Source organism: Streptomyces sp. NPDC020898, from assembly GCF_044333925.1.
GTDB lineage: Bacteria > Actinomycetota > Actinomycetes > Streptomycetales > Streptomycetaceae > Streptomyces.
Map to the genome: position 1 here is coordinate 341378 of NZ_JBIRRV010000005.1, position 114910 is coordinate 456287.

Sequence of the window (114910 nt, forward strand, 5' to 3'; positions counted from 1 at the left end):
CGGGGGGGGGGGGGGGGGGGGGGGGGCCCCCCCGCCGGGGGGGGGGGGGGGGGCTTTGCCCCCCCCGCGGGGGGGGGGGGGGGGGGGGGGGGGGGGGGGGTCGGGGGGGGGGGGGGGGGGGGGGGGGGGGGCCGGGGGGGGGGGGGGGGGGGGGCGGCCCCCCCCCCACCCCCCATCAGTCACTTCACTCCTTTGGGTGACAAGTTGGGGTGATCTGGTCCCTTCGGGGCATGTGGTCGACAGAATCGGACCGGTCTTTCGAGGCCGGTCCGATTTGTGTTGTCAGGGCCTGACTGGGGGGCCATCGGCATGATCCGTATCAAGGCTGGGGTTACCTGCGGGGCTCGGCTCCGGACTAGGCGACTGCGGGCCGCGCTCGTGGGGCGGAGGTGCCGGTTCCGGATCAGGAGTGCCGGGCCGGGGTGCCGGCGTCGACGTCGCCCGCCCGAGCGGCAGCCCGTCCGGCGTATCGAGCGGCAGCCGCGGCGACGGGTGCTCGCGCTGGCGCTGCCCACGGCGTGGGGCGCCTCGGCGATCACGTACAAGCTGGTCTGTCCGCTCGCCCAGCAGAGCGGGCTGGGGGCGCGGATCGTCACCAGTGCCGTTTTCTTCGCCGTCGGGACCGGGCTCATACTGCATGTCCGCCGGGCGCTCCTGCGGGAGTTGAGCCTTGCCAGGCAGGTCGCCGGGGCGGCGCAGAGCGTGCTGCTGCGTCCGTTGCCGCCGCGCATCGACGGGCTGAACGTCGCCGCCGCCCAGCTGTCCGCCGACCGGGGTGCCGTGGTAGGCGGTGACCTGTACGAGGTCATCGCCACCGAGTACGGCGTACGGGTCGTGATGGGCGACGTGCGCGGACACGGCATCGCCGCCATCGGGACCGTCGCCGCCGTCCTCGGAAGCTTCCGCGAGGCCGTGCACGACGAGGCCGAACTCGGCAGTGTCCTGCGGCGGTTGGAGCGGGCGCTGGCCCGGCACCTGGGCGAGCGGGCACGGGCCGCGCATCCCTCGGCCGGTCCCTCGGCCCTGCTCGACCCCGACAGTCCGGTCGCCGAGGAGTTCGTCACCGTACTGCTCCTGGAGATCCGCCGGGACGGTGAGGTGTGGGCCTTCAACTGCGGGCATCCGTCGCCGTATCTGCTCAGCGGCGGCCGTGCGGAGGCACTTACCTGCGGCGAGCCCCTGCCACCGCTCGGCCCGTTCCCCCTGCCCGCCGAACTGGCGCCCGCGCCGTGTGGCCGACTGCTCCCCGGCGAGACCCTGTTGCTCCACACGGACGGCGTGGAGGACGCGAGGGACACACATGGCCGGTTCTTTCCCCTGCCGGCCGTCCTGGCCGAGGCGGTACGCACCCAGCCGGTGTCCCCGCAGGCAGTACTCCGGGCCGTCTTCTCCCGCCTGCTCAGGCACACGAGCGGCCCCCCGACGGACGACGTAGCCGTACTGGTGCTGCGAAACGATCGCCGCCAGCTTCAGGGGCGCGGGGAACTGCGCGACAAGCCACGAACTACCGGCAGGCAACCCACAACCGAAGTTACCCCTGCCTAACGGGCCGGGCCGCCGCACTGTACGAGGGGGGAGCCGGCGGCCCGGCGGCCTCTTGCGAGGCATTTCAGTCAAGCCGATGGAAACTCTCCGCGACAGTGCGCACACGCTACGGATTCGCGCACTTCGATCACACCCCGTGTGAACGCGGACACACTACGCTGACGGACACGGCAGGCACCGTCGGCACCGAGCCACCGGAGGGCCCTCCATGCAGCCCAACACCCTGCTCGACGCGATTCTCGACGAGGCCGGCATCTCACACGCGGGACTCGCCGCGCACGTCAATCAGGCGGGCCGGGCACGTGGTCTCGCCCTGAGATACGAACACACCGCCGTCGCCCGGTGGTTGAAGGGGCAGCGTCCGCGCGGCCAGGTGCCCGACCTGATCTGCGAGGTGCTCGCCGCCCGGCTGCACCGCCCCGTCAGGCTGGACGACATCGGCCTCGGGGTGTCGGGCGACACCGCCGGTCCGCTCGGCGCGACCGGCACCTCGCTGTCCGGGTTCGTCGAGCGGGCGACCGCACTGTGGCGCTGCGACGAACAGCAGCGCCCGCACATCCTCGGCGCCCCCGCCGTCACCGGTACGCCCGCCGTGATGCCGGTGTGGGAGTGGGAGAACCCGCCCGAGGACGTCGACGTCTCGCGCGGCGGCCGGCACCGGGTCAGCATGGCCGACATCGAGATGCTCCGCTCGGCCCGCGCCCACTACGAGCAGATGTACCGCAAGGCCGGCGGCGTCGGGACCCGTACCCGGATCGTCGGCTTCCTGAACGCCGAGACCGCGCCCCTGCTGCGCGGCAGCTACACCGACGCCACCGGCCGCCAACTGCACCGGGCCACCGGCGGGTTGGTGGCGATCGCCGGCATCTGCGCGTACGACTCCGACGCCCACGGTCTCGCCCAGCGCTACTTCCATCAGGCGCTGCGACTGGCGAAGGCCAGTGGGGACCAGGGACTTGGGGCGTACGTCATCGCGCTGCTCGTCAACCAGGCGCTGTTCATGCGGGAGTTCCGGCAGGCCGTCGCCTTCGCGGAGGCCGCGCTGCGCGCCGCGGGCAGGCACATCACGCCGGCGCTCGCCTCCGACCTCTACGCGATGCAGGCCAAGGCGTACGCGCACCTGGGCGACGGCAGCAGCGCGCTGTCCTGCATCCGGCGGGCCGAGCAGGCCGCCGAACGCATCCGGCGCGGTCACGAACCCGACGAAACCGGCTATGTCCAGCCGGGGTTGGTCAACGTCCAGGTGGCGGAGGCGCTGCTGAGCCTCGGAGATCTGTCGGCGGCGGGGGAGCACGCGGTGGCCGCGGTGGACACCCCGGCGCACGACCGGGGCAGAGTGCACCGGCTCGCCATGCTCAGCCAGATCGAACTGCGCCGGGGAAACGCCGACAAGGCGGTGGCCACCGCGGTGCAGATGGCCGAACAGGCGCGCGGAATGGAGTCCCAGCGGCTGCGTGACAGACTCCGCGCGGTACGCGAACACCTGGTGCGCAACGGCTGCGCGGGCACGGCCGAGGCAGCCGAACTGATCGACGGGGCACTGCGCGTACCGCTCTAGACACCCTGCGCTGGACATCTTTGGCGCGCGGCTTCTCGGGTAACCGCGCGGTGAGTCGCATTCTGTGCGCCTGCTGTCAGCACACTCCTGCTGCCATATTGCCATCTATTCGGCGGAAGGTGGCAGAACCGTGCAGTGGACGAAGCAGAACGAACAAACTGTGTATGAAAATCGCTGGTTCAGGGTCAATCTGGCGGATGTCGAGTTACCGGACGGGCGGCATCTCGACCACTTCCTGATACGGCTGAGGCCCGTCGCCGTGGCCACGGTGGTGAACGAGGCCAACGAGGTACTCCTGCTGTGGCGGCACCGTTTCATCACCGACAGTTGGGGGTGGGAACTCGCGGCCGGGGTCGTGGAGGACGGTGAGGACATCGCCTTCGCGGCCGCCAGGGAACTGGAGGAGGAGACGGGCTGGCGACCGGGACCCCTGCGGCATCTCCTGAGTGTCGAGCCGTCCAACGGGCTCACCGATGCCCGGCACCACATCTACTGGGCCGAGGAGGGCGAGTACATCGGTCACCCCGTGGACGACTTCGAGTCGGACCGCCGGGAGTGGATCCCCCTCAAGCTGGTCCCCGACATGGTCGTCCGCGGCGAGGTCCCGGCCGCCAACATGGCGGCCGCGTTACTGCTGTTGCACCATCTCAGGCTCGGGCAGGACGCCTAGGCGGTTCGGCCAGTCGATCGGCCGGTTGATCCGGTCGGTCGGCCGGCCGATCGGTCAACGGCCGAGGGCCTGCCAGACCGTCACGGCCAGCGCCCCGAGGGCCGTGAGGGCTGCGACGGCCGGCAACGGCCATCGGGCGTGCTCCAGGTGGATGAGCCGGCTGCTCAGATCGTCGACTTCCTTGTCCGTCTCCTTCGTACGATGACTCAGCAGGGCCAGCCCTCCCTCGACGCGCGCGTACGCGACATCAAGGCGGCGGCGTAACTCTGCGAGTTCTCCATGGGCCACGGGATGCTCGGGGTCGGCGGTCACGTGTCCGCTCCTTTCCGTAGTCGTCACATCCCTTGCATGCGCATGAAGAGTCAACTCGCCTGGTGGGCGCGTGGGGAGAGTGTGCGAGGGGCATATGCGTGTCCGGGGCGCACACGGTGTGTGAATGCCGCGGGCCCGGCACTCCGAAGAGTGCCGGGCCCGCGTATGCCCGAGCGTGACGCTGGGTGATTTTCTGAAGGTGCCTATCCGTAGGTGTAGAAGCCCGAGCCGGACTTCCGGCCGAGCCGGCCCGCGTCGACCATGCGCTGGAGCAGCGGGGGAGCGGCGTACAGCGCATCCTTGTACTCCTCGTACATCGAGAACGCGACCGAGGCGACCGTGTCCAGGCCGATCAGGTCGGACAGCTTCAGCGGGCCCATCGGGTGGGCGCAGCCCAGCTCCATGCCGTTGTCGATGTCCTCGCGGCTGGCCATGCCCGACTCGAACATCCGGATCGCGGAGAGCAGATACGGGATCAGCAGGGCGTTCACCACGAAGCCCGAGCGGTCCTGGGCGCGGATCGCGTGCTTGCCGAGGGCCTTCTCGGCGAACAGCTGGGCGCGGGCCAGGGTGCCCTCGGAGGTGGTGAGCGCCGGGATCAGCTCGACGAGCTGCTGCACCGGGGCCGGGTTGAAGAAGTGGATGCCGACGACCTGGTCGGGCCGGGAGGTGGCGACGGCCAGCCTCACCAGGGGGATCGAGGAGGTGTTGGAGGCGAGGATCGCGTCCGGGCGGGTCACCACCTGGTCGAGCACCTGGAAGATCTCCGTCTTCACCTGCTCGTTCTCGACGACGGCCTCGATCACCAGATCGCGGTCCGCGAACTCGCCGAGGTCGGTGGTGAAACTGAGCCGCGCCAGCGCCTCGTCCCGCTCCTCCTCGGAGATCTTGCCGCGCTCGGCCGCCTTGGAAAGGGAGTTGATCAGCCGGGTGCGGCCGAACTCCAGGGCCTCGCCGGTGGTCTCGGCGACCTTTACGTCCAGCCCGGAGCGGGCGCACACCTCGGCGATGCCCGCTCCCATCTGGCCGCAGCCCACGACTCCGACGCGTGAGATGTCTCCCGCTGGGATGTCCGTCACATCGTCCCTTTCCCTGATGGTCCGGCGTTCGCAGGATCCCTGCGCCAAACCTGCACGTTACCTTCGGCGGCCCTTGCTCAATTGTCCGGGCCTCACATGGGAGTCTGGCCCGGGACGGGTGCGGACGGGCTGTGACTTGTCCGACACAGCACATGGCGGAGGTACGGAAATGAGTGGGAAGGCGCGCCACGCGCGCATATCACGGCGGGCGTTCGCCGTGACGGCCCTGTCGACGCTGGTGGCGGGCGGGGCGGTGGCGGGAGCCGCGCTCGCGGGCGCGGAACCGAGCCGGTCGGACGGCAAGGGCAAGCGGGCCACGCGCGAACTGCGCGGCATGTGGCTGGCGACGGTGGCCAACCGGGACTGGCCGTCGAAGCAGGGGCTGACCGCCTCCCAGCAGCGCGCCGAGCTGATCACCCACCTCGACACGGCGGTGAGCCGGCGCCTCAACGCCGTGTTCTTCCAGGTCCGTCCGACGGCAGACGCCCTGTGGCCCTCACCGTACGAGCCCTGGTCGCAGGTCCTCACCGGAACCCAGGGCAAGGACCCCGGCTGGGACCCGCTGGCCACGGCGGTCGAGGAGGCGCACGCTCGCGGTCTCGAACTGCACGCCTGGTTCAACCCGTACCGCATCGCCAACCACTCCGACCCCACCAAGCTCGTCGCCTCCCACCCGGCCCGCAAGCACCCGGACTGGGTGGTGCCGTACGGCGGGAAGCTGTACTACAACCCCGGTCTGCCGGAGGTCCGCCGCTTCGTCCAGGACGCGATGCTCGACGCGGTGGAGAAGTACGAGATCGACGGCGTCCACTGGGACGACTACTTCTACCCGTACCCGGTCGCCGGCCAGACCTTCGACGACGACGCCGCGTACGCGAACTACGGCGGGGGATTCCCCGACCGGGCGTCCTGGCGGCGCGACAACATAGACAAGCTGGTGCTGGAGACGGCCGCCCGCATCAAGGCCGTACGCCCCGGCACCAGCTTCGGGATCAGCCCCTTCGGCGTGTGGCGCAACGTGGCGACCGACTCGCTCGGCTCGGACACGCGGGCGGGTGTGCAGACGTACGACGACCTGTACGCGGACACCAGGAAATGGGTGCGGCAGAACTGGATCGACTACATCTGCCCGCAGATCTACTGGAACATCGGCTTCGCCGCGGCCGACTACGCGAAGTTGCTGCCCTGGTGGGCGGAGGTCGCGAAGGGCACAGGCACGAAGCTGTACGTCGGTGAGGCGCTGTACAAGGCGGGTGACCCGGCGCAGCCCGCGGCCTGGCAGGACCCGGCCGAGCTGTCCCGGCATCTGACCCTCGCCCGGGACCACCCCGAGGCGCGGGGGCACGTGTTCTTCTCGGCGAATGAAGTGGGCACCGACAAGATCGGGGCCATGGCGCGGGTGGTCGCCGACCACTACCAGCAGCCGGCGACGCCACCGCGCTGAAACTCGGCGTTCGCTATCGGTCGTTGTCCTTGTGGCGGACTTCGCAGTCGGGGCCGGGTGACATCACTGCCTCGTGCCCGTCCGGGAAGCGGACGCGGTACGGGGGAGTGCCTTCCTGGCCCAGTACCTCGACGACTTCCGATATCTGGTCGTGCTGGCCGACCACCCTGCCGTGCTGGACAAGGTGGTCGCCCACGGTTGCGCGCATCTGCGGGTCTCCTCTCGGCTCTCAGCCGCGTGCCCGCTGGGTGACGGCGATGCAGACCAGCACGGCCGCCGCTGTCAGCGGAGCGGCCGGTGTCAGCTGCTCGCCCAGCAGCAGGACCGACCACACCAGTGTGAGCAGGGGTTGCGCCAACTGCAACTGGCTGGCCTTCGGAATGCCGATCGCCGCCATGCCCCGGTACCAGACGACCAGGCCGAAGAACTGCGATCCCGCCGCCACCCACAGCAGCCCGGCAACGCTGTGCGCGGTGAGCTGAACGGGTTCGTACGAGAGGGCCAGGGCGGCGGCGGGCGCGGTGAGCGGCAGACACAGCACCAGAGCCCAGGCGATGACCTGCCAGCCCGGCATGACCCGGGCCAGCCTGCCCCCCTCGGTGTAGCCGGCCGCGCACACCAGCAGGGCGCCGAAGAGGTAGGCGTCGGCACTGGTCAGGGCACCGCCGCTCTGCTGGACGGTGAACGCGAGGACGGCCGCCGCGCCCGCGAGGGCCGCCGCCCAGAAGGTGCGCGAGGGGCGTGAGCCCATGCGCAGGGCCGAGAAGAGGGCCGTCGTCAGCGGCAGCAGGCCGACCACGACGGCGGCGTGCGCGGTGGTCGAGGTCTGCAGAGCGAGCGTGGTGAGGAGCGGAAAGCCGATCACCACGCCCGCGGCGACGACCGCGAGCCCCGCCCAGTGACGGCGCCCGGGCAGCGGCACACGCAGGGCCAGCAGACAGCCACCCGCGATCAGCGCCGCGAGGACGGACCGTACGGCCACCAGCGACCACGGGCCGAAGCCCTCCAGACCCCAGACGGTGGCCGGGAAGGTGAGCGAGAAGGCGGTGACCCCGAGAGCGGCCTGGATCGTGCCTGCGCCTGGGGATTCCGGGGAGAGGGGGCCGTTGACCGCTATCCCGGTCGGGGCAGTAGCGCTATCCTGTGCTCTCATGCAGGAGCGTAGCAGTGTGGGCGAACTGGCTAGTCAGCTGCGACAAGAACTGAACCGCTACTCACCTGGCGGAAAGCTGCCATCGAGCCGGGCACTGGTGGAGCGCTTCCGGGTGAGCCCGGTGACCGTCTCCCGGGCGCTCGCGCAACTGGCCGCCGAGGGCCTGGTGGTGACCCGGCCGGGAGCAGGCGCGTACCGCGCCCGGCCACGCGCCACTCCCGCCCCCACCGGGGACACCTCCTGGCAGGAGGTCGCCCTCAGTGCGGACGGCGCCGCCGATCTCGTACCGCGCACGGTGAACGCCGCCGGTGTCGTCGTCTCGCTCGCCGCGCCGCCGCCCGGTGTGATCGAGTTCAACGGCGGCTATCTGCACCCCTCGCTCCAGCCCGAGCGGGCGATGGCGGCGGCCCTGGCGCGGGCCGGACGCCGGCCCGGGGCCTGGGGCCGGCCGGCCCTGGACGGGCTGCCGGAGCTGCGCGAGTGGTTCGCGCGGGGTATCGGTGGCGGCGTCACGGCCGCTGAAGTGCTGATCGCGGCTGGCGGTCAGTCGGCGCTGACGACCGCCCTGCGCGCCCTCGCACCGCCCGGCGCGCCGGTACTGGTCGAGTCACCCACCTACCCCGGCATGCTGGCGATCGCCCGCGCGGCCGGCCTGCGCCCGGTGCCGGTCCCGGTGGACGCGGACGGCGTACGCCCGGCGCTGCTGGCCGACGCGTTCCGGGCGACCGGCGCCCGCGTCTTCGTCTGCCAGCCCCTGTTCCAGAACCCGACCGGGGCGGTGCTCGCGCCCGAACGGCGCGGCGAGGTCCTGCGGATCGCCCGCGAGGCCGGCGCCTTCGTGATCGAGGACGACTTCGTACGGCGGCTGGTGCATGAGGACGCGGGGCCGCTGCCGCGTCCGCTCGCCGCCCAGGACCCCGACGGTGTGGTCGTGCACGTCGGCTCGCTCACCAAGGCGACCTCGCCGAGCTTCAGGGTGAGCGCGCTCGCCGCCCGCGGCCCGGTACTGGAACGGCTGCGCGCCATCCAGATCGTCGACACCTTCTTCGTGCCCCGGCCGCTGCAGGAGGCGGCACTCGAACTCGTCGGCTCACCGGCCTGGCCCCGCCATCTGCGCGCGGTGTCGACGGAGTTGAGGATCCGTCGGGAAGCCATGACCTCCGCCCTGCTCATCGCTCTCCCTCAACTGGCCCTGCCTCACATCCCGTCGGGCGGCTATCACCTCTGGCTCCGCCTCCCCGACGGCGCGGACGAGTCCGCCCTCGTCGCGGGAGCGTTGCGGGCGGGCGTCGCGATCGCCCCCGGTCGCCCCTACTTCAGCGCCGAACCCCCCGCGCCCTACGTGCGGTTGAGCTTCGCGGCGGTCGCGGGGGTGGGGGAGATCGGGGAGGGGGTACGGAGGCTGCGTACGGCCTGTGACGATGTCTTGTGACATGGGGTGGGCGCACGGGAAAACAGTTCGACAGCGGCGGGCGCGGCCTGTGAACCTCCCGCCATGAGCGACGACGTGCCCGCCCTCCCCGAGGGCTACGAGATCTCCACCGACCCCGCCCGCGTCGATGTCGACCGGGTGCACGGCTGGCTGTCGACCGATGCCTACTGGGCGCTGGAGCGGCCCCGGGCGACGTTCGACGGGGTGATCGCGCACTCGCTCAACTTCGGTGTGTACGACACGGCGTCGGGCGAACAGGTGGCGTACGCGCGGGTGGTGACGGATCACGGGCTGTTCGCGTGGCTGTGCGATGTGTATGTCGACCGGTCGGTGCGGGGCACCGGGGTCGGTACGGCGATGGTGCGTCAGGTGCGCGATCACCTCGGGGCGCTCGGGGTCCGCCGCATCCTGCTCGCCACCCACGACGCGCACGGCGTCTACGAGAAGATCGGTTTCAAGCCGCTCGACAAGCCCGACCAGTGGATGGCGCTCCACTTCGCGTGAAGCCTTCGTGGGGGCGGTGTAAAGCCTCTGTAGTGATCGGGAGATGGTCGGCGCGTACCCTCCATAACTCCTGAGTAACGCCTCTTGACCTGCGTACTTTCGCGGCTCACCATCGCCGCATGCAACTTCGGGTCACCTTCGTCGCCGCCGCGCGCAGCTCCCCGCTGCTCGCGGAGCGCTTCGACGACGACCGGCCGCTGGACCAGGCCGGCTGGGACGAGGTGCAGCGCGCCGCCCACGATCTGGTGCCGCTGGCGGCGGCCGAACTGCGGTACTGCTCGCCGACGCCCCGCAGCCGTGCGACCGGGGACGCCCTGGGCTACGGGCCGCTCGTCCAGCTCGCTCTGCGCGACTGCGACATGGGCCGCTGGCGCGGGCTCACCCTCGGCGAGGCGATGGCCCGGGAGCCCGACGCGGTCGACGCCTGGCTCGCCGATCCGCGGGCCACTCCTCACGGCGGCGAGTCGCTGCTGGACTTCATCTCCCGCGTCGGAGGCTGGCTCGACACCCGGCCCCTGGACGACGGCGGCCGGATCGTCGCGGTGGCCGAGCCCTCGGTCATCCGGGCCGCCCTGGTCTACGCCCTGAAGGCCCCGCCCTCGACGTACTGGAACCTCGACGTCCGCCCGTTGTCCAGGACTGTCGTCACGGGCCGTACGGGCCGCTGGAACCTCCGCTTCGAGAGCGTGTTCCCTCAGTCGGCGCGGGCGTAGCCGGTGGTGAGGACGAGGTTCTTGGCGGGGCCTCCGACCCGCCACACCGTGCGCCAGCGGTCCGCGTCCAGGACCGTGAACTCGCCACGGTAGAGATCGGCCGCGCAGGGGTGGTCCGTGACCCATCGGCCCGTGGTCAGGTCCAGGTCGTGGAACGGGCGGTCGTCGGCGAAACGGACGTCCGCCGTGCCCGGGGCGCTGCCAGGGAGGAAACGGAGTGTCCGCTCGGCGGGCCGGGCGGTGCCCTGCCACACGAACGTGCCTGACTCGTGGTGCAGCAGACCGTCTCCGTGCAACGGGCTGAACGTTGTCGTGCCGGTGAAAGTCCCCTCGTCCGTGCTCGCCAGGTCCCGCACGGTCCGCGTAACCCGCCAACTCCCCGCCAGATACAGCAGCGCATCGGCTACTGGCCGGAACTCGCCCACGCCGCCGCCTTCTCCGAAACATTCGAGTTCGTGCGCCCCATTGACGCACTTCAATCACATACCTATCTTGCCGTTCGAAGTGCTGATCATTGTCCGGTATTTCGAATGCATCGACAGAGCCGCGGAGTATCCATGTCAAGCACACGCACCCGCTGGAGACTAGGTCTCACGGCCACCGCACTCCTGGTGGTCTCGGCGGTCGTTCCCGCCCCGGCCAACGCCGAGGACGTCACCGACTACGCCATCACCGTGGACCCGGCCGCCAAGGGCGCCAAGATCGACGACACGATGTACGGCGTCTTCTTCGAGGACATCAACCGCGCCGCCGACGGCGGTCTGTACGCCGAACTCGTGCAGAACCGGTCCTTCGAGTACTCCACCGCCGACAACCGCTCGTACACGCCCCTCACCTCCTGGGCCGTCAGCGGTACGGGGACGGCCCTGAACGACGACGGGCGCCTGAACGCCCGTAACCGCACCTACCTCTCCCTGGACGCCGGTTCGGCCGTCACCAACTCGGGCTACAACACCGGGATCAGGGTCGAGGACGGCAAGAAGTACGACTTCTCCGTCTGGGCCCGCGCCGACCAGGCCGGCGCACTCACCGTCTCCCTCACCGACGCCGGGGGCACCCTCGGCGAGGCCCGCCAGGTCGCGGTGAAGGGCGGCTGGGCCGAGTACCGGGCGCGGTTCACCGCGACCCGCTCCAGCTCCGCCGGGCGGCTGACGGTCGCGACGGACAACTCCGTTGCCCTGGACATGATTTCACTGATGCCCCGGGACACGTACAAGGGGCACGGGCTGCGCAAGGACCTCGCCGACAAGGTCGCCGCGCTCGACCCCGGCTTCGTGCGCTTCCCGGGTGGCTGCCTGGTCAACACCGGGTCCATGCAGGACTACAGCGAGGCGTCCAACTGGGAACGCCGGCGCTCGTACCAGTGGAAGGACACCATCGGGCCGGTCGAGGAGCGCGCGACCAACTCCAACTTCTGGGGATACAACCAGAGTTACGGACTCGGCTACTACGAGTACTTCCAGTTCTCGGAGGACATGGGCGCGATGCCGCTGCCCGTCGTCCCGGCGCTGGTCACCGGCTGCGGGCAGAACCAGGCCGTCGTCGACGAGGCGCTGCTCAAGCGGCACATCCAGGACGCCCTCGACCTCATCGAGTTCGCCAACGGTCCCGTGACGAGCGAGTGGGGCCGCAAGCGGGCGCAGATGGGCCACCCCAAGCCCTTCCACCTCACCCACATCGAGGTGGGCAACGAGGAGAACCTCCCCAACGAGTTCTTCGCCCGCTTCACGGAGTTCCGGACCGCCATCGAGGCCACGTACCCGGACATCACGATCATCTCCAACTCCGGTCCGGACGACAGCGGTTCGACCTTCGACACCGCCTGGAAGCTCAACCGGGACGCCGACGTCGACATGGTCGACGAGCACTACTACAACAGCCCGCAGTGGTTCCTCCAGAACAACGACCGCTACGACTCCTACGACCGCAGCGGTCCCAAGGTCTTCCTCGGGGAGTACGCCTCCCAGGGCAACACCTTCAAGAACGCCCTCACCGAGGCCGCGTTCATGACCGGTCTGGAGCGCAACGCGGACGTCGTCAAGCTCGCCTCGTACGCCCCGCTGCTGGCCAACGAGGACTACGTGCAGTGGCGCCCGGACATGATCTGGTTCAACAACCACGCGTCCTGGGGCTCGGCCTCGTACGAGGTGCAGAAGCTGTTCATGACCAACGTCGGCGACCGCGTGGTGCCCACCACCGCCACCGGCACGCCCTCCGTGAGCGGCCCGATCTCCGGCGCCGTCGGCCTGTCGACGTGGGCGACCACGGCGGCGTACGACGATGTGAAGGTCACCGGCGCGGACGGCACGGCGCTGCTGAGCGACGACTTCTCGGGTGACGCCTCCCGGTGGACCCATAGCGGGGGCGGGAGTTGGGCGGTCCAGGACGGGCAGTACGTCCAGACGGACGTCGCCGCCGAGAACACCATGGTCTCCGCGGGCGACCCCGCCTGGCACGACTACGACCTGCAGGTGAAGGCCACCAAGAAGGCCGGCAAGGAGGGCTTCCTCGTCGCCTTCGGCGTCAAGGACACCGGCAACTACTACTGGTGGAACCTGGGCGGCTGGAACAACACCCAGTCCGCCGTCGAACAGGCCACGGACGGCGGCAAGTCGACGCTCATGTCGAAGGCCGGCTCGATCGAGACGGGCCGCGCCTACGACATCGAGGTCAAGGTGCGGGGCCGTCAGGTCACCATGTACCTCGACGGCCAGGAGTGGGGCAGCTTCACCGACGACAAGCCGGCCGAGCCGTTCCGTCAGATCGTCACCAGGGACGCGAAGACCGGCGACCTGATCGTCAAGGTGGTCAACGCCCAGGCGGCGCAGGCCCGTACGACGATCGACCTCGGCCGTACGAAGGTCAGGTCCAAGGCCGCGGTGACCACGCTGGCCGCCGCACCGGACGCGGTGAACAGCGAGACGGCGACCCCGGTCGCGCCGGTGAGGTCGACGTTCAAGGGCGTCGCGAGCAAGTTCACGTACACGTTCCCGGCGAACTCCGTGACCTTCCTGCGCATCAAGAAGGGGTGACCAAGAAGACTGAGGTGGGCTGATAGGACGGGCGGTTCAGGTGCCGGAGGGTGCCTGGGCCGCCCGTCCCCGGTTCGGCCTGTCAGCCGGGGGCCGCGACGAACGCCCCGTCGACGAGCACCGGCACGACGGCGCTCGTGTCCGTCTCCGTGGCGATCGCCACGTCCTCGGGGAAGCCACCGGCGACCAGTTCCCGGCCCGAGGCGCTCGTGAGCACGCAGGCGGCGACGTCCGGGGAGGCGGTGAATGCGGTGGCGACCGTACCGGCCTCGGGCGAAAGGGACGTACGACCGCTGCCGTGGCCGTCCAGCGAGGCGATCACGGCGCCTGCCCCCAACAGGTCCTCCAGGGCCGGTCGGAGACTGCCGTCGGGCCACCGCTCACCGGCGGCGATCACACCGACCGGCCGCTCGGCGGTCCCGTACCCCTGCTCGGCGAGCCAGGCGCCGACGGCGGTGCCGTTGCGCAGACAGGCGGCCACCACCGTCGTCGTGTCGCCGGCCGCCGCCGAGATGGCCGAGCCGTTGGGGGACGGGAGCACCAGCCGGGCGGCGAAGGGTGCGCGGCGCAGTGCCGCCGGGGAGAGCGACCAGGGTGTGTCGGGGCCCACCGAGCGACGGCCGACGGCCAGCCGGGCGTCCCGCTGCTCGGCGAAGGCCGTGGCCGTGTCGTCGCGCCACGGGTACGGGAAGACGTGGGAGCCGGCCTCGACGGCGACCGAGACCGACGTCGTGAACGACAGCACATCGACGACCACCAGGCAGGACACCTCACGGGCGAGGTGCCGCGCGCCCGCAGGCCCCCACTCGAAGCGGACCCCGTAAGCGGACTGGAGAAAGTCCTCACGCATATCGGTGATCGTCCCATGCGGTGACCTGGCCGGTCCGTTCTATGTGGTCAACCGCCTTATGAGGTCGACCCAGGTGGCCTGTAGGCGGGCGACGGCCACTCCGTGCTCCTCGCGCAGATGGTCCGCCGCCTCGAAGCTCAAGAAGGCGAGCAGGGCGTGGGCGAGCATGTCGTGGTCGCTGTCAAGTCCCGCCTGGCTGAGGAGAGTTGAGAGGTGGCCGTGGAAGGACCGGCCGCTGTCCGAGGCGGCGCGGCGCGCGTAGGGGACCTGGCGTCCCAGGGCGGCGCCCAGGTCCGCGTCGGTGGTGATACGTCCGAGGAGGGCGCAGCCGAACGCCGCCAGCCGTTCCGCCGCGGGCGCTCCGGGTCCCAGTGGGGGAGGACCTGTGGTGTACGCCTCCTGGAAATCCGCTTCGGCTTCGTCGAGGAGGGCGAGCAGGAGGCCGTCGCGGTCGCCGAACCGGCGAAAGAGCGTGCCCTTGCCCACGCCGGCCGCTTCGGCGACCTCCCGCATCGTCACGTGCTCAGGTCCCCGTTCGGCGACCAGCAGTGCCGCCGCCTCCAGCAGGCGGGCGCGGTTGCGGGCGGCATCCGATCTCTCGGCGGTGACGCCGGCCGACGCGTGGTCCGGCGTTTCCGGCACGGTTCACTCCGTGGGGTGTCGACCCGGACGATCAGGACGGCTTCGGCGGTCGGTACGCCGTCCGGGTGGCTCGGTTTCGTGTCCTGGGGGCCATCACCGGCCGGTGCGGCAGGGGATGGCCCCGGCGAGGGGCGGTTCTACAGGGCGTTCAGCAGGGACGGTTTCTCATTATTCGGGGGTGTGCGGGGTTCAGATGGTGGCCGGGGCGCCGGCCGGAGTGCCTTTCGAGAGGTCGGCGGCCTGGCTGTCGGTCTTGGGTCGGCCGAGCATCAGGAGCGAGACGGCTGCGGCGAGGGCGACCGCAGCGGCGCCGACCCAGAGTGCCGGGATCAGTCCGTCCACGAACGTGGACGCGGATTCGTAGCCGCCCTGGGCGGAGAAGACGGCGGCCAGGGTGGCTACGCCGATGGCGCCGCCGACCTCGCGGATGGCGTTGTTGGCGCCGGAGGCGATGCCTTCCTCCTCGGGGCGGACGGTGCTCATGACGAGGTTCGCGCTGGGCGCGAAGAACATGCCCAAGCCGACTCCGCAGACGATCAAGGCGGGCAGCAGGGAGGTGTACGACACGTCAGGTCCGACGACCATCGCCCAGAGCCCCAGGCCCACGGCGTTGAGGGCCATGCCCACCGCGACGACGGGGGCACCGCCGATGCGGTCGGAGACCGCGCCTGCGATGGGTCCGGCGATCATCGGCATGGCGGTCCAGGGCAGCATGCGCACGCCGGCTTCCATGGGTGAGTAGCCGCCGACGGTCTGCAGGTACTGGCTGAGGAGGAAGATCGACCCGAACATGCCCAGCAGCATCAGCAGGCTGGCCGCGTTGATGGCGCTGAAGGCGCGGTGGCGGAAGAGGCGCATCGGCAGCATGGGGTTCTCGACGCGCTGTTCCCACAGGACGAAGGCGATGAGCAGGGCAGGGCCCGCTATGAAACCGCCCAGTACCGGGGTGCTGGTCCAGCCGTCGACGTTGCCGCGGATCAGGGCGTAGACGATGCCGAACAGACCGCCGCTGGCCAGGGCCGTGCCGACGAGGTCGAGGCTCGGGTTCGGGCCGTGGCTCTCCTTGAGCCGCAGCAGGGCGAGCGGCATCAGGATCAGGCCGAGCGGGACGTTCACCCAGAAGATCCACTGCCAGGAGAGGTGCTCGGTGAGCGCGCCGCCGATCAGGGGTCCGGTGGCGACGGCGACGCCGCTGGCCGCGCCCCAGATACCGAATGCCGCGCCGCGCCGCTCGGGCGGAACGGCGGCCGACAGCAGGGTGAGCGTCAGGGGCGTCACGATGGCGGCCCCGACGCCCTGCGCCGCTCGGGCGGCGATGAGTTCGTTCATGCCCGGGGCGAGCGCGGCCGCGGCGGAGGCGGCGGTGAAGATTCCCATTCCGAGGACGAACAGCCGTCGCCGCCCGAACCGGTCACCCAGCGAGGCGCCGAACATCAGCAGGACCGCGAAGGTGAGGGTGTAGGCGCTCACCGTCCATTCGAGGTCCTCCAGTGCGCCGCCGAGGTCCTCACGGATGGAGGGCAGGGCGGTGGTGACGATCAGGTTGTCGAGCGCGGTGATGAACCCGGCCGCGCTGGTGATGACGATGGCCCAGAAGGCGGAGCCGCTCCGGGCGGGCTGCTGGGGTTGCTGCTGTGACATGGCTTTCCTATGTCGGACGGAAGGGGGTGACGGATCAACAGAGGGCAGACCGGGCGGCTCAGCTCGCTGATACCGGGCGCGGAGCTGCGTCCGCGTCGGACGGTGCCGTGCATGTCGCCGCCCCGACCAGGATCGGAGCGATGGGGATGCCGGCGGTCGGGCAGGCGGTACTGGGAGGCTTCGGTGGCGGGTCGACGGCCGTCGCCGTGGCGTCCTCCTGCCGGTGGGGCGCGCGTGCGGTGATCGCGCCTGACGCTACGGGCGGAGGACCGGCAGCGAATCCGTCACCGTATCGGTCATGGAGTTGCTGAATGCGGGGACCGCACCGCGGTCGCCGGCGTTGGGCTTCGTCGAGCTCGGGTGCCGGGCGGAAGCCGACGACGGGGGAGCGGGTATCTGCGGCCCGGGTGCATGGAGGCGGAGACCGATCCGGCGCCTTTGGGGAGGAGGCATCGGATGCCGGGGATCACGGCAGGGGCGCAACCCGGCGTCGACGACTTCGTGCTCACGCTTGCAGGTAAGGGCAGTAACTGCTGTGCCGCGCAGGCAGATTGACATGCAGATGACGGTGCGTCAGCCGGGCATCCGGTTGGTCTTGCGGATCTGCTTGTCGAACGTTCCGGCGGGGACGAGGCGGCGTGCCGTGGTGACGCGTGAGGCCAGCGGGCCGGCGGTGTAGCGCAGTTTCGGCTTCTTGTCGGTGGCCGCCGTGACGATCACCTTGGCGACGACGGCGGGATCGTCGCCCTTCTCCATCGCCTCCGCCATCACCTCGTCGAAGACGCGCCGCCGCTCCGCGTACAGGGGCAGCGGGGTGTCGGGCTGCGCGGCGTTGGTGTCGAAGCTGGTCCTGGTGTAGGCGGGCTGGACGAGGAGGACCCGGACGCCGTGCTCGCGGACCTCGTGGTCCAGGGACTCGGAGTAGCCCTCGATGGCGTGCTTCGCCGAGACGTAGAAGGCCATGAAGGGCTGGGGGATGACCCCGAGGACGGACGAGATGTTGATGACGCGTCCGCTGCCCTGGGCGCGCATGTGCGGCAGGACGGCCTTCGTCATACGCATGACACCGAAGACGTTGATGTTGAAGACGCTCTGGGCCTGGGCGACGGAGTTCTCCTCGACGCCACCCGCTGAGCCGATGCCGGCGTTGTTGACCAGGACGTCGATCCGTCCGAACCGTTCGATCACCTCACCGACCGCGGCGGTGGCCGAGTCGTCGCTGCCCACGTCGAGGTCGAGATACGTCACCCCCGCGGGCGGGGTGAGTCCCGAGGTCTTCCGGCCGGTGCCGATCACCTCGAAACCCGCCGCGGCGAGGGCGCGGGCCGTTTCCTTGCCGATACCCGATGACGCTCCCGTCACGAGTGCTACCGGTCGGGTTGTCGCCATTGCGTGCTCCTTGCGCTATTGGCTTACGATCATTTGCCTTACGTTCGTAAGGTAATGGGTGGAGGGCGGTGATGGCAAGTGGAGTCCGGCGCTGTGGAGGGGGCCTGGATGAGGATCCGTCGCCGTATAGGTCGGCAAGTCATCAAGTAGGCATGAAAACGCGATATCGCGAGTGGATCCGACGGCAGCAGGCCATTAAGCTTTCAAGGAAATGGACCTGTACGGACGGCGCCATGAGCAGGCGGCCCTTGATGAAATCCTTGACGCTGCTCGTCAAGGCGACGCGGAAGCCCTGATGTTGTGGGGTGACCCCGGCATCGGCAAGACCGCACTGCTCGAATACATGGCCGAGTCCGCAGCCGTCGACTTCACGGTGCTGCGCTGCCGGGGCACTCGGTTGGAGTCGGGTCTGGCGTTCGCCGCACTCCACGAGTTGCTGTGGCCGGTGACGGAGCGGATCAGTACCTTGCCGGAGCCGCAGGTCAAAGCCTTGAGCGGGGCACTCGGCCACAGTGGCGACGTGGCGGACCGGTTCCTGATCAGCGTGGCGGTACTGACGCTCGTCGGTGAGTTGGCCAAGGAGCGGCCGGTGCTGATCGTCGCCGACGACGCTCAGTGGCTGGACGAGCCCTCCGTGCAGTGTCTGACTTTCGTTGCCCGCCGACTGCGCAACGAGCCTGTGGTCATGCTCCTCACCGGGCACGACGATCCCGGCGACGGGCCCTGGGAGAGACTGGCGGCGATGGAGGTTCGTGGACTGGGCGACGAGGATGCCCGGCTCCTCGCCCGTGCCGTCGCTCCGCAGGCGGACGAAGTGGTGATCCGCCGTACGGTCCGTGCGGCGGCCGGAAATCCTCTCGCACTGCAGGAGCTGCCCACGTCCATGGCGGTGGGCGACATCTCGACGCACCCTCTCGCCGGTGAGCAGATCGCCGTCGGGCCCCGTCTGCGCCGCGCCTTCCGCGCCCGGATCGAGCGGTTGTCCGCGCCTGCCCGCACCGCGCTCGTTCTCATCGCCGCCGATGACCGCAGCGATGGCAACACCATGTGCCAGGCCGGTGGTGTGCTCGGCCTCGACGCAGCCGCGTGGGAGGAGGGAATGCACTCGGGCCTGCTCACCACACGCTCGGACGGCCGGTTCTGCTTCCGCCACCAGCTGATGGAAGCGGTGGTCTACGAGGAGGCGCCGGCCGCGGACCGCCAAGCCGTTCATCGCGCCCTCGCCTCCGTGCTGACCGGTGAGAACGCCGACGAACTGCGCCTCTGGCACCTCGCCGCAGCGGTGGAAGCCGTCGGCGGACCCGACGAGGAGGTGGCCCGGCTGCTGGAGGAGTCGGCCCACCGTTCCTGGGCGCGCGGCGCCTGCGCCACGGCTGCCCGTGCCCTGCGGCGCGCGGCGAAGCTGTCCCCCTCCACGGACGACGCGGCCAGACGGCTGGCGCACGGAGCGAGGGCGGCCTGGGAGGCCGGGCAGGCCGATACGGCGCGGGGGATGCTGGAGCGGGCGGTAGGGATTTCTTCCGCGTCCACGGTCGCGGATCTCAGCGAGGGGCTGCGCGGACTGATCGAGTTCGCGCACGGCGATATGGAAACCGCATGCCGGCAGCTGATCCAGGACATGGAGCGGGTGGCCGATCCCGGGCAGGCGTTCGAGCTCGGCAGCATGGCGGTAAGGGCGGCCTGGGCGGCCGGGCATGGCGCACTTCAGCGCGAGGCGCTCCAGCGGCTCGAACGGCGGCTCCCGCAGGGGGATTTCCCGAACGCCGATCTGCTGCCCTTGCTGCGCGTGTGGTGGACGGAGGACGTGGGCGACGGCGCCGACGACCGCGAGCGGGACGACCAGGTGGTGGTCCCCGGGGCCGAGGTCCTCACCCGGCTCGGCGGCAGTTCCTGGCTTGTGATGCCCTCGGCACCGCTGGCGCTGGCCTGGGGCATCGATCCCGTCCTGGGGGAGGCTCTCCGCCGCCAGATCGACGCGCTGCGGCAGACGGACCAGGTCACTGCCCTGACCCAGACGCTGGCCCAGACCACGGCCCTCGACCTCGCGCAGGGCTCCTGGACCTCGGCCGAGGCGAACGCCCTTGACGGGCTCCACGTGGCTGAGGAGACGGGCGACGACCACGTGCTGACGCAGTGCCTCAACGGCCTCGGATGGCTGGCAGCGGCGCGAGGCGATGAGCAGACCGTCGCGGACCACGCCGGCCGGACCTTCGAGGTCGCGGTGCCCCGCGGGGTGCGCATCCTCAGCGCTGCCGCGCAGTGGACCGTCGGTATGTCGGCGCTCTTCGCCGGCCGGGCCGAGGAGGCGCTGGATTACCTCGTCCGCCTGACCGAGGAGGGGCACTTCGCCGCGCACCCCACGATCGCGTTGCTCGCGGCAGCGGACACGGCCGAGGCCGCCCTCCAGGCCGGGCAGCGGGCGACGGCCGAGGAACAGGCGCGGCTGCTGCGGCGATGGGCCGAGCGGACCGACGCGGCGTGGGCGGTCTCCGCGACCCACCTGGTCCATGCCCTGCTGGCGTCCGGATCGGACGCGGAGAAGCAGTTCCGGCTCGCACTGGATGTCCCCGGAGCCGCGTCGCGTCCCTTCAACCACGCCCGCACACACCTGCTGTACGGCGAGTGGCTGCGCCGGGCCCGCCGCCGCACCGACGCCCGCAGACAGCTGGCCGAAGCCGCGGAAACCTTCCGGCGACTCGACGCGGCGCCCCTGCTCGCCCGTACCCAGGCCGAACAGGAACTGGCCGGGCAGCAACCGCGCCGCGACTCGGCACCGGCGGCCCGGGACACCACGACGCCCCTCACTCCACAGGAGTTGAGAGTCGCCCGGCTGGCCGCGCAGGGGCTCACCAACCGGGAGATCGGGGCCCAGCTGCTGATCAGCCCTCGTACGGTGGGCCATCACCTGGCCAACGTGTTCCCCAAACTCGGCATCGTCTCGCGCGCCGACCTCGCACGCATCGACTTCGAGGACGGCCTGCGCCTGATGAGCTGACCGACGGCGTTTGCCCCGGCGGGCTCCGCAGCGTCTGCGGCGAGCGGGGAGGCCGGCGGGCGGCGGGCGGCAAGTCGGGGGGAGCGTGTCCGCGAGGTCGGGCAGCACGCCGCCGGCGGTGTACCACGCGCGAGGAACACGACGCTGTGGGCATCGGCGTGCGGGTCATGCGGGCCTGACCAGTCCGGTGTCGTAGGCGAAGATCACGGCCTGGACCCGGTCGCGGGCGCCGATCTTGGTGAGGACGCGGCTGACGTGGGTCTTGACGGTGGATTCGGCGAGTGACAAGCGTTGGCCGATTTCCAGGTTGTTCCAGCCGGAGGCGATGGCGGTCAGCACCTCGCGCTCGCGCCGGGTGAGGGAGTCGGGCTCGCGCCGGGTGAGCGGATCAAGATGCCGTTCCTGGCCCGGCGCGCGGCCGCACACTCGGCCGGAGCAGGCGCCGATGAGCTCGTGCGGCAGGCTTGGGGCGATGACCTCGGCTCCGGTGGCCACGGCCCTGACGGCGGCGACGAGTTCGCCTGGCAGCGCGGTCTTCAGCAGAAACCCGTGGGCGCCGGCGCGCAGCACGTCGTAGGCGTATTCGTCGCGGTCGAAGGTGGTCAGGACCAGGACGTGGGAGCGGCCTCCCGACTCGACGATGCGGCGGGTGGCCTCGATCCCGTCCATGCCGGGCATGTGTCCGTCCATGAGCACGACGTCGGGGTTCAGTTCCGCGGCTTTGCGGACTCCTTCGGCGCCGTGGGCGGCCTCGCCGACCACGGTCAGGTCGGGGTGCTGTTCCAGAAGCAACCGTACGCCGGAGCGCTGCAGTGCCTGGTCGTCGACGATGAGGACGGTGGTCATGCCGATCGGTTCTCCATGGAGGGGCGGGGACGAGAAAGGACGGACGGTCCTGCCGCCGTGGGATTCGGGGCCCGCGGCGGGCTCGAATCGGGGCATGTGGGCGTGCGAGGGTTCGGTGTCCTCGCCGGTGACGTGCCTCCGGCAGGGCGTCGACGAGCGGGCGGCGTCGGCCTGCCTTCCCGATGCGGGTCCAGGTGCCGGGCACGGCCGGCGGGTGGGCGGGGTAGGCGCGGACCGGGGAATCGGATCCCGGCCGGAAAAAGGTCCTGTGGGTCAGCTGCCGGAGCGGAGCGCTGCCTCCGGGATGACTTCATGCAACCGGGCGATCGTCTCCGGGACCAGCGGATTCACCGGTGGACCGCAGAACGTGATCTTGCGGATCCTCGGTGTCAGCCGCTCCTCGACGATCGTGTGGGGCTGCGTCATCGTGTGCTCCGTAGGGATGTTGACGGTTCGTCAGGGAAAAGTGCTGAGGTCCGACGCGGCGAAGCAGCAGCATCGACGCTTGTCGAGCACGGCTTCGATACTGATCACGTCAGAGGCTAGGGACGAAGGTCGCGAAGCGGATCTGTCACCGTATCGGTCAAGGAGTCGGCGCCGGGGCCGGCGTTCACCGGACGACGACGCGCACGTCCGGCCGCTCGGTGCCACGCCTCGGAACTGATCCACGACACAGTGTTACGGGATCAAGACCCGCCAGCTAGTGTGATCATCTGCCAACTGGAATCCCCGGCGACGCCCGCTCCGCATGCCGATCGACGGTATTGCATAAAAGTGCAGCGGTACGTATAGTCATGCCATCTAGGAGGAGGGTTCCATGGCGGTACGTGTGGCGGTGGCCGGAGCGAGTGGGTACGCGGGCGGGGAACTGCTGCGTCTGCTCCTCGTCCATCCAGAGGTGGAGATCGGTGCGCTGACCGGCAACTCCAACGCCGGGCAACGGCTCGGCGCACTCCAGCCGCATCTGCTGCCGCTGGCCGGCCGTGTGCTCCAGGAGACCACCCCCGACGTCCTCGCCGGACATGACGTCGTCTTCCTCGCGCTGCCGCACGGGCAGTCCGCCGCCGTCGCCGAACAACTCGGTCCTGACGTCCTCGTCGTCGACATGGGCGCCGACTTCCGGCTCCACGACGCGGCTGACTGGGAGAAGTTCTACGGATCCGCGCACGCCGGGACCTGGCCCTACGGTCTCCCCGAACTGCCGGGCGCCCGCGCCGCGTTGGAGGGGTCCAAGCGCGTCGCGGTGCCCGGTTGCTATCCCACCGCCGTCTCGCTCGCCCTCCTCCCCGTGTACGCCGCCGGGATCGCCGAGCCCGAGGCCGTGATCGTCGCCGCCTCCGGGACCTCCGGCGCCGGCAAGGCCGCCAAGACGCACCTGCTGGGCAGCGAGGTCATGGGGTCCATGTCGCCGTACGGGGTGGGCGGCGGTCACCGGCACACGCCCGAGATCGTCCAGAACCTCAGCGGCGCCGCGGGCTCGCCCGTCGCCGTCTCCTTCACGCCCACGCTGGCCCCGATGTCCCGGGGCATCCTCGCCACCTGCACCGCCGCCGCCAAGCCCGGCGTCACCGCCGAGTCCGTGCGCGCCGCCTACGAGAAGGCCTTCGCCGACGAACCGTTCGTGCACCTGCTCCCCGAGGGGCAGTGGCCCGCCACGGCGTCCGTCTACGGTTCCAACGCCGTTCAGGTGCAGGTCGCGTACGACGCCGCCGTGCACCGGATCATCGCGATCAGCGCCATCGACAACCTGACCAAGGGCACCGCGGGCGGTGCCGTCCAGAGCATGAACATCGCCCTCGGACTCGACGAGGCCACCGGGCTTTCCACGATCGGAGTCGCACCGTGAGTGTCACGGCAGCCAAGGGATTCACGGCGGCGGGCATCGCCGCCGGGATCAAGGAGAACGGCAACCCGGACCTGGCCCTCGTGGTCAACAACGGGCCCCGCCTCGCCGCCGCGGGCGTCTTCACCTCCAACCGCGTCAAGGCCGCGCCGGTGCTCTGGTCCGAGCAGGTACTCAAGGGCGGCCTCGTTTCCGCCGTCGTCCTCAACTCCGGTGGCGCCAACGCCTGTACGGGGCCCAAGGGGTTCCAGGACACGCACGCCACCGCCGAGAAGGTCGCGGACACTCTCGGTCTGAACGCCGGTGAAGTGGCTGTCGCCTCCACCGGTCTCATCGGCCTGCTCCTGCCGATGGACAAGCTTCTCGCGGGAGTTGAGAGCGCCGCCGGTCAACTCTCCGAGCACGGTGGCGAGAAGGCCGCCATCGCCATCAAGACCACCGACTCCGTCCACAAGACGGCCGTCGCCGGCAAGGACGGCTGGACCGTGGGCGGCATGGCCAAGGGCGCGGGCATGCTCGCCCCCGGCCTCGCCACCATGCTCGTCGTCCTGACCACGGACGCGGACGTGGACAGCGAGAACCTGGACCAGGCACTCCGCGCCGCCACCCGCACCACCTTCGACCGCGTCGACTCCGACGGCTGCATGTCCACCAACGACACCGTGCTGCTGCTCGCCTCGGGTGCCTCCGAAGTCACCCCGGAACAGGCCGAGTTCGCGGAGGCCGTACGGGCCGTCTGTGACGACCTCGGGCAGCAGCTCATCCGGGACGCCGAGGGCGCCAGCAAGGACATCAAGGTCGAGGTCGTCAACGCGGCCAGCGAGGACGACGCCGTCGAGGTGGGGCGTTCCATCGCCCGCAACAACCTCCTCAAGTGCGCGATCCACGGGGAGGACCCCAACTGGGGCCGCGTCCTCTCCGCCATCGGCACGACGCAAGCCGCCTTCGAGCCCGACCAGTTGAACGTCGCCATCAACGGCGTCTGGGTCTGCAAGAACGGCGGCGTCGGTGAGGACCGCGACCTCGTCGACATGCGCTACCGCGAGGTGCACATCGTCGCCGACCTCGCCGCCGGCACCGAGACCGCCACCATCTGGACCAACGACCTCACCGCGGACTACGTCCACGAGAACAGCGCGTACTCCTCATGAGCAACGTGACGCGGAAGCACACCGCCCTCCCCAAGGCCAGGATCCTCATCGAAGCGCTGCCCTGGCTGACCCGCCACAACGGCAAGGTCGTCGTCATCAAGTTCGGCGGAAACGCCATGGTGAACGAGGAGTTGAAGAACGCCTTCGCCCAGGACGTCGTCTTCCTGCGTCAGGCCGGCCTCAAGCCCGTCGTCGTGCACGGCGGCGGCCCGCAGATCAGCGCCGCCCTCGACAGGCACGGCATCGTGAGTGAGTTCAAGGCCGGCCTCAGGGTCACCACCGAGGACGCCATGGACGTCGTACGCATGGTGCTGGCCGGGCAGGTCCAGCGGGAGCTGGTCGGGCTGCTCAACCAACACGGGCCGCTCGCCGTGGGGTTGACCGGCGAGGACGCGCACACCATCACCGCCACCAAGCACCAGCCCGAGATCGACGGGGAGTTGGTCGACATCGGGCGGGTGGGCGAGATCACCGCGATCGACACGGGCGCGATCGAGGCACTGCTCGCCGACGGCCGTATCCCGGTCGTCTCGTCGATCGCCCGTAGCCAGGACGACCACCATGTCTACAACGTCAATGCTGATACGGCGGCTGCGGCACTCGCTGCCGCGCTGGGTGCCGAAACCCTCATGGTCCTCACGGACGTCGAGGGCCTCTACGAGGACTGGCCCAACTCCGACGAGGTGATCAGCCGCCTCACGGCTTCCCAACTGGAGAAGCTGCTCCCGGAGTTGAGCTCCGGCATGGTGCCGAAGATGCAGGGCTGCCTGCACGCCGTACGCAACGGCGTCACCACCGCCCGCGTCATCGACGGCCGGGTCCAGCACTCGATCCTGCTGGAGATCTTCACGGACGAGGGCATCGGCACGATGGTCGTGCCCGATGCGGAAGAAGAGGGGGACGCCGCATGAACGCCGGCCAGGACCTGAGCGCCAACCAGGAGCTGACGCAGCGCTGGCAGGGCGCGCTCATGAACAACTACGGCACCCCCCGGCTGCCCCTCGTCCGCGGCGCGGGCAGCACGGTGTGGGACGCCGACGGCAAGGCGTACGTCGACTTCGTGGGCGGTATCGCCGTCAACGCGCTCGGCCACGCCCACCCGGCGATCGTCGAGGCGGTCTCCACCCAGGTCGCCTCCCTCGGACACGTCTCCAACCTCTTCGTCGCCGAACCACCCGTCGCACTCGCCGAGCAGCTGCTCCAGCGCTTCGGGCGGGACGGCAAGGTGTTCTTCTGCAACTCCGGCGCCGAGGCCAACGAGGGCGCCTTCAAGATCGGCCGGCTGACCGGGCGCACGCACATGGTCGCCACCGAGGGCGGCTTCCACGGGCGGACCATGGGCGCCCTCGCGCTCACCGGCCAGCCCGGAAAGCGGGAGCCCTTCGTGCCGCTGCCCGGTGACGTCACGTTCGTCCCGTACGGCGACGCGCAGGCACTGGCCGCCGCGGTCACCGACGAGACGGCCCTCGTCATCATCGAGCCGATCCAGGGCGAGCGGGGCGTGGTGGTCCCGCCCGTCGGCTATCTGAAGGCCGCGCGTGCCATCACCGCCGCCACCGGCGCCCTGCTCGTCCTCGACGAGGTGCAGACCGGCATCGGCCGTACCGGGCACTGGTTCGAGTACCAGGCCCACGACGGGGTCCTCCCCGACGTCGTCACCCTCGCGAAGGGCCTCGGCGGCGGACTGCCCCTCGGTGCGACCGTCGCCTTCGGACGGGCCGCCGAGCTGCTCCAGCCCGGCCAGCACGGCACGACGTTCGGCGGCAACCCGATCTCCTGCGCGGCCGGTCTCGCCGTACTCGACACGATCTCGGACGACGGCCTGCTGGAGAACGTGAAGCGGCAGAGCGAGAAGCTGCGCACCGGGATCGAGGGCACCGACGGCAGTTCGTGCCACCCGATGATCGACTATGTCCGGGGTGCGGGACTTCTCCTGGGTATCGTGCTCAACGAGCCCCTCGCGCCCCAGGTGCAGCAGGCGGCTCAGGACGCCGGTTTCCTGGTGAACGCGCCTGCCCCCGATGTCGTACGGCTCATGCCGCCGTTGAACATCGGTGACGCCGAAGTGGACGCGTTCCTCCAGGCACTTCCCGGAGTCCTCGACGCGGTTGAAGGGAAGGACTGACCGGGGAATGAGACGACGACGATGACTCAGGCGCAGGATCACGAGCACGCGGGGCCTGCCGTACCGCAGACCCGCACCGCACGTCACCGCCGGATCGTGGACATCCTCAACCGGCAACCGGTGCGGTCGCAGAGCCAGTTGGCGAAGCTGCTCGCCGATGACGGGCTGACGGTCACCCAGGCGACGCTGTCCAGGGACCTGGACGAGCTGAACGCGGTGAAGATCCGTAACACCGACGGCGATCTCATCTACGCGGTGCCGAGCGAGGGCGGGTTCCGTACGCCTCGGGCGCCGTTGGGGGAGTCGGCGAAGGAGGAGCGGATGCGGCGGCTGTCCGCGGAGTTGCTGATCTCTGCGGAGGCTTCGGCGAATCTCGTGGTCCTGCGGACCCCTCCGGGGGCTGCGCAGTTCTTGGCGTCGGCTATTGATCAGGCCGAACTGCACGAACTTCTGGGGACGATCGCCGGGGATGACACGTTGCTGTTGATCAGCCGGGATCCCTTGGGGGGACAGGCGTTGGCTGATCATTTGCTGGCGTTGGCTCAGAAGAACCACTGAGGGGCTGTTGACGGTTGCGTTTCGGGCGCGGGTCCGGTGTGGCTTGTCGCGCCCGCGCGGCGGAGCCGCACATCGATACAGCCCCGCGCCCCTAGGTGTCTCACCTCAGCCGAGTCGTCTGGCCAGGCCCCCGGTGCACCTGACCTCGTCGCCCGCCGTGATCAGCAGCGCTTCTACGTCCGGCAGTTGCTCCAGCCACGACAGCCCCTCCCGCGAACCCATCGCGAAAGCCGCCGTCGCCCAGGCGTCCGCCCAGGTCAGTTGGGGGGCGACCACGGTGACCGCGACCAGGTCCGTGACCGCCGATCTACCGGTTCGCGGGTCGACGATGTGCGTACCGCGTTCCGCTGTGCCCGAGGTGGCCACCGCCAGTTCGTCGGCGCCCGCTGCCGAGACCACGGCTGCCAGGCCGCCCGGCCGGAGGGGGTCGGACACACCCACCCGCCAAGGGCGTTGGGGCCCGGGCGCGCCGCACAGCTGGACGTCTCCGCCGCCGTTGACGCTGACGCCGCTCGCCCCGGCAGCCATCATCGTTCTGGCCGCGCGCTCCGCCGCCCAGCCCTTGACCAGGCCCGTCGGGTCGATCTGCCCCTGGTAGGTGTGGCTGAACCACCCCTCGCTCAGCCGCTCCGCCTCGGCGCACAGGTCGAGTACCTCGGCGACCTCGGGGTCGCATTCGGCGACGGAGATCTCACCGCGGGCGAGCCGGGAGATCTGACTGTTCTCGCGATAGGTGCTGAACACCTCGTTGACCTTGTGCAGTCCGGCGACGGCCGATGCCAGCGCCGCCTCGACCGCACGGGGGTCCCCGCCGCGGACGTCAAAGGAAAAGACGGTCCCCATGACCTCCTCCGCATGACGCACCGCGACGGGAGCTTCGGCGGGATCAACCACCGGCCTGGTCCAGAGCCGACTGGAGGGACTCCTTGTAGCCCGCGCTGGTGTAACTGGCGCCGGACACCGCGTCGATGTCGGCGTCGCCCGCCGCCAGCGCGGCGTCGTTGAGCTTGGGGATCGCGTTGCCGGAGATCTGGTCGCTCCGGCCGCCGCTGGGCGACTGGACCGTCGACACGGATGTGATCTTGCCGGCGGTCAGGGTGACCCGGACCTGGACCGGGCCGTACTCCGTCTGGACCACGGTTCCGGTGAACGTGCCGCCACCGTTGGCCGTCGCACCGGCCGGGGGCGCGCTGCTTGCCGGCGCACTGCTCTCCGCGGCACCCGCGCCCGCTGCCGATCCGGCCGCCGATCCCGCCGCGGAGTCCGCAGCGCCCGCGCCCGCGTCCGCGCTGGGAACCTTGTCCAGCGCCGACTGGAGCGACGTCTTGTAACCGGCGCTGGTGTAACTCGCGCCGGAGATGGCGTCGATGTTCGCGTTGCCGGCGGCGACGGCTGCCTGGTTGAGCTTGGGTACGGCGTTGCCGGAGATCTGGGTGCTCTGGCCGCCGGTGGGGGCCTGGACGGCCTCGGCCTTGGTGATCTTGCCGCCGCTCACCGTGATACGGACCTGGACGGGGCCGTACTGGGTGTCGACGGCGTCGCCGGTGACCGTGGCGGGCTGGGCCGCGGCGCCGCCCGCGGCGGAGCCCGTGCCCGCGTCGGCGACCTTGTCGAGGGCCGACTGGAGGGACGTCTTGTAGCCCGCGCTGGTGTAGGTGGCGCCGGAGATGGCGTCGATGTTCGCGTTGCCGGCGGCGACGGCTGCCTGGTTGAGCTTGGGTACGGCGTTGCCGGAGATCTGGGTGCTCTGGCCGCCGGTGGGGGCCTGGACGGCCTCGGCCTTGGTGATCTTGCCGCCGTTGACCGTCAGACGGACCTGGACCGGCCCGTACTGGGTGTCGACGGCGTCGCCGGTGAAGGTGCCGGCCTGGGCGGACGCGCCGCCCTGGGCCGATTCCTGGGCCGCCGCGGTCTGCTGCGGCAGGGCACCGGCCGCCTGCGTGGACCCGGGGTCCGACGACGGCTTCAGCGTCAGCAGCAGCACGATTCCGGAGACTGTGGCGGCGCTCGCCAGCATGACCCGCCGAAAGGGGTGATTCTTCTTCATCGCTCCTGACTCCCGTCGCTCACATCTCGAACGACTCGTGGTGGATGCGACGGGCCGGAACACCGGCGCCGCGCAGTGCCTCGTAGACGCCCTGTGCGAAGCCGGGCGGCCCGCACAGGAAGACGTCGTGGTGGTCGATGTCCGGCAGCTTCCGGCGCAGCGACTCCGGCGAGATGTCCGGGCGCTCTCCGTCGGGGCTGTTCACGGCGTACATGAGGCGGGCGCCGCGCTCGTTGGCGATGGTCGCCAGCTCGTCCCAGAGAGCCAGGTCCTGGGTGCTGTTGGCCCGGTAGAGAAGGGTGAGGTCGCCCGCCGCGCCGGGCAGGGTCTCGAACAGGGCACGCATCGGGGTGATACCGACGCCGCCCGCCACCAGCAGCACCTTGCCCTTGCTGCGCTTGGCGGCGGTCAGGGCGCCGTACGGGCCCTCGGCCCACACGCGCGTGCCGGGCTCCAGGTCGCGCAGGGCCTCGCTGTGGTCGCCGATCGCCTTCACGGTGATGCGCAGCATGTTGGGGCGGGGCGCCGCCGACAGCGAGTAGGGGTGCGAGCTGAACCGCATACCAGGGGCCAGGAAGCGCCAGCGGAAGAACTGGCCCGCCTCCGCGCCCATCCGGTGCAGCTTCTTGCCGCTCATCAGCACGGACACGATGCCCGGGGTCTCCTCGATGACCGCCTCGACCCGCAGCCGGTGTCGCATGTTCAACCGGATCGGCGTGAGGATGCGGTACCAGAGGACCAGCGCGGTCACCGAGCCGTACAGCGCGTACCAGGCGGTCTTCGCGACCGGCTCCACGACGAACTCGTTGCCCGTGGAGAGCTGGTGCCAGAAGGTCAGGAACGTGGCCGCGTACGTCAGCAGGTGTATGTGGTACCAGAGGTCGTACGGAATCCTGCGCCGGACCGGGCCGATCGAGATGAGCCCGATGAACACCAGCAGACCGGTACCGATCGCCGCCTTGCCCATGTCGGGCAGCTGGTTCACCGAGTCGACCGTCTGCTGGACGATGCCGGTGAAGGTGTTCCCGGCCTGGAGGGCGTACCCGTACATGATCAGGACGACGTGTGCCACGACCAGGCAGAGCGTGTACCGGCCGCTCATCGCGTGCCAGCGCGCCACCCGGTCCGAGCCGACCCGGCGCTCCAGCGCGGGCACGCGGGCCATCTGGAGCACGACCAGCGCCATCAGGTAGCCGCCGAGGAGGCCGGTGATCCGGCCCGCCGCGATGATCTGGGCGGTGGTGTCCGCGAGGGAGGGGGTGTTGTTCCACCACAACCAGATCACTCCGGCCGCGCCCGCCCCGACAACCAGCAGCAGCGGGACGGCCGGGGAGCGGCGAGGTCGGATGCGGCGCATCGTCTGGCGTCGCGCGGCACGTCCGCCTGCGATCGTGCTGGTCACGGTTCCTCCGTGGGACGGGGTCGAGAGGCTTGGCCCCTTGACCCACACATACGTGCCACGACCGCTGAGTGTTCAGTGACCGGCAGAGTCCACAGGCAACCGGAGTGACGGCGGGTAACACCCGCTCAGTGGAGCTCGGCGACGCTCAATAGCGGGTGATCGCCGTCGCCCCGCTCGCCGTACCGATCGCGATGTGCGGCCGGCGGACCGGATCGGCCCAGGCGAGGATCGCCCGCATCGCCGCCGCTGGCACCGACACACAACCGGCCGTCGCCCCACGCCCGTTGACGTGCAGAAAGATCCCCGCACCGCGCCCCAGCACCGGCTCGGCGTAGTTGAAGCCGATGACGTACGCGTGCGCGTACTGCGTCGTGTACGAGATCAGGTGCTCGGACCGGTCGGCCCGGCAGTCGGCCGGGCGTGGCTCGGTCCAGCGGTTGTAGGAGCGCGAGTCGTTGTCCTGGCACCACCAGGAGTTCTGCCGCACGGGCCGGTACGTGACCTCGGTGCCGTCCGGGGCCTTCTTGATGCCGAAGGCGTACGGGAGGTCGTACAGCCCGGTGGGTGTCGTGTTCGTGCCCTGCTTCCGGGAGGCGCCCTCGACGAGGCCCTTCGCGCCGAAGCGGGCAGTCGCGGAACCGGCCTTCACCCACGTCCCGTTCCGCCGGTCCCACCAGATGACCGTGCCCGAGGTCGCGCCGGCGCGCGGCGCCTGAGCCGTGATCAGCTGGGAGCCGCCGCCGGTGTCGGCCATCCGGGCGGGCAGCGGGGGCCCGGCCGTGGGAGGGGCACCGGGGGCGAGCACGAGAAGGGACGCGGACGCGAGGACGACGGCGACTCCGGGACGCATGGCTCAGACGGTACTGGGGGGCAGCGGCAACGGCAGCCCGGGTAGTCCGTCCAGGCTGGTCGCGATGTGGTCCTTCTTCTCGAAATAGGCGCTCAGCGAGGCGTCGTCCTCACGCGCGAAACGCTTGCCGTGCAGGTCGCGGTCGCCGTCGTACGACATGAAGGGCACCGAGTACCCGCAGCTGTCCCGGACGAGTTCGGCCCGTACGACGATGACCGCGCGCAGACCGTGATCGGTGGCGTCGATGTCCGGGAAGCGGGTGAGGAGTTCGGGGAAGCGCGGGTCGTCACGGAAGACCGGCTCACCGCGGCCGTGCACCCGCACGATGTTCGGCGGGCCCTCGAAGGCACACCACATGAGCGTGATCCGGCCGTTCTCGCGCAGATGGGCCACGGTCTCTGCGGTGCTGCCGGCGAAGTCGAGATAGGCGACGGTCAGCTCGTCGAGGATCACGAAGGAGCCCTTGAGCCCCTTGGGGGAGAGGTTGACCGTGCCGTCGCCGGACAGCGGGGCGGTCGCGGTGAAGAAGAGGGGCTGCGCCTCGATGAACGTACGCAGGCGGCCGTCTATGCGCTCGTAAGTCTTTCCCATGACTAACTATTATCGGGGAAAGTCATTCGGCTGTCTAAGGGTTTTGGCGATCTGTCTACGGTCGTACGACTGAACAGGGACCGAGGCCGCCCCGGCCGGCGTTCGCAGCGGGGCGGCCACAGTGCCTGCGTCACGTCACTTGGTGAACGTGCAGTCGGCCAGCACTTCGAGGCCGGTCGGCTTGGCGGCGGTGCGACCGATGGAGATGACGATGCGGTCGATGGTCGACGCGCGCTTGCCCTCCAGCGGACCGACGATGGCGTTCTGGACGAAGTTCGCGCCACCCTGGCCGACCGTGTTCGCGAGCCGGGTGTTGGACTCGGCGAGCTGCGTGTTCAGCAGGGCCAGGTTGCGGTCGACCTCGGCCTTCGCCGACGCCGGGATCGCGGGCAGCTTCGAGGCCACGTCCGGGCAGCTGATGGTGCCGGCGGCGCCGGCGTTACCCGTGTTGCCGGTGTTCCCCGCGTTACCGGTGTTCCCGCCCGCCTGCTGGGTGGGCGCCGCGCTCGGCGCCGCGGGGGCCGCCGGTGCTGCGGCCCCGGCCCCGTTGAGGGTGCACGGCGCCAGCGCGTCGAGGCCGACCGGCTTGGCGGCGGTGCGGCCGATGGCGGTGGCGATGCGGTTGATGGTGGCCACGCGCTTGTCCTTGAGCGGACCGACGATCGCGTTCTGGACGAAGTTGGGGCCGCCCTGGCCCACGGTGTCGACGATGCGCTTGTTGGCCTCGGCGATCTGCGTGTTCAGCAGCGCGAGGTTGCGGTCGACCTCGGCCTTCGCCGACGCGGGGATCGCAGGCAGTCTGTTCGCGACCGCCGGGCAGTTCACCGTCGCGGTCGCGGCCTTCGTGGTCGCCTTGGTGGCGGTGCTGTTCTTGGAGGATTCCCCGGCCAGTGCGGAGCCGGCGACGATCGCGCCGGACAACGCCACCGCGGCGGCGCCGCCGATGAAGCCCACACGACGCTTGTTGTACTTCGGAAGAGCCCTGGACATGCGGATGCCTCACTCGGGTCAGGGGGTGGCTGTGCGGTTCAACTGGCTTTACAGACGCGGCGCCTGCGTCGGCGTGAAGTACGGGTAAGCGGTTTCGCGCGTTCAAAGACTCGTCAAACATCCGTGAGAAATTTTCCCGAGATTGACGAACCATGCAGAGTCCTGCATACTCATGCATGTCAGCGAATGCACTGTGAGGAGAAAACCCGTGACCGAGCGCGTCGTACTCGCCTACTCAGGCGGACTGGACACCTCCGTCGCCATCGGCTGGATCGCCGAGGAGACGGGCGCCGAGGTCATCGCGGTCGCGGTCGACGTCGGCCAGGGCGGCGAGGACCTGGACGTCATCCGCAAGCGCGCTCTCGCGTGCGGTGCGGTCGAGGCCGAGGTCGCGGACGCCAAGGACGAGTTCGCCGAGGAGTACTGCCTCCCGGCGATCAAGGCCAACGCCCTCTACATGGACCGCTACCCGCTGGTCTCCGCCCTCTCCCGGCCGACGATCGTCAAGCACCTCGTCGCCGCCGCCCAGAAGCACGGCGCCACCACGGTCGCCCACGGCTGCACCGGCAAGGGCAACGACCAGGTCCGGTTCGAGGCCGGCATCGTCGCCCTCGCCCCCGACCTCAAGTGCATCGCCCCGGTCCGTGACTACGCGATGACCCGCGACAAGGCGATCGCCTTCTGCGAGGAGAAGCAGCTCCCGATCGCCACCACCAAGAAGTCCCCGTACTCCATCGACCAGAACGTCTTCGGGCGCGCGGTCGAGACGGGCTTCCTGGAGGACATCTGGAACGCCCCGATCGAGGACATCTACGAGTACACCTCGAACCCGGCCACCCAGCGTGAGGCCGACGAGGTCATCGTCTCCTTCAAGGAAGGCGTCCCGGTAGCCATCGACGGCAAGCCGGTGACCGTCCTCCAGGCGATCCAGCAGCTCAACGAGCGCGCCGGCGCCCAGGGCATCGGCCGGATCGACATGGTCGAGGACCGCCTCGTCGGCATCAAGTCCCGTGAGGTGTACGAGGCTCCGGGCGCGATCGCCCTGATCACGGCCCACCAGGAGCTGGAGAACGTCACGGTCGAGCGTGAACTCGCCCGCTACAAGCGCCAGGTCGAGCAGCGCTGGGGCGAGCTGGTCTACGACGGCCAGTGGTTCTCCCCGCTCAAGCGCGCCCTGGACGGCTTCATCAACGAGGCCAACCAGCACGTCAACGGCGATGTCCGGATGACCCTGCACGGCGGCCGCGCGGTCGTCACGGGCCGACGCTCGGACACGTCCCTCTACGACTTCAACCTGGCCACGTACGACACGGGCGACACCTTCGACCAGGCCGCGGCCAAGGGCTTCATCGACATCTACAGCCTGTCGTCGAAGATCGCGGCCAAGCGCGACCAGGCGTAACCGATACCGTTGTCGCCACCGCCTCCCTTCCCCGTGCGGGTGGGGAGGCGGTGGCACATCCGGAGCCGGAACACCTGAGCATCCGGAACACCTGAGCATCCGGAACCCGAGAGCAACCCTCCGAGGAGCAACGCAAGTGAGCAGCAACAGCGGTGACGTACGGCTCTGGGGCGGCCGTTTCGCCGACGGTCCCGCCGAGGCCCTGGCCAAGCTGTCCGCGTCCGTCCACTTCGACTGGCGGCTCGCGCCCTACGACATCGCCGGATCGCGTGCCCACGCGCGCGTGCTCCACAAGGCGGGCCTGCTCACCCAGGACGAGCTGACCCGCATGCTGGCCGGCCTCGACCAGCTCGAAGCGGATCTCGCCGACGGCACCCTCGTCCCCACGGTCGCCGACGAGGACATCCACACGGCCCTGGAACGCGGCCTGTTGACGATCCTCGGCCCCGACCTCGGCGGCAAGCTCCGCGCCGGCCGCTCACGCAACGACCAGGTCGCGACCCTCTTCCGCATGTACCTGAGGGACCACGCCCGTACGATCGCCGGCCTGATCGCCGACCTCCAGGACGCGCTGATCGGCCTCGCGGAGGCCCACCCGGACGTGGCGATGCCCGGCCGCACCCACCTCCAGCACGCCCAGCCGGTCCTGTTCGCCCACCATGTCCTGGCCCATGTGCAGCCCCTCGTCCGGGACGCGGAGCGCCTGCGCCAGTGGGACGAGCGCACCGCGGTCTCCCCGTACGGCTCGGGCGCGCTGGCCGGTTCGTCGCTCGGCCTGGACCCGGAGTCGGTCGCCAAGGACCTCGGCTTCGAGCACGGCAGCGTCGCCAACTCCATCGACGGCACGGCCTCTCGTGACTTCGCCGCCGAGTTCGCCTTCATCACGGCGATGATCGGGATCAACCTCTCCCGGATCGCCGAGGAGGTCATCATCTGGAACACGAAGGAGTTCTCCTTCGTGACCCTGCACGACGCCTTCTCCACGGGCTCGTCGATCATGCCCCAGAAGAAGAACCCGGACATCGCGGAACTGGCGCGGGGCAAGTCCGGACGGCTGATCGGCAACCTGACGGGCCTCATGGCGACGTTGAAGGCCCTCCCCCTCGCGTACAACCGCGACCTCCAGGAGGACAAGGAGCCGGTCTTCGACTCCTGCGACCAGCTGGAGGTCCTGCTCCCCGCCTTCACCGGCATGATGGCCACGCTCACCGTCCACCGCGACCGCATGGAGGAACTGGCCCCGGCCGGCTTCTCCCTCGCCACCGACATCGCCGAGTGGCTGGTCAAGCAGGGCGTGCCCTTCCGCGTCGCCCACGAGGTAGCCGGCGAGTGCGTCAAGGCGGCGGAAGCCGACGGCATCGAGCTGGACGGCCTCACCGACGACCAGTTCGCGAAGATCAGCGCCCACCTCACCCCCGAGGTCCGCTCGGTCCTCAACGTCCCCGGCGCCCTCGCCTCCCGCAACGGCCGAGGAGGCACCGCCCCGAGCGCGGTGGCGACCCAACTGGCCGAGGTGAAGGCGAACGTGGCAGCCCAACACGAATGGGCAACGGCAAAGGCAAAGTAGTCCTTAAAGGGCCGCAGGCCCCTTTAGGGGCGCGGGGAACTGCGCGACAAGCCACAACGAACCCGCACCCGCCACCCAACCGAACCCCCCGAGCTCGAAGGCGAAGGGGGTCGAAGGGGCACAGCCCCTGGTGATGGGACGGGTAGGGGCGGCGGGGGCGAAAAAACCGCCCCCGCCGAAGCCCCCCACCCCGCCCGACGAAGGTCATCGAGGGTTACGTTGGTCGGAACCCGCAAGGAGCCGACCGAACGGAGCCCGCGATGCCCTTCGCCCGACTGGCCACAGCGACAACCCCCACCTGCCACCTCGGACTGGGCCTCGCCGCAGTCGCCCGCCCCGGCTACATCAACCTCGGCCGGGACGAGGACCTCGGAGAGAACCGCAGCGTAGACAGCCTCCGCACCCGCACCCACGAACTCCTCGACGCGGCCTACGCCCAGGGCGTCCGCTACTTCGACGTGGCCCGCTCCTACGGCCGCTCCGAGGAGTTCCTCGCCGACTGGCTGACCGCGCGCCCCGACATCGACGACATCGTGATCGGCAGCAAGTGGGGCTACACCTACACCGCCGGCTGGACCACGGACGCCGAGCAGCACGAGGTCAAGGACCACAGCCTCCGGACGTACGACCGTCAGCGCGCCGAGACCGCCGAACTGCTCGGCGACCGCCTCGACCTCTACCAGATCCACTCGGTGACCCCCGACAGCCCGGCCCTGTCGGACAAGGAACTCCACGCCCGTCTCGCGCAGGCCGCGGCAGAGGGCCTGACCGTCGGCTTCTCCACCAGCGGCCCCGCCCAGGCCGACACCGTCCGCGCCGCCCTCGCCGTCACGGTCGACGGCGAGCCCCTGTTCCGTACCGTCCAGTCGACGTACAACGTCCTGGAGACCTCCGCCGGGCCCGCCCTGGCCGAGGCCCACGAGGCCGGGCTGACGGTGATCGTCAAGGAGGGCATGGCCAACGGGCGTCTCGCCGCCGGTCAGGCGCCGGACGCCGTACGGGCGATCGCCGAGGAGACAGGGCTGGGCGCGGACGCCGTGGCCCTCGCGCTGGTGCTGCGCCAGCCGTGGGCGGGGGTCGTGCTGTCCGGCGCGGCCACGGTCGGCCAGCTCGCCTCGAACCTGCACGCGGCGGTCGTCGACCTCGACGAGGACCAGCTGTCCCGGCTGACCGCACTGGCGGAGGAACCGCACGCCTACTGGGAGCGACGCGGGCAGCTGCCCTGGCACTGAGTGGCTGAGCGGCTGGGTGGCTGAGCCACTGAGCGGCTCAGTCACCGAGTCACCGAGTCACCGAGCCGCCGAGTCACCGAGCCGCCGAGCCGCCGAGCCGCCGAGCCACTGAGAGCGCAGGGCCCCGATACTCCCGAGACCCCCGGTTGAGTGGGCGCTCCTGACACACGCATACCCCCAGTGAGACAAAGATGTCTCACATGGCCTATCTTTGTCTCATGGCCGTCGACCGTGAACACGTGCTGCGCAGCGCAGCCGCCCTGCTCACCCGGAAATCCACGTCCACGATGGACGAGGTCGCCAAGGCGGCCGGAATCAGCCGGGCCACGCTGCACCGCCACTTCGCCGGGCGGGACGCGCTCGTGCGGGCCCTCGAAGGGCTCGGCATCGAGGAGTGCGAGGCGGCTCTGGCGGCCGCGCGACTCGGCGACGGCACCGCTCAGGAGGCCGTCCGCCGCCTGGTGCGGGAGCTCGAACCCGCCGCCGGACTGCTCGCGTTCCTCTACACCGAGAACCAGCTGTTCGAGGGCGACGGGCAGAACGAGGGCTGGGCCAGGATCGACGCCGGGATCGCCGCCCTGTTCCGGCGCGGCCAGCAGAACGGCGAGTTCCGCATCGACCTCACCCCGGCCTGGCTCACAGAGGCGCTCTACGGGCTCATGGCCTCGGGTGCCTGGGCCGTGAGCGAGGGCCGGGTCGCCGGCAAGGACTTCACCTACATGATCGTCGAGCTGCTGCTCGGCGGCGCACTACGGAGAGAGGAATCATGACCAGCACCTTGCAGCCGGCCTTCGCGACGGAGGAAGGGAGGCGTCCGGGCCGCTGGCTCGCGCTCTCCGTCCTCGTGCTGGCCGTGCTGCTGGTGGCCGTCGACGCGACCGTCCTCGGTCTCGCGACCCCCTTCATCAGCGAGGACCTGAAGCCGTCCGGCAACCAGTTGCTGTGGATAGGCGACGTCTACTCGTTCGTCATCGCGGGCCTGCTCGTCTCCATGGGCAGCCTCGGCGACCGCATCGGCCGCAAGCGGCTGCTGCTCATCGGTGCGACCGCGTTCGGCCTGGTGTCGGTCCTCAACGCCTACGCCACGACACCGGAGTTGATGATCCTGGCGCGGGCGCTGCTCGGTGTCGCCGGCGCGACCCTGATGCCGGCCACGCTCGCCCTGATCCGCAACCTCTTCCACGACCCGCGCGAGCGCAGCCTCGCCATCGGCATCTGGGGCGCAACGGCCTCCGCGGGCACGGCAGTCGGCCCGGTGGTCGGCGGCTTCCTGCTCGAACACTTCTGGTGGGGCTCGGTCTTCCTGATCAACCTTCCTGTGATGGTCGTCCTCGTCCTCGTCGGCATCAAGCTGCTCCCCGAGTCCCGCAACCCGGCGCCGGGCCCGTGGGACCTGCGGAGCGTCGTCCTGTCGCTCGTCGGCATGGTCGGCATCGTGTACGGCATCAAGGAGGCGGCGTCGCACGGGTTCTCGTGGACGGCGCTGGGCGTGGGCGTGATGGGTGCCGCCGCCCTGTACGGCTTCGTCCGCCGCCAACTCACCCTGCCCATACCCCTGTTGGACATGCGACTGTTCCGTGACCGGGGCTTCAGCGGGGCCGTGCTCGCCGATCTGCTGACCATCCTCGGACTGTCCGGGGTGGTGTTCTTCCTCTCGCAGTACCTGCAACTCGTGCAGGGCCGGGGGCCGTTGGAGGCGGGCCTGGCCGAACTGCCCGCAGCCGTCGGCGCGGTGGTGGCGGGGCTCCTCGCCGGTACGGCGGCCCGACGCTACTCGGTACGGGCCGTGGTCTCGGGCGGGCTCGCCGGCATAGGTCTCTCACTGGCCGCGCTCACCCTTGTGGACCAGTCCACGGGCTATCCGCTGCTCGGCGCCGCGCTGCTGGTCGTCGGCGTGGGCGCGGGCCTCTCGTTCACCGTGACCTCGGACGTCATCCTGGCCGGCGTACCCAAGGAACAGGCGGGTGCGGCGGCCGCGGTCTCGGAGACGGCGTACGAACTCGGCGCCGCCCTCGGCATCGCCCTGCTCGGCTCGGTCGTCACCGGCGTCTACCGAGACTTCAACGCCCCGCCGGGCACCCCCGCCGAGGCCCACGAATCACTCGGCGGCGCGGTGGAGACAGCGGCGAGCCTGCCGGCCCCCACCGGCGAGGCACTACTGAACGCGGCCCGCGAGGCCTTCACCGACGGCATCGCACTGGCGGCGGGCGCAGGCGCGGTGGTTCTCCTGGCAGCGGCGGGCGCAGCCTGGGTCCTGCTGAAGGGACAACGCCTGGAGGGCCGGGCCAACCACTCCTAGCGGGGCCTGGCGGCGCCGGGTGCGTGGAGCGCCCCTCCAGGGGCGCGGGGAACTGCGCGACAAGCCACAACGAACCCGCACCCGACGAACAACCCTCAATACCCCTACGCGGCCTTGGCCTTGGTGGCGTACATATCCACGTACTCCTGCCCCGACAACCGCATGACCTCGGTCATCACCGAGTCCGTCACCGCCCGCAGCACATACCGGTCCCGATCCATCCCCTCGTACCGAGAGAACTCCATCGCCTCACCGAACCGCACCGTGACCCGCCCCGGCCGGGGCATACCCGCACCCCCGGGCTGCAACTTGTCCGTGCCGATCATCGCGAACGGCACGACCGGCGCACCCGTCATCAGGGTCAGCCGGGCGATCCCGGTGCGGCCCCGGTAGAGGCGGCCGTCGGGGGAGCGGGTGCCCTCGGGGTAGATGCCGAACATCCGGCCCTCCTCCAGCACCCGGCGCCCGGTCATCAGCGCCGCGACACCGCCGTTGGCCCCGTCCCGGTCCACCGGGATCATGCCGACGCCCGTGAAGAACCAGGCCATGAGGCGGCCCTTGAGACCCTCGCCGGTGACGTACTCGTCCTTGCCGATGAAGACGACCTGCCGGTCACAGACCAGCGGCAGGATCATCGAGTCGATGAACGTGAGGTGGTTGCCGGCCAGGATCACCGGACCGTCCCCCGGGATGTGCTCCACGCCCTCCACCCGTGGGCGGAACATCAGGCGCATGATCGGTCCGAGCAGTGCCTTGATGAGCGCGAAGCGGGACAACGGGCCCTCCGGTGTCAAGGGATCGGTATAAGCCTGTGCAGGTGAGGACGATACTCGCGCCTCGGGGGGTAATGCACATCGGGTTCACCGAGTACTTACGCATTGTTGACCCGCGTTTACCTGCGGTGGCGCGGTGTTGCGGGCAGGTCACACCCGGCGACGAGTGTGACGGACATCGCGCGAAAGCCATACGGGGACACGCGGGCGGGTACCCACCGAGCCCGTGTCGATGCCGGACGACCGCCGGACCACCACCCCCTCCTTCCCCTGTCCCTCTCCTTCTCCCTTCTTCCATGACATCCAGCGTCACCCGCATGTTCCGCCCGAGGACTCCCGGTCGCCATGTACACGCACCTACGATCGGTCCGCTCGGACAGATGACGGTGTGGCGGAAGGGGCACTCATGGGCACGCTGGAGTCGAACGGACATGCGCAGGGGGAGTCGACGGGTGCGGGGCGGCGGGCGCTGCTCGGGGCCGCGATGCTGGGGGCGGGCGGTGCGGTCCTCGGGCTGCCCGGCGCGGCGAGAGCCGACGCCCAGGATGCGAAGCAGCACGCGCAGCACGACGTGAAGCACGGAGGCGGTGGCTTGAAGAGCCTGCCCGTACCGACGATCATCGGCCACCGGGGTGCCAGCGGCTACCGCCCGGAGCACACCCTCGGCTCGTACCAACTCGCCCTCGATCTCGGCGCGGACATCGTCGAGGCCGGTGACCTGGTCCCCACCAAGGACGGTCACATCGTCTGCCGCCACGAGCCCGAGATCGGCGGGACCACGGACGTCGCCGACCACCCGGAGTTCGCGAGCCGCAAGGTCACCAAGGTCCTGGACGGCGTCTCCCTCACCGGCTGGTTCACCGAGGACTTCACGCTCGCCGAGCTGAAGACGCTGCGCGCGGTCGAGCGCATTCCGGCCAACCGCCCGCACAACACCCTCTACAACGGCCGCTGGGAGATCCCCACCTTCGAAGAGGTGCTCCGCTGGCAGGACGAGCAGACCCGCAAGCGCGGCAAGCAGGTCTGGATCTACCCCGAGACCAAGCACCCCACCTACTTCCGGGCGCTCGGCCTGGGCCTGGAGGAACGGGTCGCGAAGCTGCTGAAGAAGCACGGCAAGGACAGGAAGAACTCGCCGGTCATCATCCAGTCCTTCGAACCGACCAGCATCCAGCGCCTCAACCGGCTCGTCGGCAACCCGCTCGTCGTCCTGCTCTCGGCCGCGGGCACCCGCCCCTGGGACTTCGTGACGACCGGCGACCCGCGTACGGTCGCCGACCTGATCAAGCCGGCCGGCCTGCGGGAGATCGCCTCCTACGCGCAGGGCATCGGCCCGACCCTCGACCTGGTCATCCCGAAGGACTCCACAGGCGCGCTCACCTCACCGACCACCCTGGTCGCGGACGCGCACGCGGCGGGCCTGATCCTGCACCCGTACACGATGCGCAACGAGAACCCCTTCCTGCCGGCGAACTTCCGCAAGGGCACGGACGCGGACGCCTACGGAGACGCCTTCGGGGCGTACCGGACGTACTTCGCGACGGGCATCGACGGCGTCTTCACGGACAACCCGGACACGGGCGTACTGGCCCGCGCGGACTTCCTGAACGACTGAGGAGAACAGAGGACGGGCCTCGTCAACGACTGAGCCGCCCGGCCCCGGTTGGGGTGACAACCGGCTGCTCCGGCAACCTCCCGCCGGAGCGGCCGCGTCGTGCCGCATATGACCCACGACATGGTTTCCGCCCTCCGTCCTCTGCTCGCCGCCGAGGCCTCGGCCGAGGCATATGCCTACGGCGCCGAACCGGGCGACCTGGAACAGGCCGTCTGGCTCCGCCTCCTGGAACGCCTCGACTCCGACGGTCCGCCGGCAGACCCGCAGAACTGGCTCCGCCGGGCCGTCCGCTCCGAGGCCCGCCGCAACCGCCGTACCGCCCGCATCGAACGGCCGTACGGCGACCAGCCCGCGGCCGACGACCGCCCCGGCCCCGAACAGCTCGCCCTCACCGCCGCCCGGCACCGCGCCCTGCGCGACGCGGTCCGCCGGCTGCCCGGCCGCTGCCCGAGCCTGATGGAGGCCCTCCTGTCGCCGAAGGACCTCACATACCGGGAAATCGCGGGGGAGTTGGGTATCTCACAGGGAAGTCTTGGTCCGGAACGTTCCAGATGCCTGGGATGTCTCCGTCGTTTGCTGACGCCGGAGGTTGCGGCCCGCGAAGCACGGGGATAGGAGTGAGGACATACGACTGAGCAGGTGAGCGGGAGGCGTGCACACATGGGCATGAGCGTGACCATCTCCGTGGCGACAGAACGGGACGCCGAGCAGATCTTCCGGCTGCAGTACCTGTGCTTCCAGAGCGAGGCCGCTCTGTACGGCAACTACCGGATCGATCCGCTCGTCCAGAACCTGGACTCGGTCCGGGAGGAAGTCGGCACGGACTGTGTCTTCGTGGCCCGGCTGGGCGAGGAGGTGGTCGGCTCGGTGCGCGGCACCCCGAACCCCGACGGGACCGCGTCCATCGGCAAGCTCTGCGTCCACCCCCGCCTCCAGGGCCACGGCATCGGCGCCCGCCTCCTGCGTGCGGCCGAGTCGGCCCTCGCGGAGGAACGCGGCGCCAAGAGGTTCCGCCTCAGCGCCGGCCACCGCAGCGACGCCGGCCTGCGCCTGTACCGCCGGGTCGGCTACGAGACGGTGGGCACGGACAAGGGCAACGACGGCGTACCGATGATCGTCCTGGAAAAGCAGGCGGGAACGTACGCGGCAACTGCTTGACAGGGGTTGAGAAGGGCGCCCCGACAGGGGCGCGGGGAACTGCGCGACAAGCTACAACGGACCCGCAGTCGCGCAGAATCCTCAGCCGACCTCCTCCTGAGGCTCCTCCTGAGGCGCACGCGCTTTCCGCAACCAGTACATGGCCGAAAGAGGCAGCAGCACAGGAATGAACAGGTAGCCCACCCCATAGTCGGACCACACGGTCGAGTCGGGAAACGCAGACGGCTCGACCAAGGTCCACGTACCCACGACCAACACCCCGACAAGCTCCCCGGCGCAACAGGCCAGCGCAGCGCGTCGCGCCGTCTCCCCACCCCGCACCAGCGAGTACGTGATGAACCCGTACACGACACCGGCGACCGCCGACAGCGAGTAGGCGAGCGGCGCATGCCCGAACTCGGTCGAGATCTGCACGGCGGACCGCGACACCGCGCCGACCACCATCACGCCGTACAGCCAGACCAGCAGCATGCCGGGCCCGCTGATGAGCCGCTCCCGCACAGCCTGCCCCTCCGTCGGCTTCTCCGTGGTGGCCATCTCACCCTCCCCAGATGTCATAGAGCCGCACCTCCAGCACGGCCAGCACCACACCGCCGGCGGCAACCGTCACGGAACCCCAGCGCGTGCGCTCCGCCAGCGACATGAACCCCGTCACCGGCACGCACGCCAGCGCGCCCAGCAGATACGCCACGAAGATCGTCGTACCCTGCTCCGGCTTCTCGCCCCGTGCCAGCTGGACGATGCCGACCACCAGCTGGACCACGGTGAGCAGTGTCACCACGCCCATGCCGATGAAGTGCCAGTCCTTGGTGGGCTGATCGCGGTACGCGGCCCAGCCGCACCAGGCGGCGAGCGCGAGGGCGGCGACGGAGGTGGCGACCGTCAGGGCATCGAGCATGGAGCGACTTTAATACGGCCCAAAAGGCCTGTTGAGGTCGGCCCCGTAGGGTCGAGGGCATGATGATCCACGCTGACGCCCTCCTGTTCGACAACGACGGCACGCTCGTCTCCTCACTCGCCTCCGTGGATCGCTGCTGGACGCAGTGGGCGCGGGAGTACGGGGTCACCCCCGAGGAGTTCGCGCGGATCGGGCTGCACGGGCGCCCGGCCGCCGAGATAGCCGCCGACCTGCTGCCCGCCGAGGCCGTGCCCGGTGCCGTCGCCCGTATCGAACAGCTCGAAGTCGACGACGTACCCAACGGTGGCGCCGTGCTGCTGCCGGGGACGGCGGAGTTCCTCGCCTCCCTGCCCGCCGACCGGTGGGCCGTCGTCACCTCCGCCACCCGGCGGCTGGCCGAGGCGCGCCTCGGGGCCGTCGGCATCCTGCCCAAGACGCTGGTCACCGCCGACGACATCACACGCGGCAAGCCCGACCCCGAGCCCTACCTCCTCGCCGCCCGCCAACTGGGCGTCGACCCGACCCGGTGTGTCGTCTTCGAGGACGCTCCCGCAGGCCTCCAGGCCGGTCGGGCCGCCGGGATGACCACCGTGGCGTTGGCCACAACCCACCGGGCGCACGAACTGACCGCCGATCTGGTCGTCGACGATCTCTCGGCCCTGTACGCGCTGGTCACCGGCGATGGTGTGGAGATCCGCGTGCGTGGCTGATTCATGTCCACGCCTGTCCAGCATATGGACAGGCGTGGACGGACGTTCTTGGCCGTGTCCATACGTCTGCTTTACTGATCGCATGACCACGACGAGCAGCCGCACCCTTGCGACCGAGGCGACCCTGACGCCCGGTGCTCGTTGTATGTGTCGAATGTGCGCCTTCTAGAGGGCCCCTGCACCACCCTTTGAGCTCGCGCCCCTGAAGCGAGCCGCCGTGGCATGTCCGTACGCCGCAGCCGTATGACCCGACCGGGTTCATACACCCGCCGTACGTGACCGAGCCGAGCCGCGCACATACCTCTCCCGCGTCCGGGCACACCCACGCCCGCATCGCACTCGACAGTGACGGAAACCCCTGTGATCACCACGTCCGGCCTCACGAAGGTCTACCGCTCACGCGGTCGTGAAGTCACCGCCCTCGACGGCGTCGACCTGCACGTCCGCGAAGGCGAGGTGTACGGCGTCATCGGCCAGTCCGGCGCCGGCAAGTCCTCGCTCATCCGCTGCTTCAACCTCCTGGAACGCCCCACCGCCGGCACCGTGAGCGTCGACGGCCACGACCTCACCGCCCTGGCCGGGCGCGGACCCAGGGCCGGCCGGGAACTGCGCCGGGCCCGCAGCCGTATCGGCATGGTCTTCCAGCACTTCAACCTGCTGTCCTCCCGGACCGTCCAGGACAACGTCGAGCTACCGCTCGAAATCCTCGGTACGCCGGGCAGGGAACGGTCCCGCAAGGCGCTGGAGCTGCTCGACCTCGTCGGTCTCTCCGACAAGGCCAACGCCTACCCCGCCCAGCTCTCCGGCGGGCAGAAGCAGCGCGTCGGCATCGCCCGCGCCCTCGCCGGCGACCCCAAGGTGCTGCTCTCCGACGAGGCGACCAGCGCCCTCGACCCGGAGACGACGCGCTCCATCCTCCAGCTGCTGCGCGACCTGAACCGGCAGCTGGGGCTCACCGTGCTGCTCATCACCCACGAGATGGACGTCGTCAAGAGCATCTGCGACTCGGCCGCCCTCATGGAGAACGGGCGGATCGTCGAGTCCGGCACCGTCAGCGAGCTGCTCGCCACCCCCGGTTCCGAACTCGCCGCCGCGCTCTTCCCGGTCGGCGGCGACGCCTCCGGGGACGACCGCACGGTCATCGACGTCACCTTCCAGGGGGACGCGGCCACCAAGCCCGTCATCTCGCAGCTCTCGCGCACGTACAACATCGACATCTCGATCCTGGGCGCCGCGATGGACACCGTCGCGGGCAGGCAGGTCGGCCGGATGCGTATCGAACTGCCGGGCCGCTACGAGGAGAACGTCGTGCCGATCGGCTTCCTGCGCGAACAGGGCCTGCAACTCGACGTACTGGGCCAGGAGCCCCTGCTGCTGACGGACGGTGCCAAGTGACCTGGTCCGAAATGCAGCCCCTGCTGGAGCAGGCGTGTTGGGACACCCTCTACATGGTCGGCTGGTCCACGCTGATCGCCGTCGTCGGCGGACTTCCGCTCGGCATCCTGCTGGTCCTGACCGACCGTGGCGGACTCCTCCAGAACGTCCTCGCCAACAAGGTGATCGGGCAGGTCGTGAACGTCGCCCGCTCGATGCCGTTCATCATCCTGATGGTCGCGCTGATGGGCTTCACCAGGACGATCACCGGGACGACGATCGGCCGCGAGGCCGCCATCGTGCCGCTCGCCATCGGTGCGATCCCGTTCTTCGCCCGCCTCGTCGAGACGGCTGTCCGCGAAGTGGACCACGGGCTCGTCGAGGCCGTGCAGGCCATGGGTGGCAACACCTGGACCGTCGTCCGCAGGGTCCTCGTACCGGAGTCGCTGCCCTCGCTGATCTCCTCGGCCACGACGACCGTCGTCGCCCTCATCGGCTACTCCGCGATGGCCGGCACGGTCGGCGCGGGCGGCCTCGGCGACATCGCCATCCGGTACGGGTACCAGCGCTTCGAGACCGGCCTGATGTGGATCACCGTGGCGATCCTCGCGGTCGTCATCTCGGTCATCCAGTTCGCCGGCGACCACGCGGCCCGCAGGCTGCACAGGCGCGGCGGCGGTTCCGGTGCCGCACCGAAACTCCGGCTGCTCAAGGCCAGGCCGCCCAAGGCCGCCTGAGGCCGTCAGAGGCCGTCGAGCACCTCCCGTACCCGACTCCCACCCACCCGCAGATTTCCCCGTACCACCCATCACGGGGACAGCCACACCCATATGGAAAGGCACTTTTCGTGCGTACCGCCACAAAACTGACCACCGCCGTCCTCGCCGCCGGAGCCCTCACCCTGGGTCTCACCGGCTGCGGCTCGGACAAGGACGCCGCCTCCGACACCAGTGGCCCGCTGGTCGTCGGCGCGAGCACCGTCCCGCACGCCGAGATCCTCACCTTCCTCAAGGAGAACCTCGCGGCGAAGGCGGGACTCGACCTGGACGTCAAGGAGTTCAGCGACTACGCCACGCTGAACCCGGCGACCGAGGACGGCTCCGTGGACGCCAACTACTTCCAGAACCAGCCCTACCTCGACGAGTTCAACGAGAAGAACGGCACCGACATCGTGCCGGTCGTCACGGTGCACCTCGAGCCGCTCGGCCTCTACTCGAAGAAGCTGAAGTCGGCCGACGAGCTGAAGAGCGGCGCGACCATCGCCGTCCCGAACGACACGGTGAACGAGGCGCGGGCCCTCAAGCTTCTCGACGCCAACGGGATCATCACCCTCAAGGACGGCGTCGGCAACGACGCGACCCCCAAGGACATCGCCGAGAACCCCAAGAAGATCGAGTTCAAGGAGCTGGAGGCGGCCCAGACCCCGCGCTCCCTGGACGACGTCGACGCCGCCGTGATCAACGGCAACTACGCCCTCGAAGCCGACCTCTCGCCCGCGAAGGACGCCCTCGTCTCGGAGTCCCCGAAGGACAACCCGTACGGCAACTTCCTGGCCGTGAAGAAGGACAACGAGGCCGACCCCCGGGTCGAGAAGCTGGCGAAGCTGCTCACCTCCGCCGAGGTCAGGAAGTTCATCGAGGACAAGTACGAGGGCTCCGTGATCGCGTCCTTCTAGTTCCTTCTGCTTCCTTCCGGCCCTTCTGGACCCTTACCGACACGTACGGGGTCCACTCGCTCACCCCGAGTGGACCCCGTGATGCGGTTCAAGGCCCGGATGCTGCATGCTGGGCAGTTGAGCAGGCCGTGCGGGTTGAAGGTTCGCAGGTATTCGAAGGCTTTCGAAGGTTACGGAGCGGCGCATGACAAGCACCTTCCCCAACATCTCCATCAGTACGGAGCGGTTGGTACTGCGCCCTCTCGACGAGGACGACGTCCCCGCGCTGACCGAGATGATGAACGACGAACAGGTCGTCGCCTGGACCGACGTCCCCCGGCCCTTCACCGAGGACGCCGCCCGCACCTGGATCACCGAGTACGCGCCCGCCGAACGCACCGCAGGCCGCGGCCTCGACTTCGCCGTCACCGAGTTCCTCACCCAGCGCCTGGTCGGCGTCGTCCAGCTCTCCAGGACCAACTGGCACATCCGGTCCACCGAGCTGTCGTACATCACCGCCCCCTGGGCGCGCGGCGAGGGCTACGCCTCCGAGGCCGCACTCGCCACCTCCCAATGGGTGCTCGGCGACCAGAAGTTCGAGCGCGTCGAACTGCGCACGGCCGCCGACAACACCGCCTCCCAGCAGGTCGCCCAGAAGATCGGCTGCATCAGCGAGGGCGTCCTGCGGAGCGCCTGTATAGCGCACGTCCGCACCGAGGACGGCACCTGGACCGACCAGCGCACCGACTTCATCGTGTGGAGCCTGCTGCCCGAGGATCTCGAAGGCGCCGACGAGGAACTGGCCGACAACAGCGGTTTCACGTCGTACTCCGACTGGAACTGAACCGAGGGGGACATCGCCGGACGCTCCGGGCGCACCAGGTAGTCTCACGGAGCCCCCGTACCGGCCGACTCCGCACGGGATGTCCCCCAGTTCCACGACGACCCGCGCGCAGCGAACCCCCTGGAGACTGACGACGATGGCCGACCGGGTCACGGTGATCGGCTGGGACGGCTCGCCCCTGACCGCCACGGCACGCTCCGCCCTCGGCGCCGCCACACTGGTGGCCGGCGCGGCCCACCATCTGGCGCTCCCCGAAGTCCCCCCGGCCGCCGAACGCATCCGCCTCGGCAGCGTCGACCTCGCCGCCCGCCGCATCGCCGGCCACCGCGGCAGCGCGGTCGTCCTCGCCGACGGCGACCCCGGCTTCTTCGGTGTCGTACGCACCCTGCGCAACCCCGAGTTCGGCCTGGAGGTCGAAGTCGTCCCCGCCGTGTCCTCGGTGGCCACCGCGTTCGCCCGCGCCGGCATGCCCTGGGACGACGCCGAGGTCGTCGTCGCCCACCGCCGCACCCTGCGCCGCGCGGTGAACGTGTGCCGCGCCCACACCAAGGTCGCCGTCCTCACCTCACCCGGCGCCGGACCCTCTGAACTCGGCCTGCTCCTCGACGGGGTCCACCGCACGTTCGTCATCTGTGAGGAACTGGGCACCGAGCGCGAGCAGATCACGGTCCTCACCTCCGACAAGGCCGCCGACCGCATCTGGCGCAACCCGAACGTCGTCATCGTCATCGGCGGCCCGGCCGCGGCGGGCGGGGACGTCGGCTGGATCGCCGGCCGCGACCCGGCGGCGGGCCCTCGCGGCTGGGCCCTGCCCACCGAGGCGTACGGCACCTCCTCCTACGGCGGTCCGCTCGCGCTCGGCGAGGGCGAGACGGAGCTGCTGCGGGCCGCCCAACTCGCCCGCCTGGGACCGCGCGTGGGCGACCTCGTCTGGGACATCGGCTGCGGCAGCGGCGCCTTCGCCACCGACGCGGCCCGCAGCGGCGCGGCGGTCATCGCCGTCGACCGGAACGTGGAGGCCTGCGCCCGCACCGACTCCGCCGCCCGCCGCTTCGGTGTCCAGCTCCAGATCGTGCGCGGAGCGGCGCCGTACATCCTGGAGGACCTTCCCGAGCCCGATGTCGTCCGGGTCGGCGGCGGGGGAGTGGCGGTGGTCTCCGCGGTCGCCGACCGGCGCCCGCAGCGCATCGTGACGCACGCGGCGACCCGTGACGCGGCCGAACTCATCGGCCGCGACCTCACCGAGCACGGCTACCAGGTCGAGTGTGCCCTGCTCCAGTCCGTCGAACTCGACACCCGCGCCTGGACGGAGAAGGAACGGAGCGTCGCGTTCCTGCTCAGCGGAGTGCTCCCCGACCGTGCGCAATGAACCCGCAATGCCCCTGAATGCCGTCCCAGTGATCCTGTTGTCGTACCGCGCGCGGTAGGCTGACCGACCGTTGTACCGCATTCGGTGGCCTGGCACTTCGTAGGCCAATGTCCGGAAAGCACGCCCGTTTTGGGGTGAGTGTGGTACGGCGGAACCGGTAGGGCGCGCAACGTGGCGCAGTCCACAGCGGGCCGTGGCGGATCAAGCTGCCGCTACGGCGGAACGGCCGCGACAATGCCAGTTGACGGCGACAATGCCAGTTAGTGGCTTTGTCGTCTTTCTGGGACGGGTCGTTCGTGCCGCTGGGCACGCATGCTCGTTCTTCACTACGGGGCGATCGGTGAGCCGTTACGGGTGAGCTGGTCGTAGAAGCACTAACCGATGGGCGAGGGGTTCGCATGACCGACACCGGCCAGGTCCCGGCCGAGGGACTGCCGGAGAACGCAGGCATGGTGGAAGAGCCGGGCGTTCCCGCGCACGGTGCGTACACCTACCTCTCCGAGACCACCGCCGAGGACGAAGACCTCCTGCTGCTTCCGGGCGCCCAGAGCGCCTGGGGCAACGAGGTCGCTCCGCCGGTCCCGGCGCCCGTCGTCGAGACCGTGCACGAGCCCGGTCCGCACGAGACGGGTGGCCGCGACAGCGGCTCGGTCGACCTCACCGCCGTCCGCTTCCCGACCCCCGCTGCCCAGGCCGCCCAAGCCGCGCCGGTCACGCCCCGCCGTCCGCTGCACCTCGGCCCGCCGACCCCCGACGCGTCCGCGAGTCCGGTCCGTTCCCTCGCCGACCGAGGTCCGGCAGGAATGCCCGCACCGGCACACCGGCTCGCCACGGCGATCCCGGTCCCCGGTCCGGAGTACCTCGACGCAGCCCCCCAACTCGCGGAACAGGCCCCGCAGGGCGCGACTCCGTGGGGCGCCCAGACCCAGGCGCACACGGCGGTACAGACCGCGCCGGCCCCGCTGGTGAGCGAGCGGGCCCAGACTGCGGAAACGGTTGTTCCACTTCTGGCCGAGGTCCCGGCACCCGCGCCGGCGACCGAAGCCCCCGAGGCGACGGAGACCGGCCCGGCGGTCCAGGAGACCCCGGAGGGCATGTACGAGAACGAGTCGCCCGAGGCCGCCCACACACCGGAGAGCGCGGAGGACGCGTACGCCGGTCAGGGCGCCGAGGCTGCCGAGGTCGGCGAGGTCGTCCAGGTCGCAGGGGACGCCGACAACGCGTACGCGCCGGAGGCCGCGCAGGGTCCCGAGGGCGTGTACGTCCCCGAGGCACCGCAGGTTCCGGACACCCCCGCGGCGACTCCCGCCGTCGAGGCCACGGAGGGCGACGCAGCCTTCCCGGAGGCCCCGGTGACCCCCGACGCGGCGCAGGTTCCGCAGGAGACCGAGGGCGCGGTGACGCAGCCCGAGGTCGCCCAGGTCGTCGTAGCGGAGCCGGAACCCGCACTGGACGCGCAGGTTGCGCTGGAGGACGGCTCGGTCGCGCCGGACGCCCCCGTGGTGCCGGAAGCTCCGGTCACCCCCGAGGCCCACCAGGTGATGGCCCCGGAGTTCACCCCGCAGCCCGTCCCCGAGGCCGAGCCGCAGGCAGTGGCCCCCGGCGCCCTTGACGAGGCCCTCGGCGTCCCCGTGGGGGAGTTCGTGACCCCGCCGGCCGCCGAAGAGGCCCCCGTGACCGTGGTCCACTTCGCGGACCCGGCGTCCCAACTGGCGGACACCGCCGCCCAGGTGACCGAGGCCGGCCTACCCGCCGAACCCCAGCACGAGGCCGTACCGGCAGAAGCGCCCACCCCTGACGATGTCCCCGTGCTCGAGAACGCCGAAGCCCTCGTCGACGCCGCGCACACCCCTGACGATGCGCAGCCCCTCGTAGCCACAGAGGTACAGCCGCTCACGGCGGAAGCCGTGGTCGCACCGCCCGCCCCGAGCGACCAGGCACCCACTTCCGAGCCCACTCCTGCTCCCACGGTGACTCCGCCCCCCGCTCCGGAGCCCGCCGCCGCGGCCACGCTCATCCCTGCCTCCGCCCCCGAGCAACTGGCGGAGCCCGACGAGACGTCGATCCAGTTCGCGGAGCCGCAGGTGGCCGAACCACTCGACCAGTCACAGCCGCTGGTTCAGCCACTGGACCAGCAGGTGGTTGAACCAGTGGGCCAGCAGGTGGTTGAACCAGTGGGCCAGCAAGTGGCCGAGCCAGTGGGCCAGTTCGTCCCCGTGGAAGGCACCCTGCCGACCACCCCGCACCTGGCACCGACACCCCCGCACGCCTTCGTCCTCCCCCCGGAGGACGAACCCGTGCTCGCTCCCGTGCTCGCGATGGTGACCGCCCTCCAGACGCCGCAGCCGGTACAGCCCACCGCACCGGAGACTCCGGATCCCGCGGCACCGGCACCGGCCCCGGCCCCGGAAGCGGCGGAGGCACCCACCGAGCAGCCCGTCCCCGTCGCTCCGGTGTCCACGGTCCCCGCGCCCCGGGAGACGGACCCGACCCCCGACCCGGCGGCGGCGCTCCCGACCGAGGAGCCGGAGACCGACCCCGGCCCGGCCACCGACCCCGATGACGTACAGCTCGTAGAGTTCGTACAGCAAGCGGAGGACCTGGACACCAGGGCCGCCGACCAGGAAGAGAGCACGGCCGCAGTGGAAGACGTACGCGAGTCCACCGGCCCGGCCGCGCCCGGCTACGACGACGCCGAGCGCGAGGCCGTGCTCAAGGTGATGCGTGAGCGCCGGGACATCCGCAACGGTTTCCGCAGCGACCCGATCCCGCACGACGTTCTGCTGCGCATTCTGGAGGCGGCCCACACGGCGCCGTCCGTGGGTCACTCCCAGCCGTGGGACTTCGTCGTCATCCGTTCCGCCGAGACCCGCGGTGCGATGCACGAACTGGCCGCCCGTCAGCGCGAGGCGTACGCCAAGTCGCTTCCCAAGGGCCGCGCGAAGCAGTTCAAGGAACTGAAGATCGAGGCCATCCTCGACACGCCGGTGAACATCGTCGTGACCGCCGACCCGACCCGGGGCGGCCGGCACACTCTCGGCCGTCACACACAGCCGCAGATGGCCCCCTACTCCTCCGCGCTCGCGGTCGAGAACCTGTGGCTCGCGGCCCGCGCCGAGGGCATCGGCGTCGGCTGGGTCAGCTTCTTCGACGAGCGCGAGATGGTCCGGACGCTGGGCCTGCCCGAGCACCTGGAGGTCGTGGCCTACCTCTGCGTCGGCTACGTCGACGAGTTCCCGGAGGAGCCCGAGCTGCTGCAGGCGGGCTGGTCCAAGCGCCGCCCGCTGTCGTGGGTCGTGCACGAGGAGACCTACGGCCGTCGCGCGCTGCCCGGTGAGGAGCCGCACGACCTGCTCGCCGAGACCGTCGCCAACATCCGCCCGCTGGACGCCAAGGCGCTCGGCGAGGCGTGGGAGCGCCAGAAGCGCATGACGAAGCCGGCCGGCGCGCTCGGCATGCTGGAGATCATCTCGGCCCAGCTGTCCGGCCTGTCGCGCATGTGCCCGCCCCCGATCCCGGAACCGGCAGCGGTCGCGATCTTCGCGGGCGACCACGGAGTGCACGCCCAGGGCGTCACCCCTTGGCCGCAGGAGGTGACCGCCCAGATGGTCGCCAACTTCCTCGGCGGCGGCGCCGTCTGCAACGCCTTCGCCAGCCAGGTGGGCGCCGAGGTCTGCGTGATCGACGTGGGTGTCGCCTCGGACCTGCCCGCCACCCCCGGTCTCCTGCCGCGCAAGATCCGCGCGGGTACGTCGGACATGACGACCGGCCCCGCGATGACCCGCGAGGAGGCCAAGGCGGCCATCGAGGTCGGCATCGAGACGGCCCGCGACCTGGTGGCGGCCGGCAACAAGGCCCTGCTCACGGGTGAGATGGGCATCGCCAACACCACGGCGTCGGCGGCCCTGATCTCGGTGTTCACGGACACGGACCCCTCCGAGGTCACGGGCCGGGGCACGGGCATCAACGACGAGACCCTCGCCCGCAAGACCGAGGTCGTCCGCCGCGCGATCGACCTCCACCAGCCGGACCCGGCCGACCCGATCGGCGTCCTGGCGGCGATCGGCGGCTTCGAACACGCGGCCATGGTCGGCCTCCTCCTCGGCGGCGCCTCCCTCCGTACGCCGGTGATCCTGGACGGCGTCAGCGCCGGCGCCGCCGCTCTGGTGGCCCGCGCGATCGCCCCCGAGGTCCTGGCCGCCTGCATCGCGGGTCACCGCAGCGCGGAACCCGGCCATGTGGCGGCCCTGAACAAGCTGGGCCTGCGTCCCCTGGTCGACCTGGACCTCCGCCTGGGCGAGGGCACGGGCGCGCTACTGGCTCTCCCGATGGTCCAGAGCACGGCGAGGGCGATGCACGAGGTCGCGACGTTCGACTCGGCGGGAGTAACGGAGAAGTAGGCCCCCTTTTGGGCGAGGCTTGGCTGTGGGCAGGCGTTCCGCAGGGCGGAACGGGTGGGCACAGCCACAAACGAACCGCACGTACGGGGGTCCGGGGGCAGAGCCCCCGCCTTCGGGAAGGGGCGGGCTTGGGGAAGAGAAACCCCCGACCCGAGCCCCCACCCCACCCGCACCGTAAAATGCGCACGTCAGGGGCCACTCGCCATACATCCGCACAGGCTCCGATCAGAACCACCGCACAAGGGAGCCGCACCCCCATGGCAGAACACCCCGCCTACCCCGTAGGCCTCCGCCTCACCGGCCGCCGAGTGGTGGTCCTGGGCGCAGGCCAGGTGGCCCAGCGCCGCCTCCCCGCGCTCATCGCGGCGGGCGCCGACATCCTCCTCGTATCGCCGGAGGCAACCCCCTCCGTAGAGGCGATGGCGGACGCGGGCGAACTCACCTGGGAGCGCCGCCCCTACGCCGACGGCGACCTGGCGGACGCCTGGTACGCCCTGATCGCGACCAGCGACACCCAGGCCAACGCCCACGCCTCCGCCGAAGCCGAACGCCACCGCGTCTGGTGCGTCCGCTCCGACGACGCCGACGCGGCGACCGCCTGGACCCCGGCCACCGGCCACAGCGAGGGCGTCACGGTCGCCGTCCTCACCACGGACGCGAAGGGCCGCGATCCCCGCCACACGGCCGCCATCCGTGACGCGGTCGTCGAGGGCCTGCGCGACGGCACACTCGTCGCGCCCCACCACCGCACCCGCGCCCCTGGCGTCGCCCTGGTCGGCGGCGGTCCCGGCGACCCGGACCTGATCACGGTCAGGGGCCGCCGACTGCTCGCCGAGGCGGACGTCGTCATCGCGGACCGCCTCGGCCCGCGCGACCTCCTCGCCGAACTGCCCCCGCACGTCGAGGTGATCGACGCCGCGAAGATCCCGTACGGCCGTTTCATGGCCCAGGAGGCCATCAACAACGCGCTGATCGAACACGCGAAGCAGGGCAAGAGGGTCGTGCGGCTGAAGGGCGGCGACCCCTACGTCTACGGCCGGGGCATGGAGGAGGTCCAGGCGCTGGCCGAGGCCGGCATCGCCTGCACGGTCGTCCCCGGCATCTCCAGCTCGATCTCCGTCCCGGGCGCGGCCGGCATCCCGGTCACACACCGCGGGGTCGCCCACGAGTTCACCGTGGTCAGCGGCCATGTCGCCCCCGACGACGAACGCTCCCTCGTCGACTGGCCGTCCCTCGCCAAGCTCACCGGCACCCTCGTCGTCCTCATGGGCGTCGACAAGATCGGCCGGATCGCGGAGACCCTGGTCGCGCACGGCAAGTCCCCGGACACGCCGGTCGCCCTGGTCCAGGAGGGCACGACAGCGGCCCAGCGCCGTGTCGACGCGACGCTGGCGACAGTCGCCGAGGCGGTCCGTACGCAGGAGGTGAAGCCCCCCGCGGTGATCGTGATCGGCGCGGTGGTGAACGTAGGCCCGGAGGCAGTTCCGGGAGAGTCGGTGTAACCCCCGGTAACCCAATCCGTTCCCAGCCGTTGGCACCGCACCCAGGACAAGGCAGTATCACCCCTGTGGCCGATCTCATCACCGTCGAGGACCCCGACGACCCACGCCTGCACGACTACACGGGCCTGACCGACGTCGAACTGCGCCGCAAACGCGAGCCCGCGGAGGGCCTTTTCATCGCCGAGGGCGAGAAGGTCATCAGACGGGCCAAGGACGCCGGTTACGAGATGCGCTCGATGCTCCTGTCCGCCAAGTGGGTCGACGTCATGCGCGACGTCATCGACGAACTCCCGGCCCCGGTCTACGCGGTGAGCCCGGATCTCGCCGAACGCGTAACGGGCTACCACGTGCACCGCGGCGCCCTCGCCTCCATGCAGCGCAAACCGCTCCCCACAGCCGACGAACTCCTGCAGACCGCGCGCCGGGTGGTGGTCATGGAGTCGGTCAACGACCACACCAACATCGGCGCGATCTTCCGCAGCGCCGCCGCCCTGGGCATGGACGCGGTCCTGCTCTCCCCGGACTGCGCGGACCCCCTGTACCGACGGAGCGTCAAGGTCTCGATGGGCGCGGTCTTCTCCGTCCCGTACGCCCGTCTGGACACGTGGCCCAAGAGCCTGGACTCCGTCCGCGAGGCCGGCTTCACGCTGCTGGCCCTCACTCCCGACGAGAAGGCCAAGACTCTCGACGAGACCGCCCCGCACAAGATGGACCGCGTCGCCCTGATGCTCGGCGCGGAGGGCGACGGCCTCTCCACCCAGGCCCTGGTGGCCGCCGACGAATGGGTCCGCATCCCGATGGCCCACGGCGTCGACTCCCTCAACGTGGGCGCGGCAGCGGCGGTCGCCTTCTACGCGGTGGCGACGGGCCGCCCTCGACCCTGAGGCGGCGAGCCCGCGCGGTGACACATCCCTGAGGTGACGCGCCCCTCAGTGGCGCGGGGAACTGCGCGACCAGCCACGACAGACCCGCAGTCGACGCACCGGCGTTCCAGCGGGGTCGCCTAGTCCGAGTTCGACTGGGACAGGCCGGGTGCCAACGGCCCATCGCCACGGGGCCTGTTGTCAGACTGCTCCTTCCGCTGCTCCCGCCCGCTTCCACCGCTGTCGACCCCGAGCCCACGGCTGGGCCCCTGACACCCCTGGGCCGCCGCGATCCCGAGCGCCACCAGCAGCGTCACCACGACGAACACGAACAGCCGCTGCCGCAGCAGCCGCGGATTGGCGGGCCGCCGCCCGGTCCCCGTGCCGCGCGGCGCCGGACGCCCGGTCCCACTGCGCGGGCCGGAACGGTTCCCGGAGCGGGTCGTGTTCCGCGAGGCGGGCACCGGCCGCGCCCCGGAACGGGACGAGGCGGCACCACCGCGTGAGCCCCCGCCGCCCCGCGACGGACTGTCCTCGCGCGCGGCACCGCCACCACCCCGCGACGGCGCCCCCGAGGAAGGCCCCTGCGAACGCCGCTGGGGCTGGGACGGGGACGGAGGCTGCGAGTGGGGCTGGGTCTGGGAGTGATACGGGGGCCGCTGGTCCGGATAGCTCTCGGTGAGCCGCCCCGTCGGCCGCTCCGCCTCGGCGGCACGCGGCGCGGGCGGCCGTGCGTCCGCCATGCCCTGTGCCTCGCGCGCCGCGATCTCCTTGAGCCGCAGCGACAGCTGGAGCGTGCTGGGCCGCTCCTCCGGATCCTTGGACAGACACGCCCGTACGAGAGGTGCCAGCGCGTCCGGAACACCCTGAAGGTGGGCCTCCTCGTGCACCACCCGGTACAGCATCACCTCGGAACTGCCGTGCCCGAAGGGCGAGTCGGCCATCGAGGCGTACGCGAGTGTGGCGCCGAGGGAGAACACGTCGGTGGCCGGCGTGACAGCTGCCCCGCGCACCTGTTCGGGCGCCAGGAAGCCGGGTGAGCCGACCGCCGTACCGACGTGCGTGAGCGTCGAGGCCCCCGTCGCCCAGGCGATGCCGAAGTCGATGATCCGCGGCCCCTTCGGGGACAGCAGGATGTTGGACGGCTTGAGGTCCCGGTGCACGACACCGGCCTCGTGCACGGCGACCAGCCCCTCGGCGAGGGCGGCGCCGATGGAGGCGACGTCGGCCGCGCTGAGCGATCCCTCGTCCATGACCTTGTCGTGCAGGGAGGGCCCGGGCACGTACTGCGTGGCGAACCACGGCCGGTCCGCGTCCAGATCCGCGGCGACGAGCCGCGCCGTGCACCCACCCCTGATCCGCCGGGCCGCCGAGACCTCGCGCGCGAACCGCGACCGGAACTCCTGATCCTCCGCCAGATCCGGCCGGATCACCTTCAGCGCGACCCGCTGCCCCCGCTTGTCGGAGCCCAGGTAGACAACGCCCATCCCGCCCGCGCCGAGCCGTCTGTGAAGCCTGAACGAGCCGACGACGCGCGGGTCCTCGCGCCTCAGGCGCATCATCGCCATGTTCATCCCCGCTGCCCGGTCCGTTTGACGAGCGACAGCTTACGTTTACGCGGCCGGGTGCGCGCAGAGGCCGCGCCCTCTCGTCCCGACGGATTGTCAGTGCCGGGTGGGAGACTTGAGGGGTGGTCAGGGAGCGCGCGAACAGGGCGGCTTGACGGAGCGTGTGATCCCAACCACCCGACGCAGAAGGGGGATTGAACCCGTGAAGGGTGATCGCGTGGAGATAGTCGTGGATGCCGGGGACACGACACGTACCTATGAGGTGGTGGCGAGCAGGGCGGGCCGCCGGGTGGAGACAGCGGTGCGCCGAGGCGTGGTGGAAGTGAGCGAAGTCACCCGAAGCGGATCCGTGGTGCGCACGGCCCGCTTCATGGCGAACCGTGTCCTGGCACTGGTCGAACAGCCGGTGCCGAGGGAGGACAGCTCGGAACAGTAGGGACACACCGGGCACCCCTTCCGGGAAGACCCTGAGACCTAGGACCTCATCTCCACCCAGGGGAGTACTCCGCAGGTCACAGGTCATCCTCCGGGAGGCCCGGCAATCGGTACGAGGGCATGACGACCCGTTCGCGCCGAGAGCCTAGATTTGAGGTCAAGCGGCGGGTGCAGCACTCGTCCCCCGAGGTCAGCCACCCGCCGCTTGCCAACCAACAAGAGAACGGTCAGGAGAGGGACCATGGCCCACACGGCATCGCGGACGGCGCTCCGCACACAGGGACGCAAGGCGTACGTCGCCGCGTTCCGCCCGCGCCGACAGGGCCAGCGCCACCCGCTGGTGGCAACAGCAATGGTCCTTCCCCTGGCAGCCCTGCTCGTAGTCGTCTTCGGAGGCTGGGAAGCAGTGGTCACACAGGCGTCGTCCGTGGGAGTGATGCTGGGGCGCTGAGCGGCGACCTCAGGCCCGGAAGAGCGGTCCGGGCGGGGACATCCACCCATGAAACCCCGTGGGGACGGGGGTGCGGCGGACGGCAAAAATGCCCGCGCAGCTGGGGAGCTGCGCGGGCATTGCTTTGCCCTTTTTCAGCCCAGGCCCAGGCATCCCAGCCCGTCCGGCGTTTGAGGACGAGGCCGTCCAGGCCGAAGCGGGGTCTGGGGCGGCAGCCCCAGCGGGGTCGAAGGGGCGGAGCCCCTGGGGATGGGACGGGTAGGGGCGGCGGGGGCGAAACACCTCACCGCAACCGGCCCCGTACCCTCGCGACCAGACCGACCCGCGCTTCAGGGAGCCCCGTGACCGCCACCCCCTTGCTCTCAGCCCTCACCACCCGAGCCAAGGCCAGAGCCCACTCCCGCGCCCAACCCTGCCCCTGCGGCGCAGCCACCCTCACCGACCGCCCCGACGGCACCGTCGTCCGCCACGCCGACACCGTCGCGAAGGCCCACGCCCCGGACACCACCCCCGCCGAACTCACCGCCCGCCTCTCCGCCGCCGCCCACCTCCCCGACGTACTCCTGCCCCCGCTCAGCCCGACGCCAGTCGACCTGCACGGCAGACTCGTGACGTTCTGGCCGTACGGCGACCCGGTCGACCCGGCGGACCCGGACGCGGCTCCCTGGGAGGACGCGGCCACCCTCCTCGCCCGCCTCCACCTGACCCCCGCCCCGCCCGGCCTGCCCCCCATGCGCGGCCCGGCGAAGGCGGCCCACGCGATCGCCCGCCTCCGGGCCGCCACCCCGCAGCCGGGCACCGAGCCCGTCCTGCACGCCTGGGCGGCCCTGCCGGCCTGGGCCCGGGCCGAGGCCCCGATGCAGGACCTCCCCGGCGAACCGAAGCGCACAACCCTCTGCCACGGCGACCTCCACCTCGGCCAGCTGGTACGCCACCCCGCCCCGGACGGCCCCTGGCTGCTCATCGACGTGGACGACCTCGGCGTCGGTGACCCCACCTGGGACCTGGCCCGGCCGGCCGCCTGGTACGCCTGCGGACTGCTCCCGCCCGACGAGTGGACCCGCTTCCTGACCGCCTACCGTGCGGCGGGCGGCCCGGCCGTACCCGCCGACGGCGACCCCTGGCCCGCCCTGGACATCGCCGCCCGTGCCCTCACCGTGCAGACCGCGGCCCTGGCGATCGTCAAGACGACGGTGGCTGACCGCCCGCTGGACGACGTACAGCAGGCCGTTGTCGACGCATGTGCCCGAATGGGTTCCGTACCGCCCGAGTTGGCACACGAACACGCGAAGTAGGGTGCAACCGACCGGAGCCGGACAGAGTCTGTGCCGGTGAGACGCGAACCGGATCAAGAAGCAGTACTGACGGCAGGGAGTTGAGCCGAGCATGCAGTGTCCGAAGTGCCATGCGCCGATGCACACGTACAACCGCAACGGAGTCCAGATCGAGCAGTGCAGCAACTGCCGGGGGATCTTCCTCGACTACGGCGAGCTGGAGGCGCTGACCCGCGTGGAGGCCCAGTGGTCGGGCCCCGCCGCGCCGCCGCCCCCGGCCCCACAGGCCTACCCGGCCGCTCCCGCACCCGCCTGGGGCGCCCCGCACGGCGGCCACCAAGGCGGACACGGAGGCCATGGCGGTCACTATGGCAACAAGCGCCAAAAGGGCTTCGGCCACATGCTTTTCTCCAGCTGATCCGCCTGATCCGCCTGAGCTGATAACGACGAAGCCCCCGGTCGACATGAGCGTCGGCCGGGGGCTTCGGTGTGTGGACGATACTGGGATTGAACCAGTGACCTCTTCCGTGTCAGGGAAGCGCTCTCCCGCTGAGCTAATCGTCCTCGGGAACACGACCCGAGAGCCGTGACTACTGCGTGCGCGATACTGGGATTGAACCAGTGACCTCTTCCGTGTCAGGGAAGCGCTCTCCCGCTGAGCTAATCGCGCGGAGACCCTTGCGGATCAAGTCCTTGCGGACCAGTGGACGATACTGGGATTGAACCAGTGACCTCTTCCGTGTCAGGGAAGCGCTCTCCCGCTGAGCTAATCGTCCTTGGAGGTGGAGACGGGATTTGAACCCGTGTAGACGGCTTTGCAGGCCGTTGCCTCGCCTCTCGGCCACTCCACCAGGAGTGCGGGGGTTCGGGAAGATCCCCCTCTTCCAACGAGCGGACGACCAGGTTCGAACTGGCGACCTCAACCTTGGCAAGGTTGCGCTCTACCAACTGAGCTACGTCCGCATGTCGTTTCGGTACGCTCTCGCGTCCCGGCGACGAGTTGAACTCTAGCGGATTCCGGGGCCAGCACAAAAACGCGTTTGTGCAGCGTGCTGCGCTGTGTCTGCTCGAAGACATGGTCAGGGCACCCGCAGGACACCCGCCATAGACTCGGCGGTGTGTCCGATCTCGCTCCGCTCGCCCGCTTCGGCGGCCTCGTCGCCACCGGTCTCCTCGATGTCACCAGCGACCCCGCCGCCCTGGACTCCACCGGTTTCTGGGCCGTGAGCGCGGACTACGAGGGCCGCCTGACCTGCGCCCGCTTCCGGGACGTACGAGAGGAACCGGTGGCCGCGCCGAGGCCGGGGCCGGGGGAGTGGCGGGGGCCGGCCGTCGGTGACTGGACGTCGTCCCTCGACCGCGCCGCGTACACCGCGGGGGTACGCCGGATCCGCGCGCACATCGCGGCGGGCGAGGTCTATCAGGCGAACCTCTGCCGGGTGCTGTCCGCGCCTGTCGCACCCGGTGCCGACGTGGACGCGCTGACCGCGCTGCTCGCGCAGGGCAACCCGGCACCATATGCAGGAACGATTCGCCTGCCCGCGCACGGCATCGAGATCGCCACCGCCTCCCCCGAACTCTTCCTCCGCCGCGTCGGCCGGACCGTCGAATCCGGTCCGATCAAGGGCACCGGCCGTACCGAGGCGGACCTCCTGGAGAAGGACTACGCCGAGAACGTGATGATCGTGGACCTCGTCCGCAACGACATCGGGCGCGTCTGCGCGACGGGCACGGTGACCGTCCCCGAACTGTGCGTCGTCGAGAAGCACCCAGGGCTGGTCCACCTCGTGTCGACGGTACGGGGCGAGCTGCGCCCGCACACCGGCTGGCCGGAGCTGCTGGCCGCGGCCTTCCCGCCCGGCTCGGTCACCGGCGCGCCCAAGTCGAGCGCCCTGCGGATCATCGACTCCCTGGAGACGGCTCCCCGCGGCCCGTACTGCGGCGGCATCGGCTGGGTCGACGCGGACCGGGGAACCGGCGAACTGGCGGTCGGCATCCGCACGTTCTGGATCGACCGGGCGGCGGGACTGCTGCGCTTCGGCACGGGAGCGGGCATCACCTGGGGTTCGGACCCGGAGGCGGAGTGGCGGGAGACCGAGCTGAAGGCGTCCCGGCTGCTCGCGGTAGCGTCGGGAGCGTACGAGGCGAGCGGAAGTGGAGAGGAGCCGTTGACGAGCTGTGCCCACCCGGGGGACATGGCAGTCGGCAGCGGTTCCGGCGCAGACAGGCCTCCCGGCCGAAACGACATGTCGATCGACACATCCGGCACATTCCAGCGAGGTAAAGACCAGTGAAGCTCTGGCTCGACGGCGGACTACAGGACATCGAGACCGCCCGTGTCTCCGTGTTCGACCACGGGCTGACCGTGGGCGACGGCATCTTCGAGACGGTGAAGGCTGTCGAGGGGCGGCCGTTCGCCCTCACCCGGCACCTGGACCGGCTGACCCGCTCGGCCCGCGGCCTCGGCCTGCCGGCCCCGGACCTCGACGAGATCCGGCGTGCCTGTACGGCCGTACTCGACGCCAACCCGATGCCGCTGGGCCGCCTGCGCATCACGTACACCGGCGGCCACGGCCCCCTCGGCTCCGACCGCGGTGAGCACGGTCCGACCCTGGTCGTCGCCCTCGGCGCATCCGCCCGGCGCCCCGACACGACCGCCGTGATCACGGTCCCCTGGACCCGCAACGAACGCGGCGCCGTCACCGGCCTGAAGACCACCTCGTACGCCGAGAACGTCGTCGCCCTCGCCAGGGCGCGTGAACAGGGGGCGTCCGAGGCGCTGTTCGGCAACACGGTCGGCCAACTGTGCGAGGGCACCGGGTCGAACGTCTTCGTCGTCCTGGACGGCGAGATCCACACTCCGCCGCTGGCCTCCGGCTGCCTCGCGGGCATCACGCGCGCGCTCGCCGTCGAGTGGACGGGCGCCAGGGAGACCGACCTGCCGCTGGACGTCCTGGAACGCGCGGACGAGATCTTCCTGACGTCCACCCTGAGGGACGTACAGGCAGTGCACCGTGTCGGCGGGCGCCAACTCCCGGACGCACCGGGTCCGGTGACGGCCAAGGCGATGCGCGTCTTCGACGAGCGGGCCGGGGACGACCTCGATCCCTGATCGGGGGCAAGATCAAGGAAAGCCGGGTATATCAGGCTGACGCAGGCCTCCTCAGCGGGTAGAACAGCCCTGATGACCACCACCCTGCGGCCGACCGAGCCGCTGCAGCGCGAGGCCGACGGGGCGCGTTCACGCCGGTACCAGGTGTGCGTGAACAGCCGTCCCGTGGGCGCGATACATCTCGGCACCGACCCCGTCTTCGGGGACTCGGTGGCGAAGATCCTGGACCTGCGCATCGACGAACGCGACCGTCGGCGCGGCCGGGCCACGGTGGCCGCGCTCGCCGCGGAGGAGGTGGCGCGCGGCTGGGGCTGCCGGCGCATCGAGGCGGCCGTTCCGGGCGACCCGCCGGCGGCGCTGCGGCTCGCGACCGCACTCGGCTATGTGCTGCGCAACCGCCGGATGGACAAGGCCCTCGGTGCCACCCCGCCCGAACTGCCCGCCGGAAGCCGTGGCCGGCCCATGACAGAGGCCGAGTTCGTGGTGTGGGAGGCGGCGGGCCGGCTGAGCTACGCGGAGAGCTGGATCGAGCGGGGTGTGCCGGCGGCGGAGGCACACGCCAAGGCGAAACAGGACCACGAGCGAATGCTGTCGCAGGGCGTGGCGAGCGAGGGCATGACGCTCAGCGTCCTGGAACACCAGGGCACTCGCGTCGGCACCCTGTGGCTGGGCTCCCGCGAGGGCCGGGCCTTCGTCTACAAGGTCGAGACCGATGAGGGACACCGGGGCAGGGGCCATGGCCGCGCCCTCATGCTCCTGGCGGAGGCGCAGGTGATCGCGGCCGGCCGATCCGCGATCTCCCTGAACGTCTTCGCGGGCAACACCCCGGCGGAACGGCTCTACGAGTCGTTGGGGTACGAGACGGTGACCCACCACATGTACAAGGACCTGCTGTAGACCGACGGTCGAGGGCCGATTCGCCGAGCCGTGGGCGTCAGGCCTCCTGCCCGGCCAGCAGCCGGTCCACGATCTCCTCGATCCGTTCCCGCAGCCCCTCCTGGCTCTTGCCGCCGTCGAGGCGTTCACCGGCGATGACGTACGTCGGCGTGCCGGTCACGCCGATGGCCTTGCCCTCGGCCTGGTCGGCGTCGACGATCAGGATGTGCCGGCCGTCGATCAGCGCGGTGTCGAACTCCTCGGCGTCCAGGCCGAGTTCGCCGGCCACCTCGACCAGCAAGGGTTCACCCCTACGGTCCAGCTCCTCGACCCGGCCGAGCACGGCCTCGACGTACGGCCATGCCAGCCCCTGCTCCGCCGCCTCCTCAGCGGCCTGCGCGGCGGCGAAGGCGTGCTTGTGCCGCTCCAGCGGGAAATGCCGCAGCCGCAGCTCCAGCCGGTCGCCGTAGCGGGCACGCAGAGCGCGTACGTCGTCCAGGGCGCTGCGGCAGTCCGAGCACTGGAGCTCGCACCAGACATCGAGGACGGGCGCGGAGGCCGGGGCGGGAACGTCGGCGGGCACGGGGGAGGAGTCGTTCATGGGCACCAGTTTCCCAGCCGTGGCCCGGGCTCCCAACCGGGACGTACGTGGGGACCGGGACCTGTGGAGGAGACGACCCGGAGATGTCCCTGATGTCGGGCCGGAGCATGGCATCCCGGGCACCGGGCGGTGCAGGATGGAGGGGACGAAGCGCACCCGCGCGACCGAACCCAGCCTGGAGGACCGGATGATTGCCGAGACCGTCTGTTCCGCCGTCTCCGCGGCCGGCCTGGGCATCGCGGTGGTCACGGTGTACCGCAAGCGTTTTCTCGCGGCTGCCCGTATCACCGCGTACTCGCTGCTTCCCGTCGGCCTGGTGATGACCGGGGTGGTCGGATGGCTGGCCGACACCGCCTTCAGTCCCACCGCCTGGGCGGGCTTCGGCGTGCTCGGCGGCGCGTGGCTGCTCTTCACCACCACGCGCGCGGTGGAGCGGCGAAGCGGCGGCAGCCGCAAGGAACGTAAGGCCGCACAGACCGCGCAGCGCGAGGCGGTGGCTCCGGCAGCCTCGGCGCCCTCGCTGGGACAGGGGCGGGGAAAGGTCTCCCGCCCGGCGGCCCAGCCCGCGGCCAAGCCGCGCAGCGGTGGGGCCGGGGACGACTTCAGCGACATCGAGGCGATCCTGAAGAAGCACGGCATATGACCGTGCACGGCGTATGACGGCGTACGACAGCTGACGTACTGAAACGACACAAACGGCCGGTAGGCGGCGGAGGTCGCTCGGAAGCGATCATGACTCGGCGCGGACATTACGGAATCTGGCGAACTACCGCGCATTCCGGGCGTGTTGATCGCGTCGAGGGTGTCGGCTGAGTCATCATCGCGGCGAGATGCTGGACACAACACAGAGCGAGGCCGCGCAGCCGCAGGACGAGCCGCGCGGGTGCCTTTTCGCCCTTTCCCAGCCACCGCTGATGATCTTCCTTGCGGTGATCGGGTGTCTGCTGCTCATGGCTTCGTTGCATGATCTGCTGTTGCTGTGAGCTGTACACGCCAGTCCCCGGCGCCACCCGCCGGGGACTGCGTCAGCACCGGGCCCTACCGCCTGTCAGCCCGCCGACTCCTTGCGGCGCGCCCGGTAGGCCGCCACATGGAGCCGGTTTCCGCAGGTACGGCTGTCGCAGTACCGCCGGGACCGGTTGCGGGAGACGTCGACGAAGGCGTGCCGGCAGTCCGGGGCCTCGCAGCGCCGCAGTCGTTCCTGCTCGCCGGCGACCACGAAGAACGCGAGGGCCATCCCGCAGTCGGCGGCGAGGTGGTCGGCGATGGACGCACCGGGGGCGAAGTAGTGCACGTGCCAGTCGTAGCCGTCGTGGTCGGTGAGCCGGGGTGTGGTGCCCGCAGCGGCGACCAGCTCGTTGATGAGCGCGGCGGCGGTCCGGGCGTCCGAAGCCGCGAAGACCCCGGCGAACCGCCCACGGATCCTGCGCACGGCGGCGAGATCGAACTCCGACAGTACGCCGACATCGCTTATGTCGTGCTTTCGTACGAAATCTCCGAGAGCCGCGACGTCGGACAGTCCGTCCGTCGTGTCGTCCTCCGGCGCGGTGTTCACCAGATCGACCACGGCGTCGAGGGCGCACCGGGTGTCGTGGGTGATCAGCACGTTGCTCTCCCTGGCCTGCCTGGGCGGTCTGCGGGCACCCGCCCGCCGATGCTGGCCGATGGTAGTGGCTCAGAGCGACAGAGGTGGGCGCAGACCTTCGCGGGGTCGGGCCGGGAGGGGCAGGTGTCGGACTCGGCGGGCCGGCGCGCGGGAACTCGCCCCGGCGGGTTCCCCGCCGGCCCCGAAGGACATGCGAACGCACCGTCGCCGCCCCGCGGAGATCCCGCGGGGCGGCGACGGTGTGCCATATGAGGTTGTCCGGACCCGAGCCGTCTCCCCGAGTAGACGGCGCCGGGCGGCTCTGTGAGTGCCTCGTCCTAGCTCTCCGCCAGGATGTGGGACAGCTCCTGGTCGAGGTCGAAGTGGCGGTGTTCCGTGCCGGGTGGCACAGCGGCGTCCGTTCGCTTCAGGAAGGACTCCAGGGCTCGTGCGGGGGCTTCGAGCAGGGCCTCGCCCTCCGGGGAACTCAGGGCGATGCAGACAACGCCCTGACCGTGGCTCCGGGACGGCCAGACTCGGACGTCACCGGTGCCGGTGGGCCGGTGGAGGCCCTCCGCGAGCAGGTCGCGGGCGAACACCCACTCGACGGTTTCCTCGGCTCCGGTGTGGAAGGTGGCGTGCACGGCGTAGGGATCGGCCGTGTCATACCGCAGTCCTGCGGGAACGGGCAGTGAGGACTCGCTCGACACAACGAGGCGCAGGTGCAGCTCGCAGCTGACCGTGGTGTTCATAAGCGCCAAGGCCTTTCGCTCAGTGTGCGCTCGGGGATTCGCACGTCGGCGAAATCGACATGCCACCTACGGTGCCGTTGTAAACCCCTCTGAGGGTTTTGCGTGCCTTTACGTAACTCTTCCGGCCGAGGACCTGTTCGTCACCTTCGACCATTCCGGTGACCGGTTTCGATCCGGTAGGGTTTGGCCGTATGAATACGGGGAGTGACAAGCTGGGCGAGGTAGCCGTGGCACCAGATGAGACCGGGCCCAGTGAGGCGCCGGGTGAGCGGGAGCTCGGGTCGAGAGCGCCGGAATTCATCAAAGCGCGCCGCATGCTGCACATGAGCTGGCAGGTCGGCGTATTCGTCGTCGGCCTTGCGGTGGTGGGTGCCGGCGTGGTCATGCTGCCGCTGCCCGGACCGGGCTGGCTGGTGATCTTCGGCGGTATGGCGATCTGGGCGACCGAGTTCGTCTGGGCCCAGCTGGTACTGCGCTGGACGAAGCACAAGGTCACCGTGGCGGCACAACGTGCACTCGACCCCAAGGTTCGCCGCCGCAACATCATCCTGACGACGATCGGCCTCGTGATCATTTCGGTTCTCGTCGGGATCTACGTATGGAAGTTCGGGCTCGCAATGCCCTGGAAGATCAAGGACCAGTGATCCGGGGCGTGGCCGAGGCACCCCCTGACATGGGGTAATGTTCTCCCTGCGTCCGGGCGATTAGCTCAGTGGGAGAGCGCTTCGTTCACACCGAAGAGGTCACTGGTTCGAACCCAGTATCGCCCACCGGATCGAGTACGGCCCGTGTCCACGGAAATGTGGACACGGGCCGCATTTGTTGTTCGGCGACACCTGTCGAACCCCGCCGTGTGACGCCTGCGCCCCCCTGGCCGACTCGGCCAAGGGCATCCCTTGGGCTCTCCTGCGCCCTCCTTGGGGTCGCGTCGCGCGGCCCGGTGGGACCCCCCGAGCCCTCCGGTGGACGCGCTCCCGTTCCCGTCCGCCCCGATGTCGAGGCTCTTCGGCCGCCTGCTCCCGCCGCCGTCAACTGCCCACCCGGTAGGCGCATTTCGGCCTTCCCGCAAATCGGCGCCGACGGCCCGGCGGTGTTCGACCGGCCGACCCTGGCCCTCTCACCTGCGACATCAACTCCCCTTGCCGGGGCGCGAGTCGACTCGGACGTCACTCCCGCCCAGCCCGCTCACAGAAAATTCCTGTCCGAATCATTGACGCACTCCGAGCCCCTCCGTAGCTTGTGCCAGCAAGCGCTTACTTGAAACGATTCACGCAGGCGCCAACGACGTCGCGGGGAGGGCCCCACTGTGCCTAAGAACGGGAATGTTGAGAGACGAACGATCCTCAGGGCGGCCGGCGCCTCGGCGGCCGCACTGAGTCTGGCGGCGACGACCGGATGCGGTGGCGGCGACAGCGGTTCCGGGGACGGGACGGTGACACTCCGTTATGCGTGGTGGGGTGGCGAACCGCGCACCATCGCCATCAAGAAGTCGATCGCGCTCTTCGAGAAGAAGTACCCGAAGATCAAGATCAAGCCGGAATTCACGGACTACGCGTCGTTCTGGGAGAAGTTCCAGACGCAGGCCTCTGGTGGAAATCCGCCGGACGTTTTCCAGAATGCGGTCGGCTTTCTCCGCAAGTACGACAAGCGCGGCGTTCTGATGGATCTCAAGGCGCAGGCGGACGCAGGGAATCTGGACCTGGAGAACTTCCGCAACGGTGTTCTGGCGAACGGTCAGGTCGACGGAAAGCAGATCGGCATACCCGTGGGCGCCAACACCATGGCGCTCGTCATCGACGTCAAGGCCTTCGAGAAGGCGGGCGTGGAGGCGAAGTTCGGCTGGACGTGGGACGAGTACTTCGCCGCGCTGCAGAAGATCCAGGACAAGCTGAAGATCTCCGGTGACACCGGTTACTTCGGCATCATGTACCTCTACGACCTGTACCTGCGCCAGAACGGCAAGGCCTTCTTCACCGACACCGATCTCGGTTTCACCGAGGACGATCTGACGCAGTGGTGGGAGGACGGCTACAAGCGGGTGAAGTCCGGGCTCGTCGCCGACCCCAAGAAGATCGAGCAGGTCCAGCCCAAGTCCGGTCTGTCGGCGGGGCTCGCCGCGTCCGAATTCACCTGGGACAACTTCTCCATCCGATACGCGGGTGAGGGGGACTCCGAGTACGGGCTCGCGCCGATCCCCACCACGGACGGCAAGGACACCGGCCAGTACCTCGGTTCGCTGATGATGAGTGCCTTCTCCGGGACCAAGCACCCCAAGGAAGTCGCCCAGTTCATCAGCTTCATGGTCCATGACCCCGAGGTCGGCAAGATCATGGGCTACGACCGCGGCATCCTCGCCACCACCGAGCAGTTCGACGCGTTCAAGCCGACCGACCCCAACAACAAGGGCGTCGCGGCCTACGAGGACGAGGTCGCCAAGGCCGGCGTGCTCGGGAAGATCACCCCGCACCCGTCCGGCGCGGACATCGTCGAGTCGGCCTTCCTGCGCATCGGCGGTGAGGTCGCCCAGGGCAAGACCAAGCCGGCCGACGCCGCGAAGGCGCTGTTCAGTGAGGCCAAGGCCGCGTTCGCGGGCTAAGGGGAAATAACCACCATGACGCTCGTCAAGGAAGCGCCCGTGCGCCCGGCGAAGAAGCGGTCCGCCGCTCCTGTCGCTGGGCGGCGCGGGCGGCGCCGCGAGAACCTCGCCGGCTATCTCTTCATGTCGCCGTGGATCGCGGGTTTCCTGCTGCTCACGGCGGGGCCGATGATCGCGTCGCTGTACTACGCGTTCACCAGCTACAACCTGTTCACGCCGCCCCAGTGGGTGGGGCTGGACAACTTCACGACGATGTTCCAGGACCCGCGCTGGCAGAAGTCGGTCGAGGTCACGCTCAAGTACGTCGTCGTGGCCACACCGCTGAAGCTGCTTCTCGCGCTGGGAGTGGCGCTGCTGCTCGCGCAGAAGCGGCGTGGGCAGGCCATGTACCGGGCCGCGTTCTACATGCCGTCGCTCATCGGCGCCAGCGTCTCCGTGGGCTTCGTCTGGCGGGCGCTGTTCTCCGACGACGCCGTCGTCGACCGTACGCAGAAGGTCTTCGGGCTCGACGCCGGCGGCTGGATCGGCAATCCGGACTACGTCCTGTACGCCCTGGTGGCCCTGAGCATCTGGCAGTTCGGTGCGCCGATGGTCATCTTCCTGGCGGGGCTCAAGCAGGTGCCCCAGGAGCTGTACGAGGCCGCCGAGGTCGACGGAGCCGGTCCCTTCCGGCGGTTCTGGAACATCACGCTGCCGATGATCTCCCCGGTGCTGTTCTTCAACGTGCTGCTGGAGTCCATCCACGCGTTCCAGGTGTTCGGCTCCGCCTATGTCGTCTCCGACACCCGGTGCGGGCCCGCCGACGCCACCCTCGTCTACACCTGTTACCTCTACCAGAAGGGCTTCAAGGAGGCCCAGATGGGCTTCGCCTCCGCGATGGCCTGGACTCTGGTGATCGCGGTCGCGCTCGTCACGGCGGTCCTGTTCTGGTCGCAGAAGAAGTGGGTGCACTACGAGGAGGCCGCCAAGTGACCAGTGCCACCAGCCCTGTCGTGCACACCACGAACGAGGGGCGGCGCATCGGATCCCTCGTCTGGCACGTGGGCGCGCTCCTCGTGCTCGCGGTCGTCCTCTACCCGGTGATCTGGGTGCTCGGCGCCTCGTTCAAGCCGAGCAAGGACATCATCGCCAGCCTCGACCTGCTGCCCACCAAACCGGTCTGGGCGAACTTCTCCGGGCTCGCCGACGGCATCTCCGGCATCTCCATCACCAGCTTCTTCAGCAACTCGCTGATGTACGCGGTCCTGGCCGTGGTCGGTGTGGTGATCTCCAGCTCGCTGACGGCGTACGCCTTCGCCAAGATCCGGTTCGCCGGGCGGAACCTGCTGTTCACGCTGATGATCGGCACGCTGCTGCTGCCGTACCACGTGCTGCTCATCCCGCAGTACGTGCTGTTCCGCAACCTCGGCTACATCGACACGCTCGTGCCGCTCGTCGCGGGCAAGTTCCTCGCCACGGAGGCGTTCTTCGTCTTCCTGATGGTGCAGTTCATGCGCGGGCTGCCGCGCGAGCTGGACGAGGCCGCCAAGCTCGACGGGTGCGGGCACCTGCGGACCTACTGGTCCATCGTGCTGCCGTTGAGCCGGCCCGCGATCATCACCAGCGCCATCTTCACCTTCATCAACGCGTGGAACGACTTCATGGGGCCGTTGATCTACCTCAACACCCCTTCCAAGTACACCGTTTCGCTGGGCCTGATGATGTTCCGCGACCAGGAGGGCATCTCCAACTACGGCAGCATGATCGCCATGTCGCTGGTGGCCCTGGTGCCGGTCGTCGCCTTCTTCATGGCCTTCCAGCGCTACCTCATCGACGGTATGGCGACCTCCGGACTGAAGGGCTGAGGCGGCCACCATGGCCCAAGCACGCGTGAAGGAACGCTCCCCGCGCAAGGAGTCCGTGTTCGGCGAGCGTTTCTCGGTCTTCGCCGAGTGTCTGCTCACCGGCGTGTGGATCGCCGTGGCCTGTCTCGGGGTCGTCACCTACCCCGCGGCCTTCGCCGCCGGCGCACGGCATCTGCGGCGTCGGACGACCCATGTGGGCGGTGGCTGGCGGGAGTTCGTCGCGGACTTCCGGGCGGCCGTGCGCCGAGGGTGGGCCGTCGGGCTCGTCGGCTGGGCGGTGGCCGCCGCGGTCTGGGTGGACGTCCTGGCCGCACGGGCCGGGATTCCCGGGGGGCCGTTCGTCGGGGCCGTCGGCGTCTTCGCGCTGATCGGCGTCGCCGTGGCCCTGCTGCGGGCGGCGGCCGTCTGGACGCCGGGCGCCTCCTGGCGGGCGCTGCTCGCGGACGCCGGGCGCCGGACCGTGCGCGATCCCGCCGGGTCCTTCCTGATCGTCTGCGGGCTGGCCGTCGTGGCCCTGTCCGCGGGGTTCCTTCCGCCGCTGGCGGTTCCCGTCCTCGGGGCCGTCGCGGCGGCGGCCGTGGCCGTGGAGGAGCGCTACCGGCACCGCTGACGGGCGGTGCCCTCGTACAAGGTCGGCGCTCCGGCGCCGTACCTCTCTGTGTCATGCCCCTGACCACCCCTGCATCCGCACGGAAAGGAAAGGCTGGTCTCCTATGTCTCCCATCCCCCGCAGGTCCCTTCTCAAGGCCGCCGCAGTCGCCGGAGCCGCCGCCCAGTTCAGCTGGGCGCTCGGCGCGAACGCACAGGCGGCGCCCAGAGCCGCCGAGGGCGACGCCGATCCCGTGACCCTGGACTGGCTGGAGGACGGCGGCCTCGGCGCCGCCCCCGGCTCCACGGTCGGCGTGCCCTGGCCGAAGGGCACCTACGACGCGGACCAGACCTTCGCGCTCACGGACGCCGCCGGCAAGGCCGTACCCGTACAGTCCTGGCCGCTCGCCTACTGGCCCGACGGCACCCTCAAGTGGACCGCGCACGCCGTGAGTTCGGGCGGCGCCGGAAAGCTGACGCTCGCCGCCGGGGCGCCCGAGGCCCCCGCCGCCAAGGTCACCGTCGACAAGAGCGGCGGGACCATCGACATATCGACCGGGGTCATCACCGCACGCATCGGCAAGTCCGGCTCCACGCTGGTGAAGTCGGTGATGCGCGGCTCCACGGAGATCGCGAAGAACGGGCGGCTCGTCCTCATCCGCCAGCCCGAGATCGAGGACGAGGACCAGGGCGCCACCAAGTTCGAGCGCTTCGACAGCGCCATCAGCAAGGTCGAGGTCGAACAGGACGGCCCCGTAAGGGCAGTCGTCCGCATCGACGGCAAGCACCGCAAGGGCAGCCGCAGTTGGCTGCCCTTCTCGATCCGCCTCTACTTCTACGCCGGTGCCGAGTCCTTCCGCATGGTCCACACCATCACGTACGACGGCACCCAGGAACCCGGCAAGGCCAGCGGCGACTTCATCCGCGGCCTCGGGGTCCGGTTCAGCGTCCCGATGCGGGACGCCTCGTACGACCGGCACATCCGGATCGGCGGCGACGGCACCGGACTGCTGCGCGAGGCCGTCAAGGGCATCACCGGGCAGCGGCGCGACCCCGGAGCGACCGTCCAGGCCGCCCAGTTCGCCGGGGAGAAGCTGGCCGATCCGTCGACCTGGGACCAGCGGGTCACCACCCGGCTCCAGTACATCCCCGAGTGGGGCGACTACACCCTCTCCCAGCTCTCCGCCGACGGCTTCACCCTCCGCAAGCGCACCAAGAAGGGCCACGGCTGGATCGGCGCCGGCGGCGGCAAGCGGGCCTCCGGGTTCGGATACGTCGGCGGGGCGAGCGGCGGATTCTCCTTCGGCCTGCGGGACTTCTGGGAGAAGCACCCCGCCCAGCTCGACATCCGCGACGCCCAGACCGACGAGGCCGAGGTCACCCTCTGGCTCTGGTCACCCGAGGCCCAGCCCATGGACCTGCGCTTCTACCACGACGGCATGGGCCAGGACACGTACGCGAAGCAGCTCGAAGGCCTCAACATCACCTACGAGGACTACGAACCCGGCTTCGGCACCCCCTACGGCATCGCCCGCACCTCCGAACTCCTCTTCTGGGCCAACGAGTCGACCCCGACCCCCGAGAAGCTCGCCGAACAGGTCGAAGCCGTCAGGGTGTTGCCGCAGCTCGCCGCCCCGCCCAAGCAGCTCATCAAGGCCCAGGTCTTCGGCCCGGGGCTGTACTCCGAGCCCGACCGTTCCACCCCCGCCAAGGCCAAGATCGAGGACCACCTCGACTTCCTCTTCACCTACTACAAGGACCAGGTGGAGCAGCGCCGTTGGTACGGCTTCTGGGACTACGGCGACATCATGCACACCTACGACACCTACCGGCACCAGTGGCGGTACGACATCGGCGGCTACGCCTGGGACAACTCGGAACTGTCGCCCGACCTCTGGCTCTGGTTCGCGTACCTGCGCTCCGGCCGCGCCGACATCTTCCGCTTCGCCGAGGCAATGACCCGCCACACAGGCGAAGTCGACGTCTACCACCTCGGACAGTGGGCCGGCCTCGGCACCCGTCACGGCGTCCAGCACTACGCCGACAGCGCCAAGCAGCAGCGCATCGCCAACACCACCTACCGCCGCTACTACTACTTCCTCACCGGCGACGAACGCGTCGGCGACCTCATGCACGCCAACGTCGACAGTGACGAGACCTTCCTCATCCTCGACCCCATCCGCAAGATCCGCACCGAGCCGTACACACCCGACCGGCACGCCCTGTCGATCGGCTTCGGCACCGACTGGAGCGGGCTGGTGTCGGCCTGGCTGACCGAGTGGGAGCGCAAGGGGCCCAAGTGGGAGAAGGCCAAGGCGCGGGTCCTGTCGACGATGGAGACCATCGCCGCCCAGCCCAACGGGTTCGTGCAGGGCAGCGGGCTGTACGACCTCGACACCGGTAGGTTCGCGGTCGCCCCGGCGCCCGTGGTCGGTGTCTCGCACCTCTCCGCCGTCTTCGGACTCAACGAACTGTGCGCCGAACTCATCGACTTGGTCGACATGCCCAAGTTCAATGAGGCGTACTTCGACTACTGCCGCTACTTCAACGCCACCAAGGCGGAACAGGCGGCCCGCTACGGCTCCAACTTCGGCTCCCTGCTCCTCTTCCAGGGCCACTCGCGGCTCGACGCGTACGCGGCCGTACAGACCGGTGACGAGAAGCTCGCCAAGCGTGCGTGGGACAAGTTCTACAACTCCGACGGCTACAAGGAGTCGGCTCCCTGGAAGACCGAGCCGGTGAGCGGCCCGGTCGCCCTCGTCCCGGGAAGCGAGGCCACCTGGATCGCCACCAACGACACCGCCCTCTACGGCCTCGCCGCCATCGAGAACCTCGCCCTGCTCGGCCACAAGATGCCGTAGGCCGAGGCGGCTCGCTCTAGTTCATCTTCCCCAGGACCTCCCGCACCCGCCGGACGTCCCGGATCCGCTGCTCGTACGTCGTGCCGAGTGCGAGCAGCAGCAGTCCGGCGAGGGCGGGAGGAACCCAGCGGGGGAGAGCGCCGGTCACCTGCACGAGGTACGGGGCGAGCTCGTGCAGCGCGACCAGGGCGAGCGCTGAGCCGCCGAGCAGCAGTGGCGCCTGTAGCTGGTGCCGGGCGCCCAGCAGGGTGACCAGCAGCGCCGCCGAGCCCAGCAGCAACGGGCGCGTCCAGTGCGCGTCGCCCCAGGACGCGACCAGGCTCGGTACGAGGGTGGCGGCGAGTCCGGGACCGTACGCCGTCCAGGACGACGCGCCCGGATCACGGCGTCGGCGGAGGACGCCGACGAGCAGCGCCGGGATGCTGACCGGGAGGGTGTAGGCCTCCGGCGTCGCGACGTCCCAGGAGGCCAGGCGTACCCAGGTGGCGAGGACGAACAGGGCGGTGGCCGCGTAGCCGACAGGGCGCCGGTCCGCGCGAACCGCCGTTCCCGCGGTGATCACTCCGCACAGGGCCAGTACCAGGGCGAGCAGGGGCGGATCGGTGAGCGTGAGACCCGCGGCGAGCAGTGCTGCAGCGGCTCCCGCCGCCTCGATCGGCACGGTCGCACGCGCGTCCACTCGTGCCGCGACCAAGGCCGCGACCACTGGGATGGCCAGGACGAGCAGCGCGGTGTGCGACGGCCGCCAGTCTGCGGCGGCGCCGGTCGCACAGGCGAGCGCGGCGGCGTACGCGAGCGCGGCCGGGGCTGTGACGGGGGCGAGGTGCGATGCCCAGGAGGCCGCCGCGAAGAGCGCGGTCAGGGCGGAGAGTACGGCCAGGGTCGCGGTCTGCGAGGCGAGGGAGAGGAAGGCGAGGCTGAAAGAGGTGATCAGCGCGAGCATGAGGGCGGTGAGCTGTGCGGGCGTGAACCGATGGGCCGTCGTGCCTTCGTCGACGGCATCGGCGGGAGCGGTGACATCAGCGGCATCGGTGGACGTGGCTCGGATTCCGTACGCCACCACCGCGAGGGCTCCGGCCGCCATGGCTCCCTGAGCCAACAGGCCCGCTGCATAAGGCAGTTCCAGGATCGCCGGAAGGATGAGCGCCGTCGCCCACGCCAGGCCCAGCGCGCCCGCGAGGGCCCGGGGACGCCAGGTCGCCGCAGGGACCGCCGGCATGAGGACGGCCGCGACGGCCGCGACGGCCGCGACGGCGGCCAGGACGACGGGGGCCGTCGCCATGTGGGGCGGCCAGGGCGCGTCGAGCGTCACCGCGGCACGGGCGTCCGACGGCACGCCGTTCCACGCGCGCGACGCCCAGCCGATCGGTGCGAGCAGGACGAGACCGACGACGGGCAGCGCCCACAGCACGGCCAGAGCCTGTACGGTTCCCGAGGCCCAGGCCAGGCCCCGCCGTAGCGCATCCGGTAGCCGCCCGGCCCGCACCGCCGCCAACAGGGCGATCCCGCAGGCCAGATGAACCGGGACCGTCCACACCTCGGGCAGCGCGGAACGCGCCGCCCCACCGAACGCGGCCACCGTGAGCAGCCCCGACACCACGCTGAGACCGACGGCTCGCGCCCCGCCCCGGCTCTGCCATGCGGCACCCAGCGCGACCAGGGCCGCGAGGACAAGGAGCGCCCCCGCACGGGCGGCGGAGCCCGGGCCGGTGGCCGTCCAGGACAGCCCACCGGCGGCCAGTACGCCCGAGGCACCCATGCCGTACGCGCCGACTGCGGCGACGACCCGTACGGACCCGGCGGTCACCCGGAGAGCCACTACCGTGTCTACCCCGGCCGTCACCAGTAGCGCGGCCGTGATGCCGTACGGCCCGGCGTCGACGGCCAGCGCCCAGAGCAGGAGCGGGAGTTGGGCCGCGACCAGCGCGGCGGGGAGCGGCAGGCGCAGCCCGGTCGTGCGCGGCAGCAGACCGTACGAGGCCCAGGCCCACGCGAGCACCGCCGACGCGAGGGCCGCGTACGCCGTCCCGTCCGTGGCCGTGAGAGCGACCTCGTGCAGCGCGTAGGCGTCCAGGACGGTCAGCGCGAGACCGAGACCGGCCACCGACTCGGCCGTCGAGCGCAGCCCTCGCTTCAGCAGCACCGTCGGCCCGGCGAGCGCGGCCAGCGTCACGGCGCCGAGCACCACGGCCCGTCCGGCGATGCCCAGGTGACCCCAGCTGACCAGGGTGAACACCATCGCCGCGATGGTGAGCAGGACGCCGCCGAGCAGCAGGAGGAGGTTCTGCACGCTGGTCGCGCCGGCCTCCGGACGGGGCGGCGCGACAGGGGCCGACCGCGCCCTGTGCAGAGTTGTGATCAGCCAGGCTCGACGAGCCAGCAACTGGGCGCGGCGGGCGTCCAGTTGCCACAACTCGGCATCGAGGAGCCGCAGCTCTTCGGCCGGGGGCGGGATATGCGTCATGCTGTGGAGTGTGGTCTGCTTCACGACATTCGGCATGAGTGTGCGTACTCAGGCGTACTCAGGTGTCCGCCGATATCCGCTCCGCGCAGGGCAGACTCTGTTCATGGACTGGAGCCATTACCGATTCCGCACCCAGTGGACCCTGGCCGCACCGCGCGCCACGGTGTACGACGCCCTGGAACGGGCCGAGGACTATCCGCGCTGGTGGCCACAGGTACGCGAGGTCAACCGCATCGACGACACCAGCGGCGTCGTCCGCATCCGCTCCGTGTTGCCGTACGACCTGACCTTCACCGCCCGCGAGGTGCGCCGCGACCCGGCGGGCGGAGTCCTGGAGATCGCCATGACCGGCGACCTCGACGGCTGGGCGCGCTGGACACTCACCGAGGCCGGGTCCGGCACCCTCGCCCGCTACGACCAGGAAGTCGACGTCGCCAAGCCGCTGCTGCGCCGCCTCGCCGTGCCCGGACGGCCCGTCTTCCGCGCCAACCACGCCCTGATGATGCGGGCGGGACGGCGCGGACTGGCCGCCCACCTCGAAGCGGTTTGAACGAAGCCCGCCCGGACCTGTATTGTTCACTCCGTTCCCGGGCGATTAGCTCAGTGGGAGAGCGCTTCGTTCACACCGAAGAGGTCACTGGTTCGAACCCAGTATCGCCCACCGGGATAAAGCCGGTCCGTCATCGACGGACCGGTTTTTTTCATGCCTGTTTCTCATGCCTGCGGCTAAGCAGCCGCCCGCAGTTCGGGACGCAGCGGCCACGCCGGATCGACCGCCTCCTCCGAACCGCTCTTCGCGAACCAGGCCTGCAACCCGCGCGCCTGCGCCGCGTGCCACACCGCCTGGAGCGTGTGCAGTTCGGCGGGGGAGAGGCGCTCCAGCCGGGCCGTGAAACGGCGCCCGACCGCCCGTACGACCTCCAGCGAGGCCAGTGCGTCCGCCGCCGCGTCATGGGCGCCGTCCAGCGTGACACCGTAGTGCGCACACAGGTCGGTGAGGGTGCGGCGGCCCTTGCGGTAGCGGTCCAGGTGCTTGTCCAGGACCCGGGGATCCAGCACCAGCAGCGGTGTCGACTCGAACCAGCGGTCGAGCGACGAGGCGCGATGGCGGCGCAACTCCCGGTCCAGCATGGTCAGATCGAAGGGCGCGTTCATGATGACCAGCGGGCGGCCCGCCGATGCCTGCTCCGCCAGCGCCCGGGCTATCTCCTCCACCACGGGGGACGGCCAGCGGCCGTTGCGCTGAAGATGGTCGTCCGTCAGTCCGTGCACCGCCGTCGCCGAAGCGGGCACCGGCACACCCGGGTTGACCAGCCAACGGCTGATCCGCGGCCGGGTGCCCGGCCCGTCCTGGACGACGACGGAGGCCGACACGATCCGGTCGGTCTCGACGTCCACGCCCGTGGTCTCCGTATCGAACGCGGCCAGAGGGCCCTCGTACCAGTACGTCATACGCACACAACTCCTCGTTCACCCACGGCAGCTGACGCACCGTCTTCTGCCCGTTTGGTGATACCCGGGCTGTTTGCGCCGTACGCCGGAAGGAGACAACAGAGGTACGGGTTTACGCACTTCAGCGGCCTGTCTCTGGAATTCACCTGGTTTGGAAGGCACTTGGTCATGGCGATAGCGCAGCCCGAACGGGGCGGGCTGCTGCCCGAGCGCACGACACCCCTTCGCGGCACCCTCGCCACCACCGCCTGTATGGAGACACTGCAGGTGGGCTATCTGCACGCCGTCGCGGCGGCGGCCGGTTGCTCGCTGTCCCAGCCGTTCCCCGACAACGGCATCGACTGGCACGTCAGCCACAGCGCCCCCGGGCACACGGTCGACGACGAGGTCACCATCAAGGTCCAGCTGAAGTGCACGTACCAGATCGCACCGAACCCGCCGGGCCCGTACTTCTCCTTCACGCTCGACAACGCCCACCTGGCGAAGCTCGCCCGGACCCCGGTCTCGGTGCACAAGATCCTGGTCGTGATGCTCGTACCGCGCTCGCAGGACGACTGGCTGCGCGCCGGGCATGATGGACTCGACCTGCGGCACTGCTGCTACTGGATCAACCTCGCCGGGCACCCCATGACCGGCCGGCACCGGACCACCGTGCGGATACCGACCTCACGCATCTTCGACGACCGCGCGCTCTGCGAGATCATGACGCGGGTAGGGACGGGAGGCAGACCGTGACGCACCGGCCCACCGAGGAGCAGCCCCTGCGGCCCGTCCGGCCGCACCCGGTCGACACCCCCTGGCACAACGATCCGCCCTCGCCCGAACAGGTCGACCCCGCCGTGCTCGGCGCCCTCCTGCGCCGCCACGGCTGGCAGCGGCGCGGTGGAGCCGTCGGACGGTACGGCCGCTGGACGCCACCCGGGCCCGGCGGCAGCGGCACGAGCCTCCTCGTGCCCGAGAGCCGGGCCTTCCCCGACAGCGACGACCTGCTCGGCGAGGCGCTCGTCGCGCTCGCCCGCAGCGGATCGCCCGCGGCGCGCGAAGTGCTCGTCGGCCTCGCCGTGCCCAGCGACGAGATCCGCTGGTGGCGAGACGTACCGACCGGACCCGTCGGCGTCGCCTCCTGGCCCGTCGAGGAGCAACTGCGCTCCGCCGCCCGCCGGATGCTGCTCGCCGGAGCGCTCGCCACACGCGCGCGGGCCGGCTACCACGGCGCCCGCCACCGCGGGCCCGCCGACGTTCTGCTGGAACACGTCCTCGTCGGCGCGGCCCCCGCCGGCCGCAGCCTCACCGCGTTCGTCCCGGTCACCACGGGCCGCCCCCTCGCGGTACGGCTCCACCAGGCCCTGTACGCGGCCCGCGAGGCCATCGACTACCAACGGGCCACCGGCGGCATGGACGCCTTCGACGGGGCCGTCGAGGCGGGCGTCAGCCATGAGCTGACGGAGGCACTCGTCGCCCTGGTCCGCGGTACGGAGGGTGCCCGGATCGCCGTCGGATGGGCACCCGGCGCGGGTGTCCCCGAGGGCTGCGCGGCCTCCGCCGACCCCGTCGAGTTCTCGCCCGGCGACCTGCCCGCCCTGCGCGCGGCCGGCGCCCGCTATCTGCGCGAGGAACCGTCCGTGCCGGTCCGGATCACCGGCACGGTGGTACGGATGCGCAGGTCGGGGCCGCGCGGCGAAGGCGCTGTACGCCTGCGGGTGCTGGCCGGCGCGGAGATCCCGTACGTCCGGATGACGGTGGACGAGGAGGCGTACCGGATCGCCGGGCACGCGCACCTGGTCGGGCTGCCGGTGCGGATGCACGGCCGACTGGAGAGCCGGGGCGGCTTCCGGCGGCTGACCGAGGTCTCCGGGGTCGAACCCGTCCAGGTCGACGAGGCGGAGCGGGACCGGCTGCTGAAGTCGTTGCAGGAGACCGCCGAGCGCATCGCCTTCTTCGAGGACGCGGGCGGCGAGGAAGCGTGCGCCGGGGACGACTGAGGGCGCTCTGACGAGGGCCCCCGGTTATCTGTTTAGCGGTGGGCGGGCCGAGGTCGGTACGATCCTCACTTGCGCGCGCTCTGGGTATGGCGCCGCACCCCCTTCAGTCAGGAGAGTCCGGTGTCAGACGTCCGTGTGATCATCCAACGCGATTCCGAGCGGGAAGAGCGCGTGGTGACGACGGGGACTACGGCCGCCGACCTCTTCGCCGGCGAACGTACGATCGTCGCCGCGCGGGTGGGCGGGGAGCTCAAGGACCTCGCGTACGCGGTGCGGGACGGCGAGGAGGTCGAGCCCGTCGAGATCTCCTCCGAGGACGGCCTCAACATCCTGCGCCACTCGACCGCCCACGTCATGGCCCAGGCCGTGCAGGAGCTGTTCCCCGAGGCCAAACTCGGCATCGGCCCGCCGGTCAAGGACGGCTTCTACTACGACTTCGACGTCGAGAAGCCGTTCACGCCCGAGGACCTCAAGGCCGTCGAGAAGAAGATGCAGGAGATCCAGAAGCGCGGGCAGCGGTTCTCCCGCCGTGTGGTGACCGACGAGGCGGCTCGCGAGGAGCTGGCGTCGGAGCCGTACAAGCTGGAGCTGATCGGCATCAAGGGCTCCGCGTCGACCGACGACGGCGCGAACGTCGAGGTGGGTTCCGGCGAGCTCACCATCTACGACAACCTCGACGCCAAGACCGGCGACCTGTGCTGGAAGGACCTGTGCCGCGGTCCCCACCTGCCCACCACCCGCAACATCCCGGCGTTCAAGCTGATGCGCAACGCCGCCGCGTACTGGCGGGGCAGCGAGAAGAACCCGATGCTCCAGCGCATCTACGGCACCGCCTGGCCCTCCAAGGAGGAGCTGAAGGCGCACCTCGACTTCCTCGTCGAGGCCGAGAAGCGCGATCACCGCAAGCTCGGCAACGAGCTGGACCTCTTCTCCATCCCGGACCAGATCGGCTCCGGCCTCGCCGTCTTCCACCCCAAGGGCGGCATCATCCGCCGGGTGATGGAGGACTACTCGCGCCGCCGGCACGAGGAGGAGGGCTACGAGTTCGTCTACACCCCGCACGCCACGAAGGGGAAGCTCTTCGAGACCTCGGGCCACCTGGACTGGTACGCCGACGGCATGTACCCGCCCATGCAGCTCGACGAGGGCGTGGACTACTACCTCAAGCCCATGAACTGCCCGATGCACAACCTGATCTTCGACGCGCGTGGTCGCTCGTACCGTGAACTCCCCTTGAGGATGTTCGAGTTCGGCACGGTGTACCGGTACGAGAAGTCGGGCGTCGTGCACGGCCTGACCCGCGCCCGGGGGTTCACCCAGGACGACGCGCACATCTACTGCACGCGTGAGCAGATGGCGGAGGAGCTGGACAGGACGCTCACTTTCGTCCTCGGGCTGCTGCGGGACTACGGTCTGACCGACTTCTACCTGGAGCTGTCGACCAAGGACCCGGAGAAGTTCGTCGGCTCGGACGAGGCCTGGGAGGAGGCCACCGAGACGCTGCGTCAGGTGGCCGAGAAGCAGGGGCTGCCGCTCGTACCCGACCCGGGTGGCGCGGCCTTCTACGGGCCGAAGATCTCCGTCCAGACGAAGGACGCGATCGGTCGTACCTGGCAGATGTCGACGGTCCAGCTCGACTTCAACCTGCCTGAGCGGTTCGATCTGGAGTACACGGGTCCCGACGGCTCCAAGCAGCGGCCGGTCATGATCCACCGGGCCCTGTTCGGCTCCATCGAGCGGTTCTTCGCCGTGCTCCTCGAGCACTACGCGGGTGCGTTCCCGGCGTGGCTGGCGCCTGTGCAGGCGGTCGGCATCCCGATCGGCGACGGGCACGTGGAGTACCTGCAGAAGTTCGCCGCCGAGGCGAAGAAGCAGGGGCTGCGGGTCGAGGTGGACTCGTCCTCCGACCGTATGCAGAAGAAGATCCGCAACGCCCAGAAGCAGAAGGTGCCGTTCATGGTCATCGTCGGCGACGACGACATGAACGGCGACACGGTGTCCTTCCGCTACCGGGACGGTTCGCAGGAGAACGGCATCCCGTTCGCGGACGCGCTCGCGAAGATCGCGAAGGTTGTGGAGGAGCGGACCCAGGTCTGAGTCCGGCACTTGTGGTGGGGCCTCCGGAAAGCTCGGCTTTCCGGAGGCCTTTCCGTGCTCGCCCCGGCGACACGCTCTGCACAGGCGAAGCAATATGCTGCATGGCATGACGAGTGAGCCGGAACAGCAGATCGGAGTCGGGACGCAGGACGCTTTTCAGCGCCTGTGGACGCCTCACCGGATGGCCTACATCCAGGGTGAGAACAAGCCGACCGGCCCCGGCGCCGACGACGGCTGTCCCTTCTGCTCGATCCCGGCCAAGTCCGACGAGGACGGCCTCATCCTTCAGCGTGGCGAGCAGGTCTACGCGGTGCTCAATCTGTACCCGTACACGGGCGGCCATCTGATGGTCGTGCCGTACCGCCATGTCGCCGACTACACGGACCTGACGGACTCCGAGACGGCCGAACTGGCCGAGCTGACCAAGCAGGCGATGACGGCCCTGCGTACGGCGTCCGGTGCCCATGGGTTCAACATCGGGATGAACCAGGGCACGGTGGCAGGCGCGGGCATCGCGGCCCACCTGCACCAGCACATCGTCCCGCGCTGGGGCGGCGACACGAACTTCATGCCGGTGGTGGGTCACACGAAGGTGCTGCCGCAGTTGCTGGGGGACACACGGAAGATGCTGGCGGAGGCGTGGCCTTCGAGCGCGGACCCAGGCACCCTCAGCCCGTCCGGCGTTTGAGGACAAGGCCCGTTCAGGGCCGTAGCGGGGGTCTGGGGGCGGCAGCCCCCAGAGACAGCCACCCCAACCGACCCGTACCGCACACCGCCCGACCGCCGGAGGCCTACGCGTCGTAGACGTCGGCCTTGCGGGGCGACGCGTCCTGCACAGCCGTACTGAGGAACGACGACCGGTTTCCGAACTTCTCCGTGTCCACGCCGTTCTCCTCCAGCACCTTGATCGCCGCCGCGTGCACGACCCGCAGTACCGGTGTGGCCGCCCGGAGCGCGTCGTCGGCCATGAAGCGGTGCCGCCACGGCTGGTCCGCCCACGAGTGCCGCAGTCCGAACGGTTCCGGCAGGCCCAGTGAGCCGCCCAGCCAGTTCAGGAGGGGTGGGTACCAGGTCAGCGGCGCGCGTGCGGTGAGCCGTACGACCTCGTCCGCGTCGACCAGCGGGAGTTTGACCTTCCGGGTCTCCCAGAACCTGATCGACTTCTGGACCTCCTTCTCCTTGGCCGCGGGCTTGCTGGTGAAGAGGGAGTGGACCGGACCGAGCGCGTGTCCGGTCACCTCGATGCGCAGGGTCTCGTGCAGCACGGTCACCGTGATGAGCATCGTGATGATCAACTGGCCGTCCCACAGCGTCCACTGGACCCCGAGGTAGTGCCGTTGGCCGCTGCCGAACTGCTGCTTGTTGCAGATGTCCTGTATGGCATGGTTCTTGATCTGGTAGGCGTCCACGTCCGTGCCGCTCGGCCGGGAGACCTCTTTGGCGCCCTCGCCGACGGGCGTGACGATCCAGTGCTTCAGGGACGGCTTGGTGAACCCGCCGGTGTTGAGCGGCCCGCGTTCCAGCATGCGCAGCTGGTCGTGGATCGAACGTATGACGTCCCAGCTGCGGAAGGGGTGGATCTCCTTGCCCGCGTCCCGTGCGACCAGGTCCTCGGCGAGCTGCCAGCTGCCCCATCGGGTGCCCATGCCGAGTATGCCCTTGGGGCCGGCGTAGAAGACGGAGTTGGACTGCTGTTCGGCGCTGAGCCGGGCCAGTTCCTTGCGCAGGTGCTCGGCGGCGGTCTCGCCGGGGCTGCCGGGTACCGCCTCCGGGATCTTGGCGCCGACGCCACCGCCGGACAGCAGTGCGGCCCAGCGGTCGCGCAGGTCCTGCGCGGTGCGCTCGCAGATCTGCTTGGCCCACAGCCAGCCGACGACCGGCAGGACGACGCACGCGCGTGCGTACAACGCCCAGAAGCCGGTGAACGGCATCTTGATCAGGAAGATCACGGCGACGGCGCCGACGGCGACGAGCAGGGTGGTGGCGAGGGCGGAAGCCCGCTTGTCCTCGCGCCTGGAGATGTTCGCGCGGCCGGCGAAGACCAGCAGCCACAGCAGGAGTCCGGGCAGGAAGAGCACCCCGCACAGCACCATCACCGCGGACAGCCAGTTGTCGCGGTCCCGCCGGATGCGGTGGGCAGCGAGGGCGTGCTCGACGACGACCTGTGGTTCGGTGCCGAAGGACTGGATCAGCGGCTTGCGGCCGGCGCCCAGCATGCGGTCGATCACGGCCCGGGAGAACGCCTCACCGAGCTTGGGCCGGAAGATCCTCGCCCATTTGCCCCGGGGTTCCTTGACCGTCGACTTGTGCCACTCGTTGTCGGCGTCAAGGATCTTCGTGACCTCGTCGTCCTCCCGGTAGGCCGCCGAGGCCAGCGCGAAGGTCGCCGCCGTCTGGCCCGCGGAACCCGACAGGGGCACCTGAGCCCCAGGACTGAAATCGAACCCGTCGTCCGCCACGCTGCCGCCCCCTCGCCGCCTTACCCGCTCCTGCGGCTTTCCCGACTTCCTTGTTCCGCACACCTGTTGAACAGGTCATCACGTTGATCGAGTCGCAACTTGATCAGGTGATCAGCGTATCCGCAGCCACCGACAACGGGGCGGCGGACGGCCGAAGCCGCCCGCCGATCTGGAAGAAAGCGTTCCGGAAACCCCACTTGCCGGGTGCCGGACACCAACTACGGGGCGCCCTTGGTCTGTTCGCGGACCCTCTCGGCGACCTGTGGCGGCATCGGTTCGTGCCGTGCGTACTTGCGGTCGAAGCGGGCGGTGCCGTGCGAGAGGGAGCGCAGATCGACGGCGTACCGGCCGATCTCGATCTCGGGCACCTCGGCGCGTACGAGGGTCCGCCCGCCGCCCGCCTGCTCGGTGCCGACGACCCGGCCGCGACGCCCGGACAGGTCGCTCATCACGGACCCCACGTAGTCGTCGCCGACCAGCACCGTCACCTCGGCCACGGGTTCGAGGAGATGGATCTTCGCGTCGGCGGCGGCCTCGCGCAGCGCGAGCGCCCCGGCGGTCTGGAACGCGGCGTCGGAGGAGTCCACGGAGTGCGCCTTGCCGTCGAGCAGGGTGACGCGTACGTCGATGAGCGGATGGCCGGCGGCGATCCCCCGGCCGGCCTGTGCCCGTACGCCCTTCTCGACGGACGGGATGAACTGCCTGGGCACGGCGCCCCCGACGACCTTGTCCACGAACTCGATGCCCGAGCCGCCGGGCAGCGGCTCCACCTCGATCTCGCAGATCGCGAACTGCCCGTGCCCGCCGGACTGCTTCACATGGCGCCCGCGCCCCGCGGACTTCGCGGCGAACGTCTCCCGTAGGGAGACCTTGTGCGGTACGACGTCCACCTGGACGCCGTACCGGTTGCGCAGCCGTTCCAGGGCGACGTCCGCGTGGGCCTCGCCCAGGCACCACAGGACCACCTGGTGGGTGTCCTGGTTCTGTTCGAGCCGCATGGTGGGGTCCTCGGCGACGAGCCGGCCGAGGCCCTGCGAGAGCTTGTCCTCGTCCGCCTTGCTGTGCGCCTGGATGGCGAGCGGCAGCAGCGGGTCGGGCATCTCCCACGGCTCCATCAGGAGAGGGTCGTCCTTCGCGGAGAGGGTGTCCCCGGTCTCCGCCCGGTTCAGCTTCGCCACGCACGCCAGGTCGCCCGCGATGCAGTGCGTGAGCGAGCGCTGCTGCTTCCCGAAGGGGGCGGAGAGGGCGCCGACGCGCTCGTCGACGTCGTGGTCCTCGTGGCCGCGGTCGGTGAGCCCGTGCCCCGAGACATGCACCGTCTGGTCGGGGCGCAGGGTGCCGGAGAAGACGCGGACGAGGGAGACGCGGCCCACGTAGGGGTCGCTGGCCGTCTTCACGACCTCCGCGACCAGCGGGCCGGCCGGATCGCAGAGTTTCAGCTCGCGCGGCCGGCCGTCGACCGTGGTGACCCCGGGCGCCTCGCGCTCCAGCGGGGTCGGGAAGCCTCCGGTGACCAGTTCCAGCAGCTCGACGGTGCCGATGCCCTGCCGGGCGCCCTCGGCGGCGGGTGCGGCGGCGAGCACGGGGAAGAAGGTCCCGCGCGCGACGGCCCGTTCCAGGTCCTCGATGAGGGTCCTGACGTCGATCTCCTCGCCGCCCAGATAGCGGTCCATGAGGGTCTCGTCCTCACTCTCCGCGATGATCCCCTCGATGAGCCGGTTGCGGGCCTCCTCGATGAGAGGGAGCTGCTCGGGGCCCGGCTCGGACTCCTTGCGTTCCCCTGAGGAGTAGTCGAACAGCTTCTGCGACAGCAGCCCGGTCAGCCCGGTCACGGGCGCGTGCCCGTCCGGCCCCGGTGCGCCGTGCAGCGGCAGGTAGAGCGGCAGTACGGCGTCGGGGTCGTCCGCGCCGAAGGCCTCCGCGCAGGTCCGCGTCATGTCGTCGAAGTCCGCGCGCGCGGACTCCAGATGCGTGACGACGATGGCCCGCGGCATGCCGACCGCCGCGCACTCCTCCCACACCATCCGCGTCGAGCCGTCCACCCCGTCCGAGGCCGAGACGACGAAAAGGGCCGCGTCCGCCGCCCGCAGACCGGCCCTGAGTTCCCCGACGAAGTCGGCGTATCCAGGAGTGTCCAAAATGTTGATCTTGTACCCGTCCCATTCGACGGGCACCAGGGAGAGCTGTACCGAGCGCTGCTGCCGGTGCTCGATCTCGTCGTAGTCGGAGACGGTGCCGCCGTCCTCCACACGGCCCGCCCGGTTGACGGCCCCCGCGGTCAGCGCGAGAGCCTCCACCAGTGTCGTCTTGCCCGATCCGGAGTGGCCGACCAGCACCACATTCCGTACGGACGCGGGGTGGTCGGCCGCCGTAGCCCTGCCGGCGGCTCCGGGGTGTGCGTTCGCCTTGTCGCCCATGGTCCTGCCTCCCGTGCACGGTGAGGTCACTGTGGGCGCGCGGCGGATCCTCCCCCAGACTTCGTCCGGGGGTACCCCCAGCGGTGGCGGCTCCGATGACGCCCGCGGTGCTTTCGAGCTTTGCACTCGCGTCACGGGGCGTCCATACGGCGGACGCGATCGCGCCGCCGGACCGCCCGGCGCGGCATGATCCGGGCGTCGGCGGGGCCACCGACATCGCGTTGTGACCCGGATGCCGTCAGGCCGTGACACGGGGCGCGGGTGCCCGACCGTCGCACATGCGCGCGCGTGACTACGATGGGCCAGCCGGTGGCCAGTAGGGGCCGCGCGGCGACACCGACCCTCGGGAAGGCCATGCTGAACAAGTACGCGCGTGCATTCTTCACGCGTGTCCTCACACCGTTCGCCGCGTTTCTCATCCGCCGGGGCGTCAGTCCCGACACGGTCACGATCCTCGGTACCGCCGGAGTGATCGCGGGCGCGCTGGTCTTCTATCCCAGGGGTGAGTTCTTCTGGGGCACGATCGTCATCACGTTGTTCGTGTTCTCGGACCTCGTCGACGGCAACATGGCCCGCCAGCTGGGCCGTTCGAGCCGCTGGGGCGCCTTCCTGGACTCCACCCTCGACCGGGTGGCCGACGGCGCGATCTTCGGCGGCTTCGCCCTCTGGTACGCGGGCGGCGGCAACGACCTCGTCCTGTGCGCGGTCTCGATCTTCTGTCTGACCAGCGGCCAGGTGGTCTCGTACACCAAGGCGCGCGGTGAGTCGATCGGTCTGCCCGTCGCGGTCAACGGACTCATCGAGCGCGCCGAGCGCCTGGTGATCTCGCTGGTCGCGGCCGGTCTCGCGGGCATGCACGCGTTCGGCGTGCCCGGCATCCAGTACCTGTTGCCGGTCGCCCTGTGGATCGTCGCCGTGGGCAGCCTGATCACGCTGATCCAGCGCGTCGTCACGGTCCGCCGGGAGTCCGCGGAGGCCGACGAGGCGGACGCGCGCGGGAACACCGCGCGGAACAGCGAGGCCACGTCGTGAGCGACCTGCAGGGGCGCCTGACGGACACGGCGTACGCGGCGGGCTGGAGCGTCGTCAAGAGGCTCCCGGAGCCCGTCGCCGTCCGGCTCGGCCGGACCATCGCGGACCTCGCCTGGAAACGGCGCGGAGAGCGCGTACGACGCCTCGAATCGAACTACGCGCGCGTGGTGCCCGACGCGACACCGGAGCGCCTCGCCGAACTGTCCCGCGCGGGCATGCGCTCGTACCTGCGCTACTGGATGGAGTCGTTCCGCCTCCCCGCGTGGAGCCCGGAGCGCATGAAGACGGGCTTCGACCCGACGGACGCGCACAACCTGACCGACGGCCTGGCCTCGGGCCGGGGCGTGGTCATCGCGCTTCCGCACCTGGGCAACTGGGACCTGGCCGGCGCGTGGGTCACCACCAAGCTGGAGACGCGCTTCACGACGGTCGCCGAGCGCCTGAAGCCGGAGGCGCTGTACGACCGTTTCGTAGCCTATCGCGAGGGCCTGGGCATGGAGGTCCTGCCGCACAACGGCGGCACCGCCTTCGGCACCCTGGCGCGGCGGCTGCGGGACGGCGGCATGGTCTGCCTGGTCGCCGACCGGGACCTGTCCGCCTCGGGCGTCGAGGTGAAGTTCTTCGGCGACACGGCCCGGATGCCCGCTGGTCCGGCCCTCCTCGCCCAGCAGACCGGCGCGGTGCTGCTACCGGTGACACTCTGGTACGACGATTCGCCGGTCATGCGCGGACGTATTCATCCCCCGATCGAGGTACCCGAGACAGGTACACGGGCAGAGAAGACGTCTGTCATGACACAGGCGCTGGCCGATGCCTTCGCCACGGGAATCGCCGACCACCCGGAGGACTGGCACATGCTGCAGCGGCTGTGGATCGCGGACCTCGACCCCGCGAAGGATCCGGCGAAGGCCCCGGAGAGGGACCCGGAGAAGGGCACCCCGTGAAGATCGGCATCGTCTGCCCGTACTCCTGGGACGTGCCGGGCGGCGTCCAGTTCCACATCCGTGATCTGGCCGAGTACTTCATCCGCACGGGCCACGAGGTCTCCGTCCTGGCCCCGGCCGACGACGACACCCCCCTCCCGCCGTACGTCGTCTCGGCCGGCCGTGCGGTCCCGGTGCCGTACAACGGCTCGGTGGCCCGCCTGAACTTCGGCTTCCTGTCGGCGGCCCGGGTACGGCGGTGGCTGCACGACGGCGGGTTCGACGTGATCCACATCCACGAGCCGGCCTCGCCCTCGCTGGGCCTGCTGGCCTGCTGGGCGGCCCAGGGCCCGATCGTGGCCACCTTCCACACCTCGAACCCGCGCTCCCGGGCCATGGTCGCCGCGTACTCGATCCTCCAGGCCGCCCTGGAGAAGATCAGCGCCCGGATCGCGGTGAGCGAGTACGCGCGGCGCACGCTGGTGGAGCACCTGGGCGGCGACGCGGTCGTCATCCCGAACGGTGTCGACGTCGACTTCTTCGCCGGTGCCAAGCCGAATCCCGAGTGGCAGGGCGACACCATCGGCTTCATCGGCCGCATCGACGAGCCCCGCAAGGGTCTGCCGGTCCTGATGAAGGCTCTCCCGAAGATCCTTGCCGCCCGCCCCGCGACGAGGCTGCTGGTCGCGGGCCGCGGCGACGAGGTGGAAGCGGTGGAGACCCTGCCGCCGGAGATGCGCTCGCGCGTCGAGTTCCTGGGCATGGTCAGCGACGAGGACAAGGCACGCCTGCTGCGCAGCGTCGACGTGTACATCGCCCCCAACACCGGCGGCGAGAGCTTCGGGATCATCCTGGTCGAGGCCCTGTCGGCGGGGGCACCTGTCCTGGCCTCGGACCTCGACGCCTTCGCCCAGGTCCTGGATCAGGGGGCGGCGGGCGAGCTGTTCACCAACGAGGACGCGGACGCCCTGGCCGACGCGGCCGTGCGCCTCCTGGGCGACCCCGATCGCCGGGCCGAGCTGCGGGAACGGGGGAGCGCCCATGTGCGGCGGTTCGACTGGTCGACGGTGGGGGCGGACATCCTGTCCGTGTACGAGACGGTGACGGACGGCACGACAGCGGTCGCGGCGGACGAGCGGACGGCGCCGGGACTGATGGCACGACTGGGACTGGCGAGGGACTGAGCGGGGCCGCAGCCCCTGGGGACAGCCAGGTGACGAACTCCGCGGAACCGGCAGAGCTGTAGCCTGCCGCCCGTGACCCCAACCCTCATCTGGATCCTTGTCGCGCTCGTCGTGATCGGCCTCTACCTCAGCTGGACCGCCGGCCGACTCGACCGACTGCACGTCAGGATCGACGCCACGCGCGCCGGGCTCGACGCGCAACTGCTGCGCCGGGCTTCCGTCGCCCAGGAGTTGGCCACCGCGGGCGTCCTCGATCCGGCTGCCTCGATCGTGCTGTACGAGGCGGCGCACGCCGCGCGCCAGGCCGAGGAGGAGCAGCGGGAGGTCGCCGAGAGCGAGCTGAGCCAGGCGCTGCGGGCCGTCTTCGCGGAGGTTCCGCAGGTCGAGGCAGTACGGGAGGCCCCCGGCGGGGACGAAGCGGCGAGTGAGCTGACGGAGGCGGTGCGCAGGGTGCCGATGGCCCGGCGGTTCCACAACGACGCGGTGCGAGCGGCGCGGGCGTTGCGGCGGCACCGGAAGGTCCGGTGGTTCCGGCTGGCGGGGCACGCCCCGTTCCCGATGGCGTTCGAGATGGACGACGAGCCCCCGGCGGCACTGGGGGAGCGGGCGGCGGCGTGAGGGGCGCGGCTGAGAGAGGTTCTCGCCCCCGCCGCCCCTACCCGTCCCATCCTCGGGGGCGCTGCCCCCGAACCCCCGCTCCTCAAACGCCGGAGGGGCTGACATACCAGCCCGTTGGGGGTCCCCCCTCTCTGGGGGAGTTTGAGGACAAGGCCCGTTCAGGGCCGTAGCGGGGTCTGGGGCGGCAGCCCCAGAGATGGGACGGGTAGGGGCGGCGGGGGCGAAAACGATCCACCGGCTCCCCATTGGCCCTTGCTGTGGCCTGCTCCTCTCCCGTTTCCTCAGTACTGCAGCAGCCCTCTTTCACCGAGTGAGGTCACACCGTGTCGAGCACGTTCTCCAACCCCGCCCAGACGCCCGAAACCGGCACCGCGCGCGTGAAGCGCGGTATGGCCGAGCAGCTCAAGGGCGGTGTGATCATGGACGTGGTCAACGCCGAGCAGGCGAAGATCGCCGAAGACGCCGGCGCCGTGGCCGTCATGGCCCTGGAGCGCGTCCCGGCCGACATCCGCAAGGACGGCGGCGTGGCCCGTATGTCCGACCCGGACATGATCGAGGGCATCATCGAGGCCGTGTCCATCCCGGTCATGGCGAAGTCGCGCATCGGCCACTTCGTCGAGGCCCAGGTCCTGCAGTCCCTCGGCGTCGACTACATCGACGAGTCCGAGGTGCTGACCCCCGCCGACGAGGTCAACCACTCCGACAAGTGGGCCTTCACCACCCCCTTCGTCTGTGGCGCCACCAACCTCGGTGAGGCCCTGCGCCGTATCGCCGAGGGCGCCGCGATGATCCGCTCCAAGGGCGAGGCCGGCACCGGCAACGTCGTCGAGGCCGTCCGCCACCTGCGGCAGATCAAGAACGAGATCGCCCGTCTGCGTGGCTACGACAACAACGAGCTGTACGCCGCCGCCAAGGACCTGCGTGCCCCGTACGAGCTCGTCCAGGAGGTCGCCGACCTCGGCAAGCTGCCGGTCGTGCTGTTCTCCGCCGGCGGTGTGGCAACCCCCGCCGACGCCGCACTCATGCGCCAGCTCGGCGCCGAGGGCGTCTTCGTCGGCTCCGGCATCTTCAAGTCCGGCGACCCCGCCAAGCGCGCCGCCGCCATCGTGAAGGCGACCACCTTCTACGACGACCCGAAGATCATCGCGGACGCTTCCCGCAACCTCGGCGAGGCCATGGTCGGCATCAACTGCGACACCCTCCCCGAGTCCGAGCGCTACGCGAACCGGGGCTGGTAACACCCATGTACGACACCCCCGTCATCGGTGTCCTGGCCCTCCAGGGCGACGTACAGGAACACCTCATCGCCCTGGCCGAGGCGGACGCCCTGGCCAGGCCGGTGCGGCGCCCCGAGGAACTCGCCGAGGTGGATGGCCTGATCATCCCCGGCGGCGAGTCCACCACCATCTCCAAGCTGGCCGTCCTCTTCGGCATGATGGAACCCCTCCGCGCGCGCGTGCGCGCCGGTATGCCCGTCTACGGCACCTGCGCCGGCATGATCATGCTCGCCGACAAGATCCTCGACCCGCGCTCGGGCCAGGAGACCGTCGGCGGTATCGACATGATCGTGCGCCGCAACGCCTTCGGACGCCAGAACGAGTCCTTCGAGGCGGCGGTCGACGTGAAGGGCGTGGAGGGCGATCCTGTGGAGGGCGTCTTCATCCGTGCCCCCTGGGTCGAGTCCGTCGGCGCCGAGGCCGAGGTGCTCGCCGAGCACGGCGGTCACATCGTCGCCGTACGTCAGGGCAACGCGCTCGCCACGTCGTTCCACCCGGAACTGACCGGCGACCACCGCGTGCACTCCCTTTTCGTCGACATCGTGCGGGCCGACATGGCACGCACGGCGGGCGCCGACCGTACAGCGGAGTCCTTGTAGGATCTCTGGGGTTCGTACAGAGTTGGGTTACGCGAAGGAGACAGGCAGATGTCCGGCCACTCTAAATGGGCTACGACGAAGCACAAGAAGGCCGTGATCGACGCCAAGCGCGGCAAGCTCTTCGCGAAAATGATCAAGAACATCGAGGTCGCGGCGCGTACGGGTGGCGCTGATGTGTCCGGCAACCCGACGCTGTTCGACGCCATTCAGAAGGCCAAGAAGAGCTCGGTCCCGAACAAGAACATCGACTCCGCGGTCAAGCGCGGCGCCGGCCTCGAAGCCGGTGGCGCCGACTACGAGACGATCATGTACGAGGGTTACGGCCCCAACGGTGTCGCGGTGCTCATCGAGTGCCTCACCGACAACCGCAACCGCGCCGCCTCGGACGTCCGCGTCGCCATGACCCGCAACGGCGGCAACATGGCCGACCCCGGCTCCGTCTCGTACCTCTTCAACCGCAAGGGCGTCATCGTCGTCGCCAAGGGTGAGCTGACCGAGGACGACGTCCTGGGCGCCGTCCTCGACGCCGGCGCCGAGGAGGTCAACGACCTCGGTGAGTCCTTCGAGGTCATCTCCGAGGCCACCGACCTGGTCGCGGTGCGCACCGCGCTCCAGGAAGCCGGCATCGACTACGACTCCGCCGACGCCAACTTCGTCCCGACCATGCAGGTCGAGCTGGACGAGGAGGGCGCCAGGAAGATCTTCAAGCTGATCGACGCGCTGGAGGACAGCGACGACGTGCAGAACGTCTTCGCCAACTTCGACGTCAGCGACGAGGTCATGGAGAAGGTCGACGCGTAACGCTGCCGCGCCGCGAGGCGAGTTGTGGCGGGCCGGTGGGACACGTCCTACCGGCCCGCCGCTGTTGTCAGTGGCAGCGGATAGCCTGGCGGCAGTCAAAGATCACCGTCGGCGGGCCGCGACCGAACAGAGGGGTGGGGCGAGTGCGCGTACTCGGAGTCGACCCGGGACTGACCCGATGCGGGGTCGGTGTCGTCGAGGGCGTCCCCGGGCGGCCGTTGACAATGGTCGGCGTCGGCGTCGTACGCACCCCCGCGGACGCGGACTTGGGCCACCGCCTCGTCGCGATCGAGCAGGGCATCGAGGAGTGGCTGGACGAGCACCGGCCCGAATTCGTCGCCGTGGAGCGGGTGTTCAGCCAGCACAACGTGCGTACGGTGATGGGCACGGCCCAGGCCAGCGCCGTCGCGATGCTCTGCGCCGCGCGGCGTGGTATTCCCGTCGCCCTGCACACCCCCAGTGAGGTCAAGGCTGCCGTCACCGGCAACGGACGCGCAGACAAGGCCCAGGTCGGCGCCATGGTGACCCGGCTGCTCCGGCTCGACGCGCCGCCCAAGCCCGCCGACGCCGCCGATGCCCTGGCGCTCGCCATCTGCCACATCTGGCGCGCGCCCGCGCAGAACCGCCTTCAGCAGGCCGTCGCGCAGAACCGGCTCCAGCAAGCCGTAGCTCTCCACAAAGCGCAGGCGCAGGCCCAAGCACCCGCAGCGACAGCACGCGTATCGACCACAGCACCCGCCCCGAAAGGCCGCCCCGCATGATCGCCTTTGTCAGCGGCCCGGTTGCCGCCCTCGCCCCCGACTCCGCGGTGGTCGAGGTGGGCGGAATCGGCATCGCAGTCCAGTGCACGCCGGGCACCCTCGCCGGCCTCCGCATGGGGCAGCAGGCCAGACTCGCCACCTCCCTGGTCGTCCGTGAGGACTCCCTGACCCTGTACGGCTTCGCGGACGACGACGAGCGGCAGACCTTCGAGCTGCTCCAGACCGCGAGCGGCGTCGGCCCTCGCCTCGCCCAGGCCATGCTGGCCGTCCACTCGCCGGACGCCCTGCGCCGCGCGGTATCCATGGCGGACGAGAAGGCGCTGGTCGCCGTGCCCGGCATTGGCAAGAAGGGCGCCCAGAAGCTCCTCCTGGACCTGAAGGACCGCCTCGGCGCCCCGCTCGGCACGGGTCCCGCCATCGGATCCCCGGTCAGCACGGGCTGGCGCGACCAGCTGCAAGCGGCCCTGATCGGCCTCGGATACGCGACGCGCGAGGCCGACGAGGCCGTGGCAGCCGTAACACCGCAGGCCGAGGCCGCCGAAGGCACGCCTCAGGTGGGCCAGTTGCTGAAGGCGGCCCTCCAGACCCTCAACAGAACGCGCTGATCGACAGAGCCCGCCGACCGGGGGCATCCCCACCTCCGTATGCTCCGCCCACCCGACCGACCGCGACCGAGAGGCACACGCACACTGTGCCGACCCCCGGCCGACCCGCGCACCCGGCGCACCCAGCTAGGAGAACGCAGTGAACTGGGACGACCCGACCGACGAGACCACCGCCTCCGAGCGGCTCGTCGGCCCCGCCGTGGAGCGGCTGGTGGGCTCTGTGGCCGACGGCGAGGACCAGGCCGTCGAGGCAGCCCTGCGCCCCAAGGACCTGGACGAGTTCATCGGCCAGGAGAAGGTCCGCGAGCAGCTCGACCTCGTCCTGCGGGCCGCACGCGCGCGTGGCGCCACCGCCGACCATGTGCTGCTCTCCGGTGCTCCCGGCCTCGGCAAGACCACCCTCTCGATGATCATCGCGGCCGAGATGGGCGCCCCCATCCGCATCACCAGCGGCCCCGCCATCCAGCACGCCGGCGACCTCGCGGCGATCCTCTCCTCCCTCCAGGAGGGAGAGGTGCTCTTCCTCGACGAGATCCACCGCATGTCCCGGCCCGCCGAGGAGATGCTCTACATGGCGATGGAGGACTTCCGCGTCGACGTGATCGTCGGCAAGGGCCCCGGCGCCACCGCCATCCCCCTCGAACTGCCCCCGTTCACCCTGGTCGGCGCCACCACGCGCGCGGGACTGCTGCCGCCCCCGCTGCGCGACCGTTTCGGCTTCACCGCGCACATGGAGTTCTACGAACCGGCCGAGCTGGAGCGCGTCATCCACCGCTCCGCGCACCTCCTCGACGTCGAGATCGATGCCGCGGGCGCCGCGGAGATCGCCGGCCGTTCGCGCGGCACCCCCCGTATCGCCAACCGCCTGCTGCGCCGCGTCCGGGACTACGCGCAGGTGAAGGCCGACGGTGTCATCATCCGCGACATCGCGATGGCGGCCCTGAAGGTCTACGAGGTCGACGCGCGCGGCCTCGACCGCCTCGACAGGGGCGTCCTCGAAGCGCTGCTGAAGCTGTTCGGCGGCGGTCCGGTCGGGCTCTCCACGCTGGCCGTCGCGGTGGGGGAGGAGCGCGAGACCGTCGAAGAGGTCGCCGAGCCCTTCCTCGTACGGGAGGGACTGCTGGCCCGTACACCGCGCGGCCGGGTCGCGACCCCCGCCGCATGGGCGCATCTGGGGCTCACGCCACCCCGATCCGTAACGGGGGGAACCGGACAACAGGACCTGTTCGGGGCGTGACGGCGCGCATGCAGGCAAGGTCAGGAACCGTGGTGCCATGCTGAGCGTTGTTCCTGGAGTGCGGACTCGCTTAGACTCCGCCGATGCCGCCTTTGTAGCTTTGTAGGTGGCGCCGACCACACCCCCCATCCACCAGGCCGCTCACCGACGCGGTAGTGCGAAGGAAATTCCGTCCCGTGAATATCGTGACCCTTCTCCCGTTCATCGTGCTCATCGGGGCCATGTTCCTGATGACCCGCTCGGCCAAGCGCAAGCAGCAGGCCGCCGCGCAGATGCGTAACGACATGCAGCCCGGTACCGGCGTCCGCACGATCGGCGGCATGTACGCGACGGTCAAGGAAGTCAACGAGGAGACGGTCCTCCTTGACGCGGGCCCGGGTGTGGATCTTCTCTTCGCGAAGAACTCGATCGGCGCCGTCCTCACCGACGACGAGTACAACCGCATCGTCCACGGCATCGAGCACGACCTGAAGAACGACGACTCCGTCGTTCCGGACGACGCCTCCTCCCTCACCGAGACCGACGAGCCCTCCGACGACGCTTCCGCCGCTTCCGACGACAAGCCCATCGACCTCGGCAAGAAGGACGCGGCCGACGAGCCGTCCGACGAGACCGAGGCCGCTGAGGTGAAGGCGGAAGAAGAGCCGAAGAAGACCGACGGCGAGTCCGACGCGAAGTAGCCGCGTTCCGGGGGAGGAGCGCGGCGCGATCCGTTCGCACCTCGTGCCCCCGGCACGTGCGGTACTCGCACCGAGTCCCGACACCATGTCATGGCCGCCGGCCGCGCTGACCCGGCGCGGGGCGGCCCGAGAGGGAGTACGAGAAGGTGGCAGCACCTAAGAAGGGCCGGAGCGCGAGCTCCCAGAGCAAGCCAGGACGCTCGCTGGCCCTCATTCTGATCGCCATCGTGGCGCTCACCGGCGGCATGTTCGCCTCGGGGCACACGACTCCGCGTCTCGGCATCGACCTGGCCGGCGGTACGAGCATCACGCTCACGGCGAAGAACGAGCCGGGCCAGCCGAACGCGATCAACAAGACCAACATGGACACCGCGGTCGAGATCATGAACCGCCGTGTCAACGGTCTTGGCGTCTCCGAGGCCGAGGTTCAGACCCAGGGATCCGACAACATCATTGTCAACATCCCCAAGGGCACGAACTCCAAGCAGGCCCGGGACCAGGTCGGCACCACCGCCAAGCTCTACTTCCGTCCGGTTCTGGCCCTGGAGGTCCAGGGCACCGCCGCGACGGCCAGCCCCACGCCGAGCACGAGCACCTCCGGCAGCCCTTCGCCGTCGGCCTCGGCAACGGGCAAGGACGAGGCGACCTCGACGTCGTCCGCCTCGCCCAGCGCGTCGGCCAGTGCCACCTCGCAGGGCCGTCCGGTCACCGACGCACTGAAGGCGGACGCGACCCCGACGCCGAGCGCCTCGACGTCCGCGCCCGTCGGCGCTTCGCCCTCGGCGAGCGCCCCCGTCGACGATGCGACCGCGAAGCTGCAGGCGCAGTACACGGCGCTCGACTGCACCAAGAGGGCGGTCCGCGCCGTCACCGGTGACGGCGTCAAGCCCACCGAACCCACGGTGGCCTGTGGTCAGGACTCGCAGGGCCAGTGGCAGAAGTTCATCCTCGGCCCGGCCGAGGTGGACGGCACCGAGGTCGAGAAGGCCCAGGCCGTCATCGACACGCAGGGCGCCGCAGGCTGGATGGTCACCATGGACTTCACGTCCAAGGGAGCCAAGCAGTTCGCGGACGTCACCGGCCGCCTCGCCCAGAACCAGGCCCCGCAGAACGAGTTCGGCATCGTCCTGGACGGCGAGGTCGTCTCCAACCCGTACGTGAGCACCGCGATCACGGGTGGTACCGCGCAGATCTCCGGCACCTTCGACGCGACCGAGGCCCAGGACCTGGCCAACATGCTGTCGTACGGCGCTCTCCCGCTCACCTTCCAGGAGTCGAGCGTCAGTACGGTCAGCGCCGCGCTCGGTGGCGACCAGCTGCACGCCGGTCTCATCGCCGGCGGCATCGGTCTGGCTCTGGTCGTGATCTACCTGTTGGTCTACTACCGGGGCCTGTCGCTCGTCGCCATCGCCTCCCTCCTGGTCTCCGCCGCCCTCACGTACGTGATCATGTCGCTGCTCGGTCCGGCCATCGGCTTCGCGCTGAACCTGCCGGCCGTCTGTGGTGCGATCGTCGCGATCGGTATCACCGCGGACTCGTTCATCGTGTTCTTCGAACGCGTCCGTGACGAGATCCGCGAGGGCCGTACGCTGCGGCCTGCCGTCGAGCGGGCCTGGCCGCGCGCCCGGCGCACCATCCTGGTCTCCGACTTCGTGTCCTTCCTCGCCGCCGCGGTGCTCTTCATCGTCACCGTCGGCAAGGTCCAGGGCTTCGCGTTCACGCTCGGTCTGACCACCCTGCTCGACGTGGTCGTCGTCTTCTTCTTCACCAAGCCGCTGATGACGATCCTCGCCCGCAAGAAGTTCTTCGCGGAGGGCCACAGCTGGTCCGGCCTCGACCCGCAGCGCCTGGGCGCCAAACCGCCGCTCCGTCGCACCCGTCGCGCGTCCGCGCCCGTCGACACGAAGGAGGCGTGAGATGTCGAAACTCGGCAACATCGGCGCCCGGCTCCACCGCGGTGAGATCGGCTACGACTTCGTCGGCAAGCGTTTCATCTGGTACGGCCTCTCGATCCTGATCACCATCACGGCCATCCTCGGCCTGTCGGTGCGCGGTCTGAACATGGGCATCGAGTTCGAGGGCGGTGCCGTCTTCACCATCGACAAGACCAGTGTTTCGGTGTCGCAGGCGGAGAAGTACGCGGAAGAGGCCGCGGGCCACGACGCGATCGTCCAGAAGCTCGGCAAGGACGGTCTGCGTATCCAGATCTCCAGCATCGACACCGTCAAGGCGGACACGGTCTCGAAGCAGCTCGCCAGCGACCTCGGCGTTCCGGAGAACCAGATCACCGGTGAGCTGGTCGGCCCCAGTTGGGGCGACCAGGTCGCGAACAAGGCCTGGCAGGGCCTGGTGATCTTCATGATCCTCGTGGTGATCTATCTGGCGATCGCCTTCGAGTGGCGAATGGCCCTGGCCGCGCTCGTGGCACTCATCCACGACATCACGATCACGGTCGGCATCTACGCCCTCGTCGGCTTCGAGGTGACGCCAGGCACGGTGATCGGTCTGCTGACGATCCTCGGTTACTCGCTCTACGACACGGTCGTCGTCTTCGACAGCCTCAAGGAGCAGACCAAGGACATCACCAAGCAGACCCGCTGGACCTACAGCGAGATCGCCGACCGGTCGATCAACGGCACCCTGGTGCGCTCCATCAACACCACGGTGGTCGCGCTCCTCCCGGTCGCCGGTCTGCTGTTCATCGGTGGCGGTGTGCTCGGCGCGGGCATGCTGAACGACATCTCGCTGTCGCTGTTCGTCGGCCTCGCGGCCGGTGCGTACTCCTCGATCTTCATCGCCACGCCGCTCGTCGCCGACCTCAAGGAGCGCGAGCCGCAGATGAAGGCCCTCAAGAAGCGCATCCTGGCCAAGCGGGCGCAGCAGGGCGACGCCCCGGAGCCCCAGGTCCGGGACGAGCAGCCGTACGACGACGAGGACGACGACGCCGCTCCGGCGGTCGTCGGTCCGCGTACCCAGCCCGCCTCCCGCAACCGGGGCCGCGGCCGGCCCTCGGGGAAGCGCCGATGACCGCGGTCAAGGAGCTGCTGCTCAGCCGCATCCGTGACGTGGCGGACTACCCGGAGCCCGGCGTGATGTTCAAGGACATCACCCCGCTCCTGGCGGACCCGAAGGCGTTCGCCGCGCTCACCGAGGCCCTGGCGGACATCGCCGTCCGCAGCGGTGCCACGAAGATCGTCGGCCTGGAGGCCCGCGGCTTCATCCTGGGCGCCCCGGTGGCGGTCCGGGCAGGCCTCGGCTTCATCCCCGTACGCAAGGCGGGCAAGCTCCCCGGAGCCACGCTCAGCCAGGCGTACGACCTGGAGTACGGCTCGGCCGAGATCGAGGTCCACGCCGAGGACCTGAGCGCGGGCGACCGCGTCCTGGTGATCGACGACGTACTGGCCACGGGCGGCACCGCCGAGGCGTCTCTCCAGCTGATCCGGCGGGCCGGCGCGGAGGTCGCGGGGCTCGCGATACTCATGGAGCTCGGGTTCCTCGGCGGCCGGCAGCGGCTCGAACCCGCTCTCGCGGGAGCGGTGCTGGAAGCGCTGATCACCGTCTGAGACGGGCCTGACGGACACAGAGAGCGGCAGAGGCGGGCACCGGAGGAATCCGGTGCCCGCCTCTCGCGTTTCTTCTGTAGAAGGCCGTCTCAGCGGCCTGGAGGCGATGCCGGAGCCCGGGATCGCTACCATGGGGTCTCCGGAGCCTGACCGGGGGACCCGGATCGCGCACGAGGAGTCCTCTTGGCAGACGAGGCCCAGCCCCTGACCGCCGCCAAGCCCGAGCCCGTCTCGGAGCCCGCGGCCACGCCCGCGCGGACCGCGAAGAACGACGCGCACGGGCCGGTCGAGCACGCCCAGTCCGCCCCCGTCGAGCGGGCGGCCGAGCCCCCGCGCCCCAAACCGGCTACGCCCGAGCCCGCTCCCACCCCGGCTCCCGCGCCCGCGGTCCGCCCGGCCTCCGGCCAGCCCGCCCGCTCCGGTTCCCCCAACCGCGTACGCGCCCGGCTGGCCCGGCTCGGCGTGCAGCGTTCCAACCCGTACAACCCGGTCCTCGAGCCGCTGCTGCGGGCGGTGCGCGGCAACGATCCGAAGATCGAGACGGCGACGCTCCGCCAGATCGAGCAGGCTTACCAGGTCGCCGAGCGCTGGCACCGCGGCCAGAAGCGCAAGAGCGGCGACCCGTACATCACCCACCCGCTGGCGGTCACCACGATCCTCGCCGAGCTGGGCATGGACCCGGCGACGCTGATGGCGGGTCTGCTCCACGACACGGTCGAGGACACCGAGTACGGCCTCGACCAGCTCCGCCGTGACTTCGGCGACTCCGTCGCGCTGCTCGTCGACGGCGTCACCAAGCTCGACAAGGTCAAGTTCGGCGAGGCCGCGCAGGCCGAGACCGTGCGCAAGATGGTCGTCGCCATGGCCAAGGACCCGCGCGTCCTGGTCATCAAGCTCGCCGACCGCTTGCACAACATGCGCACCATGCGCTATCTCAAGCGCGAGAAGCAGGAGAAGAAGGCGCGCGAGACCCTGGAGATCTACGCGCCGCTCGCCCATCGCCTGGGCATGAACACCATCAAGTGGGAACTGGAGGACCTCGCCTTCGCGATCCTCTACCCCAAGATGTACGACGAGATCGTCCGGCTGGTGGCCGAGCGGGCACCGAAGCGTGACGAGTACCTGGCCATAGTGACCGACGAGGTGCAGAGCGATCTGCGCGCGGCCCGTATCAAGGCCACCGTCACCGGCCGCCCGAAGCACTACTACAGCGTCTACCAGAAGATGATCGTACGAGGCCGCGACTTCGCGGAGATCTACGACCTCGTGGGTATTCGTGTACTTGTCGACACGGTCCGCGACTGTTACGCCGCCCTCGGCACCGTGCACGCGCGCTGGAACCCGGTCCCCGGCCGGTTCAAGGACTACATCGCGATGCCCAAGTTCAACATGTACCAGTCGCTGCACACGACGGTCATCGGGCCCAACGGCAAGCCGGTCGAACTCCAGATCCGAACGTTCGACATGCACCGCCGTGCCGAGTACGGCATCGCCGCGCACTGGAAGTACAAGCAGGAGGCCGTCGCCGGCGCCTCCAAGGTGCGCTCGGACCAGCCGAGGGCCACCGGCAAGGACGACCACCTCAACGACATGGCGTGGCTGCGCCAGCTGCTGGACTGGCAGAAGGAGACCGAGGACCCCGGGGAGTTCCTGGAGTCCCTGCGCTTCGACCTGTCGCGCAACGAGGTCTTCGTCTTCACGCCCAAGGGTGACGTGATAGCGCTTCCGGCGGGAGCGACACCGGTCGACTTCTCGTACGCGGTGCACACCGAGGTCGGCCACCGGACCATAGGGGCACGGGTCAACGGGCGTCTCGTACCGCTCGAATCCACCCTGGACAACGGCGACCTGGTGGAGGTCTTCACCTCCAAGGCGGCCGGCGCGGGTCCCTCCCGCGACTGGCTCGGCTTCGTCAAGTCGCCGCGCGCCCGGAACAAGATCCGCGCCTGGTTCTCCAAGGAGCGGCGCGACGAGGCGATCGAGCAGGGCAAGGACGCCATCGCGCGCGCGATGCGCAAACAGAACCTGCCGATCCAGCGCATCCTCACCGGCGACTCCCTCGTCACCCTCGCGCACGAGATGCGCTACCCCGACATCTCGTCCCTGTACGCGGCGATCGGCGAGGGCCATGTGGCCGCGCAGAACGTCGTACAGAAGCTCGTCCAGGCGCTCGGCGGCGAGGAGGCGGCCACCGAGGAGATGGACGAGACCGTTCCGTCCCCCCGCGGCCGGGGCCGCAAGCGGCGCAGCAGCAACGACCCGGGTGTCGTGGTCAAGGGCGTCGACGACGTCTGGGTGAAGCTCGCCCGCTGCTGTACGCCCGTACCCGGCGATCCGATCATCGGTTTCGTCACGCGCGGTAGCGGCGTATCGGTTCACCGCAACGACTGCGTCAACATCGAGTCACTGTCCCGGGAGCCCGAGCGCATCCTCGAGGTCGAGTGGGCGCCCACCCAGTCCTCGGTCTTCCTGGTCGCCATCCAGGTCGAGGCGCTGGACCGCTCCCGCCTCCTCTCGGACGTCACCCGCATCCTGTCCGACCAGCACGTCAACATCCTGTCGGCGGCCGTCCAGACATCGAGGGACCGGGTGGCCACCTCCCGCTTCACCTTCGAGATGGGCGACCCCAAGCACCTGGGGCACGTCCTGAAGGCCGTCAGGGGCGTCGAGGGCGTGTACGACGTGTACCGGGTGACCTCGGCCCGCAGGCCGTAGTCCGGAGAGCACGCAGAGGGGCTCCCGTACATCTCGTACGGGAGCCCCTCTGCGTACCAGCCTGAAAAGAAACCGGCCGAACCAACTAGCCGCCGAACTCCTGCAGGCCCTTGAGCGCCTGGTCCAGCAGCGCCTGACGGCCGTCGAGCTCCTTCTGGAGCTTGTCGGCCCTGGCGTTGTTGCCCTGCGCCCTGGCCGTCTCGATCTGACCGCTGAGCTTGTCCACGGCCGCCTGGAGCTGGCCGGTCAGACCCTCGGCACGCGCGCGTGCCTCCGGGTTCGTCCGGCGCCACTCGGTCTCCTCGGACTCCTGAAGAGCCCGCTCGACCGTGTGCATCCGGCCCTCGACCTTCGGGCGGGCGTCACGCGGCACATGCCCAATGGCCTCCCAGCGCTCGTTGAGCGACCGGAACGCGGCCCGAGCCGCCTTGAGGTCCGTGATCGGCAGGAGCTTCTCGGCCTCTCCGGCCAGCTCCTCCTTGAGCTTGAGGTTCTCGGTCTGCTCCGCGTCCCGCTCGGCGAAGACCGAGCTGCGCGCCGCGAAGAACACGTCCTGGGCGCCGCGGAAGCGGTTCCACAGGTCGTCCTCGTGCTCGCGCTGGGCACGGCCCGCGGCCTTCCAGTCCGTCATCAGCTCGCGGTAACGCGCCGCCGTCGGACCCCAGTCGGTCGACGCCGACAGTGCCTCGGCCTCCGTGACCAGCTTCTCCTTGGCCTTGCGGGCGTCCTCGCGCTGCGCGTCCAGGGACGCGAAGTGCGCCTTGCGGCGCTTGGAGAACGCCGAGCGGGCGTGCGAGAAGCGATGCCACAGCTCGTCGTCCGACTTCCGGTCGAGCCGCGGCAGCCCCTTCCAGGTGTCCACCAGCGCGCGCAGCCGCTCACCGGCCGACCGCCACTGGTCGGACTGCGCCAGCTCCTCCGCCTCGACGACGAGCGCCTCCTTGGCGTGCCGCGCCTCGTCGGACTGCTTGGCCCGCTGCTGCTTGCGCTCCTCGCGGCGGGCCGCGACGGTCTCGACGAGCTTGTCGAGGCGGACCTTCAGCGCGGCCAGATCGCCGACCGCGTGGTGGGCGTCCACCTGCTCGCGGATGTGGTCGATCGCCACCTGGGCGTCCTTCGAGGACAGGTCGGTGGTCTTGACTCGCTTTTCGAGGAGGCCGATCTCGACAACCAGGCCCTCGTACTTGCGCTCGAAGTAGGCCAGCGCCTCCTCAGGGGAGCCGGCCTGCCAGGAACCGACGACCTGCTCGCCGTCGGCCGTACGCACGTACACGGTCCCCGTCTCGTCGACGCGGCCCCACGGGTCGCTGCTCACAGCGCCTCCTCCACATGATGCCTGCGGAGGGCTCTGCACCCCCGGGCATCGTCCACAGTTTCGTCACGGCCAACATAGGCGACCGGCAGGGATGCTGTCCGCATCCCGCGCGACCGAAGTTTCGCAGTTGGCGGTCAGGATTTCGTTACGGTCGCCTTGTTGATCACAACGGTCGCATTCGGTGCGCCGTCGCCCTGTCCCGTGGCCTCACCGGCCCCGGCGATCTTCTTCAGGACCTTCATGCCCGACGCGGAAATCGTGCCGAACGGTGTGTAGCTGGGCGGAAGCTGACTGTCCTGGTAGACCAGGAAGAACTGGCTGCCGCCGGTGTGCGCCTGACCGGTGTTGGCCATGGCGATCGTGCCCGCCGGGTAGATGTTGTTCTTGAGGGTTTTGTCCTTCAGGTTCTCGTCCGGAATGGTGTAGCCGGGGCCGCCCATACCGGTGCCCTTCGGGTCACCGCACTGCAGCACGTAGATGCCGTTCGTGGTGAGCCGGTGGCACTTGGTGTGGTCGAGATAGCCCTCGCTCGCCAGGAAGTTGAACGAGTTGACCGTGTGCGGCGCCGCGGACGTCTTCAGGGCGATGTCGATGTCGCCGCACGTCGTCGCGAGCTTCATGTCGTACTTCGCCGACTTGTCGATGGTCATCGCCGGCTCCTTCTTCCAGGTCAGCGACTTCACCGCCCCCTCGGCAGCCTTCTCGCAGGGGTCCGGGGCCTTGCTGGGCGGCGAGGCACTCGGGGTGACCTCGGCGCTCGCGTTCGCCTTGCTGTCGTCGTTCTTGAAGACCCCGGTCGCATACGACAACACACTGCCCACGACGATCACGCCGAGGACCGACGCGATCACGGAGTTGCGCACGTTCGCCTTGCGGCGCGCGGCCGTACGCCGCTGCTGCTGCCGCAAGAACTTCTCCCGGGCGAGCTGACGTCGCCGCTGTTCCTGGGTGACCACCGGGTTCTCTCCTCATGCGTCTCTACGTCAACTGGGACGCGTGCGTCTTGTGTGCCGATCGCCTGCGTGTGCCCCGTACCGTATATGGGTTCGCTGAGGAAACGGCAGCGCCGGTAGGCTCTGCGGCACTGCCACCCACCCCGTACGACCACGTACGCCACAAATCGAAGGACGATCGTGCTCATTGCCGGGTTCCCGGCCGGCGCCTGGGGGACGAACTGTTATCTCGTCGCCCCCGCCGCCGGTGAGGAGTGCGTGATCATCGACCCGGGCCATCAGGCCGCCGAGGGAGTCGAGGAGACGCTGAAGAAGCATCGGCTCAAGCCCGTCGCGGTCGTCCTCACCCATGGCCATCTCGACCATGTGGCCTCGGTCGTCCCGGTGTGCGGCGCGCACGGTGTCCCGGCGTGGATCCACCCCGACGACCGCTACATGATGAGCGACCCCGAGAAGGCGCTCGGCCGGTCCATCGGGATGCCGCTGCTGGGCGAGCTGACCATCGGGGAACCGGACGACGTCAAGGAACTGACGGACGGTGCGCGGCTGGAACTGGCGGGCCTGGAGCTGAGCGTGGCGCACGCGCCGGGCCATACCAAGGGGTCGGTGACGTTCAGGATGCCCGAGACCACGGACATCCCGTCCGTGTTCTTCTCGGGCGACCTGCTCTTCGCCGGCTCCATCGGACGCACCGACCTGCCCGGCGGTGACATGGCCGAGATGCTCGACTCGCTGGCCCGTGTGTGCCTGCCGCTCGACGACTCGACCGTGGTGCTGTCCGGCCACGGCGCCCAGACGACCATCGGCCAGGAGCGCGCCACCAACCCGTATCTGCGGCAGGTGGCGGCCGGCCTTCACGATCGCGGCGAGGGTTCGAACCCCCCTCCCCGACGAGGAATGTGACGAGAGACCCGTGAGCACCTTCAAGGCCCCCAAGGGCACGTACGACCTGATCCCGCCGGAGAGCGCGAAGTACCTGGCGGTACGGGAAGCCATCGCCGCGCCGCTGCGGAACTCCGGCTACGGCTACATCGAGACACCGGGCTTCGAGAACGTCGAACTGTTCGCCCGGGGCGTCGGTGAGTCGACGGACATCGTGACGAAGGAGATGTACGCCTTCGAGACCAAGGGCGGCGACAGGCTGGCCCTGCGCCCCGAGGGCACGGCGTCGGTGCTGCGCGCGGCGCTGGAGGCCAACCTCCACAAGCTGGGCAACCTCCCGGTCAAGCTCTGGTACTCGGGCTCGTACTACCGCTACGAGCGCCCCCAGAAGGGCCGTTACCGGCACTTCTCGCAGGTGGGCGCGGAGGCGATCGGCGCGGAGGACCCGGCGCTGGACGCCGAGCTGATCATCCTGGCGGACCAGGCGTACCGGGCGCTGGGGCTCAGGAACTTCCGCATCCTCCTGAACTCGCTGGGGGACAAGGAGTGCCGGCCGGTGTACCGGGCCGCGCTGCAGGACTTCCTGAGCGGCCTCGACCTGGACGAGGAGACGCAGCGCCGGGCCGGCATCAACCCGCTGCGCGTACTGGACGACAAGCGCGACGACGTCCAGAAGCAGCTGGTGGGGGCGCCGCTGCTGCGGGACTACCTGTGCGACGCGTGCAAGGCGTACCACGAGGAAGTGCGGTCCCTGCTGGTGGCCCAGGGCGTCGAATTCGAGGACGACGCGAAGCTGGTCCGCGGCCTGGACTACTACACCCGTACGACCTTCGAGTTCGTCCACGACGGACTGGGCTCGCAGTCCGCGGTGGGCGGTGGCGGGCGCTACGACGGCCTGTCCGAGATGATCGGCGGCCCGGCGCTGCCGTCGGTGGGCTGGGCGCTGGGCGTCGACCGTACGGTCCTTGCCCTGGAGGCGGAGGGCGTGGAGCTCGAACTCCCGTCCGCGACAAGCGTGTTCGCGGTGCCGCTGGGCGAGGAGGCCCGGCGGGTGCTGTTCACGAAGGTCACGGAGCTGCGCAAGGTGGGGGTCGCGGCGGACTTCTCGTACGGGGCGAAGGGGTTGAAGGGGGCGATGAAGAACGCGAACCGGAGCGGGGCGCGTTACACGATCGTCGCCGGTGAGCGGGACCTCGCGGAGGGCGTGGTCCAGCTCAAGGACATGGAGTCCGGGGAGCAGACGGCGATCGGCGTGAACGAGATCGTGGCGGAGCTGGAGTCGCGGCTCGGCTGACAGGTGGGCCGGCGCGCGTTTCGCGGACCGTCAACAGCGCGGGTGTGGATTCGCCCCCTGCCGGACGACTCCCACACGTGAGCGTCACGCGCGCGTCCGGGGCCGTTTGACCTGGAGGATCTCCGCGGTGCCGTGGGTGCCTCCTTATGTCCACCGAACGGTGGACACGCACCCGCGTGCGGCACAATGTCGGTGCCCGCCAGCCCCCCTCGATGCAACGGAACGGCGTGATGAGGACGACAGTGATGAAGGACGGCGTCTCCACCGACCAGCCCGATCCCCCCGCCGAGACCTCGCGCTCCGTGGGCGGCAGCCGTGCGTTCGCGCTGATGCTGGTGCTCACCGGTGCGGCCGGGCTGCTCGCCGCGTGGGTCATCACGATCGACAAGTTCAAGCTGCTGGAAGCCAAGGTCGAGGGCAAGACGTTCACGCCCGGTTGCAGCCTCAATCCCGTCGTGTCCTGCGGCAGCGTGATGGAGAGCAAGCAGGCCGCGGCCTTCGGGTTCCCGAACCCGATGCTCGGCCTCGTCGCCTACGGCATCGTCATCTGCGTCGGCATGAGCCTGCTCGGCAGGGCCCGCTTCCCGCGCTGGTACTGGCTCACCCTCAACGCGGGCACCGCCTTCGGCGTCGGATTCTGCACCTGGCTCCAGTTCCAGTCCCTGTACCGGATCAACGCGCTGTGCCTGTGGTGCTCGCTGGCGTGGGTCGCGACGATCATCATGTTCTGGTACGTGACCTCGTTCAACGTCAGGAACGGCTTCATCCCGGCGCCGAAGTGGCTCAAGAGCTTCTTCGGCGAGTTCACCTGGGTGGTGCCGGTCCTGCACATCGGCATCATCGGGATGCTGATCCTGACCCGCTGGTGGGACTTCTGGACCAGCTGACAGCGCCGCAGGCATTGTCAGTGGGGTGACATAGGGTTTTGTGCGTGGAGCCCGACCTGTTCACCGCAGCAGCAGAAGCACGCCAGGAGAAGGACCCGTCCGGAAGCCCCCTGGCCGTGCGGATGCGTCCCCGTGTCCTCGACGAGGTCGTGGGCCAGCAGCATCTGCTGAAGCCCGGGTCGCCCCTGCGCAGGCTCGTCGGCGAGAGCGGCGGCGGGCCTGCCGGACCGTCCTCCGTGATCCTCTGGGGACCGCCGGGCACCGGCAAGACCACTCTGGCGTACGTCGTCTCGAAGGCCACCAACAAGCGCTTCGTCGAGTTGTCGGCGATCACCGCGGGCGTCAAGGAGGTCCGCGCGGTCATCGACGGGGCCCGCCGCGCCACCGGCGGCTTCGGCAAGGAGACCGTCCTCTTCCTCGACGAGATCCACCGCTTCAGCAAGGCCCAGCAGGACTCCCTGCTCCCCGCCGTCGAGAACCGCTGGGTGACCCTGATCGCGGCGACCACGGAGAACCCGTACTTCTCCATCATCTCGCCCCTCCTCTCCCGCTCCCTCCTCCTCACCCTCGAACCCCTCACGGACGACGACCTGCGCGCCCTGCTGCGCCGCGCGGTCGCCGACGAGCGTGGCCTCAAGAGCGCCCTCACCCTCCCCGAGGACGCCGAGGAACACCTGCTGCGGATCGCCGGTGGAGACGCCCGCCGGGCCCTGACCGCCCTGGAGGCAGCCGCCGGTGCCGCGCTCGACAAGGGCGAAGCGGAGGTCACCCTCCAGACCCTGGAGGAGACCGTCGACCGGGCGGCCGTGAAGTACGACCGTGACGGCGACCAGCACTACGACGTGGCCAGCGCCCTCATCAAGTCCATCCGGGGCTCGGACGTCGACGCGGCGCTGCACTACCTCGCCCGCATGATCGAGGCCGGCGAGGATCCCCGCTTCATCGCCCGCCGCCTGATGATCTCCGCCAGCGAGGACATCGGCCTCGCCGACCCGAACGCCCTGCCGATAGCCGTCGCCGCCGCCCAGGCGGTCGCCCTGATCGGCTTCCCGGAGGCCGCGCTCACCCTCAGCCACGCCACCATCGCCCTCGCCCTGGCCCCCAAGTCCAACGCCGCGACCATGGCGATCGGCGCCGCCATGGCGGACGTACGCAAAGGCCACGCGGGATCCGTGCCGATGCACCTGCGCGACGGGCACTACAAGGGCGCCGCCAAACTCGGCCACGCGCAGGGGTACGTGTACCCGCACGACCTGCCCGAAGGCATCGCCGCGCAGCAGTACGCCCCGGAAGAGCTCAAGGACCGCGAGTACTACGAACCGACCCGGCACGGAGCCGAGGCCCGGTACGCGGACGCGGTCGAGTGGACCAGGAAACACCTCGGTCGCAAGCGGTCCTGAACACGCTGTAGAATCCTGCGCAGTGCTGCGTCCCGTGTCCGACCTCGGTCGGCGCCTCAGGCGGGACATCCAGCCGGATCTTCTGATCCAGGAGCGTCGCGCACCTTCGTAGGTGTCGCGGGCAGCCCACCACCACCCGGGGTTCCGGGAACGGTCGGTGGGCCGTTCGTGTGCTGCACGTATGTGCCCAGCACAGGGGAACGGCTGCCTGGCAAGTCCCTCGTGGACCTGCCGGGAATCCCCGGCTGCGGATGCGACCTCCCGTAACCCTGAGGCAGCCGAAAAGGAAAAGGAAAAGAAGTGGCTAACCAGCCCCGCCCCAAGGTCAAGAAGTCGCGTGCCCTCGGCATCGCGCTGACCCCGAAGGCCGTCAAGTACTTCGAGGCCCGTCCCTACCCGCCGGGTGAGCACGGTCGTGGCCGCAAGCAGAACTCGGACTACAAGGTCCGTCTGCTGGAGAAGCAGCGTCTGCGCGCGCAGTACGACGTGTCCGAGCGCCAGCTCGTCCGCGCCTACGAGCGTGCCGCCAAGACTCAGGGCAAGACCGGTGAGGCCCTGGTCATCGAGCTCGAGCGTCGTCTTGACGCGCTGGTCCTGCGTTCGGGCATCGCCCGCACGATCTACCAGGCCCGCCAGATGGTCGTCCACGGCCACATCGAGGTCAACGGCCAGAAGGTCGACAAGCCGTCGTTCCGTGTCCGTCCCGACGACGTCGTGATGGTCCGCGAGCGCAGCCGCAGCAAGACGCTGTTCGAGGTTTCCCGCGCCGGTGGCTTCGCCCCCGACGGCGAGACCCCGCGCTACCTCCAGGTGAACCTCGGCGCCCTGGCGTTCCGCCTGGACCGCGAGCCGAACCGCAAGGAGATCCCGGTGATCTGCGACGAGCAGCTCGTCGTCGAGTACTACGCCCGCTGATCCAGCGGTCGCGGTACCTGCACCACCGGCTTCGCGCCTCGGCCCGTCGCCTCCCCCCTTCACCGGTGGGGAGCGGCGGGCTTTCGCGTACGACGACCCGTCCGTGGACCCCTTGTCCGGTGCGGGGGGCCGCCTCCGGCGCGATAGGGTCGGAGACGGTTTTCGAAGTACCCAGAACCCAAGTGATCGACGAGCGCAGAGAGCGGTGCGGTGTGACCGGTGGAGAGGTTGCCGGGATCCTGGTGGCCGTCTTCTGGGCGATTCTGGTCTCCTTCCTCGCTGTGGCGCTGGTGAGGCTGGCCCAGACGCTCAGGGCGACCACCAAGCTGGTGGCGGAGGTGACGGAACAGGCCGTGCCGCTACTGGCCGACGCCTCCCAGGCGGTGCGCTCCGCACAGACCCAGATCGACCGGGTCGACGCCATCGCCACCGACGTCCAGGAGGTCACCTCCAACGCGTCGGCGCTGTCCACCACCGTCGCCTCGACCTTCGGCGGCCCGCTCGTCAAGGTCGCCGCGTTCGGCTACGGCGTACGCCGGGCGATGAGCCGTAACCACACCGACGAGGCACCCGCACCCGAGCGGGCCCGGCGCACGGTCATCGTCGGCCGTACCGTCCCGGCGCCGAAGGGCTCGAAGCGCCGCAGGCAGAAGGGCTGAACCCCGCGATGTTCCGCCGTACGTTCTGGTTCACCGCGGGTGCCGCGGCCGGTGTGTGGGCCACCACCAAGGTCAACCGCAAGATCCGGCAGCTGACCCCCGAGCACCTGGCCGCGCAGGCCGCCAACAAGGCGATCGAGGCCGGGCACCGGGTCAAGGACTTCGCCCTCGACGTGCGGGCCGGGATGGCCCAGCGCGAGGCAGAGCTGGGCGAGGCCCTCGGGATCGCCGCACCCCCGGGCCGCGGCCTGCCCCCGCAGCGGCGCCTCGCCGCCCTCGACCGCGGGCCGGAAAACCAGAAGCACGATGAGAAGCACTACGGGATGCTGGACAACACCCACCCGTACAACCGGAATGAGGACCACTGATGGAGTCGGCTGAAATTCGTCGCCGCTGGCTGAGCTTCTACGAGGAGCGCGGTCACACCGTCGTTCCTTCGGCGTCGCTCATCGCGGACGACCCGACTCTGCTTCTGGTCAACGCGGGCATGGTCCCCTTCAAGCCGTATTTCCTCGGTGAGGTCAAGCCGCTGTGGTCGCGCGCCACCAGCGTGCAGAAGTGCGTCCGCACCCCGGACATCGAAGAGGTCGGCAAGACCACCCGGCACGGCACGTTCTTCCAGATGTGCGGCAACTTCTCCTTCGGTGACTACTTCAAGGAAGGCGCCATCGCCTACGCCTGGGAGCTGCTCACCTCGCCCCAGGACAAGGGTGGTTACGGGCTCGACCCGGAGCGCCTGTGGATCACGGTCTACCTGGACGACGACGAGGCCGAGTCGATCTGGCGCGACAAGATCGGTGTCCCCGCCGAGCGCATCCAGCGCCTCGGCAAGAAGGACAACTACTGGTCCATGGGCGTCCCCGGGCCCTGTGGACCCTGCTCCGAGATCAACTACGACCGCGGCCCGGAGTTCGGCGTCGAGGGCGGCCCGGCCGTCAACGACGAGCGGTACGTGGAGATCTGGAACCTCGTCTTCATGCAGTACGAGCGGGGCGAGGGCACCTCGAAGGAGGACTTCGAGATCCTCGGCGACCTGCCGAGCAAGAACATCGACACGGGCCTCGGCCTGGAGCGCCTCGCCATGATCCTGCAGGGCGTGCAGAACCTGTACGAGATCGACACCTCCATGGCCGTCATCGACAAGGCCACCGAACTGACCGGCGTCCGCTACGGCGACGCCCACGCCTCCGATGTCTCCCTGCGCGTGGTCACCGACCACATCCGCACCGCCGTGATGCTCATCGGCGACGGCGTCTCGCCCGGCAACGAGGGCCGCGGCTATGTGCTGCGCCGCATCATGCGCCGCGCCATCCGCAACATGCGTCTGCTCGGCGCCACGGGCCTGGTCGTCCAGGACCTCATCGATGTCGTGATCGCCATGATGGGCCAGCAGTACCCGGAGCTCGTCACCGACCGCAAGCGCATCGAGACCGTGGCCCTCGCCGAGGAAGCCGCCTTCCTCAAGGCCCTCAAGGGCGGCACCAACATCCTCGACACCGCCGTCACGGAGACCAAGGCCGCCGGCGGCCAGGTCCTCGCCGGTGACAAGGCCTTCCTGCTCCACGACACCTGGGGCTTCCCGATCGACCTCACCCTCGAAATGGCCGCCGAACAGGGCCTTTCCGTGGACGAGGACGGCTTCCGGCGCCTGATGAAGGAACAGCGGGATCGCGCCAAGGCCGACGCCAGGGCCAAGAAGACCGGCCATGCCGACCTGGGCGCCTACCGCGAGATCGCCGACGCCGCCGGTGAGACCGAGTTCGTCGGGTACGACCGCACCGAGGGCGAGTCGACGGTCGTCGGCATTCTGGTCGACGGTGTCTCCTCCCCGGCCGCCACCGAGGGCGACGAGGTCGAGATCGTCCTCGACCGGACCCCGTTCTACGCCGAGGGCGGCGGTCAGATCGGCGACACCGGGCGCATCAGGATCGACACCGGTGCCGTCATCGAGATCCGCGACTGCCAGAAGCCGGTTCCCGGGGTGTACGTCCACAAGGGCGTCGTCCAGGTCGGGGAGGTGACCGTCGGTGCCAAGGCCCAGGCCGCCATCGACGTGCGCCGCCGCAAGGCCATCGCCCGCGCCCACTCGGCCACGCACCTCACGCACCAGGCCCTGCGCGACGCCCTCGGCCCGACGGCCGCCCAGGCCGGTTCCGAGAACCAGCCCGGCCGCT

At 70.1% G+C, this 114910-nt stretch carries 104 protein-coding genes and 7 tRNA genes (1 of these 111 only partly in view); 76 read left to right on the forward strand and 35 right to left on the reverse strand.

What is annotated here, in order from left to right; all coding sequences use genetic code 11:
* Positions 1-501 precede the first annotated feature (501 nt).
* The 3 genes from ACH4TV_RS18835 (at position 502) to ACH4TV_RS18845 (ending at position 3773) form a co-directional block, all read left to right on the forward strand.
* Entirely contained in the window at positions 502-1545 is a 1044-nt protein-coding gene (locus tag ACH4TV_RS18835; RefSeq protein ID WP_398399764.1) for a PP2C family protein-serine/threonine phosphatase, read from the forward strand.
* A gap of 208 nt (positions 1546-1753) precedes the next feature.
* On the forward strand, positions 1754-3103 hold the full coding sequence (locus ACH4TV_RS18840; protein ID WP_398399378.1) for a transcriptional regulator: 1350 nt from the start codon (positions 1754-1756) through the stop codon (positions 3101-3103).
* A 130-nt stretch (positions 3104-3233) separates the two neighbouring features.
* Positions 3234-3773, forward strand: coding sequence for an NUDIX hydrolase (locus tag ACH4TV_RS18845; RefSeq protein ID WP_398399380.1), 540 nt, complete (start codon positions 3234-3236; stop codon positions 3771-3773).
* A gap of 54 nt (positions 3774-3827) precedes the next feature.
* Here ACH4TV_RS18845 and ACH4TV_RS18850 read toward each other — a convergent pair whose 3' ends face one another.
* Complete coding sequence (locus ACH4TV_RS18850; protein ID WP_398399381.1) at positions 3828-4085, reverse strand: hypothetical protein; 258 nt, start codon at positions 4083-4085, stop codon at positions 3828-3830.
* Positions 4086-4288: 203 nt separating this feature from the next.
* Entirely contained in the window at positions 4289-5164 is an 876-nt protein-coding gene (locus ACH4TV_RS18855; RefSeq protein ID WP_398399383.1) for a 3-hydroxybutyryl-CoA dehydrogenase, read from the reverse strand.
* Positions 5165-5333: 169 nt separating this feature from the next.
* Here ACH4TV_RS18855 and ACH4TV_RS18860 point away from each other — a divergent pair, with 169 nt between their 5' ends.
* The gene (locus tag ACH4TV_RS18860) at positions 5334-6608 is read left to right on the forward strand and encodes a glycoside hydrolase family 10 protein (protein ID WP_398399385.1); all 1275 of its coding nucleotides are present in this window, start codon (positions 5334-5336) and stop codon (positions 6606-6608) included.
* 13 nt (positions 6609-6621) lie between these two features.
* On the opposite strand, the gene ACH4TV_RS18865 is transcribed toward ACH4TV_RS18860, so the two are convergent.
* Both ACH4TV_RS18865 and ACH4TV_RS18870 read right to left on the reverse strand, forming a co-directional pair.
* Positions 6622-6816, reverse strand: a complete 195-nt coding sequence (locus ACH4TV_RS18865) for a DUF1918 domain-containing protein (RefSeq protein ID WP_398399386.1) — start codon at positions 6814-6816, stop codon at positions 6622-6624.
* A gap of 21 nt (positions 6817-6837) precedes the next feature.
* Entirely contained in the window at positions 6838-7761 is a 924-nt protein-coding gene (locus ACH4TV_RS18870) for a DMT family transporter (protein ID WP_398399388.1), read from the reverse strand.
* Between ACH4TV_RS18870 and ACH4TV_RS18875 the strand changes: the two genes are divergently transcribed.
* The 3 genes from ACH4TV_RS18875 to ACH4TV_RS18885 all read left to right on the forward strand — a co-directional run bounded on the left by ACH4TV_RS18875 (position 7760) and on the right by ACH4TV_RS18885 (position 10410).
* Positions 7760-9193 (forward strand): PLP-dependent aminotransferase family protein, encoded by a 1434-nt coding sequence (locus tag ACH4TV_RS18875; RefSeq protein ID WP_398399390.1) that lies wholly within the window; start codon positions 7760-7762, stop codon positions 9191-9193. The genes ACH4TV_RS18870 and ACH4TV_RS18875 overlap by 2 nt on opposite strands.
* 63 nt (positions 9194-9256) lie before the next feature.
* On the forward strand, positions 9257-9697 hold the full coding sequence (locus ACH4TV_RS18880) for a GNAT family N-acetyltransferase (RefSeq protein WP_398399392.1): 441 nt from the start codon (positions 9257-9259) through the stop codon (positions 9695-9697).
* 119 nt (positions 9698-9816) lie between these two features.
* The gene (locus ACH4TV_RS18885) at positions 9817-10410 is read left to right on the forward strand and encodes a histidine phosphatase family protein (protein WP_398399394.1); all 594 of its coding nucleotides are present in this window, start codon (positions 9817-9819) and stop codon (positions 10408-10410) included.
* Here the strand turns inward: ACH4TV_RS18885 and ACH4TV_RS18890 are convergent.
* On the reverse strand, positions 10392-10835 hold the full coding sequence (locus tag ACH4TV_RS18890; protein WP_398399396.1) for a DUF6314 family protein: 444 nt from the start codon (positions 10833-10835) through the stop codon (positions 10392-10394). The two genes, ACH4TV_RS18885 and ACH4TV_RS18890, sit on opposite strands and share 19 nt — an antisense overlap.
* A gap of 132 nt (positions 10836-10967) precedes the next feature.
* Here ACH4TV_RS18890 and ACH4TV_RS18895 point away from each other — a divergent pair, with 132 nt between their 5' ends.
* Entirely contained in the window at positions 10968-13442 is a 2475-nt protein-coding gene (locus ACH4TV_RS18895; protein ID WP_398399398.1) for an alpha-L-arabinofuranosidase C-terminal domain-containing protein, read from the forward strand.
* A gap of 82 nt (positions 13443-13524) precedes the next feature.
* On the opposite strand, the gene ACH4TV_RS18900 is transcribed toward ACH4TV_RS18895, so the two are convergent.
* The 4 genes from ACH4TV_RS18900 to ACH4TV_RS18915 all read right to left on the reverse strand — a co-directional run bounded on the left by ACH4TV_RS18900 (position 13525) and on the right by ACH4TV_RS18915 (position 17964).
* On the reverse strand, positions 13525-14292 hold the full coding sequence (locus tag ACH4TV_RS18900; RefSeq protein ID WP_398399400.1) for a 2-phosphosulfolactate phosphatase: 768 nt from the start codon (positions 14290-14292) through the stop codon (positions 13525-13527).
* 39 nt (positions 14293-14331) lie between these two features.
* Positions 14332-14934 (reverse strand): TetR/AcrR family transcriptional regulator, encoded by a 603-nt coding sequence (locus ACH4TV_RS18905; protein ID WP_398399402.1) that lies wholly within the window; start codon positions 14932-14934, stop codon positions 14332-14334.
* Between the two features lie 189 nt (positions 14935-15123).
* Complete coding sequence (locus ACH4TV_RS18910; RefSeq protein ID WP_398399403.1) at positions 15124-16575, reverse strand: DHA2 family efflux MFS transporter permease subunit; 1452 nt, start codon at positions 16573-16575, stop codon at positions 15124-15126.
* A 573-nt stretch (positions 16576-17148) separates the two neighbouring features.
* Positions 17149-17964, reverse strand: a complete 816-nt coding sequence (locus ACH4TV_RS18915; protein ID WP_398399405.1) for an oxidoreductase — start codon at positions 17962-17964, stop codon at positions 17149-17151.
* A 211-nt stretch (positions 17965-18175) separates the two neighbouring features.
* Between ACH4TV_RS18915 and ACH4TV_RS18920 the strand changes: the two genes are divergently transcribed.
* The gene (locus ACH4TV_RS18920; RefSeq protein ID WP_398399406.1) at positions 18176-20959 is read left to right on the forward strand and encodes an AAA family ATPase; all 2784 of its coding nucleotides are present in this window, start codon (positions 18176-18178) and stop codon (positions 20957-20959) included.
* A 165-nt stretch (positions 20960-21124) separates the two neighbouring features.
* Here the strand turns inward: ACH4TV_RS18920 and ACH4TV_RS18925 are convergent, their stop codons facing one another.
* A complete protein-coding gene (locus tag ACH4TV_RS18925; RefSeq protein ID WP_398399408.1) occupies positions 21125-21805 on the reverse strand; it encodes a response regulator in 681 nt (226 codons plus the stop codon).
* Between the two features lie 273 nt (positions 21806-22078).
* Complete coding sequence (locus ACH4TV_RS18930; protein WP_398399410.1) at positions 22079-22231, reverse strand: hypothetical protein; 153 nt, start codon at positions 22229-22231, stop codon at positions 22079-22081.
* Positions 22232-22622: 391 nt separating this feature from the next.
* Between ACH4TV_RS18930 and argC the strand changes: the two genes are divergently transcribed.
* From argC to ACH4TV_RS18955, 5 genes are read left to right on the forward strand one after another with little or no spacing between them, the layout of a single operon-like run.
* Positions 22623-23651 carry an N-acetyl-gamma-glutamyl-phosphate reductase gene (gene argC / locus ACH4TV_RS18935; protein WP_398399412.1) on the forward strand — a complete coding sequence of 343 codons (1029 nt, stop codon included), beginning with the start codon at positions 22623-22625 and terminating at the stop codon, positions 23649-23651.
* Entirely contained in the window at positions 23648-24799 is a 1152-nt protein-coding gene (gene argJ / locus ACH4TV_RS18940; protein WP_398399414.1) for a bifunctional glutamate N-acetyltransferase/amino-acid acetyltransferase ArgJ, read from the forward strand. Before argC ends, argJ begins: the two co-directional genes overlap by 4 nt.
* A complete protein-coding gene (gene argB, locus ACH4TV_RS18945; RefSeq protein ID WP_398399416.1) occupies positions 24796-25710 on the forward strand; it encodes an acetylglutamate kinase in 915 nt (304 codons plus the stop codon). The genes argJ and argB overlap by 4 nt, the downstream gene beginning before the upstream one ends.
* Positions 25707-26924, forward strand: coding sequence for an acetylornithine transaminase (locus ACH4TV_RS18950; protein WP_398399418.1), 1218 nt, complete (start codon positions 25707-25709; stop codon positions 26922-26924). The genes argB and ACH4TV_RS18950 overlap by 4 nt, the downstream gene beginning before the upstream one ends.
* 21 nt (positions 26925-26945) lie before the next feature.
* Complete coding sequence (locus tag ACH4TV_RS18955; RefSeq protein WP_398399420.1) at positions 26946-27482, forward strand: arginine repressor; 537 nt, start codon at positions 26946-26948, stop codon at positions 27480-27482.
* A 105-nt stretch (positions 27483-27587) separates the two neighbouring features.
* Here ACH4TV_RS18955 and ACH4TV_RS18960 read toward each other — a convergent pair whose 3' ends face one another.
* From ACH4TV_RS18960 to ACH4TV_RS18985, 6 genes are all read right to left on the reverse strand, one after another.
* Positions 27588-28325, reverse strand: a complete 738-nt coding sequence (locus ACH4TV_RS18960; RefSeq protein WP_398399422.1) for an FAD:protein FMN transferase — start codon at positions 28323-28325, stop codon at positions 27588-27590.
* A gap of 43 nt (positions 28326-28368) precedes the next feature.
* On the reverse strand, positions 28369-29529 hold the full coding sequence (locus ACH4TV_RS18965; protein WP_398399424.1) for an FMN-binding protein: 1161 nt from the start codon (positions 29527-29529) through the stop codon (positions 28369-28371).
* A 19-nt stretch (positions 29530-29548) separates the two neighbouring features.
* The gene (locus ACH4TV_RS18970) at positions 29549-30931 is read right to left on the reverse strand and encodes a ferric reductase-like transmembrane domain-containing protein (RefSeq protein WP_398399425.1); all 1383 of its coding nucleotides are present in this window, start codon (positions 30929-30931) and stop codon (positions 29549-29551) included.
* A gap of 145 nt (positions 30932-31076) precedes the next feature.
* Entirely contained in the window at positions 31077-31781 is a 705-nt protein-coding gene (locus ACH4TV_RS18975) for a L,D-transpeptidase (protein WP_398399427.1), read from the reverse strand.
* A 3-nt stretch (positions 31782-31784) separates the two neighbouring features.
* A complete protein-coding gene (locus ACH4TV_RS18980; protein WP_398399428.1) occupies positions 31785-32372 on the reverse strand; it encodes a pyridoxamine 5'-phosphate oxidase family protein in 588 nt (195 codons plus the stop codon).
* Between the two features lie 135 nt (positions 32373-32507).
* Positions 32508-33362, reverse strand: coding sequence for a hypothetical protein (locus ACH4TV_RS18985; protein WP_398399430.1), 855 nt, complete (start codon positions 33360-33362; stop codon positions 32508-32510).
* A gap of 208 nt (positions 33363-33570) precedes the next feature.
* On the opposite strand from ACH4TV_RS18985, the gene ACH4TV_RS18990 reads away from it, so the two are divergent.
* From ACH4TV_RS18990 to ACH4TV_RS19010, 5 genes are all read left to right on the forward strand, one after another.
* Positions 33571-34764: an argininosuccinate synthase gene (locus ACH4TV_RS18990; protein ID WP_398399432.1), complete on the forward strand. Its 1194-nt coding sequence runs from the start codon at positions 33571-33573 to the stop codon at positions 34762-34764.
* 136 nt (positions 34765-34900) lie between these two features.
* Positions 34901-36331 (forward strand): argininosuccinate lyase, encoded by a 1431-nt coding sequence (gene argH / locus ACH4TV_RS18995; RefSeq protein ID WP_398399434.1) that lies wholly within the window; start codon positions 34901-34903, stop codon positions 36329-36331.
* Between the two features lie 260 nt (positions 36332-36591).
* Entirely contained in the window at positions 36592-37563 is a 972-nt protein-coding gene (locus ACH4TV_RS19000; protein WP_398399436.1) for an aldo/keto reductase, read from the forward strand.
* A 218-nt stretch (positions 37564-37781) separates the two neighbouring features.
* Positions 37782-38333 (forward strand): TetR/AcrR family transcriptional regulator, encoded by a 552-nt coding sequence (locus tag ACH4TV_RS19005; RefSeq protein ID WP_398399437.1) that lies wholly within the window; start codon positions 37782-37784, stop codon positions 38331-38333.
* Entirely contained in the window at positions 38330-39862 is a 1533-nt protein-coding gene (locus ACH4TV_RS19010) for an MFS transporter (protein ID WP_398399439.1), read from the forward strand. The genes ACH4TV_RS19005 and ACH4TV_RS19010 overlap by 4 nt, the downstream gene beginning before the upstream one ends.
* A gap of 104 nt (positions 39863-39966) precedes the next feature.
* Here ACH4TV_RS19010 and ACH4TV_RS19015 read toward each other — a convergent pair whose 3' ends face one another.
* The gene (locus tag ACH4TV_RS19015; RefSeq protein WP_398399766.1) at positions 39967-40638 is read right to left on the reverse strand and encodes a lysophospholipid acyltransferase family protein; all 672 of its coding nucleotides are present in this window, start codon (positions 40636-40638) and stop codon (positions 39967-39969) included.
* Positions 40639-41041: 403 nt separating this feature from the next.
* Here ACH4TV_RS19015 and ACH4TV_RS19020 point away from each other — a divergent pair, with 403 nt between their 5' ends.
* From ACH4TV_RS19020 to ACH4TV_RS19030, 3 genes are all read left to right on the forward strand, one after another.
* Positions 41042-42250, forward strand: a complete 1209-nt coding sequence (locus tag ACH4TV_RS19020; RefSeq protein WP_398399441.1) for a glycerophosphodiester phosphodiesterase — start codon at positions 41042-41044, stop codon at positions 42248-42250.
* 108 nt (positions 42251-42358) lie between these two features.
* Positions 42359-42865 (forward strand): RNA polymerase sigma factor, encoded by a 507-nt coding sequence (locus ACH4TV_RS19025; protein ID WP_398399443.1) that lies wholly within the window; start codon positions 42359-42361, stop codon positions 42863-42865.
* Between the two features lie 45 nt (positions 42866-42910).
* The gene (locus tag ACH4TV_RS19030; protein ID WP_398399445.1) at positions 42911-43408 is read left to right on the forward strand and encodes a GNAT family N-acetyltransferase; all 498 of its coding nucleotides are present in this window, start codon (positions 42911-42913) and stop codon (positions 43406-43408) included.
* A gap of 81 nt (positions 43409-43489) precedes the next feature.
* On the opposite strand, the gene ACH4TV_RS19035 is transcribed toward ACH4TV_RS19030, so the two are convergent.
* Both ACH4TV_RS19035 and ACH4TV_RS19040 read right to left on the reverse strand, forming a co-directional pair.
* On the reverse strand, positions 43490-43945 hold the full coding sequence (locus tag ACH4TV_RS19035; protein ID WP_398399447.1) for a hypothetical protein: 456 nt from the start codon (positions 43943-43945) through the stop codon (positions 43490-43492).
* Position 43946: 1 nt separating this feature from the next.
* Positions 43947-44306 carry a hypothetical protein gene (locus ACH4TV_RS19040; RefSeq protein WP_389359117.1) on the reverse strand — a complete coding sequence of 120 codons (360 nt, stop codon included), beginning with the start codon at positions 44304-44306 and terminating at the stop codon, positions 43947-43949.
* 59 nt (positions 44307-44365) lie between these two features.
* Between ACH4TV_RS19040 and ACH4TV_RS19045 the strand changes: the two genes are divergently transcribed.
* From ACH4TV_RS19045 to ACH4TV_RS19085, 9 genes are all read left to right on the forward strand, one after another.
* On the forward strand, positions 44366-45016 hold the full coding sequence (locus ACH4TV_RS19045; protein WP_398399449.1) for an HAD family hydrolase: 651 nt from the start codon (positions 44366-44368) through the stop codon (positions 45014-45016).
* A 360-nt stretch (positions 45017-45376) separates the two neighbouring features.
* Entirely contained in the window at positions 45377-46411 is a 1035-nt protein-coding gene (locus tag ACH4TV_RS19050; protein ID WP_398399451.1) for a methionine ABC transporter ATP-binding protein, read from the forward strand.
* Complete coding sequence (locus tag ACH4TV_RS19055; RefSeq protein ID WP_398399453.1) at positions 46408-47127, forward strand: methionine ABC transporter permease; 720 nt, start codon at positions 46408-46410, stop codon at positions 47125-47127. Before ACH4TV_RS19050 ends, ACH4TV_RS19055 begins: the two co-directional genes overlap by 4 nt.
* A 110-nt stretch (positions 47128-47237) precedes the next feature.
* Positions 47238-48065, forward strand: a complete 828-nt coding sequence (locus ACH4TV_RS19060) for a MetQ/NlpA family ABC transporter substrate-binding protein (RefSeq protein ID WP_398399455.1) — start codon at positions 47238-47240, stop codon at positions 48063-48065.
* Positions 48066-48249: 184 nt separating this feature from the next.
* Entirely contained in the window at positions 48250-48888 is a 639-nt protein-coding gene (locus ACH4TV_RS19065) for a GNAT family N-acetyltransferase (RefSeq protein ID WP_398399457.1), read from the forward strand.
* A 136-nt stretch (positions 48889-49024) separates the two neighbouring features.
* A complete protein-coding gene (cbiE, locus tag ACH4TV_RS19070) occupies positions 49025-50257 on the forward strand; it encodes a precorrin-6y C5,15-methyltransferase (decarboxylating) subunit CbiE (RefSeq protein ID WP_398399459.1) in 1233 nt (410 codons plus the stop codon).
* Positions 50258-50655: 398 nt separating this feature from the next.
* Positions 50656-54657, forward strand: a complete 4002-nt coding sequence (cobT, locus tag ACH4TV_RS19075; RefSeq protein WP_398399460.1) for a nicotinate-nucleotide--dimethylbenzimidazole phosphoribosyltransferase — start codon at positions 50656-50658, stop codon at positions 54655-54657.
* A 257-nt stretch (positions 54658-54914) separates the two neighbouring features.
* On the forward strand, positions 54915-56159 hold the full coding sequence (gene cobA / locus ACH4TV_RS19080) for a uroporphyrinogen-III C-methyltransferase (protein WP_398399462.1): 1245 nt from the start codon (positions 54915-54917) through the stop codon (positions 56157-56159).
* A 65-nt stretch (positions 56160-56224) separates the two neighbouring features.
* Positions 56225-57043, forward strand: coding sequence for a TrmH family RNA methyltransferase (locus tag ACH4TV_RS19085; protein ID WP_398399464.1), 819 nt, complete (start codon positions 56225-56227; stop codon positions 57041-57043).
* 119 nt (positions 57044-57162) lie between these two features.
* On the opposite strand, the gene ACH4TV_RS19090 is transcribed toward ACH4TV_RS19085, so the two are convergent.
* Positions 57163-58596 carry a serine/threonine-protein kinase gene (locus tag ACH4TV_RS19090; RefSeq protein ID WP_398399466.1) on the reverse strand — a complete coding sequence of 478 codons (1434 nt, stop codon included), beginning with the start codon at positions 58594-58596 and terminating at the stop codon, positions 57163-57165.
* Positions 58597-58792: 196 nt separating this feature from the next.
* Here ACH4TV_RS19090 and ACH4TV_RS19095 point away from each other — a divergent pair, with 196 nt between their 5' ends.
* The 4 genes from ACH4TV_RS19095 to ACH4TV_RS19110 all read left to right on the forward strand — a co-directional run bounded on the left by ACH4TV_RS19095 (position 58793) and on the right by ACH4TV_RS19110 (position 61168).
* Positions 58793-59026: a hypothetical protein gene (locus tag ACH4TV_RS19095; RefSeq protein ID WP_385169527.1), complete on the forward strand. Its 234-nt coding sequence runs from the start codon at positions 58793-58795 to the stop codon at positions 59024-59026.
* A gap of 240 nt (positions 59027-59266) precedes the next feature.
* A complete protein-coding gene (locus ACH4TV_RS19100) occupies positions 59267-59476 on the forward strand; it encodes a hypothetical protein (protein WP_053740242.1) in 210 nt (69 codons plus the stop codon).
* A 341-nt stretch (positions 59477-59817) separates the two neighbouring features.
* Positions 59818-60771 carry a phosphotransferase family protein gene (locus ACH4TV_RS19105; protein WP_398399469.1) on the forward strand — a complete coding sequence of 318 codons (954 nt, stop codon included), beginning with the start codon at positions 59818-59820 and terminating at the stop codon, positions 60769-60771.
* A 91-nt stretch (positions 60772-60862) separates the two neighbouring features.
* The gene (locus ACH4TV_RS19110; protein WP_398399471.1) at positions 60863-61168 is read left to right on the forward strand and encodes a zf-TFIIB domain-containing protein; all 306 of its coding nucleotides are present in this window, start codon (positions 60863-60865) and stop codon (positions 61166-61168) included.
* 74 nt (positions 61169-61242) lie between these two features.
* On the opposite strand, the gene ACH4TV_RS19115 is transcribed toward ACH4TV_RS19110, so the two are convergent.
* The 5 genes from ACH4TV_RS19115 to ACH4TV_RS19135 all read right to left on the reverse strand — a co-directional run bounded on the left by ACH4TV_RS19115 (position 61243) and on the right by ACH4TV_RS19135 (position 61713).
* Positions 61243-61314 (reverse strand) — tRNA-Val (locus tag ACH4TV_RS19115).
* Positions 61315-61348: 34 nt separating this feature from the next.
* Positions 61349-61420: transfer RNA gene (locus ACH4TV_RS19120), tRNA-Val, on the reverse strand.
* Between the two features lie 34 nt (positions 61421-61454).
* Positions 61455-61526: transfer RNA gene (locus ACH4TV_RS19125), tRNA-Val, on the reverse strand.
* A 1-nt stretch (position 61527) separates the two neighbouring features.
* A tRNA-Cys gene (locus ACH4TV_RS19130) sits at positions 61528-61601 on the reverse strand.
* A gap of 39 nt (positions 61602-61640) precedes the next feature.
* Positions 61641-61713: transfer RNA gene (locus ACH4TV_RS19135), tRNA-Gly, on the reverse strand.
* Positions 61714-61868: 155 nt separating this feature from the next.
* On the opposite strand from ACH4TV_RS19135, the gene ACH4TV_RS19140 reads away from it, so the two are divergent.
* The 3 genes from ACH4TV_RS19140 to ACH4TV_RS19150 all read left to right on the forward strand — a co-directional run bounded on the left by ACH4TV_RS19140 (position 61869) and on the right by ACH4TV_RS19150 (position 64759).
* Positions 61869-63044 (forward strand): chorismate-binding protein, encoded by a 1176-nt coding sequence (locus ACH4TV_RS19140; RefSeq protein ID WP_398399472.1) that lies wholly within the window; start codon positions 61869-61871, stop codon positions 63042-63044.
* Complete coding sequence (locus ACH4TV_RS19145) at positions 63041-63862, forward strand: aminotransferase class IV (protein WP_398399474.1); 822 nt, start codon at positions 63041-63043, stop codon at positions 63860-63862. Before ACH4TV_RS19140 ends, ACH4TV_RS19145 begins: the two co-directional genes overlap by 4 nt.
* A gap of 72 nt (positions 63863-63934) precedes the next feature.
* Positions 63935-64759 carry a GNAT family N-acetyltransferase gene (locus ACH4TV_RS19150; protein WP_398399476.1) on the forward strand — a complete coding sequence of 275 codons (825 nt, stop codon included), beginning with the start codon at positions 63935-63937 and terminating at the stop codon, positions 64757-64759.
* Positions 64760-64796: 37 nt separating this feature from the next.
* Here ACH4TV_RS19150 and ACH4TV_RS19155 read toward each other — a convergent pair whose 3' ends face one another.
* On the reverse strand, positions 64797-65339 hold the full coding sequence (locus ACH4TV_RS19155; protein WP_398399478.1) for a DsbA family protein: 543 nt from the start codon (positions 65337-65339) through the stop codon (positions 64797-64799).
* Between the two features lie 136 nt (positions 65340-65475).
* On the opposite strand from ACH4TV_RS19155, the gene ACH4TV_RS19160 reads away from it, so the two are divergent.
* Positions 65476-65982, forward strand: coding sequence for a hypothetical protein (locus ACH4TV_RS19160; RefSeq protein WP_398399479.1), 507 nt, complete (start codon positions 65476-65478; stop codon positions 65980-65982).
* Positions 65983-66169: 187 nt separating this feature from the next.
* Complete coding sequence (locus ACH4TV_RS19165; RefSeq protein ID WP_398399481.1) at positions 66170-66322, forward strand: hypothetical protein; 153 nt, start codon at positions 66170-66172, stop codon at positions 66320-66322.
* 65 nt (positions 66323-66387) lie between these two features.
* Here ACH4TV_RS19165 and ACH4TV_RS19170 read toward each other — a convergent pair whose 3' ends face one another.
* Both ACH4TV_RS19170 and ACH4TV_RS19175 read right to left on the reverse strand, forming a co-directional pair.
* A complete protein-coding gene (locus ACH4TV_RS19170; protein ID WP_398399483.1) occupies positions 66388-66945 on the reverse strand; it encodes a CGNR zinc finger domain-containing protein in 558 nt (185 codons plus the stop codon).
* 317 nt (positions 66946-67262) lie between these two features.
* Positions 67263-67676, reverse strand: coding sequence for an SsgA family sporulation/cell division regulator (locus tag ACH4TV_RS19175; protein WP_004002642.1), 414 nt, complete (start codon positions 67674-67676; stop codon positions 67263-67265).
* Between the two features lie 191 nt (positions 67677-67867).
* Here ACH4TV_RS19175 and ACH4TV_RS19180 point away from each other — a divergent pair, with 191 nt between their 5' ends.
* The 7 genes from ACH4TV_RS19180 to ACH4TV_RS19210 all read left to right on the forward strand — a co-directional run bounded on the left by ACH4TV_RS19180 (position 67868) and on the right by ACH4TV_RS19210 (position 75565).
* Positions 67868-68320 carry a TIGR02611 family protein gene (locus ACH4TV_RS19180; protein WP_398399768.1) on the forward strand — a complete coding sequence of 151 codons (453 nt, stop codon included), beginning with the start codon at positions 67868-67870 and terminating at the stop codon, positions 68318-68320.
* Positions 68321-68374: 54 nt separating this feature from the next.
* A tRNA-Val gene (locus tag ACH4TV_RS19185) sits at positions 68375-68446 on the forward strand.
* A gap of 536 nt (positions 68447-68982) precedes the next feature.
* Positions 68983-70272 carry an ABC transporter substrate-binding protein gene (locus tag ACH4TV_RS19190; protein ID WP_398399485.1) on the forward strand — a complete coding sequence of 430 codons (1290 nt, stop codon included), beginning with the start codon at positions 68983-68985 and terminating at the stop codon, positions 70270-70272.
* A gap of 15 nt (positions 70273-70287) precedes the next feature.
* On the forward strand, positions 70288-71244 hold the full coding sequence (locus ACH4TV_RS19195; RefSeq protein ID WP_398399487.1) for a carbohydrate ABC transporter permease: 957 nt from the start codon (positions 70288-70290) through the stop codon (positions 71242-71244).
* Positions 71241-72116, forward strand: a complete 876-nt coding sequence (locus tag ACH4TV_RS19200) for a carbohydrate ABC transporter permease (protein ID WP_398399489.1) — start codon at positions 71241-71243, stop codon at positions 72114-72116. The genes ACH4TV_RS19195 and ACH4TV_RS19200 overlap by 4 nt, the downstream gene beginning before the upstream one ends.
* 10 nt (positions 72117-72126) lie before the next feature.
* Complete coding sequence (locus tag ACH4TV_RS19205) at positions 72127-72726, forward strand: hypothetical protein (RefSeq protein ID WP_398399491.1); 600 nt, start codon at positions 72127-72129, stop codon at positions 72724-72726.
* 103 nt (positions 72727-72829) lie between these two features.
* A complete protein-coding gene (locus tag ACH4TV_RS19210; protein ID WP_398399493.1) occupies positions 72830-75565 on the forward strand; it encodes a Tat pathway signal sequence domain protein in 2736 nt (911 codons plus the stop codon).
* 16 nt (positions 75566-75581) lie between these two features.
* Here ACH4TV_RS19210 and ACH4TV_RS19215 read toward each other — a convergent pair whose 3' ends face one another.
* A complete protein-coding gene (locus tag ACH4TV_RS19215; RefSeq protein WP_398399495.1) occupies positions 75582-78029 on the reverse strand; it encodes an SCO7613 C-terminal domain-containing membrane protein in 2448 nt (815 codons plus the stop codon).
* 103 nt (positions 78030-78132) lie between these two features.
* Between ACH4TV_RS19215 and ACH4TV_RS19220 the strand changes: the two genes are divergently transcribed.
* Entirely contained in the window at positions 78133-78579 is a 447-nt protein-coding gene (locus tag ACH4TV_RS19220) for an SRPBCC family protein (RefSeq protein WP_398399497.1), read from the forward strand.
* Positions 78580-78618: 39 nt separating this feature from the next.
* Positions 78619-78690, forward strand: a tRNA-Val gene (locus ACH4TV_RS19225).
* 65 nt (positions 78691-78755) lie between these two features.
* On the opposite strand, the gene ACH4TV_RS19230 is transcribed toward ACH4TV_RS19225, so the two are convergent.
* Positions 78756-79481 (reverse strand): 3'-5' exonuclease, encoded by a 726-nt coding sequence (locus ACH4TV_RS19230; protein ID WP_398399499.1) that lies wholly within the window; start codon positions 79479-79481, stop codon positions 78756-78758.
* A gap of 168 nt (positions 79482-79649) precedes the next feature.
* Here ACH4TV_RS19230 and ACH4TV_RS19235 point away from each other — a divergent pair, with 168 nt between their 5' ends.
* From ACH4TV_RS19235 to ACH4TV_RS19250, 4 genes are all read left to right on the forward strand, one after another.
* The gene (locus tag ACH4TV_RS19235) at positions 79650-80216 is read left to right on the forward strand and encodes a DUF4365 domain-containing protein (RefSeq protein WP_398399502.1); all 567 of its coding nucleotides are present in this window, start codon (positions 79650-79652) and stop codon (positions 80214-80216) included.
* Positions 80213-81463, forward strand: a complete 1251-nt coding sequence (locus ACH4TV_RS19240) for a hypothetical protein (protein ID WP_398399504.1) — start codon at positions 80213-80215, stop codon at positions 81461-81463. The genes ACH4TV_RS19235 and ACH4TV_RS19240 overlap by 4 nt, the downstream gene beginning before the upstream one ends.
* Positions 81464-81583: 120 nt before the next feature.
* Complete coding sequence (thrS, locus tag ACH4TV_RS19245; protein WP_398399506.1) at positions 81584-83560, forward strand: threonine--tRNA ligase; 1977 nt, start codon at positions 81584-81586, stop codon at positions 83558-83560.
* Between the two features lie 94 nt (positions 83561-83654).
* Positions 83655-84248 carry an HIT family protein gene (locus ACH4TV_RS19250; RefSeq protein WP_398399508.1) on the forward strand — a complete coding sequence of 198 codons (594 nt, stop codon included), beginning with the start codon at positions 83655-83657 and terminating at the stop codon, positions 84246-84248.
* 103 nt (positions 84249-84351) lie between these two features.
* Here ACH4TV_RS19250 and ACH4TV_RS19255 read toward each other — a convergent pair whose 3' ends face one another.
* Both ACH4TV_RS19255 and ACH4TV_RS19260 read right to left on the reverse strand, forming a co-directional pair.
* Complete coding sequence (locus ACH4TV_RS19255) at positions 84352-86019, reverse strand: hypothetical protein (protein WP_398399509.1); 1668 nt, start codon at positions 86017-86019, stop codon at positions 84352-84354.
* Between the two features lie 218 nt (positions 86020-86237).
* On the reverse strand, positions 86238-88436 hold the full coding sequence (locus ACH4TV_RS19260; protein WP_398399511.1) for an elongation factor G-like protein EF-G2: 2199 nt from the start codon (positions 88434-88436) through the stop codon (positions 86238-86240).
* A gap of 297 nt (positions 88437-88733) precedes the next feature.
* Between ACH4TV_RS19260 and pgsA the strand changes: the two genes are divergently transcribed.
* The 15 genes from pgsA (at position 88734) to ACH4TV_RS19335 (ending at position 104431) form a co-directional block, all read left to right on the forward strand.
* Complete coding sequence (gene pgsA / locus ACH4TV_RS19265) at positions 88734-89468, forward strand: phosphatidylinositol phosphate synthase (protein ID WP_398399770.1); 735 nt, start codon at positions 88734-88736, stop codon at positions 89466-89468.
* A complete protein-coding gene (locus ACH4TV_RS19270; RefSeq protein WP_398399513.1) occupies positions 89465-90412 on the forward strand; it encodes a phosphatidylinositol mannoside acyltransferase in 948 nt (315 codons plus the stop codon). Before pgsA ends, ACH4TV_RS19270 begins: the two co-directional genes overlap by 4 nt.
* Complete coding sequence (locus tag ACH4TV_RS19275; protein ID WP_398399515.1) at positions 90409-91575, forward strand: glycosyltransferase family 4 protein; 1167 nt, start codon at positions 90409-90411, stop codon at positions 91573-91575. Before ACH4TV_RS19270 ends, ACH4TV_RS19275 begins: the two co-directional genes overlap by 4 nt.
* Positions 91576-91647: 72 nt before the next feature.
* Positions 91648-92193 carry a hypothetical protein gene (locus ACH4TV_RS19280; protein WP_398399517.1) on the forward strand — a complete coding sequence of 182 codons (546 nt, stop codon included), beginning with the start codon at positions 91648-91650 and terminating at the stop codon, positions 92191-92193.
* Between the two features lie 389 nt (positions 92194-92582).
* A complete protein-coding gene (pdxS, locus tag ACH4TV_RS19285; protein ID WP_398399772.1) occupies positions 92583-93431 on the forward strand; it encodes a pyridoxal 5'-phosphate synthase lyase subunit PdxS in 849 nt (282 codons plus the stop codon).
* Between the two features lie 5 nt (positions 93432-93436).
* Entirely contained in the window at positions 93437-94069 is a 633-nt protein-coding gene (gene pdxT, locus ACH4TV_RS19290) for a pyridoxal 5'-phosphate synthase glutaminase subunit PdxT (protein ID WP_398399519.1), read from the forward strand.
* 48 nt (positions 94070-94117) lie between these two features.
* A complete protein-coding gene (locus tag ACH4TV_RS19295; RefSeq protein WP_398399521.1) occupies positions 94118-94870 on the forward strand; it encodes a YebC/PmpR family DNA-binding transcriptional regulator in 753 nt (250 codons plus the stop codon).
* 143 nt (positions 94871-95013) lie between these two features.
* Positions 95014-95631, forward strand: coding sequence for a crossover junction endodeoxyribonuclease RuvC (gene ruvC, locus ACH4TV_RS19300; RefSeq protein ID WP_398399523.1), 618 nt, complete (start codon positions 95014-95016; stop codon positions 95629-95631).
* Positions 95628-96236 (forward strand): Holliday junction branch migration protein RuvA, encoded by a 609-nt coding sequence (gene ruvA, locus ACH4TV_RS19305; protein WP_398399525.1) that lies wholly within the window; start codon positions 95628-95630, stop codon positions 96234-96236. The genes ruvC and ruvA overlap by 4 nt, the downstream gene beginning before the upstream one ends.
* Before the next feature lie 139 nt (positions 96237-96375).
* The gene (gene ruvB, locus ACH4TV_RS19310) at positions 96376-97473 is read left to right on the forward strand and encodes a Holliday junction branch migration DNA helicase RuvB (protein ID WP_398399527.1); all 1098 of its coding nucleotides are present in this window, start codon (positions 96376-96378) and stop codon (positions 97471-97473) included.
* Between the two features lie 176 nt (positions 97474-97649).
* Positions 97650-98153: a preprotein translocase subunit YajC gene (yajC, locus tag ACH4TV_RS19315; RefSeq protein WP_398399528.1), complete on the forward strand. Its 504-nt coding sequence runs from the start codon at positions 97650-97652 to the stop codon at positions 98151-98153.
* 146 nt (positions 98154-98299) lie between these two features.
* A complete protein-coding gene (gene secD, locus ACH4TV_RS19320; RefSeq protein WP_398399530.1) occupies positions 98300-100069 on the forward strand; it encodes a protein translocase subunit SecD in 1770 nt (589 codons plus the stop codon).
* 1 nt (position 100070) lies between these two features.
* On the forward strand, positions 100071-101180 hold the full coding sequence (secF, locus tag ACH4TV_RS19325; RefSeq protein ID WP_398399532.1) for a protein translocase subunit SecF: 1110 nt from the start codon (positions 100071-100073) through the stop codon (positions 101178-101180).
* Entirely contained in the window at positions 101177-101716 is a 540-nt protein-coding gene (locus ACH4TV_RS19330) for an adenine phosphoribosyltransferase (protein WP_398399534.1), read from the forward strand. Before secF ends, ACH4TV_RS19330 begins: the two co-directional genes overlap by 4 nt.
* 183 nt (positions 101717-101899) lie before the next feature.
* The gene (locus tag ACH4TV_RS19335) at positions 101900-104431 is read left to right on the forward strand and encodes a RelA/SpoT family protein (protein WP_398399536.1); all 2532 of its coding nucleotides are present in this window, start codon (positions 101900-101902) and stop codon (positions 104429-104431) included.
* An 85-nt stretch (positions 104432-104516) separates the two neighbouring features.
* On the opposite strand, the gene ACH4TV_RS19340 is transcribed toward ACH4TV_RS19335, so the two are convergent.
* On the reverse strand, positions 104517-105746 hold the full coding sequence (locus tag ACH4TV_RS19340; protein WP_398399538.1) for a DUF349 domain-containing protein: 1230 nt from the start codon (positions 105744-105746) through the stop codon (positions 104517-104519).
* A 134-nt stretch (positions 105747-105880) separates the two neighbouring features.
* Complete coding sequence (locus ACH4TV_RS19345; protein WP_398399540.1) at positions 105881-106702, reverse strand: peptidylprolyl isomerase; 822 nt, start codon at positions 106700-106702, stop codon at positions 105881-105883.
* 177 nt (positions 106703-106879) lie between these two features.
* Between ACH4TV_RS19345 and ACH4TV_RS19350 the strand changes: the two genes are divergently transcribed.
* The 8 genes from ACH4TV_RS19350 to alaS form a co-directional block, all read left to right on the forward strand.
* A complete protein-coding gene (locus ACH4TV_RS19350; protein WP_398399542.1) occupies positions 106880-107602 on the forward strand; it encodes an MBL fold metallo-hydrolase in 723 nt (240 codons plus the stop codon).
* A gap of 10 nt (positions 107603-107612) precedes the next feature.
* Positions 107613-108875 carry a histidine--tRNA ligase gene (gene hisS / locus ACH4TV_RS19355; protein ID WP_398399544.1) on the forward strand — a complete coding sequence of 421 codons (1263 nt, stop codon included), beginning with the start codon at positions 107613-107615 and terminating at the stop codon, positions 108873-108875.
* A 245-nt stretch (positions 108876-109120) separates the two neighbouring features.
* Positions 109121-109762 (forward strand): vitamin K epoxide reductase family protein, encoded by a 642-nt coding sequence (locus ACH4TV_RS19360; RefSeq protein ID WP_398399774.1) that lies wholly within the window; start codon positions 109121-109123, stop codon positions 109760-109762.
* A 44-nt stretch (positions 109763-109806) separates the two neighbouring features.
* The gene (locus tag ACH4TV_RS19365; protein ID WP_398399546.1) at positions 109807-111162 is read left to right on the forward strand and encodes a replication-associated recombination protein A; all 1356 of its coding nucleotides are present in this window, start codon (positions 109807-109809) and stop codon (positions 111160-111162) included.
* Positions 111163-111462: 300 nt separating this feature from the next.
* Complete coding sequence (gene rpsD, locus ACH4TV_RS19370) at positions 111463-112077, forward strand: 30S ribosomal protein S4 (protein ID WP_318318612.1); 615 nt, start codon at positions 111463-111465, stop codon at positions 112075-112077.
* A 212-nt stretch (positions 112078-112289) separates the two neighbouring features.
* Entirely contained in the window at positions 112290-112736 is a 447-nt protein-coding gene (locus ACH4TV_RS19375) for a DUF948 domain-containing protein (RefSeq protein ID WP_398399776.1), read from the forward strand.
* Between the two features lie 8 nt (positions 112737-112744).
* Positions 112745-113104 (forward strand): DUF6167 family protein, encoded by a 360-nt coding sequence (locus ACH4TV_RS19380; protein ID WP_398399548.1) that lies wholly within the window; start codon positions 112745-112747, stop codon positions 113102-113104.
* A protein-coding gene (alaS, locus tag ACH4TV_RS19385) for an alanine--tRNA ligase (RefSeq protein WP_398399550.1) crosses the window boundary here: on the forward strand, positions 113104-114910 show its 5' portion. The gene runs 866 nt beyond the window's last position; the window shows 1807 of its 2673 coding nt (coding positions 1-1807); it begins with the start codon at positions 113104-113106; its stop codon lies beyond the right edge, outside the window. The genes ACH4TV_RS19380 and alaS overlap by 1 nt, the downstream gene beginning before the upstream one ends.

Bases quoted from the DNA above. Each gene is read 5' to 3' on its own strand.
- ACH4TV_RS18840 (WP_398399378.1), top strand. From the start codon at position 1,754: ATGCAGCCCAACACCCTGCTCGACGCGATTCTCGACGAGGCCGGCATC.
- ACH4TV_RS18860 (WP_398399385.1), top strand. From the start codon at position 5,334: ATGAGTGGGAAGGCGCGCCACGCGCGCATATCACGGCGGGCGTTCGCC.
- ACH4TV_RS18865 (WP_398399386.1), bottom strand. From the start codon at position 6,816: ATGCGCGCAACCGTGGGCGACCACCTTGTCCAGCACGGCAGGGTGGTC.
- ACH4TV_RS18875 (WP_398399390.1), top strand. From the start codon at position 7,760: ATGCAGGAGCGTAGCAGTGTGGGCGAACTGGCTAGTCAGCTGCGACAA.
- ACH4TV_RS18870 (WP_398399388.1), bottom strand. From the start codon at position 7,761: ATGAGAGCACAGGATAGCGCTACTGCCCCGACCGGGATAGCGGTCAAC.
- ACH4TV_RS18880 (WP_398399392.1), top strand. From the start codon at position 9,257: ATGAGCGACGACGTGCCCGCCCTCCCCGAGGGCTACGAGATCTCCACC.
- ACH4TV_RS18885 (WP_398399394.1), top strand. From the start codon at position 9,817: ATGCAACTTCGGGTCACCTTCGTCGCCGCCGCGCGCAGCTCCCCGCTG.
- ACH4TV_RS18895 (WP_398399398.1), top strand. From the start codon at position 10,968: ATGTCAAGCACACGCACCCGCTGGAGACTAGGTCTCACGGCCACCGCA.
- ACH4TV_RS18900 (WP_398399400.1), bottom strand. From the start codon at position 14,292: ATGCGTGAGGACTTTCTCCAGTCCGCTTACGGGGTCCGCTTCGAGTGG.
- ACH4TV_RS18910 (WP_398399403.1), bottom strand. From the start codon at position 16,575: ATGTCACAGCAGCAACCCCAGCAGCCCGCCCGGAGCGGCTCCGCCTTC.
- ACH4TV_RS18915 (WP_398399405.1), bottom strand. From the start codon at position 17,964: ATGGCGACAACCCGACCGGTAGCACTCGTGACGGGAGCGTCATCGGGT.
- ACH4TV_RS18920 (WP_398399406.1), top strand. From the start codon at position 18,176: ATGGACCTGTACGGACGGCGCCATGAGCAGGCGGCCCTTGATGAAATC.
- ACH4TV_RS18925 (WP_398399408.1), bottom strand. From the start codon at position 21,805: ATGACCACCGTCCTCATCGTCGACGACCAGGCACTGCAGCGCTCCGGC.
- ACH4TV_RS18930 (WP_398399410.1), bottom strand. From the start codon at position 22,231: ATGACGCAGCCCCACACGATCGTCGAGGAGCGGCTGACACCGAGGATC.
- argC (WP_398399412.1), top strand. From the start codon at position 22,623: ATGGCGGTACGTGTGGCGGTGGCCGGAGCGAGTGGGTACGCGGGCGGG.
- argB (WP_398399416.1), top strand. From the start codon at position 24,796: ATGAGCAACGTGACGCGGAAGCACACCGCCCTCCCCAAGGCCAGGATC.
- ACH4TV_RS18950 (WP_398399418.1), top strand. From the start codon at position 25,707: ATGAACGCCGGCCAGGACCTGAGCGCCAACCAGGAGCTGACGCAGCGC.
- ACH4TV_RS18955 (WP_398399420.1), top strand. From the start codon at position 26,946: ATGACTCAGGCGCAGGATCACGAGCACGCGGGGCCTGCCGTACCGCAG.
- ACH4TV_RS18960 (WP_398399422.1), bottom strand. From the start codon at position 28,325: ATGGGGACCGTCTTTTCCTTTGACGTCCGCGGCGGGGACCCCCGTGCG.
- ACH4TV_RS18965 (WP_398399424.1), bottom strand. From the start codon at position 29,529: ATGAAGAAGAATCACCCCTTTCGGCGGGTCATGCTGGCGAGCGCCGCC.
- ACH4TV_RS18975 (WP_398399427.1), bottom strand. From the start codon at position 31,781: ATGCGTCCCGGAGTCGCCGTCGTCCTCGCGTCCGCGTCCCTTCTCGTG.
- ACH4TV_RS18980 (WP_398399428.1), bottom strand. From the start codon at position 32,372: ATGGGAAAGACTTACGAGCGCATAGACGGCCGCCTGCGTACGTTCATC.
- ACH4TV_RS18985 (WP_398399430.1), bottom strand. From the start codon at position 33,362: ATGTCCAGGGCTCTTCCGAAGTACAACAAGCGTCGTGTGGGCTTCATC.
- ACH4TV_RS19000 (WP_398399436.1), top strand. From the start codon at position 36,592: ATGCCCTTCGCCCGACTGGCCACAGCGACAACCCCCACCTGCCACCTC.
- ACH4TV_RS19005 (WP_398399437.1), top strand. From the start codon at position 37,782: ATGGCCGTCGACCGTGAACACGTGCTGCGCAGCGCAGCCGCCCTGCTC.
- ACH4TV_RS19010 (WP_398399439.1), top strand. From the start codon at position 38,330: ATGACCAGCACCTTGCAGCCGGCCTTCGCGACGGAGGAAGGGAGGCGT.
- ACH4TV_RS19020 (WP_398399441.1), top strand. From the start codon at position 41,042: ATGGGCACGCTGGAGTCGAACGGACATGCGCAGGGGGAGTCGACGGGT.
- ACH4TV_RS19025 (WP_398399443.1), top strand. From the start codon at position 42,359: ATGACCCACGACATGGTTTCCGCCCTCCGTCCTCTGCTCGCCGCCGAG.
- ACH4TV_RS19030 (WP_398399445.1), top strand. From the start codon at position 42,911: ATGGGCATGAGCGTGACCATCTCCGTGGCGACAGAACGGGACGCCGAG.
- ACH4TV_RS19035 (WP_398399447.1), bottom strand. From the start codon at position 43,945: ATGGCCACCACGGAGAAGCCGACGGAGGGGCAGGCTGTGCGGGAGCGG.
- ACH4TV_RS19040 (WP_389359117.1), bottom strand. From the start codon at position 44,306: ATGCTCGATGCCCTGACGGTCGCCACCTCCGTCGCCGCCCTCGCGCTC.
- ACH4TV_RS19045 (WP_398399449.1), top strand. From the start codon at position 44,366: ATGATGATCCACGCTGACGCCCTCCTGTTCGACAACGACGGCACGCTC.
- ACH4TV_RS19065 (WP_398399457.1), top strand. From the start codon at position 48,250: ATGACAAGCACCTTCCCCAACATCTCCATCAGTACGGAGCGGTTGGTA.
- cbiE (WP_398399459.1), top strand. From the start codon at position 49,025: ATGGCCGACCGGGTCACGGTGATCGGCTGGGACGGCTCGCCCCTGACC.
- cobT (WP_398399460.1), top strand. From the start codon at position 50,656: ATGACCGACACCGGCCAGGTCCCGGCCGAGGGACTGCCGGAGAACGCA.
- cobA (WP_398399462.1), top strand. From the start codon at position 54,915: ATGGCAGAACACCCCGCCTACCCCGTAGGCCTCCGCCTCACCGGCCGC.
- ACH4TV_RS19090 (WP_398399466.1), bottom strand. From the start codon at position 58,596: ATGAACATGGCGATGATGCGCCTGAGGCGCGAGGACCCGCGCGTCGTC.
- ACH4TV_RS19100 (WP_053740242.1), top strand. From the start codon at position 59,267: ATGGCCCACACGGCATCGCGGACGGCGCTCCGCACACAGGGACGCAAG.
- ACH4TV_RS19110 (WP_398399471.1), top strand. From the start codon at position 60,863: ATGCAGTGTCCGAAGTGCCATGCGCCGATGCACACGTACAACCGCAAC.
- ACH4TV_RS19150 (WP_398399476.1), top strand. From the start codon at position 63,935: ATGACCACCACCCTGCGGCCGACCGAGCCGCTGCAGCGCGAGGCCGAC.
- ACH4TV_RS19155 (WP_398399478.1), bottom strand. From the start codon at position 65,339: ATGAACGACTCCTCCCCCGTGCCCGCCGACGTTCCCGCCCCGGCCTCC.
- ACH4TV_RS19160 (WP_398399479.1), top strand. From the start codon at position 65,476: ATGGAGGGGACGAAGCGCACCCGCGCGACCGAACCCAGCCTGGAGGAC.
- ACH4TV_RS19165 (WP_398399481.1), top strand. From the start codon at position 66,170: ATGCTGGACACAACACAGAGCGAGGCCGCGCAGCCGCAGGACGAGCCG.
- ACH4TV_RS19175 (WP_004002642.1), bottom strand. From the start codon at position 67,676: ATGAACACCACGGTCAGCTGCGAGCTGCACCTGCGCCTCGTTGTGTCG.
- ACH4TV_RS19180 (WP_398399768.1), top strand. From the start codon at position 67,868: ATGAATACGGGGAGTGACAAGCTGGGCGAGGTAGCCGTGGCACCAGAT.
- ACH4TV_RS19195 (WP_398399487.1), top strand. From the start codon at position 70,288: ATGACGCTCGTCAAGGAAGCGCCCGTGCGCCCGGCGAAGAAGCGGTCC.
- ACH4TV_RS19205 (WP_398399491.1), top strand. From the start codon at position 72,127: ATGGCCCAAGCACGCGTGAAGGAACGCTCCCCGCGCAAGGAGTCCGTG.
- ACH4TV_RS19210 (WP_398399493.1), top strand. From the start codon at position 72,830: ATGTCTCCCATCCCCCGCAGGTCCCTTCTCAAGGCCGCCGCAGTCGCC.
- ACH4TV_RS19215 (WP_398399495.1), bottom strand. From the start codon at position 78,029: ATGACGCATATCCCGCCCCCGGCCGAAGAGCTGCGGCTCCTCGATGCC.
- ACH4TV_RS19220 (WP_398399497.1), top strand. From the start codon at position 78,133: ATGGACTGGAGCCATTACCGATTCCGCACCCAGTGGACCCTGGCCGCA.
- ACH4TV_RS19230 (WP_398399499.1), bottom strand. From the start codon at position 79,481: ATGACGTACTGGTACGAGGGCCCTCTGGCCGCGTTCGATACGGAGACC.
- ACH4TV_RS19235 (WP_398399502.1), top strand. From the start codon at position 79,650: ATGGCGATAGCGCAGCCCGAACGGGGCGGGCTGCTGCCCGAGCGCACG.
- ACH4TV_RS19250 (WP_398399508.1), top strand. From the start codon at position 83,655: ATGCTGCATGGCATGACGAGTGAGCCGGAACAGCAGATCGGAGTCGGG.
- ACH4TV_RS19260 (WP_398399511.1), bottom strand. From the start codon at position 88,436: ATGGGCGACAAGGCGAACGCACACCCCGGAGCCGCCGGCAGGGCTACG.
- pgsA (WP_398399770.1), top strand. From the start codon at position 88,734: ATGGGCCAGCCGGTGGCCAGTAGGGGCCGCGCGGCGACACCGACCCTC.
- pdxS (WP_398399772.1), top strand. From the start codon at position 92,583: ATGGCCGAGCAGCTCAAGGGCGGTGTGATCATGGACGTGGTCAACGCC.
- pdxT (WP_398399519.1), top strand. From the start codon at position 93,437: ATGTACGACACCCCCGTCATCGGTGTCCTGGCCCTCCAGGGCGACGTA.
- ACH4TV_RS19295 (WP_398399521.1), top strand. From the start codon at position 94,118: ATGTCCGGCCACTCTAAATGGGCTACGACGAAGCACAAGAAGGCCGTG.
- ruvA (WP_398399525.1), top strand. From the start codon at position 95,628: ATGATCGCCTTTGTCAGCGGCCCGGTTGCCGCCCTCGCCCCCGACTCC.
- secF (WP_398399532.1), top strand. From the start codon at position 100,071: ATGTCGAAACTCGGCAACATCGGCGCCCGGCTCCACCGCGGTGAGATC.
- ACH4TV_RS19330 (WP_398399534.1), top strand. From the start codon at position 101,177: ATGACCGCGGTCAAGGAGCTGCTGCTCAGCCGCATCCGTGACGTGGCG.
- ACH4TV_RS19360 (WP_398399774.1), top strand. From the start codon at position 109,121: ATGAAGGACGGCGTCTCCACCGACCAGCCCGATCCCCCCGCCGAGACC.
- ACH4TV_RS19380 (WP_398399548.1), top strand. From the start codon at position 112,745: ATGTTCCGCCGTACGTTCTGGTTCACCGCGGGTGCCGCGGCCGGTGTG.